106 protein-coding genes (2 of these 106 only partly in view) are annotated in these 114,954 nt (G+C 59.7%); 57 read left to right on the plus strand and 49 right to left on the minus strand.

Going from position 1 to position 114,954, the window contains the following annotated elements; genetic code table 11:
- Positions 1–267, minus strand: partial view of a hemerythrin domain-containing protein gene (locus SIAM614_RS05020; RefSeq protein WP_040439373.1) — the start only. It extends 300 nt beyond the left edge of the window; 267 of the gene's 567 nt are visible here — the first part of the coding sequence; the start codon lies at positions 265–267; its stop codon lies beyond the left edge, outside the window.
- Positions 268–417: 150 nt separating this feature from the next.
- On the opposite strand from SIAM614_RS05020, the gene SIAM614_RS05025 reads away from it, so the two are divergent.
- Positions 418–1,338 (plus strand): LysR family transcriptional regulator, encoded by a 921-nt coding sequence (locus tag SIAM614_RS05025; protein ID WP_040439302.1) that lies wholly within the window; start codon positions 418–420, stop codon positions 1,336–1,338.
- A 25-nt stretch (positions 1,339–1,363) separates the two neighbouring features.
- Here SIAM614_RS05025 and SIAM614_RS05030 read toward each other — a convergent pair whose 3' ends face one another.
- The 6 genes from SIAM614_RS05030 to SIAM614_RS05055 all read right to left on the minus strand — a co-directional run bounded on the left by SIAM614_RS05030 (position 1,364) and on the right by SIAM614_RS05055 (position 7,120).
- A complete protein-coding gene (locus SIAM614_RS05030; protein ID WP_006932583.1) occupies positions 1,364–2,140 on the minus strand; it encodes an SDR family oxidoreductase in 777 nt (258 codons plus the stop codon).
- Positions 2,137–3,123 (minus strand): D-erythronate dehydrogenase, encoded by a 987-nt coding sequence (gene denD / locus SIAM614_RS05035; protein WP_006932584.1) that lies wholly within the window; start codon positions 3,121–3,123, stop codon positions 2,137–2,139. The genes SIAM614_RS05030 and denD overlap by 4 nt, the downstream gene beginning before the upstream one ends.
- Before the next feature lie 207 nt (positions 3,124–3,330).
- A complete protein-coding gene (locus SIAM614_RS05040; protein ID WP_006932585.1) occupies positions 3,331–4,257 on the minus strand; it encodes an SRPBCC family protein in 927 nt (308 codons plus the stop codon).
- A complete protein-coding gene (locus tag SIAM614_RS05045) occupies positions 4,254–4,595 on the minus strand; it encodes an ArsR/SmtB family transcription factor (protein WP_006932586.1) in 342 nt (113 codons plus the stop codon). Before SIAM614_RS05045 ends, SIAM614_RS05040 begins: the two co-directional genes overlap by 4 nt.
- Positions 4,596–4,800: 205 nt before the next feature.
- Positions 4,801–5,577, minus strand: a complete 777-nt coding sequence (locus SIAM614_RS05050; protein WP_229597943.1) for a glutaredoxin family protein — start codon at positions 5,575–5,577, stop codon at positions 4,801–4,803.
- A gap of 151 nt (positions 5,578–5,728) precedes the next feature.
- Positions 5,729–7,120 carry an aminotransferase-like domain-containing protein gene (locus tag SIAM614_RS05055; RefSeq protein WP_006932588.1) on the minus strand — a complete coding sequence of 464 codons (1,392 nt, stop codon included), beginning with the start codon at positions 7,118–7,120 and terminating at the stop codon, positions 5,729–5,731.
- A gap of 161 nt (positions 7,121–7,281) precedes the next feature.
- On the opposite strand from SIAM614_RS05055, the gene SIAM614_RS05060 reads away from it, so the two are divergent.
- The 7 genes from SIAM614_RS05060 to SIAM614_RS05090 all read left to right on the plus strand — a co-directional run bounded on the left by SIAM614_RS05060 (position 7,282) and on the right by SIAM614_RS05090 (position 13,734).
- Positions 7,282–8,142, plus strand: coding sequence for a DMT family transporter (locus SIAM614_RS05060; protein WP_006932589.1), 861 nt, complete (start codon positions 7,282–7,284; stop codon positions 8,140–8,142).
- Positions 8,143–8,307: 165 nt separating this feature from the next.
- Positions 8,308–8,742: a peptidoglycan-binding protein LysM gene (lysM, locus tag SIAM614_RS05065; RefSeq protein WP_006932590.1), complete on the plus strand. Its 435-nt coding sequence runs from the start codon at positions 8,308–8,310 to the stop codon at positions 8,740–8,742.
- Positions 8,743–9,070: 328 nt separating this feature from the next.
- Entirely contained in the window at positions 9,071–10,009 is a 939-nt protein-coding gene (locus SIAM614_RS05070) for an ABC transporter permease (RefSeq protein WP_006932591.1), read from the plus strand.
- Positions 10,010–10,888: an ABC transporter permease gene (locus SIAM614_RS05075; protein ID WP_006932592.1), complete on the plus strand. Its 879-nt coding sequence runs from the start codon at positions 10,010–10,012 to the stop codon at positions 10,886–10,888.
- A 5-nt stretch (positions 10,889–10,893) separates the two neighbouring features.
- Positions 10,894–12,435 (plus strand): ABC transporter substrate-binding protein, encoded by a 1,542-nt coding sequence (locus SIAM614_RS05080; RefSeq protein WP_198137262.1) that lies wholly within the window; start codon positions 10,894–10,896, stop codon positions 12,433–12,435.
- Between the two features lie 58 nt (positions 12,436–12,493).
- Complete coding sequence (locus SIAM614_RS05085) at positions 12,494–13,105, plus strand: hypothetical protein (RefSeq protein ID WP_006932594.1); 612 nt, start codon at positions 12,494–12,496, stop codon at positions 13,103–13,105.
- Positions 13,102–13,734, plus strand: coding sequence for a hypothetical protein (locus SIAM614_RS05090; protein WP_006932595.1), 633 nt, complete (start codon positions 13,102–13,104; stop codon positions 13,732–13,734). Before SIAM614_RS05085 ends, SIAM614_RS05090 begins: the two co-directional genes overlap by 4 nt.
- Before the next feature lie 849 nt (positions 13,735–14,583).
- On the opposite strand, the gene SIAM614_RS05095 is transcribed toward SIAM614_RS05090, so the two are convergent.
- The 4 genes from SIAM614_RS05095 to SIAM614_RS32405 all read right to left on the minus strand — a co-directional run bounded on the left by SIAM614_RS05095 (position 14,584) and on the right by SIAM614_RS32405 (position 18,251).
- Positions 14,584–16,335 (minus strand): hypothetical protein, encoded by a 1,752-nt coding sequence (locus tag SIAM614_RS05095; protein WP_006932596.1) that lies wholly within the window; start codon positions 16,333–16,335, stop codon positions 14,584–14,586.
- 337 nt (positions 16,336–16,672) lie between these two features.
- A complete protein-coding gene (locus SIAM614_RS05100; RefSeq protein WP_006932604.1) occupies positions 16,673–17,236 on the minus strand; it encodes a TetR/AcrR family transcriptional regulator in 564 nt (187 codons plus the stop codon).
- Complete coding sequence (locus SIAM614_RS05105; RefSeq protein WP_040439303.1) at positions 17,233–17,769, minus strand: dihydrofolate reductase family protein; 537 nt, start codon at positions 17,767–17,769, stop codon at positions 17,233–17,235. The genes SIAM614_RS05100 and SIAM614_RS05105 overlap by 4 nt, the downstream gene beginning before the upstream one ends.
- 53 nt (positions 17,770–17,822) lie before the next feature.
- Positions 17,823–18,251: an amidohydrolase family protein gene (locus SIAM614_RS32405; RefSeq protein WP_006932609.1), complete on the minus strand. Its 429-nt coding sequence runs from the start codon at positions 18,249–18,251 to the stop codon at positions 17,823–17,825.
- A gap of 473 nt (positions 18,252–18,724) precedes the next feature.
- On the opposite strand from SIAM614_RS32405, the gene SIAM614_RS05115 reads away from it, so the two are divergent.
- Positions 18,725–19,288 (plus strand): hypothetical protein, encoded by a 564-nt coding sequence (locus SIAM614_RS05115; protein ID WP_157139684.1) that lies wholly within the window; start codon positions 18,725–18,727, stop codon positions 19,286–19,288.
- Positions 19,289–19,378: 90 nt separating this feature from the next.
- On the opposite strand, the gene SIAM614_RS05120 is transcribed toward SIAM614_RS05115, so the two are convergent.
- Positions 19,379–19,948 carry a TetR/AcrR family transcriptional regulator gene (locus tag SIAM614_RS05120; protein WP_006932612.1) on the minus strand — a complete coding sequence of 190 codons (570 nt, stop codon included), beginning with the start codon at positions 19,946–19,948 and terminating at the stop codon, positions 19,379–19,381.
- A gap of 332 nt (positions 19,949–20,280) precedes the next feature.
- Here SIAM614_RS05120 and SIAM614_RS05125 point away from each other — a divergent pair, with 332 nt between their 5' ends.
- The 4 genes from SIAM614_RS05125 to SIAM614_RS05140 all read left to right on the plus strand — a co-directional run bounded on the left by SIAM614_RS05125 (position 20,281) and on the right by SIAM614_RS05140 (position 24,018).
- Positions 20,281–21,291 (plus strand): AraC family transcriptional regulator, encoded by a 1,011-nt coding sequence (locus tag SIAM614_RS05125; RefSeq protein WP_006932613.1) that lies wholly within the window; start codon positions 20,281–20,283, stop codon positions 21,289–21,291.
- Positions 21,292–21,557: 266 nt separating this feature from the next.
- Positions 21,558–22,445, plus strand: coding sequence for a sensor histidine kinase (locus tag SIAM614_RS05130; RefSeq protein WP_006932614.1), 888 nt, complete (start codon positions 21,558–21,560; stop codon positions 22,443–22,445).
- Positions 22,446–22,628: 183 nt separating this feature from the next.
- Complete coding sequence (locus SIAM614_RS05135; protein WP_006932615.1) at positions 22,629–23,486, plus strand: cysteine hydrolase; 858 nt, start codon at positions 22,629–22,631, stop codon at positions 23,484–23,486.
- Positions 23,487–23,538: 52 nt separating this feature from the next.
- Entirely contained in the window at positions 23,539–24,018 is a 480-nt protein-coding gene (locus SIAM614_RS05140) for a YHS domain-containing (seleno)protein (RefSeq protein WP_006932616.1), read from the plus strand.
- 84 nt (positions 24,019–24,102) lie between these two features.
- On the opposite strand, the gene SIAM614_RS05145 is transcribed toward SIAM614_RS05140, so the two are convergent.
- On the minus strand, positions 24,103–25,572 hold the full coding sequence (locus SIAM614_RS05145; protein ID WP_006932621.1) for a sensor domain-containing diguanylate cyclase: 1,470 nt from the start codon (positions 25,570–25,572) through the stop codon (positions 24,103–24,105).
- 254 nt (positions 25,573–25,826) lie between these two features.
- Between SIAM614_RS05145 and SIAM614_RS05150 the strand changes: the two genes are divergently transcribed.
- A complete protein-coding gene (locus SIAM614_RS05150) occupies positions 25,827–26,531 on the plus strand; it encodes a DUF1287 domain-containing protein (protein WP_006932625.1) in 705 nt (234 codons plus the stop codon).
- Between the two features lie 16 nt (positions 26,532–26,547).
- On the opposite strand, the gene SIAM614_RS05155 is transcribed toward SIAM614_RS05150, so the two are convergent.
- Positions 26,548–27,273, minus strand: a complete 726-nt coding sequence (locus tag SIAM614_RS05155; protein ID WP_006932627.1) for a S1 family peptidase — start codon at positions 27,271–27,273, stop codon at positions 26,548–26,550.
- A 230-nt stretch (positions 27,274–27,503) separates the two neighbouring features.
- Positions 27,504–28,427 carry a LysR family transcriptional regulator gene (locus SIAM614_RS05160; protein WP_006932629.1) on the minus strand — a complete coding sequence of 308 codons (924 nt, stop codon included), beginning with the start codon at positions 28,425–28,427 and terminating at the stop codon, positions 27,504–27,506.
- Between the two features lie 113 nt (positions 28,428–28,540).
- On the opposite strand from SIAM614_RS05160, the gene SIAM614_RS05165 reads away from it, so the two are divergent.
- The 7 genes from SIAM614_RS05165 (at position 28,541) to SIAM614_RS05195 (ending at position 34,994) form a co-directional block, all read left to right on the plus strand.
- Positions 28,541–29,701, plus strand: a complete 1,161-nt coding sequence (locus tag SIAM614_RS05165; protein ID WP_006932631.1) for an acyl-CoA dehydrogenase family protein — start codon at positions 28,541–28,543, stop codon at positions 29,699–29,701.
- On the plus strand, positions 29,701–30,798 hold the full coding sequence (locus SIAM614_RS05170; RefSeq protein ID WP_006932632.1) for a CaiB/BaiF CoA transferase family protein: 1,098 nt from the start codon (positions 29,701–29,703) through the stop codon (positions 30,796–30,798). Before SIAM614_RS05165 ends, SIAM614_RS05170 begins: the two co-directional genes overlap by 1 nt.
- Positions 30,799–30,800: 2 nt before the next feature.
- Positions 30,801–31,637: an FAS1-like dehydratase domain-containing protein gene (locus SIAM614_RS05175; RefSeq protein WP_040439305.1), complete on the plus strand. Its 837-nt coding sequence runs from the start codon at positions 30,801–30,803 to the stop codon at positions 31,635–31,637.
- Positions 31,631–32,431: an HpcH/HpaI aldolase/citrate lyase family protein gene (locus SIAM614_RS05180; protein ID WP_006932634.1), complete on the plus strand. Its 801-nt coding sequence runs from the start codon at positions 31,631–31,633 to the stop codon at positions 32,429–32,431. Before SIAM614_RS05175 ends, SIAM614_RS05180 begins: the two co-directional genes overlap by 7 nt.
- A gap of 143 nt (positions 32,432–32,574) precedes the next feature.
- Positions 32,575–33,186: a CDP-alcohol phosphatidyltransferase family protein gene (locus SIAM614_RS05185; RefSeq protein ID WP_006932636.1), complete on the plus strand. Its 612-nt coding sequence runs from the start codon at positions 32,575–32,577 to the stop codon at positions 33,184–33,186.
- Positions 33,183–34,109 (plus strand): phosphatidate cytidylyltransferase, encoded by a 927-nt coding sequence (locus tag SIAM614_RS05190; RefSeq protein ID WP_006932638.1) that lies wholly within the window; start codon positions 33,183–33,185, stop codon positions 34,107–34,109. The genes SIAM614_RS05185 and SIAM614_RS05190 overlap by 4 nt, the downstream gene beginning before the upstream one ends.
- A gap of 255 nt (positions 34,110–34,364) precedes the next feature.
- Positions 34,365–34,994 carry a lysophospholipid acyltransferase family protein gene (locus SIAM614_RS05195; protein WP_006932640.1) on the plus strand — a complete coding sequence of 210 codons (630 nt, stop codon included), beginning with the start codon at positions 34,365–34,367 and terminating at the stop codon, positions 34,992–34,994.
- A 118-nt stretch (positions 34,995–35,112) separates the two neighbouring features.
- Here SIAM614_RS05195 and chrA read toward each other — a convergent pair whose 3' ends face one another.
- The 9 genes from chrA to flgB form a co-directional block, all read right to left on the minus strand.
- Positions 35,113–36,441, minus strand: a complete 1,329-nt coding sequence (gene chrA, locus SIAM614_RS05200; protein WP_006932641.1) for a chromate efflux transporter — start codon at positions 36,439–36,441, stop codon at positions 35,113–35,115.
- 4 nt (positions 36,442–36,445) lie between these two features.
- Positions 36,446–37,264, minus strand: a complete 819-nt coding sequence (locus SIAM614_RS05205) for a chromate resistance protein ChrB domain-containing protein (RefSeq protein ID WP_006932642.1) — start codon at positions 37,262–37,264, stop codon at positions 36,446–36,448.
- 340 nt (positions 37,265–37,604) lie between these two features.
- Positions 37,605–40,157, minus strand: coding sequence for a cell cycle histidine kinase CckA (gene cckA / locus SIAM614_RS05210; RefSeq protein WP_040439307.1), 2,553 nt, complete (start codon positions 40,155–40,157; stop codon positions 37,605–37,607).
- Between the two features lie 153 nt (positions 40,158–40,310).
- A complete protein-coding gene (gene flhB, locus SIAM614_RS05215; RefSeq protein WP_006932645.1) occupies positions 40,311–41,390 on the minus strand; it encodes a flagellar biosynthesis protein FlhB in 1,080 nt (359 codons plus the stop codon).
- Between the two features lie 9 nt (positions 41,391–41,399).
- On the minus strand, positions 41,400–42,173 hold the full coding sequence (gene fliR, locus SIAM614_RS05220; protein WP_006932647.1) for a flagellar biosynthetic protein FliR: 774 nt from the start codon (positions 42,171–42,173) through the stop codon (positions 41,400–41,402).
- Between the two features lie 13 nt (positions 42,174–42,186).
- Positions 42,187–42,453: a flagellar biosynthesis protein FliQ gene (fliQ, locus tag SIAM614_RS05225; protein ID WP_006932649.1), complete on the minus strand. Its 267-nt coding sequence runs from the start codon at positions 42,451–42,453 to the stop codon at positions 42,187–42,189.
- A 24-nt stretch (positions 42,454–42,477) separates the two neighbouring features.
- Positions 42,478–42,798: a flagellar hook-basal body complex protein FliE gene (locus SIAM614_RS05230; RefSeq protein ID WP_006932651.1), complete on the minus strand. Its 321-nt coding sequence runs from the start codon at positions 42,796–42,798 to the stop codon at positions 42,478–42,480.
- A 34-nt stretch (positions 42,799–42,832) separates the two neighbouring features.
- Entirely contained in the window at positions 42,833–43,243 is a 411-nt protein-coding gene (gene flgC, locus SIAM614_RS05235) for a flagellar basal body rod protein FlgC (RefSeq protein ID WP_006932653.1), read from the minus strand.
- Between the two features lie 32 nt (positions 43,244–43,275).
- Positions 43,276–43,680 (minus strand): flagellar basal body rod protein FlgB, encoded by a 405-nt coding sequence (gene flgB / locus SIAM614_RS05240; protein ID WP_006932654.1) that lies wholly within the window; start codon positions 43,678–43,680, stop codon positions 43,276–43,278.
- Between the two features lie 423 nt (positions 43,681–44,103).
- On the opposite strand from flgB, the gene SIAM614_RS05245 reads away from it, so the two are divergent.
- The 3 genes from SIAM614_RS05245 (at position 44,104) to SIAM614_RS05255 (ending at position 47,966) form a co-directional block, all read left to right on the plus strand.
- Complete coding sequence (locus tag SIAM614_RS05245; protein ID WP_081455190.1) at positions 44,104–46,017, plus strand: flagellar biosynthetic protein FliO; 1,914 nt, start codon at positions 44,104–44,106, stop codon at positions 46,015–46,017.
- Positions 46,014–46,784, plus strand: a complete 771-nt coding sequence (gene fliP, locus SIAM614_RS05250; RefSeq protein WP_050789324.1) for a flagellar type III secretion system pore protein FliP — start codon at positions 46,014–46,016, stop codon at positions 46,782–46,784. Before SIAM614_RS05245 ends, fliP begins: the two co-directional genes overlap by 4 nt.
- Positions 46,785–46,889: 105 nt before the next feature.
- Positions 46,890–47,966 carry a DUF2336 domain-containing protein gene (locus SIAM614_RS05255; protein ID WP_006932659.1) on the plus strand — a complete coding sequence of 359 codons (1,077 nt, stop codon included), beginning with the start codon at positions 46,890–46,892 and terminating at the stop codon, positions 47,964–47,966.
- 231 nt (positions 47,967–48,197) lie between these two features.
- On the opposite strand, the gene SIAM614_RS05260 is transcribed toward SIAM614_RS05255, so the two are convergent.
- From SIAM614_RS05260 to SIAM614_RS05280, 5 genes are all read right to left on the minus strand, one after another.
- Positions 48,198–52,499 (minus strand): tetratricopeptide repeat protein, encoded by a 4,302-nt coding sequence (locus tag SIAM614_RS05260; RefSeq protein ID WP_208983900.1) that lies wholly within the window; start codon positions 52,497–52,499, stop codon positions 48,198–48,200.
- Between the two features lie 93 nt (positions 52,500–52,592).
- Entirely contained in the window at positions 52,593–53,324 is a 732-nt protein-coding gene (locus SIAM614_RS05265; RefSeq protein WP_006932662.1) for a MotE family protein, read from the minus strand.
- Complete coding sequence (locus SIAM614_RS05270) at positions 53,321–53,881, minus strand: DUF6468 domain-containing protein (RefSeq protein ID WP_006932664.1); 561 nt, start codon at positions 53,879–53,881, stop codon at positions 53,321–53,323. Before SIAM614_RS05270 ends, SIAM614_RS05265 begins: the two co-directional genes overlap by 4 nt.
- Complete coding sequence (gene fliM, locus SIAM614_RS05275; RefSeq protein WP_229597946.1) at positions 53,878–55,074, minus strand: flagellar motor switch protein FliM; 1,197 nt, start codon at positions 55,072–55,074, stop codon at positions 53,878–53,880. The genes SIAM614_RS05270 and fliM overlap by 4 nt, the downstream gene beginning before the upstream one ends.
- Positions 55,075–55,124: 50 nt before the next feature.
- On the minus strand, positions 55,125–55,637 hold the full coding sequence (locus SIAM614_RS05280; RefSeq protein WP_006932674.1) for a flagellar basal body-associated FliL family protein: 513 nt from the start codon (positions 55,635–55,637) through the stop codon (positions 55,125–55,127).
- Between the two features lie 282 nt (positions 55,638–55,919).
- On the opposite strand from SIAM614_RS05280, the gene flgF reads away from it, so the two are divergent.
- The 8 genes from flgF (at position 55,920) to SIAM614_RS05320 (ending at position 64,015) form a co-directional block, all read left to right on the plus strand.
- Complete coding sequence (gene flgF, locus SIAM614_RS05285; protein ID WP_040439309.1) at positions 55,920–56,660, plus strand: flagellar basal-body rod protein FlgF; 741 nt, start codon at positions 55,920–55,922, stop codon at positions 56,658–56,660.
- A gap of 22 nt (positions 56,661–56,682) precedes the next feature.
- Entirely contained in the window at positions 56,683–57,465 is a 783-nt protein-coding gene (gene flgG, locus SIAM614_RS05290; protein WP_006932676.1) for a flagellar basal-body rod protein FlgG, read from the plus strand.
- A gap of 20 nt (positions 57,466–57,485) precedes the next feature.
- A complete protein-coding gene (gene flgA / locus SIAM614_RS05295) occupies positions 57,486–58,478 on the plus strand; it encodes a flagellar basal body P-ring formation chaperone FlgA (protein WP_040439310.1) in 993 nt (330 codons plus the stop codon).
- Positions 58,479–59,228 (plus strand): flagellar basal body L-ring protein FlgH, encoded by a 750-nt coding sequence (gene flgH / locus SIAM614_RS05300; RefSeq protein WP_006932678.1) that lies wholly within the window; start codon positions 58,479–58,481, stop codon positions 59,226–59,228.
- A gap of 183 nt (positions 59,229–59,411) precedes the next feature.
- Positions 59,412–60,176: an NAD(P)H-dependent oxidoreductase gene (locus tag SIAM614_RS05305; protein ID WP_006932679.1), complete on the plus strand. Its 765-nt coding sequence runs from the start codon at positions 59,412–59,414 to the stop codon at positions 60,174–60,176.
- Between the two features lie 134 nt (positions 60,177–60,310).
- Positions 60,311–61,117, plus strand: coding sequence for a lytic murein transglycosylase (locus SIAM614_RS05310; RefSeq protein ID WP_006932680.1), 807 nt, complete (start codon positions 60,311–60,313; stop codon positions 61,115–61,117).
- 207 nt (positions 61,118–61,324) lie between these two features.
- Positions 61,325–63,307 carry a bifunctional 2',3'-cyclic-nucleotide 2'-phosphodiesterase/3'-nucleotidase gene (locus SIAM614_RS05315; protein ID WP_040439313.1) on the plus strand — a complete coding sequence of 661 codons (1,983 nt, stop codon included), beginning with the start codon at positions 61,325–61,327 and terminating at the stop codon, positions 63,305–63,307.
- 102 nt (positions 63,308–63,409) lie between these two features.
- Positions 63,410–64,015 (plus strand): hypothetical protein, encoded by a 606-nt coding sequence (locus SIAM614_RS05320; RefSeq protein ID WP_006932682.1) that lies wholly within the window; start codon positions 63,410–63,412, stop codon positions 64,013–64,015.
- A 94-nt stretch (positions 64,016–64,109) separates the two neighbouring features.
- Here the strand turns inward: SIAM614_RS05320 and dksA are convergent, their stop codons facing one another.
- Both dksA and SIAM614_RS05330 read right to left on the minus strand, forming a co-directional pair.
- Complete coding sequence (gene dksA / locus SIAM614_RS05325; RefSeq protein ID WP_006932683.1) at positions 64,110–64,526, minus strand: RNA polymerase-binding protein DksA; 417 nt, start codon at positions 64,524–64,526, stop codon at positions 64,110–64,112.
- 165 nt (positions 64,527–64,691) lie between these two features.
- Positions 64,692–65,111: a flagellar assembly protein FliX gene (locus SIAM614_RS05330; RefSeq protein WP_040439388.1), complete on the minus strand. Its 420-nt coding sequence runs from the start codon at positions 65,109–65,111 to the stop codon at positions 64,692–64,694.
- A gap of 331 nt (positions 65,112–65,442) precedes the next feature.
- On the opposite strand from SIAM614_RS05330, the gene SIAM614_RS05335 reads away from it, so the two are divergent.
- From SIAM614_RS05335 to flaF, 9 genes are all read left to right on the plus strand, one after another.
- The gene (locus SIAM614_RS05335) at positions 65,443–66,567 is read left to right on the plus strand and encodes a flagellar basal body P-ring protein FlgI (protein WP_040439390.1); all 1,125 of its coding nucleotides are present in this window, start codon (positions 65,443–65,445) and stop codon (positions 66,565–66,567) included.
- Entirely contained in the window at positions 66,567–66,878 is a 312-nt protein-coding gene (locus tag SIAM614_RS05340; protein WP_157139686.1) for a rod-binding protein, read from the plus strand. Before SIAM614_RS05335 ends, SIAM614_RS05340 begins: the two co-directional genes overlap by 1 nt.
- The gene (locus SIAM614_RS05345; RefSeq protein WP_006932688.1) at positions 66,875–67,369 is read left to right on the plus strand and encodes a hypothetical protein; all 495 of its coding nucleotides are present in this window, start codon (positions 66,875–66,877) and stop codon (positions 67,367–67,369) included. The genes SIAM614_RS05340 and SIAM614_RS05345 overlap by 4 nt, the downstream gene beginning before the upstream one ends.
- A gap of 275 nt (positions 67,370–67,644) precedes the next feature.
- Positions 67,645–68,040, plus strand: a complete 396-nt coding sequence (locus SIAM614_RS05350) for a hypothetical protein (protein WP_006932689.1) — start codon at positions 67,645–67,647, stop codon at positions 68,038–68,040.
- Between the two features lie 708 nt (positions 68,041–68,748).
- Entirely contained in the window at positions 68,749–70,245 is a 1,497-nt protein-coding gene (locus SIAM614_RS05355) for a flagellin N-terminal helical domain-containing protein (RefSeq protein WP_006932690.1), read from the plus strand.
- A gap of 677 nt (positions 70,246–70,922) precedes the next feature.
- Complete coding sequence (locus SIAM614_RS05365) at positions 70,923–72,419, plus strand: flagellin N-terminal helical domain-containing protein (RefSeq protein WP_006932691.1); 1,497 nt, start codon at positions 70,923–70,925, stop codon at positions 72,417–72,419.
- A 289-nt stretch (positions 72,420–72,708) separates the two neighbouring features.
- Positions 72,709–74,202, plus strand: a complete 1,494-nt coding sequence (locus tag SIAM614_RS05370; protein ID WP_006932692.1) for a flagellin N-terminal helical domain-containing protein — start codon at positions 72,709–72,711, stop codon at positions 74,200–74,202.
- Between the two features lie 92 nt (positions 74,203–74,294).
- Positions 74,295–74,789 carry a flagellar biosynthesis repressor FlbT gene (gene flbT / locus SIAM614_RS05375; RefSeq protein WP_006932693.1) on the plus strand — a complete coding sequence of 165 codons (495 nt, stop codon included), beginning with the start codon at positions 74,295–74,297 and terminating at the stop codon, positions 74,787–74,789.
- Complete coding sequence (gene flaF / locus SIAM614_RS31125; protein WP_081455191.1) at positions 74,719–75,036, plus strand: flagellar biosynthesis regulator FlaF; 318 nt, start codon at positions 74,719–74,721, stop codon at positions 75,034–75,036. The genes flbT and flaF overlap by 71 nt, the downstream gene beginning before the upstream one ends.
- Positions 75,037–75,340: 304 nt before the next feature.
- On the opposite strand, the gene SIAM614_RS05385 is transcribed toward flaF, so the two are convergent.
- The 7 genes from SIAM614_RS05385 to SIAM614_RS05415 form a co-directional block, all read right to left on the minus strand.
- The gene (locus SIAM614_RS05385) at positions 75,341–76,912 is read right to left on the minus strand and encodes a GMC family oxidoreductase (RefSeq protein WP_006932699.1); all 1,572 of its coding nucleotides are present in this window, start codon (positions 76,910–76,912) and stop codon (positions 75,341–75,343) included.
- A 17-nt stretch (positions 76,913–76,929) separates the two neighbouring features.
- Positions 76,930–77,454: a hypothetical protein gene (locus tag SIAM614_RS05390; protein ID WP_006932700.1), complete on the minus strand. Its 525-nt coding sequence runs from the start codon at positions 77,452–77,454 to the stop codon at positions 76,930–76,932.
- Between the two features lie 18 nt (positions 77,455–77,472).
- Entirely contained in the window at positions 77,473–77,868 is a 396-nt protein-coding gene (locus SIAM614_RS05395) for a VOC family protein (protein WP_006932701.1), read from the minus strand.
- 113 nt (positions 77,869–77,981) lie between these two features.
- Complete coding sequence (locus SIAM614_RS05400) at positions 77,982–78,275, minus strand: ribbon-helix-helix domain-containing protein (RefSeq protein ID WP_006932702.1); 294 nt, start codon at positions 78,273–78,275, stop codon at positions 77,982–77,984.
- A 266-nt stretch (positions 78,276–78,541) separates the two neighbouring features.
- Positions 78,542–80,077: a hypothetical protein gene (locus SIAM614_RS05405; protein ID WP_006932703.1), complete on the minus strand. Its 1,536-nt coding sequence runs from the start codon at positions 80,075–80,077 to the stop codon at positions 78,542–78,544.
- Positions 80,078–80,090: 13 nt separating this feature from the next.
- Complete coding sequence (flgK, locus tag SIAM614_RS05410; protein ID WP_006932704.1) at positions 80,091–81,944, minus strand: flagellar hook-associated protein FlgK; 1,854 nt, start codon at positions 81,942–81,944, stop codon at positions 80,091–80,093.
- Between the two features lie 74 nt (positions 81,945–82,018).
- Positions 82,019–83,410 carry a flagellar hook protein FlgE gene (locus SIAM614_RS05415; protein WP_006932705.1) on the minus strand — a complete coding sequence of 464 codons (1,392 nt, stop codon included), beginning with the start codon at positions 83,408–83,410 and terminating at the stop codon, positions 82,019–82,021.
- A gap of 310 nt (positions 83,411–83,720) precedes the next feature.
- Here SIAM614_RS05415 and SIAM614_RS05420 point away from each other — a divergent pair, with 310 nt between their 5' ends.
- From SIAM614_RS05420 to SIAM614_RS05465, 10 genes are all read left to right on the plus strand, one after another.
- Positions 83,721–84,566: an AAA family ATPase gene (locus SIAM614_RS05420; RefSeq protein WP_006932706.1), complete on the plus strand. Its 846-nt coding sequence runs from the start codon at positions 83,721–83,723 to the stop codon at positions 84,564–84,566.
- 57 nt (positions 84,567–84,623) lie between these two features.
- A complete protein-coding gene (locus tag SIAM614_RS05425) occupies positions 84,624–85,163 on the plus strand; it encodes a hypothetical protein (protein ID WP_198137263.1) in 540 nt (179 codons plus the stop codon).
- A gap of 60 nt (positions 85,164–85,223) precedes the next feature.
- Positions 85,224–85,748: a SixA phosphatase family protein gene (locus SIAM614_RS05430; RefSeq protein ID WP_040439316.1), complete on the plus strand. Its 525-nt coding sequence runs from the start codon at positions 85,224–85,226 to the stop codon at positions 85,746–85,748.
- A 47-nt stretch (positions 85,749–85,795) separates the two neighbouring features.
- On the plus strand, positions 85,796–87,310 hold the full coding sequence (locus tag SIAM614_RS05435) for a YcjX family GTP-binding protein (protein WP_006932709.1): 1,515 nt from the start codon (positions 85,796–85,798) through the stop codon (positions 87,308–87,310).
- On the plus strand, positions 87,307–88,353 hold the full coding sequence (locus SIAM614_RS05440; protein WP_006932710.1) for a YcjF family protein: 1,047 nt from the start codon (positions 87,307–87,309) through the stop codon (positions 88,351–88,353). The genes SIAM614_RS05435 and SIAM614_RS05440 overlap by 4 nt, the downstream gene beginning before the upstream one ends.
- 256 nt (positions 88,354–88,609) lie before the next feature.
- On the plus strand, positions 88,610–90,718 hold the full coding sequence (locus SIAM614_RS05445; protein WP_006932711.1) for an autotransporter outer membrane beta-barrel domain-containing protein: 2,109 nt from the start codon (positions 88,610–88,612) through the stop codon (positions 90,716–90,718).
- A 194-nt stretch (positions 90,719–90,912) separates the two neighbouring features.
- Complete coding sequence (locus tag SIAM614_RS30440) at positions 90,913–91,449, plus strand: dTDP-4-dehydrorhamnose 3,5-epimerase family protein (protein WP_050789326.1); 537 nt, start codon at positions 90,913–90,915, stop codon at positions 91,447–91,449.
- Positions 91,450–91,496: 47 nt separating this feature from the next.
- Positions 91,497–92,402, plus strand: a complete 906-nt coding sequence (locus SIAM614_RS05455) for a Gfo/Idh/MocA family protein (protein ID WP_006932713.1) — start codon at positions 91,497–91,499, stop codon at positions 92,400–92,402.
- The gene (locus SIAM614_RS30445; protein WP_006932714.1) at positions 92,399–93,370 is read left to right on the plus strand and encodes a glycosyltransferase family 2 protein; all 972 of its coding nucleotides are present in this window, start codon (positions 92,399–92,401) and stop codon (positions 93,368–93,370) included. Before SIAM614_RS05455 ends, SIAM614_RS30445 begins: the two co-directional genes overlap by 4 nt.
- A 40-nt stretch (positions 93,371–93,410) precedes the next feature.
- Entirely contained in the window at positions 93,411–94,586 is a 1,176-nt protein-coding gene (locus tag SIAM614_RS05465; RefSeq protein WP_006932715.1) for a vWA domain-containing protein, read from the plus strand.
- 203 nt (positions 94,587–94,789) lie between these two features.
- Here the strand turns inward: SIAM614_RS05465 and SIAM614_RS05470 are convergent, their stop codons facing one another.
- A complete protein-coding gene (locus SIAM614_RS05470) occupies positions 94,790–95,218 on the minus strand; it encodes a universal stress protein (RefSeq protein ID WP_040439318.1) in 429 nt (142 codons plus the stop codon).
- Positions 95,219–95,286: 68 nt separating this feature from the next.
- Positions 95,287–96,075: an AraC family transcriptional regulator gene (locus SIAM614_RS05475; RefSeq protein WP_006932717.1), complete on the minus strand. Its 789-nt coding sequence runs from the start codon at positions 96,073–96,075 to the stop codon at positions 95,287–95,289.
- Positions 96,076–96,342: 267 nt separating this feature from the next.
- Between SIAM614_RS05475 and SIAM614_RS05480 the strand changes: the two genes are divergently transcribed.
- Positions 96,343–97,569, plus strand: a complete 1,227-nt coding sequence (locus SIAM614_RS05480) for an MFS transporter (protein WP_006932718.1) — start codon at positions 96,343–96,345, stop codon at positions 97,567–97,569.
- Positions 97,570–97,656: 87 nt separating this feature from the next.
- On the opposite strand, the gene SIAM614_RS05485 is transcribed toward SIAM614_RS05480, so the two are convergent.
- From SIAM614_RS05485 to SIAM614_RS32700, 3 genes are all read right to left on the minus strand, one after another.
- Positions 97,657–97,977 (minus strand): 2Fe-2S iron-sulfur cluster-binding protein, encoded by a 321-nt coding sequence (locus SIAM614_RS05485; protein ID WP_006932719.1) that lies wholly within the window; start codon positions 97,975–97,977, stop codon positions 97,657–97,659.
- A gap of 128 nt (positions 97,978–98,105) precedes the next feature.
- On the minus strand, positions 98,106–98,468 hold the full coding sequence (locus SIAM614_RS05490; protein WP_208983901.1) for an Hpt domain-containing protein: 363 nt from the start codon (positions 98,466–98,468) through the stop codon (positions 98,106–98,108).
- Positions 98,469–98,718: 250 nt separating this feature from the next.
- Positions 98,719–99,033 carry a hypothetical protein gene (locus SIAM614_RS32700; protein ID WP_006932721.1) on the minus strand — a complete coding sequence of 105 codons (315 nt, stop codon included), beginning with the start codon at positions 99,031–99,033 and terminating at the stop codon, positions 98,719–98,721.
- A 282-nt stretch (positions 99,034–99,315) separates the two neighbouring features.
- Between SIAM614_RS32700 and SIAM614_RS05500 the strand changes: the two genes are divergently transcribed.
- Positions 99,316–105,087 (plus strand): apolipoprotein A-IV repeat region-like domain-containing protein, encoded by a 5,772-nt coding sequence (locus SIAM614_RS05500; RefSeq protein ID WP_006932722.1) that lies wholly within the window; start codon positions 99,316–99,318, stop codon positions 105,085–105,087.
- 222 nt (positions 105,088–105,309) lie between these two features.
- On the opposite strand, the gene SIAM614_RS05505 is transcribed toward SIAM614_RS05500, so the two are convergent.
- A complete protein-coding gene (locus tag SIAM614_RS05505) occupies positions 105,310–105,594 on the minus strand; it encodes a GIY-YIG nuclease family protein (protein ID WP_006932723.1) in 285 nt (94 codons plus the stop codon).
- Between the two features lie 256 nt (positions 105,595–105,850).
- Positions 105,851–106,384: a MarR family winged helix-turn-helix transcriptional regulator gene (locus SIAM614_RS05510; RefSeq protein ID WP_006932724.1), complete on the minus strand. Its 534-nt coding sequence runs from the start codon at positions 106,382–106,384 to the stop codon at positions 105,851–105,853.
- Between the two features lie 165 nt (positions 106,385–106,549).
- Here SIAM614_RS05510 and SIAM614_RS05515 point away from each other — a divergent pair, with 165 nt between their 5' ends.
- From SIAM614_RS05515 to SIAM614_RS05525, 3 genes are read left to right on the plus strand one after another with little or no spacing between them, the layout of a single operon-like run.
- Positions 106,550–107,578 carry a TRAP transporter substrate-binding protein gene (locus SIAM614_RS05515; RefSeq protein WP_229597944.1) on the plus strand — a complete coding sequence of 343 codons (1,029 nt, stop codon included), beginning with the start codon at positions 106,550–106,552 and terminating at the stop codon, positions 107,576–107,578.
- A gap of 2 nt (positions 107,579–107,580) precedes the next feature.
- Positions 107,581–108,090 (plus strand): TRAP transporter small permease, encoded by a 510-nt coding sequence (locus SIAM614_RS05520; RefSeq protein WP_006932726.1) that lies wholly within the window; start codon positions 107,581–107,583, stop codon positions 108,088–108,090.
- A gap of 18 nt (positions 108,091–108,108) precedes the next feature.
- Positions 108,109–109,416 carry a TRAP transporter large permease gene (locus tag SIAM614_RS05525; RefSeq protein ID WP_006932727.1) on the plus strand — a complete coding sequence of 436 codons (1,308 nt, stop codon included), beginning with the start codon at positions 108,109–108,111 and terminating at the stop codon, positions 109,414–109,416.
- 86 nt (positions 109,417–109,502) lie between these two features.
- Here SIAM614_RS05525 and SIAM614_RS05530 read toward each other — a convergent pair whose 3' ends face one another.
- Positions 109,503–110,252, minus strand: coding sequence for an SDR family oxidoreductase (locus tag SIAM614_RS05530; RefSeq protein ID WP_006932728.1), 750 nt, complete (start codon positions 110,250–110,252; stop codon positions 109,503–109,505).
- Positions 110,253–110,347: 95 nt separating this feature from the next.
- Between SIAM614_RS05530 and SIAM614_RS05535 the strand changes: the two genes are divergently transcribed.
- On the plus strand, positions 110,348–111,262 hold the full coding sequence (locus tag SIAM614_RS05535; protein ID WP_006932729.1) for an AraC family transcriptional regulator: 915 nt from the start codon (positions 110,348–110,350) through the stop codon (positions 111,260–111,262).
- Between the two features lie 5 nt (positions 111,263–111,267).
- Here the strand turns inward: SIAM614_RS05535 and SIAM614_RS05540 are convergent, their stop codons facing one another.
- The 3 genes from SIAM614_RS05540 to SIAM614_RS05550 all read right to left on the minus strand — a co-directional run.
- Positions 111,268–112,791 carry an SH3 domain-containing protein gene (locus SIAM614_RS05540; protein ID WP_040439319.1) on the minus strand — a complete coding sequence of 508 codons (1,524 nt, stop codon included), beginning with the start codon at positions 112,789–112,791 and terminating at the stop codon, positions 111,268–111,270.
- A gap of 225 nt (positions 112,792–113,016) precedes the next feature.
- The gene (locus tag SIAM614_RS05545) at positions 113,017–113,622 is read right to left on the minus strand and encodes an ABC-type transport auxiliary lipoprotein family protein (RefSeq protein WP_006932731.1); all 606 of its coding nucleotides are present in this window, start codon (positions 113,620–113,622) and stop codon (positions 113,017–113,019) included.
- A gap of 26 nt (positions 113,623–113,648) precedes the next feature.
- Positions 113,649–114,954, minus strand: the 3' portion of a protein-coding gene (locus tag SIAM614_RS05550; RefSeq protein WP_006932732.1) for an MlaD family protein. It continues 701 nt past the right edge of the window; the window shows 1,306 of its 2,007 coding nt (coding positions 702–2,007); the start codon falls outside the window, past its right edge — the gene reads right to left on this strand; it ends in the stop codon at positions 113,649–113,651.

Consider the following 114,954-nt stretch of genomic DNA (forward strand, 5'->3'; position numbering starts at 1 on the left):
CCCGTGGAGATTGCGCACCAGCAGGTCGCCGTACCGCGACAGTCTGGCAGCAAAATCTTCCGGGTCTCTCAGCTTCTCCAGATAGGCCTCCGTTTCGAGACGCACCAGTTCCGCCAACTGCCGGAACATCACATGTGCCCCCAGCCAGTTGCTGGTTTTCTCCTTGAACCCGGGATGAGCTTCCCAGGTATCGCGCGGATACGCATCCAGCAGAATGCGCATGTCCGCGGGCATTTCCGTGGTGCGAATGTCAATCTCTGCGTTCATGGCGTTTCCAATCTGCTTGTGAGCGAGCCGGACCATTGGTCACCCGCGGTGAAACGGTCCGGCACTTCAGGTTCTCCGACAGATAGGAAGTTGCAAATTTCATAACCAGATATCAAAATCAGGGCTCATCGTTCTGATTTGGAGAACAATATGGGCCAGATGGAAGACCTGCGGCTGTTCGTTCAGGTGGTTGCCAGCGGCAGCATCTCGAAAGCCGCTGCGGAACTCGGCATCGCCAAGTCGGCTGTCAGCCGCCGTCTGTCGCTGCTGGAGGACCGCTATGGGACCCGTCTCGTCGATCGCTCTCCCGGCCATTGGGATCTGACCGAGACCGGACGCGAGCTCTTTCAGCGCGCGAGCCGCTTTGTCAGCGATGTCGACGACATCGAGGACGATTTCCTGAGCAACGGGACAGCCCCTTCCGGGCCCCTGTCAATCTCGATCCCGAGGGATTTCGGCCACGGTTTCCTCAACAAGGAGCTGATCGATTTCCAGGCCCGGCACCCGGACATCCAGCTAACCGTCGATTTCGATGACCGGCTGGTCGATCTTGCCAGAGAAAACTATGACTTTGCGATCCGCATCACCGAAACGCGGCCCGAAGACGCCATCACAATGAAATTGGGCACCGTGGAACATTGCCTCTTTGCCAGCCCCGACTACCTGCGAGGCCATCCCGCACCGCAATCGATAGACGATCTGCCGAAGCATCGGCTACTTCATTTCGGCTGGGCGCGCCGGACTGTCTGGGAGTTTCAGACGCAAAAGGGCAAGCGCCAGCAGATCGAGTTTCAGCCCGCGCTCAATTCCAATAGCGGGACGTTCCTGCTGGACGCAACAATCCAGGGGCATGGCATCAGCCGGCTGCCGGATTTCATCGTGACGGAGGCACTGGCTGCCGGAAAGCTGGTGCCCCTGCTACCGGACATCGCCGTGCCGGCATGGGGCATCTATCTGCTCCATGCCCGGGAACGCCGCCTCAACCGTCGCATGCGCCTCTTTGCCGAAGACATCCGGGCTGCTTGTCTTTCCGGCCTTGGCAACGACCCGCAAGCCGCTGCCCAAAGTTGAAATCCGGGCAGCGCACGCAGTCAGCCTAGCCGCGGCCGACGAACGGCATGCCGGTTGCCATCACCGTCAATGTCAGCACATTGGCATCCAGCGGCAGGCTGGCCATGTAGGTGACCGCATTGGCCACATGCACCGGATCGATGGTCGGCTCCGAGGCGGTTTCACCATTGGCCTGCAGCACGCCGCCGCTCATTTTGGCCGTCATGTCGCTGGCCGCATTGCCAATGTCGATCTGGCCGCAGGCGATATCGAACGGGCGGCCATCCAGCGCGGCCGATTTGGTCAGGCCGGTAATCGCATGTTTGGTCGCGGTATAGGGGGCTGAATTCGGCCTTGGCGTCGTTGCCGAAATCGAGCCATTGTTGATGATGCGCCCACCCCTCGGTTCCTGCGCCTTCATCAGCCGGAAGGCCTGCTGAGTGCACAGGAAAGCCCCGGTCAGGTTCGCCGCCACGACAGCGCTCCACTCCTCGAACGAGATGTCCTCCAGCGGGACGGACGCGTTCGAGATGCCCGCATTGTTGACCAGCAGATCCAGCCTGCCGAACGTCTTGGAAATCTCGTCGAAGAGGGCCTTCACAGAAGCTGGATCGCCCACATCCGCGGCAATCCAGGACACTTCGTTACCGGTATTTCGGGAGAGTTCGGTTGCGGCCTTTTCCAGAACATCCTTGCGGCGGCCGGTGATCAGAACCCGCCAGCCGGCCCTGCTCAAGCCAGCGGCAACAGCCTTGCCGACACCCGTGCCGCCACCGGTCACAAGCGCGATCCTGCCCTTCACGTCAAACCCGTCTGCGGTCATGGATTTCTGCCTTCCAATTCGTCTTCAATATGTATGCGGATGATGTCGTCAAAGCTGGTTTCCGCCTGAAACCCGAGGTCCAAGGCTCTTCTGGCATCGAAATTTCTCGGCCAGCCGTCAACAATTTGAACGATTGTTTCGTCCGGCTCCCGGCGGATCAGGCTGACGACCTTTTCCCCGGCAACCCGTCGCAGAGCCTCGATCTGCTCACCGACAGTTGCGGAAAGCCCTGGCAGCGTAACGGTGCGACGGGGGCCCAAGCGGCCCGAATCGAGCCGCGCGGCATGAACGAAAAAACCGACAGCAGCGCGCGGGCTTGCGAACCAGTGGCGTACGTCTTCATCCACCGGCAGAACCGCCTCCTGCCCGGCAAGAGGCTCGCGCATGATGTTGGAAAAGAAGCCGGAAGCCGCCTTGTTGGGCTTTCCCGGGCGAATGCAGATCGTTGGCAGGCGCAAGCCGATGCCGTCGAAGAAGCCCTTGCGGGTGTAGTCTGCCAGCAGCAGCTCTGTGATCGCCTTTTGCGTGCCGTAGCTTGTCAGCGGTGTTGTAAAGAACTCGTCGCCGATCTTCTCAGGAAACGGCTGGCCGAACACGGCAATCGACGACGCGAAGATCACCTTCGGAAAATACGGCTCGCGCGCCCCTTCCAGCCGGATGGCCTCGAACAAATCACGGCTGCCGTCGAGATTGACCGCATAGCCCTTTTCAAACGCCTGCTCCGCCTCGCCGCTGACGATGGCCGCAAGGTGAAAGATGACATCGGGGCGCGCAGCAACCAGCGTCTGTGCAGATCCAGGCTTCGAAAGGTCCACGGTAACCGCCTCGGCAACGCCGGGCAGAGCCGCCGGAACAGTTGGCTGGTTGGCGTCGGCCAGGGTCAGCCGCGAAACCTCGAACCCGAGCACGTCCGGTTCCGCGGCCAGCTTTTCAACCAGCTTTCGGCCAACCATACCGGCTGCGCCGATGATGAGAATATGCATGGAGGGTCTCCGCGGAACTTGATGGCAGGAACGTTCCAACGGAGACTTGCGGAGATTGAGCGCAAGGGCAAGTCGGTTTCAGCGAAAAGGTGTTCTTCGCCCGATTGCACAACCTGATTGTTTCAATATTCAGGCAGTGAGCCCGTCACATGTCATCCCCCTTGACCCCCAATCAAAGGCCAAGGGAGACCACAACAACGCGGTTGCTCAGCCCGCTTTGATAAAGCTTTCCAGCTTGCCCAGGGTCTGCTGCCCCAGTTCCACGGCGCCAAAGCCCCTGGCTTCCTGGAATTCCGCAGCGGTGCTGAAGACCATGCCGAGCGTGACTTTCGTTGCCCCGTCCTCCTCCTCGAACGAGGCCCAGGCGTCGGCGTGCTTCGGACCATTCTCGCCCCAGAGCAGCGTATAGCTGAGCCGTTCGTCTGGCCGGACGTCCGTATAGAGGTGATGGTTCGGAAAAACCGTGCCGTCAGGTGCGATCATATCGAACACCCATTCGCCGCCTGCGCGCAGATCAATCCGTGTGGTGCGGCAGGAAAAGCCGTCCGGCCCCCACCATTGCGGCAGGGTTTCGGGGTTCATCCAGGCGCCCCAGACGACGGATCGCGGTGCGCGGATCACCCGCTGCAGGATCATCGTGCGCTCGGCAGCGCCTGCAAGATTGTCCAGGGCCGCATTGAAGCCGTCCCGGTAGCCCCCTTCCATATTCGCGGTGAGCGAAGAAAGCTGCACCGTCACGGACAACCGGCTGCGTTCACCCAAATCCGCGATTGCTGCGGTCACAAGCGCGACGGACTGCGTTTCGCCTTCACACGAGGTCACCTCGTAGTTCACGCTACGCAGCGGTGGTTGCAGGTCCAGCCAACCGCATTCGCAGCGGATGTCCGGCTGACCGCCCGCCTTGCAGAGCGAGATCTCCCGTCCGCCCACCCTGGTGTCGGCTTCGACGAACTCCACGGTGACGGCAGGGGAAGGCGCAGCCCAGACCGCCCGTGCCGCCGGAGCGGTCCACGCCTGCCAGAGAGTTTCGGCAGGAACAGCCATGTCGCGCTCGAACGTGAGCGTCGCAAATCCCTCTCTTGCCTCGCCTGCGGTGGTGGAGGCTGCGCTGTCCAGAACCACGTTCTGCGTCATTCTTCGGTCTCCTTGATAACGTTCATGACGAATGCGTCCAGCCTGTCGAGGCGAGCCTCCCAGATGGCACGCTGTTCATCGATCCATGTCCGCACCGGCTCCATAGCCTCCGGAACGATGGCACAGGTGCGTATGCGTCCGTCCTTGGCGGTGGTGATGAACCCCGCCTGCTCCAGCACGGACAGGTGCCGCATGACCGTGGGCAGTTTCAGACCGGTCGGTTCAGCAAGGTCCGTCACCCGCGCCGGGCCACTTGCGAGCCTTGTCAGCATGGCGCGGCGTGTCGGGTCGGACAACGCGTGGAACAACAGGGAGAGATCAGGATCATGCTTAGCCATATTGCTAAGTATTGCGAAAGCCCTTGCAAGGGCAAGAGAAAACTTTGCTGATTGGCTAAGTTTTATCGTCCAGCGCTCTGGAGATCGAGGAAAACACTCTTAAATTCAGATAGTTGGAATAGAGGTTCGGAAACTGCCTGTCAGGACGAAACTGACAAGAGATGCGCCGGCTTCCCACAGCGGACGCATTTCTTGCCTGTTATCCCTATAGCACCAACATGCGAAACGGCATCCACAGCCCCATGGCCATCATCATCAGGCTTTCGGTCAGTGAGACGAAGCCGAGCGGAACCGAGGAACTGCCGCCGACACAGGCGCATTTCAGCTCTCGCTTCTCCAGATAGACCGCCTTGAAAATACTGACAGCGCCGATCAGGCCGATGCCGAAGGCCACCGGGGCCGACAGCCAGACCAGCGCACCGGCCGTCATCAGAATACCGGCGAAGGCCTCGGCATAGGGATAGATCCTGGAATAGGGAACCCAGCGCCGGGCAAGCAGATCGTAGTTCAAGAACATGGTGGAGAAGCTCTCCACGTCCTGCAGCTTCTGGATCGCGAGGATCGTCATCGAAAGCGACACGAACCATTCCACCGCCCGCAAGGTGACAGGCGTTCCATATTGATGCCAAGACAGGCCAAGGGCCAGAAGCAGGGCAACGGCAAAAATGGCGATCACAGGCCGGTAGGTCATGTCGCCGCGGTCCCCTTCAGGCGGATCGAGCTTGAAATAGACGCGCAGATCGTCATAGCCGTCAACCCGCGCATTACCGATGAAGGTTTGCGGTGTCGTCTCCACATCGTGTTTTTCCATGAAGGCGTCGGTCTCCTCACGTGTCGTGAGGTGATGATCTTCGACCTCATAGCCCTGCCGCTCCAGAAGGTCTTTCGACTTGAGACCATAAGGACAGATATGCTTGGGCATGACCATTCGGTAAAGCCTGGCCGTTTTCCTATCCGTCTTTTGCGCGGCTGTGCCATTCATGGGAAAAAGCTCCTTCATCCAAAAGGGTCTGACCGGATAAGCACCGTCCTTGTAAACAGGAGTCTAGACGCTCGAAGCAGCCTTCGCTCGCACCAGCCAGATGCAACAATCTGTGGGGCAAACGCTGCAGGCGTAAGATAGTTGCCGGAACTCAGGCTGCCCCTGGCTTCATCGCGCTTTCCAGCACGTCATACACCTGCCCATTGCTCATCTGGCTGACATTGAACCTCAGGAACCCGGTCATCGATTGCGAAACGCTGAAGACATTGCCGGGGGCCAGAACCACGTTCCGGCGCAGTGCCGCGCGGGCAATGGTGGCAGCGTCCTGGCCGGCGGGCAATCGGCACCAGAGGTAAAAACCGCCCTTTGGGCTGACCCAGGGCGTAATCCCGAGGGGCTCCAGCCTGGCGGCAACATCACGCCGCTTCTTTGCAAGGCGAACCCGCAACGCGTCCATGTGCTTGCGATAACTGCCGTCGCTCAGAACGCCATGGACCAGATCACTCGCGACCGGCCCCGGTCCGCCGAAATTGGTGGCCACCTGCAGGTCGACCAGCGCTTCGACCCAGTCCGCCCGCGCCGCGATATACCCGCAGCGCACGGAGGCAGACAGGGTCTTGGAGAAGCTGCCGATGCGGATAACCCGCTCCAGACCATCCAGAACGGCAAGGTTTGGCAGGGCTTCTGGCGCAAAGCCGCCGAAAATATCGTCCTCGATCACCACCAGACCGTGGGCCGTCACGAGGTTCAGAACCTTGTGCGCGACCTGGGGCGAAATCGTCGCGCCTGTCGGATTGTGAAGGGCGGAATTGGTGATGTAGAGCTTGGGCTTGTACCGGTTGAGCGCTTCTTCGAAGAGCGAGGTATCCGGTCCGCTGCGCGTGAACGGCACACCGGCAACCTCCACCCTGTGCGCCTTCAGCAGAGCCTGAAAGTTGAAATAACAGGGGTCATCCACCAGCACCGTATCTCCCGGCCGCAGGAAGAACCGGCAGATCAGATCGATGGCCTGCGTTCCCGACGGCGTCAGCAAGACCTGGCCTGGGTTCACCTCAAGTCCTTCGTCCGAGAATTGCCGCGCCAGCAGGTGGCGCAGGTTCGCGGCGCCCCGCGTTTCTCCATAGTCGAACAGGTGGCCACCGCCCGTCCGCGCAAGCGCTCGCAAACCGCGCTGCAGGGCTTCGTTCGGCATCCAGTCCGCCGGCATCCAGCCGCAGCCGGGTTTCAGAACATCCGGCCCGGCATCAAGCGATTGGCGCGACACCCAGAACGGGTCGATCTCCCGGTCTAGCTGCGGCCCGACCTCGGCAACCGAGAACGGCCGGGCGGCGTCGGCAACGAAAAATCCGGAACCGCGGCGGGCATAGATGATGCCTTCGGCAGCCAGCCGGTCATAGGCGGTCACCACGGTGGACGGCGACACGCGCATGGTGGCGGCGAACCCACGGATGGACGGCAGTTTTTCGCCAGGCTCCAGCGCCCGGCTGGCGATCTTGCGCTTGACGGCTTCCATCACCGTGGCCGTTCGCGTGTCCTGTTCCATGGGTTAATCCGCTAAAGTGTATGGCAAGTGTAAGCAGTACAGTTTTTATGAATTGTATTGCACTGTCACTGTCCTGACCAGCCCTGCCCGACTAATCCTGAACCTGCAACGTGTTCCGCCAAACGGGAACACTCAAAGGCAAGACAGCAGAAAGACCAGACATGCAGGCATCGATGGCAGGATGGGGCAGCGGGCTCCTGGGCGTTCTCATCTTCAGCGGCTCACTGCCGGCGACGCGGGTTGCGCTCGGCGGCTTCAGCCCGCTGTTTCTGACATCCGCCCGGGCTGTGGTCGCAGCCTTTCTCGGCATGGCTGTCCTGCTGCTTCTTCGGCAGGCGCGGCCGCAGCGGAGCGATCTGACCTCGCTGCTGATCGTCGCTCTTGGCGTCGTCGTCGGCTTTCCGTTGCTGACGGCCCTCGCCTTGCAGCATGTTACCGCCGCCCATTCGATTGTCTTCATCGGCCTCCTGCCCCTTGCGACCGCCCTTTTCGGCCTGCTGCGCGGAATGGAAAGGCCGAGGCCACTCTTCTGGGTGTTTTCCTGCACCGGCAGCGCCGCCGTTGCCGCCTACGCACTGTCGCAAGGGGCCGATCTTTCCTTCAAGGGGGATCTCCTGATGCTGGCGGCGGTCATCGTCTGCGGCTTCGGCTATGCGGAAGGTGGCGTGCTGTCCCGCCGCCTTGGCGGCTGGCAGGTCATCTCCTGGGCGCTGGCCCTTTCGCTTCCCGTCATGGGCACGCTCGCGCTGATCACATGGCCGGACAGTTGGACAGGCATTGATACCGCCGCCTGGGCCGGGCTCGGCTATGTCTCGGTTTTCTCGATGCTCGTCGGCTTCATCTTCTGGTACAGAGGCCTTGCCATCGGCGGCATTGCCAGTGTCGGCCAATTGCAGTTGCTGCAACCCTTTTTCGGCCTGATGCTGGCCGGCCTGCTGCTGCATGAACCGGTGTCCTCCACCATGATCCTCGTCACCACTCTGGTTGTCGGCTGCGTTGCCGGAGCCAAGCGCTTCGCATGAGCCCAGCCCTTGTCCAGCCCGCCCCCTCACCGCAAGTCCGCCTTGCCTCCCCGGATTTTGCTTCCGCCGTCCGGGGAAATTTGCAATATGGTTCCGCTGCGTGAAATGACCTCCAGCAGGGCGCGCCGGCAGATTTCGGCTGAATTGACTTAAAGGATAAAAGACATGGGTTTCTTTGATTTCGTGAAGGATGCGGGCAAGAAGCTGTTTGGCGACGACGATGCGCCGGAAGCAAGTGCGGAAGCCATCGAAAAGGAAGTTGCCGATCTCGGTCTCGACGGCGACGTCAAGGTTGAAGTCAGCGGCGACACCGTCAGGATCGCAGGCGCGGCCCCCAGCCAGGAAGCCCGTGAAAAACTGATCCTTGCCGCCGGCAACGTGCTCGGCATTTCCAAGGTCGAGGAAGAAATAACGGTCGAGAGCAGCGAACCGGAAGCCAAATTTCACACGGTGGTCAAGGGCGACACACTCTGGAAGGTCGCCGAAACGGTCTACGGCAACGGCGCCAAGTACCAGGCAATCTTCGAAGCCAACAAGCCGATGCTGTCCGACCCGGACAAGATCTATCCGGGTCAGGTCCTGCGGATACCCGCACTGTAAGATCGCGTTTCGGCAAGCCACGGCTCACCCGTGGCTTGCCTCCTCTTCCGGCTAACACCCGTTGCGCTCCATGTCCGCCCGCAGGGCCGGCATCGCTCAGACCCTCTGCCCCAGATACATGTTCCGAGACGCTCAGCCCCATGGTTCTGAGGGAAGCGTTGCATCTGCTCCCGAGACTTTTCCCCTTTCCACACGGCGGCACAAAACTGCCGGATAGAAATTTGAGTATTTTTTTCAAGTTTTTTACAAACCAACCTCGACACCACCCGTAGAAATATGATTATAAAGCTCAAGTTTTCTCATTTGACGGATTTGGGGCGGTTTTCGGATGGTGCGCCGGCTGAGCCACAGGCTTGTCCAATCGGTAATACTGCTGTTCCTGGTGTCCATTGCCGGCTTCGCCCTGTTGCGCCTGTTGCCGGGAGATTTTGCCGAGGTACTGCTGCTGTCCCAGATGGACGGCACCCTGCCAGATGCGGCTGCGGTTGAGAGATTTTCAGCCGAAAACGGCTTTGACGATCCCCTTCCCGTTCAATATCTGCACTGGCTTGGCAATGTGCTTACCGGGGATCTCGGCACTTCCTTCGTCACGGGAGAAAGTGTTTCTGGCGACATCCTGCTGCGGATACGCCAGTCGCTGATCCTGGCTTTGCTGTCGATCGGCCTTGCCTTGGTCCTTGCTGTACCAATCGGCTGTTTCTGTGCCTATCACGCCGGAGGTCTTGCTGATCGCCTTTTGGCGGCGGCAAGCGTTGCCGGCCTGTCCATTCCCAATTTCTGGTACGCGCTGCTATTGGCGCTTCTGTTCTCGCTCACGCTCGGCTGGCTGCCGAGCTCGGGCCACGGCACGCTTGCCCATGCCGTGTTGCCGACACTGGTGATTGCGACCACCATGACCGGCGTGATAGCGCGCTTTGTTCGTGCCCGGCTTTTGGACGAGTTTCACCATGCCTACATCCGCACGGCCAAGGCCAAGGGCCTGAGCCAAACGCGGATCCTGCTGCATCACGCCCTGCCCAACATCCTGCCCTCGCTCCTGACGCTCACCGGGCTGCAATTCGCCCGCGCCTTTGACGGCATGATCATCGTTGAAACGATCTTTGCCTGGCCGGGCATCGGCAGCCTGCTGGTCGCCTCGCTGCTCAACCGCGATTACCCGTTGATCCAGGTCTGTTTCCTGGTGATCGCCTGTGGCTACATCATCATCAACCTCCTGGTCGATTACCTGGTGACGCTGGCCGATCCGCGCATTCAGGAGGCAATCTGAATGGCAAGAGCCCACAGCCTGTTTCGGCCCAAACCTGACGCACAGCGCCGGCAAACGCGTGCCGGGTTGCTGGCCTGTCTCATTCTGATGATCGTGCTGGCACCGCTCGCAGCGCCCTACCCGCCAGACCAGATCGACATCCTGAACCGTCTTGTACCTCCTGGCTGGCCGCACCTTCTGGGCACCGACCAGATGGGCCGCGACGTCTTTTCCCGCCTGCTTTACGCCGGCAGACTCACCACAGGTGCAGCCCTGCTGGTGGTGCTGGCCTCCGCCCTCACCGGTACGCTGCTTGGCTGCGTCTGCGGCTATCTGGGCGGCTGGCCGGATCAGCTGTTGATGCGCTTCTGCGAGGGGCTTTCCGTGCTGCCCGCATTGGCGATTGCCATGATTATCGCCGGTGTCATGGGCCTTGGACTTGCCGTCGTGCTCCTGGCGCTCACCGCCGTCCACTGGACGGAATACGCCCGGCTGGTGCGCAACATGATCCTGGTGGAACGGGCGAAGCTCTACGTCCAGGCGGCAGAGGCTCTCGGATCGTCCCGCAGACGCATCGTCCACCGCCATCTTCTGCCGAACATCGCGGCGCCTCTCCTGACCATGGCCGCCTATTCGCTCTCCTGGGTCATCCTCGCCTTTGCAGGGCTCAGCTTTCTGGGCCTTGGCGTGGAACCCGGAACAGCCGAATGGGGCCGGATGATCGCCGATGCGCGCAACCACATGCGCAGTCATCCGCATCTTGTCCTCGCACCGGGCCTGACGATCACCGCCTTCGTCATGCTGGTGAACCTGCTTGGCGACGGCATCGGCGACCGGATGCGCTCCCGGCACACCAATCTTTTGACCCTTCGAAAAACAATCTTCAAACCAAGGAGTTGATCCTCATGATATCCCGCAGAACCCTGGGCCGACTTGCCGTTTCCGTGGCTACGGCCGCCATGCTGGCCCTGCCGCACATGCCAGCGCAGGCCGAAGGCAGTTCAACGCTGACCGTTGCCACCATGTGGGAAGCCCTGCCGCTGTCGATGAAACCGCGCCGCAGCCGCTTTTTCAACGAAAGCGAGATTCTGGACACTCTGGTAAAGCTCGATTTCGACATGAAACTGGTTCCGGGTCTTGCCACCTCCTGGGAGCGCGTTTCTCCCAACGTCTGGCGCTTCCAGCTGCGCGAGGGCGTCACCTTCCATGACGGCAGCACTTTCGACGCGGAAGCCGCCAAGTTCTCGCTGGAACGCGTGATCGCGCTCCTGCCCTATGCCTCGGACCTTCTCAACATCAAGGAAATCCGGGCTGTTTCCGGCACTGAACTGGAAATCGAAACCAACGAGCCTTTCACTGCCCTGCCCAACCAGCTGACCGACGCCATCACCGTCATCTACGGCAAGGCCTCGTTCGATGAGAACGGCGAGTTCGTGAAGCCGGTCGGCACCGGCCCCTGGGTGTTCAAGGATTACCAGAAGCATGACCGCACCACTGTTGTGCGCAACGATGCCTACTGGGGCGAAGCGCCCAAGCTGGAAGAAATCGTCTACCGCTATATTCCCGACCACAATGCCCGCGCGCTGGCGCTGGAAACCGGCGAGGTCGACTTCGTCGTCCACCTGTTGCCTTCCGATGTGGAACGCATGAAGGCCGACGAGAAATTCGAAGTCTATGCCGAGCCGAGCGCCGGTCTCTACTACGGTGCTTTCAATGCCGGTGAGAACAGCGTGCTGCATGATCCGAAGGTTCGCCAGGCAGTGAACCTGCTGGTTGACCGCGAGATCCTGGTCAAGGGTGCGCTCGACGGCATCGGCAAGCCGGCCTGGACCTTCTTCCCGCCGGAATTTCCCTGGGCCGCACCAGAGCTTTCTGCCTATTCCTTCAACCCGGAAAAAGCCGCCGAGCTTCTGACCGAGGCCGGATACGAGAAAGACGGCACCACCTGGCAGAAGGACGGCGAGCCGCTGAGCCTGCGTATCCTCAGCTATTCCAGCCGCGCCGAAATGGCCCCGATCAGTGAAACCATGGCAGCGCTGCTGCAGCAGCAGGGTATTTCCACCAAGCTGGAAATGTACACTTGGGAAGGCATGCTCGATCTCGTCAAGCAGAGTGATTATGACGTTTCCGTCGTCTTCTGGACACCGGAAATGACCGGCCACCCGGACCTGCACCTGAAGTCGCAGTTCCATTCCAAGGCGGGCCTCAACTACCAGAACTGGGCCAATCCGGAATTCGACGCCCTGGTCGACAAGGGCCGGACGCTGGAAGAAGGCCCGGAAGCGCTGGAAACCTATGCCAAGGCACAGGAAATCCTGCAGACGGATGCACCGATCATCCCGCTGGTTCACAAGATCTACGTGGCCGCGTCCAAGACCGGCGTCAGCGGCTACAAGGTCCACCCGTCCGGCTTCTTCTACAATTTCAAGGCAGTCAGCAAACAGTAACAGCCCAAGCTCAGCCCGGGCGGCTTCGCCGCCCGGGATCGTTCGAATGGAGAGCCCAATGGCGTCCTGCCTCTTTCTGCAGCCGATCAAGGGGGCAGGCAACGACCTGCCCGACGTCGGCGATTATGTGCCCGATATCGACGTAGTCGGCCATTATGACCTCGAAACTGCCGACCTGTCGCGCTATCCCGCGCTCTGCCTGCCGGCCCATCTCGACCAGCGCTTTTTCGGCAGCCTGACGTCGAAGATCGAGCAGTTCCTGAATGGTGGTGGAACACTGGTGTTCAACGGCCACGTTGCCTGGCCGATGCTGCCAGAATTCCAGCCCTTCGTTCCCCTGAACCGCTTCTCGCTGGAAGACCTGCAGATCCACCGGCTGACAGACCACCCGGTGTTTGAAGGCGTTGCAACCGAGGAGCTGACATACCGCCGGGGTGTTGCCGGCTTCTACGCCCGCGGTTTCAACCCGCCGCCGGAAGGCGCTGTTAACCTCCACGGTGTCGGCCCGGATCGCCTGCCCTGCGACTGGGTCTATGAGCGCCCTTCCGGCGGACGCATCTTCATGCATGCCGGCAACGATCTTTGGATGTACGTCGGCTCCAGCGACACGACCGCACGCATTGCCCCGCAGCTCTGCGCCTGGGCCAGCGGAAAGGGACCCCAGCAATGACAAGGCTCGCAGTCCTCGACGCCGGCACCTACTATCATCACCGCACCATTTACGAACCGCGATACCACGACTTTTTCGACGAGATCATCTACACACGCGATCTGCCTGAGGTGGATCTGTCCGCCTTTGACACCCTGCTTGTCTCCTGCCGCACCGATCCTTCGGTACTGCGTCCCCGGCGCGAGCAAATCGCCGACTTTCTGGCAAGCGGCAAGACCGTCGTCGCCATGGGCTCCACCGGCCATCCGGACTGGCTGCCTGATGTGAAGTGGACGGACACGCCGACCAATTTCTGGTGGTGGAAGGAAGGCGGCGAGATCGGCCTGAAGATCGCCGCGCCGGATCATCCCCTCTTCACCCACCTCACCCTTGCCGACGTCACCTGGCACTATCACGGTTATTTCCAGGTGCCGGACGGGGCGCAGTCGCTGGTCGACGTCGGCGAATTCGGCTCGATCTTTTACGAGGACACGGTCTCCACCCCCGGCCGCCTGCTGATCACTTCCCTTGACCCGATGTACCATCACGGCAGCTTCTTCATGCCGGCAACAACCCGGTTTCTGGACGGGTTCCTGCCATATCTGAAAGGGATCGGCGCAGGGCTTGCCAAAAGGACATCAGTCCCCTGAGCGCAGACCTTTCCGCTACGTTCCCGATGCGCTTCAAGTGAAAGCGGCATTGTCAGAATTGGCCGTGGTATTTTCAAGGATGTTGAGCGGCACACACATGTGTGGACGAAATACATCAGGAGCAAACCGGGTAGTGGCGGCAGGGAATTTGGCTTCCAGCATGACCCGGGTCGCGACTGGAAAAGGCCATTCTCGATCCCCACACGCAGAACCCGCGCTTTAACCGCCTCCCTTTCCTGACGCCCTGACAACGGCGCTTGTGTCCCCCTCCGCTCTGGCGGCGGCGCACCGACGGCCGGCGGTGCGTTCGCTGCCGTCGCCGCGCACCTCACCCGTGACGGACCGATACGGATATCTACCAATCCTCCGGGCACGGGGCCGCCACCTGGAACAGCCATTCCACCGAGCCCAGAAACCCGGCTCAGGTCAAGGCAGGCGCCTTGGAGGGAGAGCCCGGGTGTGGGATCCCCGCGTCGTCGGCGACGAAACCAGCGTCGCCCTGCCACAGATCCTTCGGGAGCTGGCTGAACGCGGCTGTTGAGTGTGGATTTACATCAATCCTGCGGGTTATCCCGGCAGGTCGGCGACCGCCTGGTTTCTGGATGCGTTTTGCCGTTTGAGGAGGCAGACGGGGCAGCTTTACGTCTCTAGAGAGGACGTTCACAGGTTCTCGGCTTGGTTATAGAAGCTGCCATTGAAGGCGAAACGACCATGAGTCCATTGTGGGCGGGAAGTGTGAATTCGCTGCGCCAGAAACCAATGGCGGCAATGCGGACTTTTTGGGACCTTAGAAAGATGGCAAGCCTCCGCCGTTTAGGGTGGTAAGCTGGCTCTCTTGTAGCTTGGAGTTTATGCTGTTGGGCTTTCCGTGGCAGCAGTCGGTTGAGGCTCCTCCGGTGGTATTTTTGCGAGGCGCTCAGCTATACCCCAGCGGCTCACCCTAACCTTATTGACAAGGTTCTCCTCCGCTATTTGCTGGAGTGCATCATTAGTTTTTCGCATAATTTCGATGTTATAGATATCGGGGTTTGAAAGACTATTGTACTGGGTCAAGGCGCTACGCATCACCTTGAATTCACTGCCCTTGTGGTGTTTGAGCACTCGGATGTACTCCTCAACTGGAAGTGCGGCCAATCGCTCAGTGATATCTTTATTGTGGCCGTCGTGTGCGAGCATTAGGAACAGTTCTTCAACTGACATCGATCGTTTCTCTTGCTCTTCCAATGCCAACAGTTTTTCTTTGATGTCATCATCAAGACGACGCCCAAACACCTCTATATCAATGAGATCATAGGCATCGCGTTCCCCGCGCCGTGCCTCAAGATAAACGTCCAGAAGTGTGTCGCCGTCGGGCCCTCGATCCAAATCACGAAACAAGTTCACAACTGAAATCACGTCACTAAGAGAGTAAAATTTCGCACTCTCTGCAATGCAGCTTTCAAAGCCCTTTAGCTTCTCGTTCAGATCATCATCGAAGGAGTCGTAGAACTCCCGCCATGCTTTGTTAATTTGATCTGCGGCAAAACCTTGTTCAACCCTTTGGTTTAATTCGGTCGCATGTTTATCGATGATTTCCTTGGTGAAGTAGCCGTCTTCGATCCCTTTAAGTAATGCGACATCAAACTCATCGGTAGCGTGGTATCCATAATCGGCAATTAGCTTGAGCCACTCCTGCTCCTGCGGGATGAGTTCATCTTCTTCCGGATTATTCAACGAATAGCCCGTAAACATTCCTTTATGACGAAGGAGAAATTCCTTGCTTGGCGCGATTTCCGGCTGGAGGTGACACCATCCCATCAACACAATTGTGTGCGCTACGCTTATGAATACGCCGGGTTTGTAATGCGTCAAAAGAGGCTGGATTTGCTGCACGAAGGAATACAGTTTGCGGATAACGCGAACGTTGTCGATCCCGAGCTTCGTAGTCCGTTCACTTACCAACTGTTTAATTTCATTGGTTCCATCAAACGCCTTTAGCGCGATATCTGCGCAATCCATCGCAGTTGGCCTAAAGCGTAGGTTGATATCCACGACCTTCTCCAGATAGCCCCCGAACATGGCTCTATCTTCACCATCCAGACGCTCGTCGTTCAACAGGATAACCACCTTGCAGTTCCGGTCTTCCCGAAGCTGGGACACCAGTCCAAGGACGTCGCCACTTCGAAGGTCTCTGCCCTTGCGTTCCAGATCGTCGATGCAAATGAGGCGGTTTCTGACGAGCATATACATGACCGCAACCCCCGCACTGGTATAATTTTCACCGAGGAATTTTCCAGCCAAGCCGCCCAGCTTCAGAATGCCAGGGAATGCGCCTTTGACATAGGATTCCACGTCCTGAAAGTCGAACGACTTCCCAACTTGATCCACGTCGATGGTCTGATGGATAATCTCTTGCTTGAGGTCGGCGAGGCTGTTTACGCCAAAGAGGGACACATAAGCGTACTTGTCTCGCCCAATCCTCCTATTGGCGACAGCCTCTTTGAGGGCCTCATTCCAACTGTAGGTTTTGCCAGTCCCCCAATTGCCGCGGATACACAACACCTCGGCCGTTTCTGATTCGAGAAAGCGCGCTGTTTGGGCCTTTACGTTGTCGATCGACATGGGGTTGCCTCAAAATAGTTGGACAGTTCACTGGAGTTCTCAACAGTCTGACACTAGACCGTGATGATATCGATTATGTCAGCCGCAAATTTCATTCTCCCAGTCTCTGCACAAAGGCGATAGAACCAAATTGGGGATACAAGCGCGACCTCTTCGGGGCAAATGTGGCGATGAAAGGAACGGCCCCAAGGTCTCAAAAGGGCTCCTTGCCGCCTTTCGCCGCAGATAGCGCGGATGTCCGCAACGGGCCGCAAACGACACTATGTCGAACCTAGTCACTAAAATCAGCGTTGCGCTGTCGCAGGTTGTTTTGAGCCCTTGCCAACCGAAGTGCCCACTATCCGTTCAGGCCCGTCAAGAGTTCGTTCAGGGCTAAGGTAAACCCGTGATCTTCGACAGGTTCACTGGTCCCAATTCGACCATTCATTGCAGTGGCCAAGGCAGCGCCATGGGTGAAGTCTACGAGTATTTCGAGCCAGAGCCGCCTCCTGTGATCGGGCAGGCCGGCTTCGGTCAGAAGCGTCGAGATTTCGTTGGTGATCCTCTCTGCCTGCTTTGGAAAGACATTCGGCTGGCTGAAGATGAGCATCGTCAGACCCGGGTAGCGGAGAACCTGCGCATGGTAGGCATTCAGGAGCTCGCGTATCCGCTCAATCGCCGTGCCGTCATCCCGCACCGAAACCCGCTCATAGGCGTATTCCGACATTGCGCCGATCAAGCCATCGCGTCCCCCGAAGTGATGATGGATCGTCATAGGGTTGATGTCGAGGCGCTCCGCCAGCGCCCTCATGGTGAAGGCACCGACTCCCTTGTGATCCAGAAGGTCAAAGGCGGCTCCGAGCATGTCTTTGCGCGAGACAGGTGCGTCTTCCCGGAGCGGACGTCCCCGGGGCCGCTTCATGCTTCGATCCGGTAACGGGCCTGGACAAGCCCGGAGGGAAAACTCTTCGTCTGCTCGAGGCGCAGCGAGATGTCTGCAGCAACGCTGCCGAACAATCGGCGTCCCTCCCCGAGTAGCACCGGCACACTCGTAATCACCATGTCGGCAATCAAACCCGCCCTCAGGAAGGACTGGATGAGGAGTCCTCCATCGATATAGACCTTCCTGTGTCCCTCGATCTGCAGCATGCGCATCGCCTCTTCGGGCGAGAGGTTGGCGACCCGGACCTTGTCGAGCAGATCTTCCGACAGATCACTCCGGGTCAGGGTCGAAGACAGGACAACAACCGGACGATGGTATGGCCAAGGCCTCACAGTGTGCATTTTCTCGAATGTTCCACGGCCCATCAGAATGACGTCAATGTCTGCAATGAAGGCATCGTAGCCATGATCTTCGCTGGGATCATCTCGCTCCAGCAGCCAAGCAATATCCCCGTCGCTCCGGGCGATGAAGCCGTCCAAACTGGTAGCGATAAAAACATGTCCAGTGATCATTTTACACCCATAATTATACATCGTATAATAAATGATTGTATGTATCGGTCGTGTCAAGACCAGCGCTGATCCAGGGCGCTATTCGAGGCTGAGTATTCGTCGCTACCGAGGCGGCTCATCACCCAAAGGGGACGGTAGCAATGTCCGCGTTGCTGGCGTCCGGTGTCCGCTGAACCAAGGCCTGATTTGAGAGTGATCCACGCAAAATCCGTCCCAACGAGTTCGGCGTTTGTGATCGCTGAAACGTTGACATGCCAGTGAGCATCAATCAGACCCGGCATCAGGGCGCGTCCGCCACCGTCAATAAGGGTAGCACCATCAGCTTCAATCGCATCGGTGGAAACCGACTTGATCAGGTTGCCTTCGATCAGGACATTGGCATTCTCAATGCGCTGTTCGTTCTCACCGTCAAAAATATGAACATTCGTGATCAGGGTTTGTTGCGGCGCATCCTGTGCGAAAGCAGATACAGAGTGCGCCAAGAAAACAGCACAACAAAATCCGATTAATGTTCAAAACACTCTCCGCTCCCGTTACGTCAATACGCTCCAAGATCGAAAGCGTTGCATGCGGATGAGCCGGAGCAAGACAAATGCAGTGTTACCAGGAAATAAGCGCGAGTGAGTCATCTTTGATCTTCAACTGGCAAGGTTTTACCTGATGTCGCCTGTCGCAAACACGCATTCACTTCAAAATCTAATGTCAAAAAAATCCGCAGTGCCGGCGTCTGGTTGATAACCGTCTTCCCAGATGCAGAAAATGGCTGCTTCGACGAGTTGCATCGCGGCGCCGCCTCAGCAGGTGAATGTCAGCTAAACCCAATCGGAGCAAGTAACCCGTCAGTTCCCTCTCGTCCCCATTGCGGTCCCCCTCGTCACACCCCCGTCTCCCCTGTACCCTGCCTTTCGTCCCGGTAAACGGGATGATCCGGTAACGCCCACCACGGGAGGCGGTCGTGATTCAGCTTGCTTCGGTTTTTGCAAAGCCCCTTTTGGGGAAGCTTGGTGTCAGTGATGAGGCCAGGGAGCGGTTTGTGGCGTTGCAGAAGGCGGTGACCGGGGATACGGGCACAGCCTGGATTCCGCTGTCACGCCCTTCCGCGACACTCGATTTTTCCACCCACCGGCAGATGCCGTCCGACATCCACAACACCGGCGAGATCGGTCCGGAGAAAGAGCCGGTTACCTGGAAGGAGTTCGTCTGGACATCGGACCAGACCATCAAGGACTGTGTCCTGCACAAGATTTCCTGGCGGTTCTATGAGAACGGGCTGATCTGCCTGGAGGTCTGCGGCAGCAAGGATGCGGTGGGGCTGGACGGCAGCGACCTGATCGGCCACCGGCTGGAGCTGCGCGACGACACCGGCTTCCTGATCGGCATCTGGGCCGCCGCCTTCCTGATCGTCAAGGACACCGAGCGGCGCAGCTTTCAGACGTCAACCGAGGATGACCACAAGCTGTTGAAACTGCATTTCAGCAAACTGGCCGAACAGCAGACCGGCATCGCCTTCCGCATCTGACCGAGCCTGGGGTGCCGATGCAATTTCTACTGTAGCCCCCTCGCTTGCCGGAGCGGCTGGGTTCTGGACCGGCCCGCCGATCGTCTGCGGTCAGGCGGGGATCAGTGTTTCGGCAATGGCCTTCGCGGTTCTGGAGGCCGCCGGCATGCCGCGCACCTGGGCGGTGGCGATGGCGCCTTCCTTCAAAAGGGCGAGTTGCTCGGCAAGTGCCGCGGGATCTTCCGCGCCCGCCTGCCGGCAAAGCGGTTCCAGATAATCGACGATCCTCTGCTTGTGCTCGGCCGCGGTGCGGTGGATCGGATGCTGATGGTCGCCGAATTCACTCGCCGCGTTGATGAAGGCGCAGCCGTTGAAGCCGAGCCCCTTGAAGGCGCGGCCATTGAACCACTCCTCCAGCGCGTCGAACATGGCCAGAAGCCGCTCCCTCGGGTGAGGTGAGGCTTTTTCCATTTCGCTCATCAGCCAGTTGCGGAACTGCTCGTCCCGGCGGTTGAGCGCGGCCAGGATAAGCTCCTCCTTCGAGCGGAAGTGCTTGTAGAGCGTCATCTTGGCCACCCCCGCTTCGGCGAGGATCTTGTCTATTCCGGTCGCATTGAACCCGCGGGTGTAGAACAGCCTGAGGGCCGTATCCACGAGTTCGTCTCGGCGTGATTGCACCATTATCTCCCTATACAGACAGGTTTGTCTATTTTCCTATCTTATTCGCCCCCTTCCCGTCCATCCTCACACTAGGCTATCACAGGATATTGACAGATAGACAGACCTGTCTGTATAAATTCCTTAACGTCACGATTTGGATTAAGGGAGGGAGTGGTCATGTCCGGAAATGAGATCGCGGTACACGCCCTTGCCGGAACCGGCATTCATCTCGAACACCAAACCTATTGCGCCTGCGGGGAAGCCACCACCGGACCTGGCGCCAGCGCGCGCTTTTCAACGGTGCGGGGTTCAAATTTTGCCTTGGTGCATCCCGCAGCACAAGGGGGCTGAAGATGCCCAGTGTAATTGCCTCCTTCGCACACACCATGGCCGCCACCGCCGGCCTGACCATGACAACCGACGGCAAGCTGCTCGCATCTGATGGCACCGTACGCTACGTGGTGCACACCGAGGACGGCCGGATACCGGACACGGCCCATTTCGAGTTGCTCGACTGGATCCGCAGCTGGTACCCGGACGAAGCCGGGCTGGTGTTTGCCTATGCACAGAAGATCAAGGCAGACGATCTCGGTGTTCTGGGTCTTGCCCTGAAAACAGCACCAACCCTTCGCAACACGCTGCAGCTGATCGAGCGCTACTTCCGGCTGGTAACCGACACGGCCGTCTATTGCCTTGAGGAAGATGGACCGCTTGCCGTCTTCTCCATTGCCGGGCAGACTTCGCCCCAGCCGATCCTGCATCTTCGCAACGAATGTGCCCTTGCAGGCTTTGCCCACAATCTGGCCTCCCAGATCGGCCCGTGCCTGCAGATTGAGGCGGTCACCTTTCGCCATCCCTGCCGGGGCGAGGCAGAGCGCTACGAGGCATTCTTCGGCTGCCCGGTCCGCTTCGGCGCAGCGCAGGACGCCATTGTGATGCCCCGGCCGATGCTGGACCTGCCGAACCGCCTTGGCGATCAGGGCGTCTGCACCTTCCTGACGGATCACCTCGAAACGGAAATCGACGCGCTGCCGGCCGGCAGTGCCTTGACGCGCGATCTTCTGAACCGCCTGTCGAAAACCCTCAGCAGCGGCGTGCCTTCGGCAGCTGCCATCGCCCGTGATCTCGGCATGAGCGAACGCACGCTCTATCGCCGCCTGGCGGAAGAAGGGCTGACCTATCGCGACATGCTGCGCGAAGCGCAGACGAAACTGGCCCGTGAACTGCTCGCCGGCAGCAGTTGTTCCATTGCCGAAATCGCCTTTCTGACCGGTTTTTCCGAACAGAGCACCTTTACCCGCGCCTTCAAGCGCTGGGTCGGCCAGCCGCCGGCGCAATTCCGCCAGCAGGCCGCCATCGCCTGATGCCACCGGCTGCCACCAGCCTCGCATGCCCCGTTAAATCCCTCTCCTGCAGAACACGGAAAGACCCGGCCAAACCTGGCCGGGTTTGGCGTGTTTGCCTGCTTTTGGCTGGTTTCACCGGGCTTGGCAGGTAAGGCCAAAACAGTGGCAGGCCGGGCCGATACCGCAAGGCTTCTCCCGCGTATTCAAGGGTCATCGAACGACGGAGCGGATATTCCGGGCATTGTCCCACAGCGCTCCAGGGCTTTTGAGACAAGGAGCGCCTCATGATTATCGAACAGATCACGGCCCGCAGTCCGGCCAGCCATGAATTTGCAACGTCGCCGCGCGCGGCAGCACGAAACCTGCCCGCCACGAGCGCCGGTGTTGCAACCGACAGCAACGCCTACGGCAGGACGCTTTCCATCGTCGCCCACGATCTGCGAGGACCGCTGGCAAACCTCTCGCTGCTGATTGAGGACATCGCCCAATACGCCATGTGGGAAGGCCAGCCCGCCATTGCCGAAAACGCGGCGAAGGCCGACCGCATTCTCGAACATCTGACGGCCAGCCTCAGCGCCCTGGTCAGACGCGGCAGGGAAGGCCGCGATCCGCTGTCCTGCGTGCTGCGCCCAGTCGATCTGGCTCAGGTCCTGTCGCTGGCTGCCACCGTCAACCAGCCCCTTGCCCGACGTCATGCGGTCAACCTGGAGATTGAACCACTTTCGCCATGCCTGATCTGCGGCGATGCGGAACTGTTGTTCGAGGCATTCGACAATCTCATCGGCAACGCCGTGCGCCACAGCCCTGAGAACGGGACTGTTCTTTGCACTGTCGCCCATGACGAAGACGGCAATGTCACTGTGCGCATCAGCGACCAGGGACAGGGCTTTACCGCCGCCGATCTTGCCCGGGCGTTCCGCCCCTTTACTCAATTATCCGCAAAAGCCGCCCGCCCCGGCCCTTCTTCCGGCCTTGGGCTTTGGATCGCCCGGCTGATTGCCGAACGCCATGGCGGCAGGATTTCCGCCCGGAACAGCGGTGGCGGCAAGGATACCGGCGCTGTTCTGACAGTGCGCCTGCCGGCCTTGCCCGCCAATGACACGAAACCGGCCTCGATCCGCCGCAAGGTTCCTGAGCGTGCCGGCAAGGCGCAGGACCTCGCCGCACTCTAACCTCAGCTTCCGGCACCTGCGCACCGGTGCCGCCCCCCATGGAACGTGGCCCAAGCCCAACGCCGACCCGGCACCTTTGCCGGGAACGGGAAAGGTATGCCTTCGGGCAAATAGGTGACCGGCAACGGACCAGACAGCGTTTCAACGAAACGCACCGTCCAACCCAAGCAAAGGAGACTTCACATGCACAACGAAGATGACAAGGCCTGCGGCTGCTGCGCAACGCCGGAAACGGTCGACCACGCCCGCCGCCGCCTGCTTGCAGGTGCTGCGGGTGCGGCAACGGCAGGAGCCGTCGCCATGGCCACTGGCTCGGCAACCGCTGCAACCGAAGAAGCCCGCGCCCTTTATGCCGATCCGGAAAAACCGGGCCTGCCGCAGATCGACATGGAGATTGCTGCCGGACGCACCGCGCTCGTCGTCACCGATCCGCAGATCGACTTCCTGTCCGAAGATGGCGTCACCTGGGGTGTCGTTGGCGAAAGCGTCACCGAGCAAGGCACGGTCGACAACATCGAACGCCTGTTCAAGGCGGCGAAGGCCGCATCGATGCCGGTGTTCATCTCGCCCCACTACTACTATCCGCACGACCACAAATGGCAGTTCGAGGGCACCCTGGAAAAGACCATGCATTCCATCGGCATGTTCGATCGCCCGGGCCCGCTTTCCCTGGAAAACTTCGAAGGTTCCGGCGCCGACTGGATGCCGCAGTACAAGAAATACATCGAGGACGGCGAAACCGTCATCTGCTCGCCGCACAAGGTCTACAGCCCGGCGCAGAACGACTTGAACCTGCAGCTGCGCAAGCGCGGCATCGACAAGGTGATCCTGGCCGGCATGTCCGCAAACCTGTGCACGCAGGCCCATCTTTATGAACTGCTGGAACTCGGCTTCGAAGTGGCGGTGGTTCGCGATGCGACCGCAGGCGCCAAGGTGCCGGAAGGCGACGGTTATCTCGCCGCCATCATCAATTTCCGCATGGTCGCCAATGGCGTCTGGTGGACCGACGACGCGGTCGAACGCATCGCCCGTTCCGCCTGACCGGCAACTCTCCTCCAGACCGACTTACCCAACCCAAGACTGGATCAAACCGATGAAACTCAAATTTGCCCTTCCGGCCCTGGCCGCAGCCCTTGTTCTGTCCACCGCCGCCCTTGCCGCAGATGAATACAACGTCGCCAACGGCCTGACGCTCAACGGCAACCCGCTCGGCATGCACGGCATCGACCCGGTGTCGATGTTCGCAGGCAACGCACCGGGCGCGGGCGATGCCGTCTACACCTCCAGCCATGACGGCGTCGATTATTACTTCGCCACGGCCGAAACCAAGGAACAGTTCGACGCTGCGCCGGAAAGCTTCCTGCCGCAGTTCGGCGGCTTCTGCGCCTTCGGCATCTATGTCGGCAAGAAACTCGACGGTGACGTCCGATTTGCCGATATCGTCGACGGCAAACTGTACCTCTTCGTCAATGCCGTCATCTTCGACAAGTACCTGCAGCAGAAGGACGAGGTTCTCGCCGGCGCCTACGCCAAATGGCCGGAAATCCGCGAGACCGCGATCAGCGATCTCTGATCATACCTTGCCCCGCCGAAAGAACGAGCCCCTCACCGGGGCTCGTTCTGCGTGGAAGCAAGTCCGAGATCGACAGCGCACCGGCTAGCTCGCAGCGCGCAGCCTGAAAGCTTCATATGTCAGAACGTTCACGCCGCTCTTCTTGGCTTCATACATGGCCTGGTCGGCATGTGTGATCAGTGACTTGGCGTCATCCGCATCATCGGGATAGAAGGAAACGCCGATGCTGATGCCGATGTTGATCTGGTTGCCCTTGATGTCCATCGGCCTGGAGACTTCCCGGTAAATGCGCTCAGCGCAGGCCAGAACGTCCTTTTCCTGGGCGTAGTCGCTGATAATCACCGCAAACTCATCACCGCCGATCCGTGTCACCACATCCCCGTCGCGCGTGCAGCGCTTGATGGTGGAGGCAACAACCTGCAGCAGTGCGTCTCCCACTGGATGCCCGTGGCGGTCGTTGACCGGTTTGAAGGTGTCCAGATCCAGCATCATCAGCGCGAACTTGCGGTTTTCCCGGTCCGCAATGGCAATACTCTCCGCAAGGCTCTGGCTGAAATGCGCCCTGTTCGAAAGCCCGGTCAGATGATCCGTCATCGCCAGGCGCCGGACGGCCTCTTCCGTCTTTTTCAGGCGTGTGATGTCTGTGTGTGTTCCCGACATGCGCAAGGGCTTGCCGTCCTTGGTCCATTCGACCACACGCCCCCTGTCGAGCACCCAGACCCACCTGCCTTCCTTGTGGTGCATGCGGATTTCATTGTCATAGGATTCCCGCACGCCGGAGAGCACTTCAGCCAGGATCTGCTCCGATTTTTCTACGTCTTCCGGGTGGGTCAGCTTCCGCCAGGTTTCCGTACTGACAGGTTGCAGCTCTGCCAGCGTATAGCCGACGATTTCAGCCCAGCGTTCGTTGTAGATCGCCTCTTCGGTCTGAACGTTGCGCTCCCAGGTCCCCACGTTGGTTCCGAAGATGATCTCCCGCAAACGCTGCTCCGAGGACTGCAGCCGCTTGTGTGCGGTATGCCGCTCAAGCAGCAGGAAACAGACGACGACAAACGACAGTCCGAGCGTGCCGACCACCCCGAGCATCCACTGGTTACGGGCGTGATAGACAGAGGAGAGTTCCGCGCTCTTGCTGTCGACCATCTCTTCAAGGCGGTTCTTGTAGTGCCAGAGTTCCTCCTGCCGCTCGCGGTCGGCCGAGATGTCGTGCACCACGGAAAGCAGGGCCTTCCTGCCGTCATAGTCGACCGGCGTCGAATGAACTTCCACACTCCGGATGGAACCATTCGCCAGCTTGTGGCGGAAGATGAAGAAATTGCGGTGCTCGCTCCTGGCAAGCTGGCGCTCGGCTTCAACCTGTTCGGGGGTCAGCTGATTGATATCCTGAATGGACATGCTGCGCAGGGTGTCCCGGTCGAACCCGTAGAACCGTGCCGCTGCGTTGTTGGCATCGAGAATGTCGCCGGTTTCGGGATCGATGAGCATCATTGTTGCGCTGTGGCGCAGGAAAAACTGCTCATAGGACAAGGCGGCCTCTTCAGCCTGAGCGGGCATGACTAGCCAAGACAAGCAGACAAAGAGCGCCGATGCGAACAGTCTTCTCCAAAGTGTCGTCAACATTTACCGCCTTTTTCTGCAGTTAAACGTTCACATGTTAAATTTTGGACAACAAAAAATTCGCAATTGATCAATTTCCGCAACGACATCCGCCTCGGCATTCCCTTAAGGAAATCAAAACAACTGTCGAACTGCCGTATTCCCGTCCTACTCCGTGGTTATGCCCTCTTCATGTTGTTCGGAGGTCTCACATGAAGCGGCGTACATTCCTGATAGGGGCCGGATTACTGGCGTCAGGCGGCGCTTACGCGGCTTACACCACGCCTCTCTACCGGCTTGAAACCGGTCTGAAGCTGGTTGGTACGGCGCTTGCCGGACCTTCCTCACCGCCCCCGCCCGAACCAGGGGAGAATGGTTTCGCCAAGCCCGATGCATGGGCCGAACACCTGATCGCGGCGGCAGAAAGCCAGATCGGCGTCACGGTGATCTACGACCCGGCCTACATCTCGCTGCCATTTCCCAATGGCGACCTTCCGCGTGAACGTGGCGTGTGCACCGACGTCGTTGTCAGGGCCTACCGCGACGCCTTTGGCTATGATCTCCAGGCGGCGGTCAATGCGGACATGAGGTCGAATTTTTCAGCTTATCCCAAAATCTGGGGCCTCAAGCAGCCGGACAGGAACATCGACCACCGGCGCGTGCCCAATCTGCAGGCCTTCTTCAGGCGGCAGGGCGCGGCGCTTCCTGTTACGGAAATTGCCAAGGACTACCAGCCCGGCGACATCGTCTCCCAGATGCTGCCCGGCAACCTGCCGCATATCGCCATCGTCAGCCACCGTGCTTCCCGTGACGGCCAGAGGCCCATGCTGGTTCACAACATCGGCGCGGGTACTCAGCTTGAAGACAGGCTCTTTGATTTTCAGATCACCGGCCACTACAGGTACAAGGCAGCCTGACGGTGCCGGGTCCTCTTTAACTTTCGGTCAAGGTCATCAGAATATCGGCATACCAGGCGCAGTTGAGGCCCAGCGCTTCGTCCAGCACGAGGTCACGGGTGCCGACGTCAAGGCGCGCCGAGTGAACGCCGAGCAATTTCCACGTCAATTCGCCAGGCGCCCCCTCGCCGTCGCGCATGACCACCGGTGCCCCACTCGTGCCGCGGTGCGTGCGGCCATCGGTCAGAAAATAACCCATGCCCTGAAAGCGAAAGCCGAAGGACGAGGCCACGATCGCATGACGGACCACCGGCATGTGATGCAGCGTGTCATGAAATCCGAGCGGAAAACCGACAACCAGAATGGATGACCCGATCTCCACATGGTCTTCAGGGGCGCTGAGGTGTTCCGGTCCAAAGGCCCGGTAGAGGATCTTTTCAGGCAAGGCTGACCGGTTGATCTCGATCACGGCGACATCGATATCGCCCGCCGTATCTCCTCCCTGGCGCCAGAGGCTCTTGCCGTCCCGGAAAAGCGGGATCGAAAAGCCGATGGACTTGGCAAGGTTCTCAGGATCGTTGTGCAGCTCGATTTCGATCCGGGACGGGTGGTGCCCGCTGGCCTCATCCACCATGACATGCCGGCTGGTGACTAGAAACAGGCGCCCGTCACGCTCGAAAAAGAAGCTGCTGGCATTTGTCAGATAGGTCTGGTCGTCAAATGTGGAAATGCGGGGGGAGGTCAAAAGGAGAGCGTCGATCATCGTCAGTAGGATCTCTTGAAAAGAGGAAAGCCCTGCCGCGGATCGACAGACTGCTTGTCAAACCACCATAGGGCAGTCCCGGGTAAACAATAGAGCCGCGTGGTTTGTTCCGCGCAAGTTGTGCGCCCAAATCGGAAAAGCTCAGGGAGTTGCTGCAGAGCCTGTCTCTTCTGGGGTCTGCCCAGTTTGCAGGCTGAAAAAGTGCGCCTTCGTCTGTGCAATGGCGGAGGCTACTGCGGCGGCCGTGAGGCAGCCCAGGCGCCGCTGTCGCGCAGATCCAGTATGACGTCGCGCAGCACGGTGTGCACGGCTTCAACGGCCCGTGTCACCGGCCGCCCGCCGGGCGACATCAGGTGCGCCCCCCGCCAAAGACCTGGTGCCGCGATACGGCTGACACAAAGCGTACCGGCCGCCACTTCCTCTGTCACGGCATAAAGCGGCAGGATCGACGGGCCGAACCCGGCAGCGACCAGACGTTTGATGTTGTTGAAGGAGTCGATTTCCATCGCGATTTCGGGCGCGAAGCCCAGCGCCTGGAACTCACTGTCGATCAACACCCTGAGCCCATGTGCGCCGCTGGGCAGAACCATCGGCACCTTTTCCAGATCGCCAAGGCTCATGACGGGCAGGCACCCGGCCTCGCCTGGCCATAGCACAACAAGCTCTTCTTCCAGCAGCAATTCCGAAAGGATGCGCTTATCCTTTGAGCGGCTGTAGAGCACGGCAAGGTCGACCTTGCCTTCGCTCAGCCAATCGCCAACGAAACCGCTCATGGCCTCTCTGATGTTGAGCGTGATCCGCGGAAAGCGTTCACGCGCTGCCAGGATCAGCGGCAGGGACACCGTGGCGCTGATCGTGCCTGGAAGGCCTATGCGCACGACGCCGGACGGATCGGCTTCCAGATTGCGGATATCGTCTTCCGTGCGCGCCAGATCCTCAAGGATCGTCCGCGCCCTTTGCAGCAGCAGGTCACCAGCCTCCGTCGGCGTGACACCGGAGCGGCTGCGCGTCAGCAGCCTCGTGCCCAGTTGCTCTTCCATGTTCTTCAGGTGCAACGACAGGGCCGGCTGCGCCACGTGCAGGCTTTCGGCAGCCCGTGTCAGCGAGCCCTGCGCGACGATTTCCTGAAAGTAGCGGAGTTGGCGAATATCCATGAGGTCAAACTAGCATATAAAAATTATATGAGATCCATCCAAAACATATATTTGTTCGATATCACTTCAACGGTTTAACTGCGGTCACCAGACACCCCAGACGAAAAGCCGACATGACCAGCCAATCCGACAGCTACCAGGATATTCGCGACGGTATCCGTGCGCTTTGTGCCCAGTTTCCTGCTGAATATCACCGTAAGATCGATGAGGCTCGAACCTACCCGGAAGAATTTGTCGACGCTCTGACGCGCGAAGGCTGGATGGCGGCCCTGATCCCGGAAGAATACGGCGGGTCCGGACTCGGGTTGACCGAAGCCTCGGTCATCATGGAGGAAATCAACCGTGCGGGCGGCAATTCCGGTGCATGTCACGGCCAGATGTACAACATGAACACCCTCGTGCGGCACGGCTCGGAGGAACAGCGGCGGACATATCTGCCGAAGATCGCCAGCGGCGAATTGCGGTTGCAGTCCATGGGCGTGACCGAACCGACCACCGGCACGGACACCACCAGGATCAAGACCACCGCCGTGAAGAAGGGCGACCGTTATGTGGTCAACGGCCAGAAGGTCTGGATCAGCCGTGTGCAGCATTCCGACCTGATGATCCTCCTGGCGCGCACGACGCCGCTTGCCGAGGTGCAAAAGAAATCGGAAGGCCTGTCGATCTTCCTGGTCGATATCAGGCAGGCCATGAAATCGGGCATGGAGGTTCGCCCGATCCTGAACATGGTCAACCATGAAACCAACGAGCTGTTCTTCGACAATCTGGAAATCCCGGAAGAAAACCTCATCGGCGAGGAAGGCAAGGGTTTCAAATACATCCTCACCGGCCTCAACGCCGAGCGCACGTTGATTGCGGCCGAATGCATCGGCGACGGGTACTGGTTCACCGACAAGGTGATCGACTATGTGCGTGAACGGGAAGTTTTCGGCCGTCCGATTGGCCAGAACCAGGGTGTTCAGTTCCCCATAGCCGAAGCCTTTATCGAGGTCGAGGCGGCCAATCTGATGCGTTACAAGGCCTGCAGCCTGTTCGATGCCGGCGCTCCCTGTGGCGCGGAGGCAAACATGGCCAAATATCTGGCTGCAAAGGCAAGCTGGGAAGCGGCCAATGCCTGCATCCAGTTCCATGGCGGTTTCGGCTTTGCGTGCGAATATGACGTCGAGCGCAAGTTTCGCGAGACGCGGCTCTACCAGGTGGCGCCGATCTCCACCAATCTCATCCTGTCTTATGTCGCCGAGCATGTGCTTGGCCTGCCGAGGTCGTTCTGATGGGTCTGCCGCTGGCGGGAGTGAAGGTCGTCGCCATCGAACAGGCGGTCGCCGCCCCCTACGCAAGCTCCCGGCTGGCCGATGCCGGCGCGAAAGTCACCAAGATCGAAAGGCCGGAAGGCGACTTTGCCCGGGGTTATGACGATGTCGCCCAGGGCCAGTCGAGCTATTTCGTCTGGCTGAACCGCGGCAAGGACAGCCTCACGCTGGATCTTGCCTCCGTCACGGGCAGGCAAAAGCTGGCGAGCCTGATCGCAGATGCCGACGTTCTGATCCAGAACCTCAAGCCCGGCGCACTGGCCCGCCTTGGTTTTGATCCAGACAGGTTGGTGGTGGACTATCCGCGGCTCATCACCTGTTCCATAAGCGGCTTCGGCGAAACCGGGCCGATGGCAGACCGCAAGGCCTATGATCTGCTGATCCAGGCCGAAACCGGCCTTTGCTCGATCACCGGCGGGCCGAACGAACCGGCGCGTGTCGGCATTTCCCTCGTCGACATCGCCACCGGGGCAACAGCCTATACTGCCATTCTGGAAGCCCTCATCCAGCGTGGCATCACCGGCAAGGGCGCGCAGATCTCCGTTTCCATGTTCGATGTTCTGGCCGACTGGCTGACAGTACCCCTCCTCAACCATGAAGGCGGAAAAAGCCCGCAGCGGGTTGGCCTCGCCCATCCGTCGATTGCCCCTTACGGCGTCTTCCAGCCAAAGGAAGGCCCCGCAATCCTGATCTCCATTCAGAGCGACCGGGAATGGCGAACCCTTTGCAGCAGCTTCATGAAAAAACCCGAACTTGGCACCGATCCCCGGTTCGCAACCAACTTGGCACGGGTCAAAAACCGCAGCGAAACGGACGCCGTGGTTGCCGAAGCCTTTGCGAAAGTTGACGCCGAAACAGCCATCAGGCTGCTGACGGATGCCAACATCGCCCTGGCCTCGGTCAATGACATGGAGAGCCTTTCGAACCATCCTCATTTACGGCGGATCACCGTGGACAGCCCGAACGGCCCGGTCTCCTTCCCTGCCCCTGCCGCCATCTTTTCGGGCGAACCGCGCAGCTATGGCCCGGTCCCCGCCCTCAAGCCCCTGGAGGTGTGACCATGGAATTCGACATCGACCATCTGCGGAGCTGGATCGGGCACGAGGACAGCGCCTCGGAGGTCTTGAGCCCGATGCTGGTGCGCCAGTTCAACGCGACCTTTGACCGGACATCAGGCGAAAACCCCGGCGATCTCGCGCCGCTGCTGATCCATTTCTGTCTCGCCCAGCCGACCGCTCCGACAGCTACTCTCGGCCTGGACGGTCATGCCGCCCGGGGCGAGTTTCTGCCGCCCGTGCCCCTGCCCCGGCGCATGTGGGCAGGCGGCGCCTTTACCTTCCACGGCGACATTCGGATTGGCGAAGAAGTCAGACGGGTCTCGACCGTCAGGGACGTGGTCCTGAAACAGGGGCGCACGGGCACGCTCTGTTTCGTCGCAGTCGATCACGAGGTCACGTCAAATGGCCGTCCCGTCCTGAGCGAGCGTCAGGACATCGTCTACCGCGAGGCTGAGAGCCTCGCCACGGCGAAAGCACCTCCGGAACCTGCACCGGCCGGCGCGCACGCGGCACAGATTACGCCGTCGGCTGTCTACCTCTTCCGTTATTCGGCCATGACCTTCAACGGCCACCGCATTCACTACGACAAGGACTATGTCCGCGATGTCGAAGGCTATCCCGGCCTTATTGTTCATGGCCCCTTGCAGGCGACGCTGCTGTGCCAGTTCGCAGCTGATCTCAAAGGGCGCGCGCCGAAGACCTTCCGGTTCCGCAGTCTCTCGGCCATATTCGATACTGCGGATTTCACGGTGAATGCGCAAGCCGAAGGCGACACCATGAAGCTCTGGACCGCGCAGCTTGGCGGCCCGGTTGCCATGGAGGCAACTGTGGCATGGTGACGGCAGTCAGGACACCGCTGTTCGTGCCGGCAAATCGGCCGGACAGGTTCGCAAAGGCCGCCGCCACAGAAGCCGACGCGATCATCCTGGACCTGGAAGACGCGGTCCCCGTGTCCGAAAAGGACATTGCCCGTGGCAATCTCACGACCGGCTTCACCGACAAACCGGTCATCGTCCGCATCAACGCGGCAGGATCGTCCTGGCACCCGGAAGATGTCATTGCTGTTCGCCAGTTGATGCCCAGCGCCGTCATGCTGCCGAAAGCGGAAGACCCCGGAGAAATTTCCATCCTCCTCGCTTCCCTCGGTGGCACTGTCCCGGTCATCGCGCTCATTGAAAGCGCCCGGGGGCTTGCCAACGCGCGGAGCCTTGCAAACGCTGATGGGGTGGTTCGACTGGCCTTCGGCTCCATCGATTATTGTGCCGATCTCGGCTGCGCGCACTTGAAAGACGTGCTGCTGCCGGTGCGCTCCGAACTGGTACTGGCCTCCCGACTTGCCGGCATCGCAGCCCCGATCGACGGCGTCACGGCCCAACTCGACAACCCTGTGCAGACATTTGAAGACGCCTCCCATGCACGGGATCTCGGCATGACCGGCAAACTCTGCATCCACCCGAAACAGATAGCCGAGATCAAACACGCCTTCGCCCCGAGCCAAGACGAAATCGCGTGGGCCCGGCGTGTTCTCGCCTCCGGAGATGGTGCGGCCACTGTCGACGGCGCAATGGTTGACGAGCCCGTTCGCATCCGTGCCCGGACAATCCTCGCCTCCGCTGAGGAGAGCAATGCCTGAGCCAGCCGAAGGAAACGAGGAAGCTGAACCGTCTGCCTTGGCAAAGCCGTGTCAGCAACTGACAGCAGGCCACTGAAATTCTGGCGTGCGTCTGCGGGCGTGTCCCTATATCTTTCCCGGAAACAGACGGGAAAGTCCACGCAATGCCAACGATTTACCAACTGAAATCCCGCTTTCAGGACCTGCTTCGCCCTTTATGCAGATCGCTTGCGGCAAACGGGGTGACCGCCAATCAGGTGACGCTGGCTGCTCTCGGGCTTTCGGTTGGCGAAGGCCTGTTGTTGTGGGCCTTTCCCGGCGCTTTCCTGCCCTTGATCCTGCTGCCGCTGGTTCTCTTCATTCGCATGGGCCTCAACGCCATCGACGGGATGCTGGCGCGCGAGCACGATCAGAAATCCGACCTGGGTGCGGTGCTCAACGAATTGGGTGACGTCCTGTCCGATGCCGCGCTCTACCTGCCCTTCGCACTCCTTCCTTTTGTAGATGGACCAATTGTCGTCGGCCTGGTGGTGCTGGCCATCATCGGTGAGATGACTGGCGTGATCGCGGTTCAGATCGGCGCGAGCCGCCGCTACGACGGCCCCTTCGGCAAGAGCGACCGGGCGGCCCTTTTCGGTCTCTGCGGGTTTCTGATCGCCTTTGGGCTGACCGCCCCCCTCTTTTACCAGATCCTCTTCGGCGCCGGACTTGTGCTGTCGGCCGTGACTGTCTTCAACCGTGCAAGAGCAGCGATCAGGGAGAAACAATCCGCATGAACCTCCTGACCATCCATTGGGCCCTGATCGGCATCTGGGGCGTGCTGTGCCTTGCCAGCTTCATAGTCTTCGTGATTTCGAAACGCTCCGCCAAGAACATGAGCGAGTTGGTTCAGCGCACCGTAAGCTGGTGGGTGATGGTGGCGATCTTCACCGTCTCGTTTCTTGTCAGCAACACGGTCTCGATCATCGTGTTTGCCCTCATCAGCTTCCTGGCGCTGAAGGAATATTTCTCGATGATCCCCACCCGCCGAGCCGACAGGCGGGTGCTGTTCTGGGCGTATCTGTCGATCCCTGTCCAGTATTTCTGGGTCTATGACAATTACTACGGCATGTTTGCCGTGTTCATCCCTGTCTACATGTTCCTGTTCCTGCCCTTTGTCAGCCTGCTGACCCAGCAGACCGTAGGATTCCTGCGCGCTGTCGGCACCCTCAACTGGGGCCTGATGCTGTGCGTGTTCTCCATCAGCAATGCGGCGTTCCTCCTGATCCTGCCGGCAACGGAGACCAACAGCACTGGTGGGCCGGGCCTGCTGCTGTTCCTCCTGTTCCTGACCCAGTTCAACGACGTTACCCAATACACCTGGGGCAAGCTGTTCGGGCGGCACAAGATCATCCCGGGCGTCAGCCCCAACAAGACCTGGGAAGGCTTTGTCGGCGGCGTCGCGACAACCTTCGTGCTGGCGCTTCTGACCGCCCCGCTGGTGACACCCTTTGACATGATCCACGCCGCCGCCGCAGGCCTGCTGATCCCGGTGGCCGGTTTTGTCGGTGATGTCACCGTGTCAGCCCTGAAGCGTGATCTCGGCGTCAAGGACACCGGCAGCCTGATCCCCGGCCATGGTGGCATACTCGACCGCATCGATAGTCTGACCTACACCGCACCGCTGTTCTTCCACTTCACCCGTTATTTCTATTACTGAAGGGGATGTCAGGATGACTGCTTTCACGCTGCGCACACAGCCGCCTCTTCGTCACCGCAGTCACTCTCCCTGCCATCGTCACCCCGGACGCAGCGAAGCGGAGATCCGGGGCCGGCGAGCCAAAGCGTCGAGACTATTTTCGTTCAATTCGCTGAGTCCGGCGGCTCCCCGATCCCGGCTCGCGCTACGCTTGGCCGGGATGACGGAAAAGGGCCTTGGCGTTTTTGGAAAGACCAAGACCGGGAACCTCCATTGATGCTCCAGAAGATCTTCTACATCTTCGTCAAGATCGCCGTCCTGTTCCTGCTCGGGCTGAACGTGCGCCGCAAGGAACTGCTGCCGGCAAACGGTCCGGCCATCATCGTTGCCAATCACAACAGCCATCTGGATACGATGGTGCTGATGGCCCTGATGCCGCTGTCGAAGCTGAAGGACATCAAGCCGGTTGCCGCCGCCGACTATTTCTTCTCCTCGCCGCTCAAGGCCTGGCTGTCGGAACATGTCCTTGGCATCATCCCGGTAGAGCGTGGCAGCAAGGATAGGACTAACGATCCGCTGGAAGGCTGCTACGAGGTGCTGCGCCAGGGCAAGGTCCTGATCCTGTTTCCGGAAGGATCGCGGGGCGAACCTGAGCAGATGACCGATCTCAAGAAAGGCGTCTCCTTTCTTGCAGAACGGTTTCCGGATGCACCGGTAGTGCCCGTCTTCACCCACGGCCTCGGCAAGGCCTTGCCGAAAGGGTCGTTCCTGCTTGTGCCGTTCTTCTGCGATATTTTTGTTGGAGAGCCAGTCACCTGGGACGGAGACCGGACTCATTTTATGATCGAGCTGAAGGAGCGCTTTAACGCGCTCTCGACCGAAAAGACCTTCGCGCCCTGGGAATAGCGCCAGGATGGGGACCTATAAATGAAGATGAAATGGTTTGAGGCGGACCATTCCGGTCAAATCCGAAGGACATGAAGATGGCTTCACCGCCTGTCCTCTTCGTTTATGGATCCACACCCTAGCCCACCTGCGACAACAGCACACCGCCGAGCGCCGCCGTGAGCAGCACCCAGATCAGACCGACGTGAAGGCGCAGCAGCAACAGGCCGCACAGTGCCGCCAGCACCGGCACACGCCAGTCGAGACTGGCAAGATCCGGGATCCAGAGTGTCACGACACCCCACTTGGAGGCCGTGACCTCCTCGAAGAAGACATGCAACGCGAACCAGACCGACAGGTTGAGCACCACCCCGACCACGGCCGCAACAATGGCCGACAAGGCCGACTTGAGCCTTGGTTGCGCCGAGATCCATTCGATGTAAGGCGCGCCGGCAAAGATCCAGAGAAAACAGGGCGCAAAGGTCACCCAGAGCGCGACCAGCCCCCCAGCCAGGCCAAGCAAGAGACCTCCCTCGTGAAAGGCAGCCAGAAAGCCGACGAACTGGGTCACCAGAATGAGCGGCCCCGGCGTCGTTTCCGCAAGACCGAGCCCGTCCATCATCTCCCCGGCATTCAGCCAGCCGTGAATGGCGACCACATCCTGGGCCATATAGGCAAGCACCGCATAAGCGCCGCCAAAGGTGACGACTGCGAGCTTGGAAAAGAACCAACCGATATCGGCCAGCAAGGGCACACCGCCTGCCAGATCCAGCAGCACCAGCGGCGCGATCCAGATGAACAGCCAGAGGCACACCGTTCGAAGCGTTTTCGCAAACGGTCTGCCAACCGCAACGCCAGACTCCGCCTGGCTTGCCATCTGCGCCCCTCCGAACGCTGCTCCATAAAGCCCGGCGGCCAGAACGATCAGCGGGAATGGCAAGGACAGGAAGAAAATCCCGACAAAGGCGAGAGCTGCAATGACCCATTGCCGCCTGATGGTGAGCGCACGTTTGGAGAGGCGCAGCAGCGCCTCCAGAACCACGATCAGAACGGCGGCCTTGATGCCCAGAAAGAGCTGGCTGACCAGCGGCACGTTGCCGAAGGTTCCATAGACCGCAGCAAGGGCAAATATCGCAAGTGCCCCGGGCACGACAAAAAGAAGGCCTGCCAGCAGCCCACCGGCAACCCCGCGCAGTTTCCAGCCGCAATAGGTAGCAAGCTGCATGGCTTCCGGCCCCGGCAGCAACATGCAGAACCCGAGTGCATTGACGTAGCTTTTTTCCGAAAGCCAGCCGGTCTCATCCACCAGCTTGCGGTGCATGAGCGCAATCTGGGCGGCCGGACCACCGAAGGACAAGAGACCGATACCGCCAAAGACGGAGGTCAGCCGCCGCCAGGAGGTGTTCTCGCCTTGCGGCAGCGACGCAGCACCGGACATTTCCGGCGCGGGAGTGTGATGTGCGGTCATCGGATCAGCCCTTACTGCTGGCAGATGGCCAGTCATGACCTTCCTCTACCGCATCGCGGGCCCAACGGTAATAGGCATCGTAAAGTCCCATGCCGGCGTCCAGTTGCTTCAAGTCGTCCTTGAACATTCGTGACAGGCCGAGCGAGGCTGCAAGCAAGCCGGCAGCTTCCGGAGCAAGGTCGTGCCGGTTTGTATCCGCCCCACGCACAATCGCCGCAAGCCGGTTTAAGGGATCACTGACAAGCCCGAATTCCTCCACCATCGTATCGAAGCTGCATGCATCGTCGCGATGGCTCCAGAACGCACCTTCGACATCAAAGGGCGTTGCACCGAAACGCTCCGCAACCCCTTCGACCGCCGAAGGCGTGACATAGAGAAACCTGGCAGTGGGATCGACAAAGCGGCGTATCAGCCACGGACAGGCAATCCGGTCGATTTTAGGCCGATGCCGCGTGACCCAGACTGTCTGTTTCTGAGCATTCCTTTTCGGAATGCTGGCAGCAGGTACGCGCGGCAACCCTGCCTCCCGCCAGGCTGTCGTGCCGCCTTCCAGCGTTTCAGCCTTGACACCGGCAGCGCGCAAAATGGCTGCAGCGCCTTCGCTGAGCTTCAATCCCTTCCAGCAGACGGCAATCACTTTCCGTCCGGCAAGTCTTGCCGCCAGTGTATCTATTTCCGTGAAGGGATGACGGAACGCTGAGGGAATGAAATACGGATCTTCGTCAAAGTCCTCATCGAGGCGCACATCGACTATGACCGGACAGTCCGGCAGCCCTACAAGTCTCTGAAGTTGAGAAATGGTGATGGTATTCGGAGACGGCATTGTGCGTCCTCCCGTTTCTGGGGATCAATGGACGCGAAACTTTAGCTGACGCCTCACGGGGTATTCGCTCGCCCCATGCTTATTAGGTGCCAAATCGGTGGAATGCTGTCAAGTAGACAGCGCTGCAACAGGCACTTCCCGTCTTTGAACCCGACACCCTGTCGACTGCGAGATAACGCTTCGCTGACTCGCAATCCGACCCAGAGGAGGATCGTCAGGTCCATCTCGAAGGATTGACCGCTTGCGCCTGACAAGGTTTCAGGTCCTTCGAGAAATTCAAGCGCGCCTCTGGCTACGGGGATCATGAAAAGGCCAGCCCCGGATTCGGCTAAAGCATTTTCTATCCGTTCAAGACATCCTTCACGGTCGTAGCAAGCTGCTTCAGCGTGAACGGCTTGGGCAGGAAGAAGAACTGTTCGCCCGGAGGCAGGTTTTCCTCGAAGGCGTCCTCGGCGTAACCGGAAACGAAGATGATTTTCAGATCCGGGCGGGTCTTGCGCAGCTCGACCAAGAGCGTCGGTCCGTCCATTTCCGGCATGACCACATCGGAGACCACCAGATCGATCTTGCCGCCGGTCTCTTCCATGACCTCCAGCGCCTCGTTGCCCGAGCCCGCCTCGTAGACCGTGTAGCCGCGTGAAGCGAGTGCGCGGGCGCCGAAGGCACGCACGGCCTCTTCGTCCTCGACAAGCAGAATAGACGCCGAGCCGGTCAGATCCTTGACCTTTTCCGGTTCGCTTTCCTTCGGCTCCGGCTTTTTCTTTTCCACCACCTTCGGGATGTGGCGCGGCAGGAACAGGCGGAACGTGGTGCCGACATCGACTTCGGAGGTACAGAAGATGAACCCGCCCGTCTGTTTGACGATGCCGTAAACCGTCGACAGGCCAAGGCCCGTGCCCTTGCCCACTTCCTTGGTGGAGAAGAACGGGTCGAAGATCTTTTCCATCACGTCCGGCGGAATGCCATGGCCGGTGTCGTCCACCTCGACGAGGGTATATTCGCCCGGAGGCATACCCCGGATGTTCTCGAACTGAGTGCTTTCCGCTTCGCTGACGTTGCGCGTGCGGATGGTGAGACGGCCACCGTCGGACATTGCATCGCCCGCGTTGACCGCCAGGTTGACGATCACCTGCTCAAGCTGGTTGAGATCCGCCATTACCGGCCACAGATCGCGGCCATGGATGACCTTCAGCTCCACCTTCTCGCCCAGCAGGCGGTCGAGCAGGATGGAGAGATCCGCCAGAACGTCATTCAGCTCCAGTTGCTGCGGACGCAGGGTCTGACGGCGCGAGAAAGCCAGGAGCTGCCGCACGAGGCCGGCGGCGCGGTTGGCATTCTGCTTGATGTTCATGATGTCCTGGAAGGACGGATCGGTCGGCCGGTGGCTGGCCAGCAGCAGATCCGAGAAGCCGATGATGGCGGTCAGGACGTTGTTGAAATCATGTGCGACACCGCCGGCAAGCTGACCGATGGCCTGCATCTTCTGGCTCTGGGCAAACTGGGCTTCCAGCGCTCGCTGCTGGGTGGTTTCCAGCGCGTAGACGATGGCCGCTTCTCCGTCGCCCTCGCCCTCCTGTACGGCGGAGACATAGAAGGTCGCGGAGCGCGGATCGTTGCCCTCGACCAGCGGAATGTCGATGGGCGCGATCTCGCCGATCCCGTTGGCCGCTGCCTGCAGAGACTTCGCCAGTTCCTGGCGCCCGCTCTCGGCCACATAGGCCTCCAGCTTGGGGGATTCGTCATCCGTATCGACCGCGCCGAACAGTTTCAGGAACGGCGCATTGGTTCTCAGAACCCGGCCTTCCTTGTCGAGCGAGGCAATGGCAATCGGCGTGTTGTTGAAGAAACGGGCAAAGCGAACCTCCGCCGCCCGCAGTGCCTCGGAGGCTTCCTCGCCGCGCGATCTGTTGAGCACCAGCGTGCGGCTGTCGCCCGGCTGGCCGTTCTCGCCGAAGGGAACGCGGTGAAGCAGGCGCACCGGCAGACCGCGGCCGTTGCGGGTGACAAAGTCGAGATCGAAGGTTTCGCTCTTGACCTCTCCCGCCTGTCCCTTGATGGAGCGGATCAGCTCGGTACCGTCGCCGCGCACAATGCTCGAAAGGTCGAGGTCGCCCGCATCGAACTGGGCAAGATCGTAACCGAGCCAGTCGGCAAGCGTTGCGTTCAGATAAACGATGCGCCCTTCCGCATCGCACGAGAAGAAGCCGGCCGGTGCATGATCCAGGAAATTGATGACGCGCTGCAGTTCCTGGAACGAGTTTTCCTGTTCCGCCCGGTCGCGGGTGATGTCGGCCAGTTGCCAGACCGCCATGGGCTTGCCGCCACCGCGCTCCTTGGGCACTTGCAGCGGCCGTACCGACACCCGGTACCAGCGCGCCGCGCCGTCTGCCCGGCCAAGCGGGAACGGCATGCGGATTTCTTCCTGTGCCCTGCGGCTGTCGCGCATGGCCTGGGAGAGGCGGAAAATGGCGTCGGCGGCATCCGGATCGGACGAAAACACGCGCTCGACCACACGGATGTCGGCGGCGGTTTCAGCGCCGGTCAGATCCGCATAGGCCTTGTTGGCATAGACGAGCCGGCCGTCCAGATCGGTAATGAGAGCCCCGTCCTCAAGCGTATCGACAAAAGCGGACGCCAGCGGGTTGGCTTCACCCGGGCGGGCAGACAGACGCAGAAACCCGATGGCTCCGGCAAACAGGCAGAAAACACCCACAACGGCCAGGATACCGAGCAGCGCAAGAATGAACGGCTGCGCCACTTCGCGATCCATGACAGCAAAGGCAGCAGCAGCGCCGACGAGCAGCAGTGCGAGACCTATGAGAAGGCCTATATTCCCGGAACGTTCCGGGCGGCTGATCATTGGCCCGCTCGGTGCCCCGTCCATGTCACTCATCAATCCTGTCTCCCGGGCCCGATTCGGTTCTTGAAGGGGCCGTTCATAAGCATTCTGTGCTTAATAACCGATTTCAACTGATATGCGACCAAGTCCTGTTGAAATTCACCTGTTTGCAGCGGACTTTTTCAGACCGCTTTCCTTGAGAGCAACTTAGTTGGAGCGCCAGGATGCGCGCTTGCGCATGCGGAAGACGAAGCCGATGACTTCGGCAACCGCCTTGTAGTGTTCCTCTGGTACTTCCTGGTCGATTTCGACCGTCGCATAAAGCGCGCGTGCAAGGGGCGGATTTTCGACGACCGGAATATCGCTTTCCTTGGCAATTTCCCGAATTTTAAGCGCGATTGCGTCCGTTCCCTTGGCAAGGCAGAGCGGCGCGCCCATGCCCTCTTCGTATTTCAGCGCCACAGCATAGTGCGTCGGGTTCGTTACCACCACCGTTGCCTGCGGCACGGCAGACATCATGCGCTTGCGCGAGCGTTCCATGCGCAGCTGACGGATCTTGCCCTTGATCTGCGGATCGCCTTCCGTCTGCTTGTATTCTTCCTTGACCTCGCGCAGCGACATCTTCTGCTTGTTGAACCATTTGTTGCGCTGGTAGATGAAGTCGGCTCCTGCAACGACCGTCATCACCGCCAGAACGGCAGACAGAAGCTGCAGGATCAGGATCCTGGCTTCCTCCAGAATGATGTTCGTATCGGCAAAGACCATCACTTCCGCTTCGTCGCGGTGCGGCCACATCACGGCCACCATGATGGCGCCGACCACCGAAATCTTGATCATGCCTTTGGCGAAGTTCACCAGGCTCTCGGATGAGAACAGGCGTTTGAAGCCAGATGCCGGCGAGACCTTGGACAGTTTCGGCTTGATCGTCTCCGCTGTCAGCAGTGGCTGGTGCTGCACAAGATTGCCCGCCACGGCCATGATCACCAGCGCCAGAAGCGGAATGCCGACAATAAGGGCAACCGACTGACCGGTGTCCCGCCACAAGGCCTTGAGCGCATAACCGTCCACTGCGATCTGGTGCGCGTGCTCCAGGTAGCCTTTCATCATCTCCCCCAGCGACACGGCGGTGCTGGGCGCGAAAATCGCAATCATCAGCGTCGCCCCGGCCAAGGTGAACCAGGTGCTGACTTCCTGAGATTTCGGTACGTCCCCCTTGTCATGCGCCTCTTTCAGGCGCTTGTGCGTGGGGTCCTCTGTTTTTTCAGAGTCGTCGCTATCGTCTGCCATTGCGCAGCGCTACCCCACGATGAACTTGCCGAGCGCTTCCTGAAAATGGTCCAGATAGAACATCATCAGGGTCGTGATCAGCACCATGAGCATGAACAGCCCGATCGCGATATTCACGGGCATGGCGATAAAGAAGATCTGCATCTGCGGCATCAGCTTGTTGAGCAGGCCAAGGCCAAAATAGAAAACGAGACCGACAACCAGAAAAGGCGCGCTCATGCGCACCGCTATGGAAAACACGTGTGCGACTGTTTCCGTCGCGTTCTGGGAAAAGTCGCCCACAGGCGGCGCCAGTCCCGGTGGAAAGATCATGAAACTGTCGTGGAGCGCGGCAATTACAAGGTAATGGCTGTCGCTGACGAAAACGAGCGTGATGCCGAGGATCGACAGGAAGTTGCCGAACAGCGCCCCCTGCTGGCCCTGGTTGGCGAAATCGGTGCCAAGCGCGAAAGCAAGGCCGGACTGGTTGGCCATGATCATGCCTGCGATCTGCAGAACGGAAGTGATCATCTTGGCGCACAGACCGATCCCAAGGCCTATGGCGACTTCCCCGAACAGAAGCGCAATCATCCGGTAGGTGTTTGACGTCACCTCGACCGGATAATACTGCGACCCGACGGGATAAAGAACCATGGTCAGCGCCAGGGCAATTGTCAGCCGGAACCGGGTCGGGATCGTGCTTTCGCCAAGGGCCGGCAGCAGCATGACCATCGTGCCCAGACGCGCGAACATCAGCATGAAGATTGTAGCGACGTTCGGCAGATAATCGAGCTGAATGGTCATGAAGGGCCACGTCCTAACCGGTGGTCAGGATCATTTCGGCAACCCTGCTCATGAAGGCCTCCAGAACCTGGCTCATGAAGGGCAGCGAAATCAGGATTGTCACGAAGATCGCAAGGATCTTGGGCACGAAAACCAGCGTCATTTCCTGGATCTGCGTCAGCGCCTGGAACAGGGCGATAACGACGCCCACCAGAAGGCCGACAATCATGACTGGGCCTGCCACCAGGATCATGGTCCAAACGCCTTCCCGGGCGAGATCGAGAACTTCACCACCGGTCATGACAGGCCCCCATGCCTCTTCATATCAGATCGGCATCCGCATGATTTCCTCATAGGCGGAAATCACCCTGTCGCGCACGGCGACCATCGTTTCCAGGGCAACTTCCGTTTCGGCGATGGCGGTGACCACGTCGACCACATCCGCCTTGCCCTCGACAAGGCCGACAGCCTTGTCATCGGCCACGCGGCCCTTGTCGACAACGCCGCCGACAGCCTCATTCACCAACGCACCGAAATCGAGACCGGCAACTTCGGGAGCGCCTGCCTTGTCCTCGATCGCCCGTGCCTGCTGCTGCAGCTTGGCGGCCATCTGATAGGCGTTATTTGCGATCGACGGAGTAGACATGACTTTGGCTCCCTTCCCGGATTAGGACTGCCGCTCAGGCGCGCAGGATATCGATGGTTCTCTGCAGCATCTTCCGCGTGGAATCGATGACGTTCAGATTGGCTTCATAGGACCGCTGCGCCTCGCGCATGTCCGTCGTTTCGATCAGGGTATTGACGTTGGGCTGAAGCACGTACCCGTTGGCATCGGCTGCCGGATGGCCAGGCATCAGCACCGAACGGAAATCCGTGTTGTCTTCGGCGATCTTGCCCAACTCGACCATATCCGCCCCCATTTCCCTGTCGAAATGGCTCTTGAAGGTCGGAATCTTGCGCCGGTACGGCAGTTCTTCCGGGGTCTTCGCGGTGGAGTTCGCATTCGCGATGTTCTCCGCGATGATGCGCATGCGCCCGTTCTGCGCTCTCAGCCCGCTTGCCGAGATGAACAGGGATTTGATCAGGTCCATGTTATCGGTCCTTTAGCTTGTGCTGCCTTGCCTCATACACTTTTGGAAAGTGCCGTACGGATCAGACCCAGTCCCTTGGTGTAAAGCGTCGTTGCGGCCTGATAGTCCATCTGGTTCTCGGTAATGTGCATCATCTGCTCTTCCAGATTGACGCTGTTGCCGCTTGGTGTGACTTCGAAGGTGTCGTCTTCCTCGATCTTTGCCTTATCGGTCGCGCCCAGGCTGCCGCGGATATGGCCGGATGCAGTCGTATCCGTCGACAGGTTCAGCGACTGCCGGCCAATGTGGTCCTTGAAAGAGTACTCCTTCACATCCCGCGCCATGTAACCGGGCGTATCGGCATTGGCGATGTTCTGTGCCAGCACGCTCTGTCTCGTCTGGTGCCACTGCATCTTGGACTTCAATGCCTGGAACAGCGGCAGATCCGTTATGGCCATTCCGATTCACCATTCGTTAACCAACTCGGCAATGATTGCCGCTCAAATAGTTAATGAAAAGTTAACAGCCGTTTACCACTTGCGACCAGAACCCTTCAAAAACCAGTGGAGGAGGCAACATTCCTTTGCATTTCGCAAAAAGAGCGGCACCGCCGACAGGCAAAATTTGCCTGCTTCTGTTAACTTCAAGTCCTAGAGAGATTCGAAGTGTATCAGCAAGCAGCCGAACCAGTGGCGACGGGGCAAAACACACTCGCCGCCACCAGGAAACACGAAAAAGCCGAGAGGTTTGCGGCATAGGAGCCTGCACCGGCGCAACAGCCGGAATTACTGGGGATAAAGGCCAACCTCCCCAATTGAGGCCAAAAACCGGAGTAACCGGCAAACGCGATCAAACCGCAAGCGGGGCGGCACGAGGATAAGATGTACAATTGGATTGAGACCACATTTAACGTGAGCGGGGGCATCACGCAGGCAATCGCAGTTATCCTGGCATTGGCCGTCGTGCTGCTGCTGTTCGGCCTTTTCATTTTCATTCTGAAGCGCCTGATGGGCGCCAGTGCCCCGCAAAGCCGCAACCGGCAGCCCCGGATCGCCATCATGGACAGTGCCACGGTCGATGCCCGTCGCCGGCTGCTGCTCATTCGCCGGGACAACATAGAACATCTCATCCTGGTCGGCGGGCCGAGCGACGTGGTTGTGGAACAGAACATCATCCGCAACACGCCCCTGACCCAGGCCCGGACCGGGCACCACGCCCCGGCGCCCTCCGGCATGGCAATGCCGGTGAAGGCCGCACTCGCACCCGGACCGGAAATTCCGGCGCGGCCGGACGAACTTCTCCCGGACGAAGAAGCCGCAGCTCCCGCCGTTCAGGCCCGCACGCCTGTACAGTCTCCCGAACCGGCACCGCAACCTGCCACGCCAGCACCGCAGCCAGCCGCATCCTTTTCTCCGGCACCTGCCCCGGCACAGCCTTCAACGCCCGTGGCACCTGCCTACAAGGCACCGGCCGCGGCGGCCCCCGCAACCGTCACACCTTCTGCCCCCAGCCCGACCACGCCTCCGGCAGCACCGACGCGCAGTTACGCTGAACCCACGGTTGCCCGGCCGATGGCAGCGCGTGCAGTGGAGACCGCTCCTGCTCCGGCCCCCGCAGCCGCCGCCCCTTCCTCCGCTCAACAGCCGGCCGCGCCCAAAGCCAGTCCGGCAGCCAGCCCGGCGGTAGGTGGAGGGTTGAGCCGCGCGAGCGACCTCTTGCGCGCCGCGACCCAGAACGGCTTCAACAGGGCAATGCCGAAAGCAGCCGAACCCGTTCCTCCGGTTCAGGAGGTTCAGGCGCCTCAAAGTGCCAGTGAGCCAAAGGTTGATATCACCGCGACTCTGGAGACAGACATCCAGCCAAGCGAACCGGCCGCAACAACGGCAAAAGCTCCTGAAGTGCGCCCTGCCGTCTCGGCCGCCTCCGCGCCACAGGAAAGCAGGGCCGCTTCCACACTGAAATCTCTTGCGCGTCCCTTTACTGCCCGGGACCGTCCGTCCTATGGCGGCACCATTTCACCGCCGGCATCGGGCCCGGCCGCGCGCGCCAAGACCGCACTCTTAAAGCCTGTTGAACCGCTCCAGACGGACCACAAGGTGGAGCCGGTGCTTGCAGCAGCCACGGTGGCAGTCGCAAGCCCTCAGCTTGCAGAGGAAAACAAAGCCCCTTCTGAGGAAAATACGCCGACGCCAGACCAATCGGCTTTCGCTGCGCCGCAGCAGGAAGAACCAGCAGACGCGAATGACCAAACGGCATCTGAACAGCAGGCATCCGACGCGCTTTCGCTGACGGAAGAAGCCGAGGCTGTCGAAGCCAGCACGGACAAAGAGGAAGACACGGCCCAGACCGCTGCTCCAACCGTTGAAAGCGGCGCTTCGAGCGAGGCTCAATCTGCCGAGGGGGATGGCCCGTCCAGGGAGATAACCCTGGATATCGGCGATCTTCTGGAAGATGTTCCGGAACCTTCCGCCCCAGCTCCGGCACAGAGCCCGGAACCCGCTCCGGCATCGGTGCAAGCGCAGGCACAGGCGGAAACCGCCGGCACGCCAGAGCCGCAGTCCGAAGAACCATTTGCCGAAACGAGTGAAGACTCCCAGGAAAAAACCGCGACGGCAACCGTAACGTCCGCCGCGACGGTTGCACCGGCCGCGCCGGTTTCCAGCACTCCAGTGATGACCTCCGCTCCCCCGGTGAAGGCTCCGGTCAGGCCATCGGCCGGACTTGGCGACAGAAACCCCATCGAGGAAGAAATGGCGAAGATCCTGGACGAACTGGGTGGACAGTCAAACGGATGATACGCTTCCAATCGCTCCGGCGCCCAAGCGGCCTTGTCCGCTTGTTGCTTATATTGACCGCACTGCTTGCGGTTCTGGTTGGCCCGGCTGCGGCGCAGGAAATTTCGGTCGGTTTCGGCGAAGACACCACCTTGACGGAACGCGCCGTCCAGATGGTCATCCTTCTGACCGTCCTGTCGCTGGCGCCGTCTATTCTCGTCATGGTGACCAGCTTTACCCGTATCGTGGTGGTTTTGTCGCTGCTGCGGTCCGCAATCGGACTGCAGACGGCTCCGCCCAACATGGTCATGGTCAGCCTTGCGCTGTTCCTGTCGGCCTTCATCATGATGCCGACACTGCAGGCCTCCTACGATGCCGGCGTTCAGCCGCTCATCGATGGGGACATTGAACTGGAGCAGGCCTTCGAACGCGCCTCCGATCCGTTCCGCACGTTCATGCTGTCCCAGGTCCGCGAAAAGGACCTCGCCCTGTTTGAGGAACTTTCCGGAGCAGAGGAAGCGCCGGAAAGTCCGGAAGATCTCTCCATGGCCACGCTGGTTCCGGCTTTCATGATTTCGGAATTGCGGCGCGCCTTTGAAATCGGCTTCCTGCTCTACCTGCCGTTTCTGATCATCGACCTCGTGATTGCATCTGTTTTGATGTCCATGGGTATGATGATGTTGCCGCCGGTGGTAATCTCTCTTCCGTTCAAGCTGATCTTCTTCGTACTCGTCGACGGCTGGAACCTCGTTGCCGGCTCTCTGGTGAAAAGCTTTGGCGGCGGCTGAAGCAGCAAGCCAAGTCGTTAAAAGTAGAAGAAAATTAAGATAGGACTGTAATAGTTACAGCCGTGCGGGCCACATCTGTGCCCCATCGTTTATATCGGCAGGACAGTGTTAAGAGAACAGTTAGAACAGCTCGCCCGGATCAAAGAGCCGGAGGCGAGATCAAAGCTCATCCGCACCCTCGTCGGTGAATATGCGCGTTCGGAAGAACACGAGCCGACCGAGATGGAGCGGGAACTGTTCTCGCATATTGTTCTTTCGGTCTTCGACCAGCTCGACCGCGCCGCACGTTACGAACTCGTGGTACGCCTTGCAAAGACCGACCGCATCATCCCGGATCTTGCGGACAGGCTTGCACAGGAAGACTATGAACTGTCTGAGCCGGTGATCGAATGCTCGCCGATGATCAGCCAGAACGGCCTCATGCAGATCGCGAAAAGCGGCGGCAACGAAAAGCGCAAGTCAGCCGCGAGGAGGTCTGATCTCTCCGAAGAGATGACCGACACCATGATCGCGCGGGCCAGCCGCGATGTGGTGCACGAGCTCCTCCACAATATGGAGGCCCCTTTTTCCGTCCGCGGCACGCTGGCTCTCCTGATCTTCGCGAACACCGAAGCCGACGTGCTCGCCGGCATCGCAAGACGCGCAATGGAGGACGAAGAGTTTCTGCAAACACAGATGGATATTCTGGAAAGCAACTGTCCGCTGATCCCTCCTCCCCTCAAGAAGGCACTGGAAACCGGCGAACTTCAGCGCCTGGCGAAAACCATCGAAGAGCGGCACGATGGCAGCATCGATCTCGACGGCGTCACCTACTCGCGCCACGAGGCCAGCATCCAGATTGCCAACGGGGAACTCTCCTTCGATGCAATTCTGCGGACACTGTTCGAAGAAGGCCGTCTTGATGCGGCCATCTGGCTGATCAGCCGCAAGATCAACCTCGCCGACGAGGTTGTTTCCGACACGCTGAAGTCCGATGCAGACGGTGCGATCATGCGCCTGATGCTGCAGACGGGCATCCACGAAAAGACCTATCGCGATTTCCTGAAGGCGCGCTGCGAGTGGCTGGACCGGAGCACCCGCTCCATTCCCGAACTCGTCATGCGCTACAAGTCCGAACTCAAGAAACCGCGCCAGAATCCTGGCCAGCCGCCGTCCCAGGCGCTGCTGAAAGCAGCCACCTGACCCAGGCTCAACTTCCCTGAAGATGTTCCTTGCCCGCTGTGCTCACCACAGGTGATTAGGCTGCGCGAAAGGCAATCAGCCCATCGTCTGCGGCTGCGTCTCGTTGCGAGAAGGTGCCTGTCTGGAAACGACAGTAGCCCCTTGTGATGCAAGATCTGGCCGGAAATTGCCCGACCACAACCCGACGACGGGCGCAGCCTGAAACATATCCGCGTCTATCAGGCGATCGCGTCAGCCAGCCGTTTCGTCCGTAACCGGAGCAGCCGCAGACTGATCCGGGCTGCGGTCAGGCGACATGTACTGGCGCCGATATTCCTTCAGGAAGGTTTCCAGGGAATCGATGTCGGCCAGCCGGTTGGCAACCTCGAGAAACTCGACGCCCTGCGCTTCGATAGGCCGCGTGACGACCTCGAAGGACGTGGCCTCCGGGCTGTCGGACATCTTGCTCATGTATTTCGTCTGCAGCCGCTCCAGGCTGAGCTGGTCGCCCGCAAGGGAATAGGCGATCGCCGCCCGCAGGATGTCCCGGCGTTCCAGATCGTCCAGCGGGATGTTGTCGGACCAGCGTGAGCCGTGCATGGCTTCCAGTTGCTCACCCGCGTCCCGCCAGCTTTCGGCTGCCCAGAACGTATCCGCCCGCAGCCGGTCGACGTCGGACCCGCGCATGTTGCGAACCAGTTCCAGCGCAAGATCGGGGCGTCCGCTTTCGGTCAGCGCGCGGGCTTCAACGATGTTGCGCTGACGCTCGAGTGTCGAGGGCAAGCTTGCCTGCCGCGTCCGGTTGAGCACGCGCAGGGCTTCTTCGGCCTTGCGGTCCATCAGATAGATCGCGGCCAGATCCGCGGCGATCTGCGCTCGGGCAGCGCCTTTCAGCCGGTTATCGACCTGATGGCGTAAAAGTTCCGTGGCCTGGTCCAGCAGATCGACTTCCACCAGTCTCTTGGCCAGAAGGCGGACCATCTCGTCGCCCTGACGGCCGATCGGCACCAGTTCCCGGAAATCATAGAAGAGAGCCAGCGCCTTCACCGGCGGCATTTCATCCGCCTTGCCGTCCAGGAACAGCGCATTGAAAAGGCCGTTCATTTCTTCCTGCAGCAACCGTGTGGTGTCCGCGTCTGGCTCGGCCTGAACAGCAGACTTCATGGCTTCGAAGGCTTCGCGGTACTGGCCCTGTTCAGCATAGAGCTGCGCCAGGAACCGCAGGGTCTTCAATTCGATTTCATCGCCGCGCCAGGACGTTGCCAGCCCTGCAAGCTGGTCGATGGCCTCATCAATGGTAAGTTCGCCGTCCCGATAGCGGATCCGGAGGGCCCGGTATTCCGCTTCAGCCGCGCGCGGCCGGTCGTCGGACTTGGTCACGAGGTCGAACACGGTCAGCGCTTCCTGCGACCGGCCGGAAGCATCGGCAACGCGGCCCCGCAGGATATCGTAGCGGGCAGCCTGCGTCCGCGTCACTTCGGCAGGCTCGATCTCCGCCAGCATGCCGTTGGCAACGCCAAAATCATTGACCTCAACCATGGCCTGGGCGGCGGCAAGCTTGAATTCGGTCTGGATCGCCGGAGGATAGTTGCCGACCACGGCCCGCCCTCTTGGCATTGCAATGCGCGCGGATGTCCAGTTGCCCAGCTTCACATCGACAATCGTCTGCCAGACTGCGGCATCAGGACTGTTCTTCAGGTCCGGCCGGTTCAAATGAGCAAACGCGATGTCGGGCCTGTTTGCCAGGGTCTGGGCAGCTCCCATCATGAGATTGAAGGAGCTGTCTTCGGCAAGGGCTGGTTCTTCCTCCAGCGCAAGCTTCATCAACCCCAGCGCTTCCTGAGCGAACTGATGTGCCAGATAGAACCGCGACAGTGCCATCAGCGGCTTGCGCCGCTTGCCTGCCGGAGACTTCGCCAGCTTGTCCTGAAGCTCCTGCAGGCGAGTGCGGTAAGCGCCCGGCCCTTCCGTGCTCAGGGAAACGAATTCGATGAAGTTGCCGTCCTCCGGATCGACGATCGTGCTGCCCGACCCGGTCCCGCCGCGCAGGTGCTGGCTGGAGAGCGCAAGACCGCCTTCCTTTTCGATGATCACGTCATCACCGATGATCTTCATCTTCAGACCATCGGACTTCGGCACGACAGCGATGCCTTGCGCGGAACTAAGCGCATCCAGATCGACAAACGTCTGAGGTTTCAACAGACCGCGCGGCGGACCGAACCCGGTGACGAGTGAAATCGTGTCGCCCACGAACGGGTCGGTCACCTGCCGGATGTTCTGCGGATTCTGATAGAGCACGCGCAGCACGGAGCCGCCGTCGCCCCGCACGTTCCGTTCCAGTTGCAGCGGAATGGACGGCTCCAGGATCAGATCGCCGATCACAAGCGACCAGGCATTCCCGTCGACCCCGACGGTGGCCAGCACCGGATCGGTCATATCCATGCGCAGGATCTGGTAATCGTCGAATTGCTGAACCTCGATGGTTTCCGCCGTTTCGGCCAACGCCGATACCATCCCTCTGGTGTCGATCGTGGCATCGGTATCGAAAATCAGCCAGATGCTGTCGTTACGGCGAAACACCGCACTGGAAACCGGCTCGGAGAACGGAAACACCACCCGGACCGTATTGCCGATGCGCCGGGCTTCGGCGGAAACGAAATTGCGAACTTCTTCAGCGAAATTTTCCGGCGGCTGTTCCGGCGACGGACGCTCTTTCAGGTCCTGCCCGCCGCTGGCACGCCAGGTTTCCGGCGCGGACTGTTGCTGGCCGGGCAGCTGTATTCCGGCTGGAACTTCACTGCCGCCGAGTGTCGGCGAGTTGAGGATCTGAACCGGCGCCGCGCCATAAGGCGCATTCGGCTGGCTGCCACGGTTGATTGTCTCAACCGGCTGCAAGGTCGGAATACCGTTGTTCTCGGGCGGAGCTTCCTGTTGCTGATCGTTGATCTGCTGGGTCGAGAGGTCCAGCATCGGGGCCTCCCGGACGATTTCGCCATCTTGCGGAAGCACTTCGTTCAGCGGCAACGCACCGGGATCAGTAGCCTGGGCAACAATAATCGGGCTATCTCCGGACGGGTTCGCAGCCCCGGTTTCGCCAGAGGGCGCCGTTGCCGGTGCCGTTGCAGGAATGGTGGCTGTCGTCAGCCCCTCCACGACCCCCTCGGAAGAGGCCGGCAGTACTGCGGCTGCAAGCTCTGGTGCAGGAAGCGTTTCGACCGCCGAAGCGGTCGGGAGGTCGTCAACACCTGCGGCTGCGATCTTGGTCCCGTCACCTGGTCCCGGTGGCGCATCATCCTGCGAAAGCGGCTTGGCTCGCGGAACCATGGCTAGCTGTGTTTGAACCGGACCTTCCGCCCGGCCAGCTTCCGGATCCGGCTCGGCCTGAAGCGATGCAGACGGGCCTGGAACTTCGCCAGGTGTCGGCTGCGGCGCTTGCGGAGCCTGTGCGCCTTCGTCCGTCTTGCTGCTTCCCAGAGGAACCACGAGATAGGCCGGAGATTCATCGGCCCTTGATTCCTTCAACGCCCCGCCACCCGTTGACGAGGCAGCCTCAGTCCGCGGGTTTCCGCGCGGATCCTTCACCTCACGCGTGTCCCGCAGGCCCGGCGCGGTAATCATGTTCTTGCGGTTTTCATTGTCCTCGACGGACAGTTCCTTGTTGATCAGCGCATTTGCCGGATCGTTGACTTCCATGTTCTCCGGCGTCACGTCGATGACGTAGGTCTGCTCCTCGCGGAACGCCCGGATGTCGACGGACGGCTCGACACGCATCAGGAATTTCAGCTTGCCCTGGTCCAGGAAGGACGTCGCGTCGATCACGCCCTGGGGCAGATGCGCGCGCAAATGGGCAATGTCGAGCTGTGCCGGATGATTGAACGTCACCTTGATGATGTCGTTTTCACGCACGAATGCAGTATCGAACTTGATCGACCAGTCGAACACCAGACGGGTGAAGGTCGGGTGTTCGCCCACATGGAGGGTAACTTCGGGGCCTTCCTGCGCCTTCAGCCGCGCCTGCTCAAGCGCACGAACCTTGCGCATCGCCTCTTCGGCGCGCTTGGCAAGATCGCGAACGACATCGTCGGGAAGCCCCGGCGGCAAGCCCTGCCAGTCCAGCGGCAGGATATCGACAAACAGCTTTTCACCGGCTTCCAGCGTATTGATCTGAAACTGGTTCTTCAGCGCAAACCGGATGGCGCTGCCGTCCGGATCGCGGCGGGCAATGGTGACATAATTGCCGAGATCCAGCGGAACGTCATCGACATTGATGTCGATCGGATCTTCGAACGAGATCCGCAAGACCCCGCCGGTGATGACCGCGTCATAGATCGGCAGCAGGGTGCGGTCCTTGAACGTCAGGACGATACGGCCATAGCCCTCTTCCTGGGAAACGCTCAGATCAACCGGTTCCAGATTTTCGGATTGGGCCAGGGCGGCCCCGGTCAGACAGACAAGACCAAGCCAGATGGCAGCCAGCAGATGCGCGAAAACACGCACCCCGCCCGCAAACGCGGGAGTTCCGCCGGTCTGGGATGTCAGGAAAGGTCCTGGCAAGATGTTCTGTCCTCGGATGACGCCAACACACTATTGTTAGTCAGGTCTTGTTAACGTGCCCTTACGCGATACGCGGGAATCCCGCCTTTCCGGTCAGTTTGACGGAATTTTCGGCAGCGTCTCCGGCACCTGCGCCTGTGCCTGCACCGGTTTTGCGTCCTCGGCGGGAATTGGCGAGGCGCTGGCGATTGCCACGGTCAGGCGTTCGGCCGCTTCGGGATCCATTTTCCCGAGGATATCCGCCATCTTGCGAGGTTTCATCTGACGCACCACCTTCAGCAGGACCGGCAGGCTCAGCCGGTTGAAGATCCGCGCGGCATCCTTTGGCTTCATGCTCTCATACATGGTCACCAGGCCGGCGATCTCGCTTTCTTCCTTCTCCTGCTTCTGTCCGACCGCAGCCTCGATACGCTCCTCAAGCTTTTTCAGCTCGTTGACCCGCTTCTGGATGCGCTCTTCGGTGGCCTGCAACAGCTTTTCGCGCAGGTCGAGCTGGCCTTCATGCTCCTGCAGCGTTTCACGCCGCCTGCCGAGGCTCTCCAGAACCGCGCGTTCGGCGGCCGAGCCACCGATTTCAAGACTGTCCGGCAAAACCGGCTCATCGCCCCCTCCACCAGGCGGCGGTGGTGGCGGCGGCGGACCATCCGCGGCCATCTCCGCAGTTGGCTCTGCCGCGTCGCCGCTGCCGTCCCCCGGCGTTTCCTGAGCGACTGCGCCGTTGATGGGCAGGTTGCTGCTCTGTGGGCCCAGTGCGAAGCCAAGCAGCTTCAGGGCCAGCAGGGCGCTTGCCGAAATCCCCAACAAAGGCAGCAGTCTTACATTCATGCAGCAGCACCGTTCCTTTTACGGAATTGTTCCAGCCGCGCTGTCGCTTCCGCCGCAGCACTGCGGATGTCGGAAGCCCGGCTGCTTCTGCGGCGCTCCGGCTCGACTGCCGGAGCTGCCTGGCCGTAGCCCGCAGCCTGATGCGCGTATTGTTGTTGCGGTTCCGGTTGCGGCGCAGCCGCATAGGGATCGCTTCTCGTCACCGCTTCCCTTTGCGGTGCGGCCGAACGGGCGGCCTCCGCAATCTGCGATATCCTGGCGAATACTAACTCACCTTCGCCGACTTGTTCGGCAAGAGTGTGAGACATGGTTTCCGCTTGCTTAAGACGGCTCCCGAGGGTCTTGTCGGCTTCCGCAGCGGTTGTCTTGAGGCCGAGAATGGCGCGCTCGGCAATTTCCGTTGCCGTCATCAGCTCCGAAATGGTTGCCCGAAGCACCTCTTCATCGGCTCGCAACCGCTGCAGGCGGCTGTTCAGTGTGAAGCAGTAGCCGATGGTGATCACCAGAAGAACCGCAACCAGTCCTTCAATGATCATTCCGAGTGGCAATGCGCTCATTGGTCCCCCATTTCGCTTTGCATGGCGCGTTCGAAGGCGGCCAGCGTCATTTTTGGCTTGCGCAAGTTCTTTGCGACGCGGATGGCAATGGAATCGTCCACTTTACCGAGCGTTCCCTCGGTCAGTGGAATGTTTCCGCATTTGATCATCACCGGGTCGGTCGGCTCCTTGTCGAAGACAAGCGTCTGACCGACATCCAGGCTGAGCACCCGCCCGAGCGGCAGGTAAGTCTCATAAAGTACGGCATCGACCTCGACTTCGGCGGCGTGAATTTCGGTCGCAAGGTGGCCTTCCCAGATCGGGTCCCGGCCGAATTTTTCCCCCATGAACATTTGCAGCAGCAGATCGCGGATCGGCTCCAGCGTTGCATAGGGCATCATGATTTCAACGGACCCGCCCCGGTCTTCCATGTCGATTCTGAGTTCGACGAGAATAGCGGCGTTGGCGGGCCGGGAGATCGCGGCAAAGCGCGGGTTCGTTTCCAGACGTTCCAGGTTGAAGTGAACCGGGGACAAGGGGGCGAAGGCGTGCTCGGCGTCCTGAAGGATCAGCGCCACCATCTGCTGGACCAGACCGGTTTCGATCGTGGTGTAGGGCCGGCCTTCGACACGCACTGCCGAGGTGCCGCGCCCGCCGCCCAGAAGCACGTCGATGATCGAATAGATCAGGCTGGACTCGACGGTAATCAGGCCGAAACCGTCCCATTCCTCGGCCTTGAAGACCCCCAGGATGGCCGGCAGCGGAATGGAGTTCAGGTAATCGCCGAACCGGACCGAGCTGATGGAATCGAGCGATACTTCCACGTTGTCGGACGTGAAGTTGCGCAAGGAAGTGGTCGTCAGACGCACCAGACGGTCGAACACGATTTCGAGCATCGGCAGACGCTCGTAGGAGACCATCGCCGAGTTGATCAGCGCGCGGATGCCGCTCTGGTCGCCCGCAATCGTGTCCTCGATGTTGAAGCCGAGGAGGTTGTCGATTTCTTCCTGGTTCAGGACACGGTCGGCACCGCGCGTGGCGTTTTCCAGATCCGGCTCGCTGTCGTCGATCATGGCCGCCCACTGGGCCGCCATGTCGTCGGAACTGCCAGCGCCCTGCTCCTCTAGAGCAGCACCCCACGCCGCGGCGAGATCTTCGTCGTCGTCACTGCCGGCGCCCTGCTCTGCAAGAGCGGCTCCCCAGGCATCGGCCATGTCCTCTTCGGACAGGTCATCATCGTCGTCGATATCAGCCATCTATAAAGTCACTGGACAAGGATTTCCTTGAACAGCACCCCTTCAACTCTCGCCGGATAGACCGACAGATTGATCCGTCTGAGCAATTCTTCCTTCAGGCGGAACAAACCGGCAGACCCTTCCAGGTCCGCGGGGCGAAGCTCGCGCAGATAGATCTGAAACGCATCCAGGATCCGCGGCAGATACGGCTGGATCTGGTCGATCATTGCGCGGTTCTCGACTTCGAGGGCAATCCGGACCTTCAGATAGGTCGTACGCCCTTCCGTCGCCAAATTCACCGTCATTTCCGGCAGGTCGTAGAAGACCACCGGTTTTTGCACTTCCTGCGGCGACTCGGCATCTCCTGGAACCGGCGCAGGTGCGCTCGACCCCATCAGGAAGTAATAGCCCGCCCCGCCTGCAGCCAGCAGAACCACCAGACCGATGCCGCCGAACAGGATCAGCTTCTTCTTGCGGCCACCGCCACCAGCTTCAGCTCCATCCTCGCCGTCTTCTCCGGCTGCGGCATTTTCATCCGTCATTCCGCACTCCGATCTGCAGGCGCTCGCGCGCGCTTATTTATTACTAAAGAGTTAATGGTTAACGAATGGTTACCGAGCCATTAACGCGAGTCACCGGGCAAAAATTGCCAAGTGGTTAACTTCTGCCGGAATCTCTTGCCGCATGCACCCGCCCCATTTGATTTTTACCCAGATTTCCCAAGGATTTAAAAACTGGCACGCCTCGTGCATTAACCTTAACGAGCCAGCGGATCTGGGGAGATCGGCCGGCTTACTCGGGGAGCACGAAGGGAACCGTTCACTATGGAGAACGCTCAACTAGTTGCCTTATCAAGGCAATCGATCCTGCGGAACCATCTGGATGTGATCGCCAACAACATGGCGAACATCAATACATCCGGGTTCAAATCGCAGAATCTGCATTTTGCGGAATACGTCATGCCAGTGGCAGACGGCTCGGCTTTTGAGCCGCAGGACCGCGCCATTTCCTACGTCGACATGTTCACGACACGGACCGACTTCACGCATGGTCCGATCAAGATGACGGGTAATGAATTCGACCTGTCCCTCAACAGCGACGGTTTTTTCGCTGTGCAGATGCCCGATGGCACCGAAGCCTACACGCGCAGCGGCGCGTTCCGACTCGACTCGACCGGCCAGTTGATCTCGGCAGATGGAAGTCCGGTCATGACAGACCAGGGCCCGATCTCCTTCAACGCCGAGGACGGCCGTGTTGAGATCGCACAGGACGGCACGATTTCAACACGTCTGGGCATTCGCGGCCGCATCAAGGTCGTCGATTTCGAGGATCCGCGGACCCTGGAGAAGATCGGCAACACAATGTTCAAGGGTGAGGACCCGATACCGGCCCAGGAAGTCCGAATGGTCCAGGGCGCCGTCGAAGGGTCAAACGTCTACGGCATCACGGAAGTCACGCGCCTCATCGAAGTGACGCGCGCCTACGACTCCACTGCCAAAATCGTGAAAGACCTGGATGAGTTGCGCCAGCAGGCGATCTCCACCCTCGGCAAGCTGCAGGCCTAAGAGCCTTTAAGGGATCACTACCATGAAAGCACTTCATATTGCCGCAACTGGCATGAAGGCCCAGGAACTGAACGTCGAAGTCATCTCGAACAACGTCGCCAACATGCGGACGACGGGCTTCAAGAAGCAGCGCGCCGACTTCCAGGACCTGCTCTACCAGAACCTCCGGCGCATGGGCACGGAAACGTCCGATTCCGGCACCATCGTCCCGACCGGTATCCAGATCGGCTCCGGCGTCAAGATCGCAGCCACCGGCCGTATCATGTCCCAGGGTTCCCTGGAACAGACCGGCAAGGAACTGGATCTTGCCATCCGCGGTGAAGGCTTCTTCCAGATCGACATGCCGGACGGAACGACGGCCTACACCCGCGACGGCTCGTTCGAACGCGATGCCAACGGACAGCTCGTGACCATCGACGGCTATTCCGTCAATCCGGGCATCACCATTCCGCAGACGGTGAAGGACGTCACCATTTCAAACACCGGTGTCGTTCAGGGCGTCGACCAGGCCGGCAACACGGTGCAGCTTGGCCAGATCCAGCTTGCCCGCTTCGTCAACAAGGCCGGTCTCGAAGCCATCGGCGACAACCTCTACCTGGAGACGGACGCCAGTGGCGCACCGGAAACCAGCAATCCGGGCGACGAGAGCTACGGCACGGTGCAGCAGTACTTTCTGGAAATGGCCAACGTGGATGCAGTCACGGAAATCGCCGATCTGATTTCCGCCCAGCGCGCCTACGAGATGAACTCACAGATCATCCAGGCCGCCGACGAGATGTATTCCACCACCACGAACCTCCGCTAAGACCGAGGCTTGAGACGATGATGAGACATCTGCTGAAAGCTGCATCCGGACTGTTGCTGGCGGGCTTCCTCGCCCTGCCGGCCCAGGCGAGTGAAACGGCGGGCGAAAAACCGGTCCTGCGGTCGCAGGTCATGACCCTGTCGGACATCGTGACCGTTGGCGACTTCTACTCCAATGCCGGAATGCTGGCTTCCAAACCGCTGTTCCGGTCTCCTGACATGGGGACTTCCGGCAATGTGCCAGCGGATGTCGTCGCCGAGCGGGCCCGCGCGGCCGGACTGGAAACCGCAGGCACCGACGGACTGAGAACAGTCGTCGTCTATCGGGGCGCAACACGACTGAACCATGACCAGCTCGCAGGTCTTGCCCGCAAGGCCCTGGCGGAACGCAATGCCGGCATCGACACCGAGCGCCTGGACATCCGCCTGATGCAGGCACCTGATGAGGTTCTCGCCGACCCCAAGGTCCACGACCCGATCCGGATCGACCGCGTTGAGTGGAACCAGTCGAACGGCCGCTTCACGATCCAGGCAACCGTGGCGGTCGAAGTCGGCACGGAACCGCTGATCCTGACAGGCGTTGCCACCGAAATGGTCGATGTGCTGGTTCTGGTGCAGCCCGTGCGCCGTGGCGACATCGTCCGGGAAGAAGACCTGAACATCATTCGCGAAGCCCGCACCAAGGTCCCTGCAGGCGCCCTCACCGAGGTGGAAGACATCGTCGGCAAGCAGGCCCGCACCACCTTGCGCGCAAATGCCCCCCTCTCCCGCAACGACGTTCAGCGCCCGATCCTGATCGAGCGTGGTGAGAAGATCACGGTGACCTACGTCATGCCGGGCATGAAACTGACCTCGCGAGCCCAGGCCATGGATAGCGGCGCCAAGGGCGACGTGATCGATGTCATGAACCTGCAATCACGGCGCATCGTGCCGGCGACGATTACCTCCCGCGGCCAGGTACGCGTTCACGCCGCCAATCCGATTGTCGCAAGCTTGAACAGCGAGAAAAATTAAATGCTGAGCACCTTTCCCAGACACCTGCTGGCAAGCATCGCCCTTTCCACCCTCGCTGCAGGGTGCGGCACCGCCGACAAACTGGCGAACGTCGGCCAGCAACCCGCCCTGAACGCGATTCAGGATCCGACCACCACTCCGGGCTACCGGCCAGTGCAGATGCCGATGCCCGAACCGCAGCAGGCCCATTACAATCCCAACTCGCTGTGGCAGTCCGGCAGCCGTGCCTTCTTCAAGGATCAGCGCGCCAGCCAGGTTGGCGACATCCTGACCGTTGTCGTCACCATCGACGATCAGGCCGAGATCGAGAACAAGACGGAGCGTAAACGCAGCGAATCCAGCGGCGCCGGCGTCGGTGGCGCTCTTGGCACGGCGATCGACACCATCTTCCTGCCGGCAAGTTCTGCCGCCAGCGATCTGGCCAACGTCAACAGCGACTCCAGCTTCTCCGGCGACGGCAGTGTGGACCGCAACGAAACCCTGCAGACCACAGTCGCCGCCGTGGTGACCCAGGTTCTGCCGAACGGCAACATGGTGATCGAAGGCCGGCAGGAAGTGCGCGTGAACTTCGAAGTCCGCGAACTGATCGTCGCCGGTATCGTCAGGCCTGAAGACATCACGTCCGACAACCGCATCGCCAGCGAACAAATCGCCGAAGCGCGGATCGGGTATGGCGGCCGCGGCCAGATTACCGACGTTCAACAACCCCGGGTCGGCAACCAGGTCCTGGATATCCTGCTGCCGTTCTGATCCCCAACCTTTCTCAGTCCCCCGGCCGAAACCTGCGGCGTGTTCTAGAAGCGCCTCAGGACCGGCTGATGACGGGCACGATGTCTCGCTCCCCGAGCATCGTGCCCGTTCTCATTTCCACACCGGAAAAGACCGGTTAGAACCCTTGCGTGATTTGTTGCCCTTTCCGGAAAGTCCAACCACGTGACCACCACCCTCATTGTTCTCGCCCATCCTGCGCAAACCTCCTTCAACGCCGCCTGGGCACGCGCAACCGAGGCCGCTTGCCGGGCCGAAGGTGACGACGTGCTTTGGTCCGACCTCTACCAGCTCGGTTTCGATCCGGCGGAGCGGGCAGAACACTACGCAGCGGACATCGTTACCGATCCCTACGACGTCCTGAAAACCCAGGAAGCCGCCTCCAGAACCGGAAACCTTCCTGAAATTGTTGCCGACGAAATCGAAAAGCTGCGCAAGGCGGACCGGATCGTTTTCCATTTTCCGGTCTGGTGGTTCGCGCCGCCTGCAATTTTGAAAGGCTGGTGCGAGCGTGTGCTGACCAACGGCGGCCTGCACGACACCTCCAACCGTTTCGACACCGGCCAGTTCAGGGGCAAGCCGGTGCTTTTCTGCGTCACGACCGGCTCCAAGGCGAGCGAAAGCGCCCATAACGGCAAGGAAGGCGACATTCAATTGCTGCTGTGGCCGATGGCCTACACCCTGCGCTATCTGGGTTTCAGCGTACTGGTGCCCCGGGTCGTTCACGGAGTGCACGGCTATCACAAAGGGGTGGCAAAGGAAGACCTGGAAACACGCCTTCAACACGAGATCGATCGCCACCGGGAAACGATTGCCCGTTTCGAAATTCTGCCGAAAATCGAATTCAACGCCGACAACGACTTCGACAGCGCCGGCACACTTGACCCCGGAGCGCCCTCTCACAGCCATTTCATCCGGCACACGCCCTGATTTCCCGGTGTAAGGCAAAGACCGGCGCTAGATTTGTCCACCGCCGGAGCCGATTTTCGTCTATCTAGCGGATGACGCTAGCGGTTTTTCAGATAGAATGGTGACAACCTTCTTATTGGCACAACGGGGTTTCGATGCGCCTTCTTTCAGCAGTCGTCTTTGGGTTTGTTCTCTTGTCCGCACCCTCCGCCTGGAGTGCCTCATGCGGTAACGGACCGGGCGGTTTTGAGGCCTGGAAACAGGCTTTCATCGCAAATTCTCAAAGCTACGGCCTCAAGCAAAGGGTCGTGGAATCGTCTCTCAAGAACGTGAAATACAGCAAGAAGGTCGTCTCGCTGGACCGGAACCAGAAATCCTTCAAGCTCAGCTTCAACCAGTTCTATGCCAAGCGGGTCAACAACGCGATGATCCGGCGTGGCAAGCAACTCGGCAAGACCTACGCCCGCATCTTCCGGGGCATCGAAAAGAAATACGGCGTACCAGCTCCTATCATTCTGTCCATCTGGGGTCTTGAAACCAATTACGGCAGCTTCTCCGGCAACATGCCGGTTCTTCAGTCCCTTGCCACGCTGGCTTATGATTGCCGCAGGTCCGATTTCTTCACCGCGGAACTGATTGCCGCGCTGACAATCGTGCAAAGTCGGGACATGCAGCCGGCGGAAATGAAGGGTGCCTGGGCCGGAGAACTCGGCCAGACCCAGTTTCTCGCGACCAGTTATGTCCGCTACGCAGTCGACTATGACCGGGATGGCCGCAAGGACCTGATCCGCTCCATCCCGGATGTGCTGGCCTCCACCGCCAACTACCTGGCCCAGAAAGGCTGGCGGCGCGGCCAGGGCTGGGGCCCGGGCACGGCCAACTACAACGTTCTCAAACAATGGAACAAGGCCAGCGTCTACGTGGAAACGATCTCGGTCATGGCGGGCCAGATCAGCGAATGAGCCCGCGCTGACCGCTCACAATCCAGCTTGACAAAACTGCCGATCCGGGCAGCAATTTCCGTCATACGGGTGTAACCCTTGCGGACCAATACCGTTGGCGGCGGACACTTGCTGCGCGGCGGGCACTGGCGGCTGTCTGTCTGCCATGCGCTGTTACGCCGGGCAACATCGACACCAACCCTTGAGCGGCCGAACAGGAGCCAACTGATGTCCACTCTCAAAGACTTTTCGATTTCACGGCGCACGCTCCTGATGGGTGTGGCGGCAACAGGCTTCACCGCTGCGCTTCACCCCTATTCCGTTCTGGCCAAGGAAGGCACGGCGCACCTGCGCCTGATGGAGACCACCGATCTCCACGTCTATGTATTCCCTTACGACTACTACAGCGACAAACCGGTCGATACCGCCGGACTTGCACGCACCGCCACGCTGATACGCGACATCCGGAACGAGGCGACAAACTCGGTACTGGTGGACAATGGCGACTTTCTGCAAGGCAACCCGATGGGGGACTATGTCGCCTACGAGCGCGGCATGCGCGAAGGCGACCTCCACCCCGTCATCAAGGGCATGAACGTCCTGGATTTCGACGCGGCGACGCTCGGCAATCACGAATTCAACTACGGCCTGGACTTCATGATGAAGGTGCTGGCCGGCGCCAATTTCCCGGTTGTCTGTGCAAACCTTGTCAAGGGAAGCGCGCTCGCGGGCAATCCGCGGGACGACGCCCTGTTTCTGAAACCTTATGTGATCGTCGAAAAGCAGGTCACGGATGGTGCGGGAAAGACCTATCCGATCAAGATCGGCTTCATCGGCTTTGTACCGCCGCAGATCATGAACTGGGACCGCCGCCATCTGGAAGGCAACGCCAATGCTCGCGACATCGTCGAAACCGCCAGGGCCTTCGTTCCGGAAATGCGCGAACAGGGGTGCGACCTTGTGATCGCCCTCTCCCACTCAGGCATTGACGCCAACGACTACTCCGAAGGCATGGAAAACGCCTCGCTGCACCTTGCCGCTGTCGACGGCATCGATGCCGTCTTTACCGGTCACCAGCATCTGGTTTTCCCGGGCCCGCAATATGAGGGTCTGCCGGGTGTCGACAGCGAAAAAGGCACCTTGTTCGGCAAACCGGCCGCCATGGGCGGTTTCTGGGGATCGCATCTGGGCGTGATCGACCTGATGATCGAGCGCGATGGCAACGGCTGGCGTGTCGCCAACTTCATGACCGAAGCACGCCCGATTTACGAAAAGGATGGCCGCACCGTAACGCCTCTGGTGGAGAGCCAGCAGGATGTGCTCGACGCAGTAAAGGAAGATCACGAGGCAACCCTTGCCTATGTCCGTCGGCCCGTCGGCAAGACATCCGCACCGCTTCATTCCTATTTCGCCCTGGTGGCGGACGATCCGAGTGTCCAGATCGTGTCAAAGGCACAGATCTGGTACATCGAACAGATGCTGAAGGGCACCGAATGGGAGGGGCTGCCAGTGCTCTCCGCCGCTGCGCCCTTCAAAGCCGGCGGCCGGGGCGGCCCGGACTATTACACCGACGTTCCCGTCGGTGATGTCGCCATCAAGAACGTGGCCGATCTTTATCTTTATCCGAACACCGTTCGCGCGGTCGCCATCAAGGGCAGCACGGTCAAGGAATGGCTGGAGCGCTCTGCCGGAATTTTCCATGAAATCGAGCCGGGCAAAGCCGACCAGGCGCTGATCAACCCGGAGTTTCCAAGCTATAATTTCGACGTGATCGACGGCGTCACCTATCAGATCGACCTGAGCCAGCCGTCGAAATATGACTCCAAAGGCGAAGTGATCAATCCGGACGCGAGCCGCATCGTCAATCTGCAGTTTGACGGCTCACCAATCGACCCGGATGCCGCGTTCGTGGTCGCCACCAACAACTACCGCGCAGGTGGCGGCGGCAATTTCCCGGGCATCAACGACGATGTCGTCATCTTTGTCGGCCCGGATACCAACCGAGACGTCCTGGTGCGCTACATCATCGAACAGGGAACCATCAACCCGTCGGCAGACGCCAACTGGTCGTTCAAACCGATGCCGGATACCACCGTTCTGTTCGAAACCGGCCCGGGCGGCACGCAGCACGCCGCCTCGGTGGAAGGGGTCAAGATTGAACCGGCTGGCGACGGCGCGGACGGATTCGCCCGTTACCGGATCACACTTTGAACGTCAGCACCTATTAACAAGCCCCGTTCGCCAAAATAGCGCCACAAAGAAATACAACCTGAAAGAGTTGTTTTTGTTCATTGTGGATTTTAGGGGCTGAAAATGCGCTATTTTTCTCTCGTTATGCTCGCCAGCATCCACCTGCTGGCGAGTGGCATAGACGCAAACGCTTGTATCACCTTCGCTCAAATGGACTTGAGTGACGTCAAATTTGGCGATGTTGTCGTTGTTGGAAAAATCCGAAACTACAAAATCGTTGAAGACCCCAAAGTCAGAGAAATACAGAAAAAGCGCTGTGAAAACAAAAAAACCGCGGACGACAGATACTGCAAAATGCGGAGCTTTCTTTCTGACTACGCCCAGTTTCAGATCGAAGTGGACACCGTGCTCAAAGGTGAGCCTGATGAGTCAGTTTCCGTGACCTGGGACAATTCGACCTTTGGTGAGCCGATCAGCCTGGGCGAAGAAAACGAGCGTTTTCTGATTGCGCTGAGAGCTGCGAATTCGAACATGCCGCCGTTGCGCGGACCAAGCGCCTTTATCTCCGCGAATCCAAGTCCGGAATTGCTGACGGTCTTGCAGGCGCCTTGCTCCTCCCCATTTATTTTCAAATTCCCCGGCGAAACAGCCTCCAAGGTCAAGGACATTCTGGACGGCAAAGATCCTGGCGACGCCGGAAGTACGAACCCAAGAAGCGGCTTCTATTGACGTTGACAGCATAAAAAAACCTTCCCGCGAGGGGAAGGTCTTGAAAGTCGTTACGGATCTGCCGTCTGCGCGGCAAACCGGCCGTTTCTGGAAATCAGTCGTCGCGATACACTTTTTCCCGACGCTCGTGGGCTTCCTGAGCCTCGATCGACAAAGTTGCGATCGGGCGCGCCTCGAGGCGCCGAAGAGAGATCGGCTCGCCGGTCTCTTCGCAATAGCCATAGCTTCCGTCTGTAATGCGTTCCAACGCATCATCGATCTTCGAAATCAGTTTCCGCTGACGGTCCCTGGCACGCAGTTCAATGGAGCGGTCTGTTTCGGACGACGCACGGTCGGCAAAGTCGGGATGGTTCTGGCTTTCCTCCTGAAGATTGGCGAGGGTTTCCTTGCTTTCCTTCAGGATCTCTTCTTTCCACACAAGCAGTTTGTTGCGAAAGTATTCGCGCTGCCTGTCGTTCATGAACGGCTCGTCTTCCGAGGGTCGATATTCAGACTCAATTTCAACCGTCATCGATAGCTCCGGATTACCGTTATGCCGGGCGCAATATATAGACCGTTCCTTCAACCGACAACGGTTCATTTGCGAAAAATGGCATCAAAGAAAGTTTATACCTTTCAAGACGTTGCGTAATTTTTGATCATTAAGATGGCAAATTTTGACCGTTTTGGAGCTCCCTCAGTCCTGGAATCGCCCAAGCTTTGCGAGCTCGACTTTGACCCGCAATTCGATCTCCTCCAGCACTGAATCGATCTCCGGATCACCACTCGACTGGCGTTTGGAGACCTGCCTGGCAAGCAGTTCCAACCTGTCTTCCGACACATGCCCGGCAAGCAGATCGGCACGCACGGATTCCAGCGTGTCCAGCAGATTGTGTCCGTGCTTTGTAGCCCGGGACCGGCGCTCGGCGCGGTCGTCCACCTCCTGCAGAGCCAGCAAGGCATCCATGCCCTGAATGGATGCACCGCCGGCGGTCTGGGAAGACTGCGAGACCTCTCCCCCCAGATCCGGTGCAAACTGGTTGCCGCCAGAAGAGACACTCTTCTTGGCACCGCGGCCCTGAACGCCGGTAATGGGTTTATTGCCTGTAATACGCATGGTCGATCTTTCGGTCGGTCTGACGGTCATTCTGGCGTATGGAGCGGCTCAGCCCGTCAGATTCTGCCGGGAAGGGTAAATGAGTCCTTAGGGGTGAGGCAATATTTGCCGACCGGCAGGTGCATTTCTTTAACCCCAAACGACAGTTTTACGTGGACATGCTCGCCATCATACCAGCAAAGGGCGCAGAATTCCGGCACTTTGATACAAAGAACCACCGCTTTTGAAAAAGTGGCACGGCTCTCGCATTGCGCATCTCAGAAAATTGTCTCCCGGCCCAGCGCCGGAAACACAAAGACGGGTCAGATCGGTAATGCAAGAAGTTGGTGACATGATCTGCAAAGGGTTCAAGCGGCTGGCGCTTCTGGGGGCTGCCGCCGTAGTTGCTGCAACAGCCTTGGTGGCGCCGGCCCAGGCCGCATCCCGCATCAAGGACATCGCCGATTTCGAAGGCATTCGCGAAAACCAGCTCATCGGCTACGGCCTCGTGGTCGGCCTGAACGGAACCGGCGACTCGCTCAACAACTCGCCTTTCACCCAGCAGAGCTTGCAGGCCATGCTGGAACGCCTCGGGGTCAACACCCGCAATATCGACCTCAATACCAACACCGTCGCCGCCGTCATGGTGACCGCCAACCTGCCACCTTTCTCCACTCAGGGTACCCGGATCGACGTCAACGTCAGTGCGCTTGGCGATTCTGACTCGCTTCAGGGCGGCACGCTTCTGGTCACTCCGCTGGTCGGCGCTGATGGCGAAGTCTACGCCATTGCCCAGGGGTCGATCGCCATCGGCGGTTTTTCCGCCCAGGCTGATGCCGCTTCCGTTGTCCGCGGCGTACCGACCGCCGGGCGCATCGCAAACGGCGGCCTGGTGGAACGCGAGCTGGACTTCAAGCTGGCCTCGCTGACCACGCTTCGCCTCGCCCTTCGCAATCCGGATCTGACCACTGCGCGGCGCATTGCCCTGTCCGTCAACGAACTGATCGGCATGCCGACCGCAGAGCCTCTCGACCCGGCAACCGTGCGCATCGACCTGCCTCAGCAATACGACGGCAACATCGTCGACCTCCTGACCGACATCGAACAATTGATCGTCGAACCGGATCTGGCCGCCCGCATCGTCATTGACGAGAACTCCGGCATCATTGTCATGGGCCAGGATGTGAAAGTGTCCATGGTCGCCGTTGCCCAGGGCAACCTGACCGTGACCATCGCCGAATCTCCGCAGGTCTCACAGCCTCTGCCTTTCGCCAACGGTCAGACCGCCGTCGTGCCGCGCTCCGACGTGAGCGTTGACGAGGAAGGCTCCAAACTCGCCATCGTTCCGCAAACCGTCACGCTGAAACAGCTTGTCGACGGGCTGAACGCCCTGGGGATCGGCCCGCGTGACATGATCTCCATCCTGCAGGCCATCAAGGCCGCAGGCGCCCTCCAGGCCGATATCGAGGTGCTCTGATGGCCGAGCTGGTTTCTCCAACGTCCTTTCAACAGAGCCCGATGGATACGCTGCGCGGTGTTGACCGGACAAACAAGACCCGGGTTCGCGAGGCCGCCGAGGAGTTCGAGGCGGTTTTCCTGAACACCATGCTCCAGAACATGTTCACTGGCCTTGAGAACGGCGGCACCTGGGGCAAGGGTCACGGGGCGGATGCCTGGCAGAGCCTTCTGGTCGACGAATACGCACGCAACATCGCCGCGAGCGGCGGCATCGGCCTTGCCGACAGCGTGGAACGTGAACTGCTCGCATTGCAAGAGGGGTCAAGATGACCGCACAACCCAACACCTCCACCTTTCCGTTTTCACTGGACCGGCCCACCAGCCAGCAGGAAGCCGAGCAGTTCTGCTCTGCCCTGTCCGGCACGATGGAAGCCCTCTTGTCCGTTATCGAAATGGAGACCGACCTGGTCAGGGCGGGCAAACTCCGGGAAGCCGGCGAACTTCAGCCGGACAAGGCCCGGCTGATCCACGAATACACGCGCGGCATGATGACCGCAAAGGAACACGCGGTGGCTTTGGGTAACCTGTCCCCGGCCTCCACTCAGTCGCTCCGCCGGCAGCATGCCGAGTTCCAGCCGGTTCTGCGCATCAATCTGGCAGTGCTTTCAACCGCGAGGGAAGTTGCCAGCAACATCGTCGCAAGTGTTGCCAAGGCGGCCGGCGCGAAAAACGCCAACGCCCCGACAACATATGGACGCAACGGTTCCGCACCGGTCGGTCCTCAGTCTGCCCGCGGCATCGCCGTCAATCAGTCGCTGTAAAGATTTCGGTCAGCCTGTAAGCAGATCGAAGTAATGCGGTTCTTAAAGAAAGGCTCCCTCATCGGGAGCTTTTCGTGTATTTGATGGGCTCCCTAAACTCATCCGGTTGCCGATTGCTGAGGCTAAATCTGCCAACAGAAACGAATCAGGAACAGCGACAACCGCATAGATCGCAATCCCTAAAAGTCTAATCATTCCGTTAACGGAGGATTCATTCCCTTACGTTACTTTTCTCTGTCTATCGGGTAAAAGTTGTTAGTCACCCGGAGGAAAAGATGTTGGACACGGGATTGGCCCGGCCGCCATCGCCGACATATACGGCGATAACGCCGGTTACGCGGGCACCGGAGCGCAATGCTCCATCTGTTGAAACGGACCTTCCGGTCGAAGAGACCGTCAGACCGTCCACAGAGACGCAAAATGGACAGCGCACTGCGAACAACGAACGCGAGCAACGTTCGCTGGGCGATCGCTTTTCTTCTTCTGTCGAACGCCAGAATATCATCGATCCGGAATATGACGCTCTGGTCTATGTCGCGACCAATACCGAAACCGGTCAGGTCGTCCGTCAGATTCCGGCCGAAACCCTGCTGCGGCTGCGGGCATACAACGAGTCTGTCCAATCGCAACAGAGTCAGGCTCCGACGGAACCGGTGCAGCGCGTCATCTGACCGGCTGCGGGCAAGCGAACGTTCCTGCCCGCTAAACGACGGCGTTCAGATGCGCCTTCGCCCCCTTCTGCCAGCCATCTTCTCCTCATTCCGGTTCCGGCAGGGCCCCAGTCATCTCTTCCCTGGATTTGCTTCCGGATCTGGCTCCAATCTCTTCTGAATTGCAAAGCTGCGTTTCTTCCCTGGAGCGCGCTCAAGGTGCCTTCCCTGCCAGGCTTGCCCAATGAAGCTTGCCCTACAAAACTTGCAATGAGGCGTTGATCCCAAGACGCTCACTCCTGGAAGCCTTCCAGCAAACCGCCCCTCAAGATCTGCCTGACAGCACCTAACCGACCACCTGTCTGTTGCCCCGTATGCCCCCTCTCCGCACTTTCATTTGGCTCCTTTGGACCGCGGGTTAACAGATCCATCAGGTTTCCGGTCGGCGGACCGTCTTGAGGGAATTTTCCATCGCAGAAGGGCTTTTTCAAACACGACCGCCAAGCATTCAACCTGCACCGTTAAGAACTTCATTAAGACCAAAATAGTTATTTAAAAACAATCCACTCAACTCATTCTGGCAATGATTTTAGTTGCTCGGCTTAGGGGGCTGTTAAGGTTAATTCACGCTAACCATCTTTGTTTAGAAGTTGTTACAAGAAACTGCCGATAGATGTTCCTCGACCCAGGAAGGGTCCGAGTATCTTGTACTCCTAGAAAGGAAACATTATGGGCGACATTACTCTGTCCAGCGCAGTTCGCGCCAACCTGAACACCCTCCAGTCCACCGCACAGTTCATGTCGGACGTCCAGAACAAACTGGCGACCGGTAAAAAAGTGAACTCCGCTCTGGACAATCCGAACAGCTTCTTCACTGCTTCCGGCCTGACCTCGCGTGCAAACGACCTGTCCACGCTTCTGGACGACATGGGCCAGTCCACGCAGACCCTGAAGGCAGCCGATCAGGGTATTTCGAGCATCACCAAGCTCGTTGAATCTGCAAAAGCAAAGGCCAACCAGGCCCTGCAGACCCAGAGCCAGTACGAGCGCAAGCAGTTTGCCGCTCAGTACAACGACCTGCTGACGCAGATCGAAGACCTGGCGAAGGACTCCGGTTATAAAGGCAAGAACCTGCTCGCAGGTGAAGGCAACGACCTGAGAACCATCTTCAACGAAGACTCCACTTCGAAGCTCGACATCGAAGCTGTTGACTACACCGATACGTCCCTGTCCACCGGTCTGAACCTTTCCGACCTGGCAGAAGGCGAAGGCGCTTCCGCATCCCTGCAGCTGCAGGGCGGCAAAACCGTCATCACGCTTCAGGACTCCGGTGGTTCCGCACTGAACACCTCCTCCACCCTGTCGGACTCCACTCTGATCTCCACGACCCAGAGCCTGTCCTTCGTCGATGACACAGCCACCAACCCGGCCGTGCTCTCCGGCGGCGTTTCCTCGACGGCTTCCGTTCAGGATCTCGTTGACAGCCTCAACGCCATCTCCGGCGTTCGTGCTGAATTCGACAACGGCACGGGTGAACTGACCATCTACTCCGATGAAGACTTCTACATCGGTGGTAACGGTTCTGCGACCACGAGCTTTGCAGGTACCCTCGTCGATGCGACTGCATTCTCCTCGACCACGGATACTCTGATCAATTCCGGTTCCTTCTCGGTTGGCGACACTCTGACGCTGACGGATGGTAACGGTTACGAGCTCGGCTCCTTCGAAGTTGAAGACGACAGCACTGTTGATGATCTGGAAAACTTCATCAACGACTTCAACGGCGTCTCCGCTGACTTCGACACGGGCTCCGGCCGCATCACCATCACGTCGGAAACCGACCTGTCTCTGACCAGTGACAACGCGGATTTCGCAAGCTCCGGCTTCACCGCGAACACCACGGGCATCGGCATTTCGGCTATCTCCGACAGTGGCTTTGCAACGGATACCGACATCAACCGCACGGTTGACCGGTTGAACACCGCACTGTCCAACCTGAGAACCCAGGCTTCCTCCTTCGGTACCAACCTCTCCATCGTTGAAAACCGTCAGGACTTCACAAAGAACCTGATCAACACGCTGGAAGAAGGTGCAGGCAAGCTGACGCTGGCCGACACCAACGAAGAAGGCGCGAACCTGCTGGCCCTGCAGACTCGTCAGAGCCTGGCTTCTACCTCGCTGTCCTTCGCAGCTCAGGCAGACCAGAACGTTCTGCGTCTCTTCTAAGCCAGAAACTCCGGTTAATACGGCATTGGAAAGCGGGCTCCGGCCCGCTTTTCTCATTTCAGGCACTCGCACAACCTGCCGCCTATTCGCGGTAAAACACGCCGCCAGGCTGCCACAAGCAGGGCCGGCGACTGCCCTCTTCCCGATTGAAGGTGTTTGTTGATTCTATGCAGCCGCTTCGTTTCCGGCAGCTTCGGCCGGGAACTCCGGTTCTGGCTCGTTTGTTAAGCCCTTCGCGCCGACAGATGAAAACGCGGCTCGCAATCTGCGCACACGCCTTGCCGTGATCAAGGCCGTCCTGGCTACGCCGGACGCCCACTCAACCGACCACTGGCCGTCTTTGCAGCCCCCAATGCCAGCTCCTGTATTTTTTTCCTGATCGCTTCGACGGCCAGTTTTTCATGCGAACCAACCGCGCAGAAACTCTTGGCTTGCGAGCTCCCTTCTGGCCCCAAGCCCCCCGCCCCCGCAGTAAGCTCATTGATACTTTTTAGAAGTGTCAGCCGGACCTGAAATGCAATGGCCTTGACAGTTCTGGCGAGGCCTTCAGCAGCGTTAACGTACTGATAACCCAATTTTTCAAGCGTTTAACCATTGATTAAGGTTAACGCCTGATGATCGGTCCCAACCTGCTCAGGAAGAGCAGTTGAAATTTGACCCAGGAAAGGGATAAACCGATGCGTGACATTACGCTGTCAGCCGCCGTGCGGCAAAACCTCCTCACACTTCAATCTACTGCAGACCTGATGTCGGGCGTCCAGAACAAGCTGGCAACCGGCATGAAGGTCAACTCCGCGCTGGACAATCCGAACAGCTTCTTCACGGCGTCCGGCTTGAACTCCCGCGCAGGCGATCTCAGCACTCTGCTGGACGACATGGGCCAGTCCCTGCAGACCATCAAAGCCGCGGACAAAGGCATTCAGACCATCACGGATCTGGTCGAGACCGCGAAGGCGAAAGCCAACCAGGCGCTGCAGACCCAGAGCCAGTACGAGCGTAAGACCTACGCAGCACAGTACAACGCTCTGCTGGAACAGATCGAAGATGTCGCCAAGGACAGCTCGTATAAAGGCAAGAACCTGCTTGCAGGCGCCGGCAACGACCTGACCACCATCTTCAACGAAGATGCGACCTCCAAGCTGACCATTGAAGCGGTTGACTACACCGACACCGCTCTCTCCACCGGTCTGAACCTTTCCGACCTGGCAGAGGGCGAAGGCGCGACCTCTTCTCTGCAGCTTCGTGGCGGCAAAACCGTCATCACGCTTCAGGATGCTGGTGGTTCGGCTCTGAACACTGCCTCCACCCTGTCGGACTCCACTCTGATCTCTACGACCCAGAGCCTGTCCTTCGTTGATGACACCGCGACCAACCCGTCGGTGCTCTCCGGCGGCGTTTCCTCGACGGCTTCCGTTCAGGATCTGATCGATGGCCTCAACGCTATTGCCGGTGTTCGTGCAGAATTCGACAACGGCACGGGCGAACTGACCATCTACTCCGATGAAGACTTCTACATCGGTGGTAACGGTTCTGCGACCACGAGCTTTGCAGGTACCCTCGTCGATGCGACCGCATTCTCCTCGACCACGGATGCCCTGGTCGACTCCGGCTCCTTCGCGGTTGGCGACACTCTGACGCTGACGGACGGTAACGGCTACGAACTCGGCACTTTCGAAGTTGAAGCAGACAGCACTGTTGATGATCTGGAAAACTTCATCAACGACTTCAACGGCGTCACCGCTGACTTCGACACGGGCTCCGGCCGCATCACCATCACGTCGGAAACCGATCTGTCTCTGACCAGTGACAACTCGGACTTCGCAAGCTCCGGCTTCACCACCGACACGGACGGCATCGTGATCGAAGCTATCTCCGACAGCGGATTTGCGACAGATACGAACATCAACCGTGTCATAGACCGGTTGAACACCAGCCTGTCCAACCTGCGGTCCCAGGCCTCCGAATTCGGTACCAACCTCTCCACTGTAGAGATCCGGCAAGACTTCACGAAGACCTTGATCAATACTCTGCAGGAAGGTGCTGGTCTTTTGACCCTGGCCGATACGAACGAGGAAGGTGCAAACCTGCTGGCCCTTCAGACCCGTCAGCAGCTTGCGTCCACCTCTCTGTCCTTCGCCTCTCAGGCGGACCAGACGGTGCTATCCCTCTTCTAATTCAAAGAGAATCAGTCGGACGCACGACTCACCAACAAGCAACGGAAACGGCGGGCCACTGGTCCGCCGTTTTCGTTTCAGGCCTGAATTACTGTCAGAAGGCGAAATTTTTTATCGTTCAGAATCAACGCTTTAAAAGAAAGCTTTTGGTAACTTTTATTTACGAGACGTTAATACGTGCATCAGCGATTAACTTTCCATTTAGTTTTACGACAAAGGTGCATGCTCGACTTGGAATAGCTGCATGATGCCTTTGGCGAGACCTGAATAGGGAAAGCGGTGAAGTCTGATGCCTGATATTGTTCTCTCCAGTGCTGTCCGGGACAATCTCCTGTCGCTGAAACAGACGGCTGATTTGCAATCGATCACGCAAACACGCCTGGCAACGGGTTTGAAGGTCAACACAGCGCTCGACAATCCGAACTCCTATTTCACGGCGCAGTCGCTCAACGACAGGGCAAGCGATCTGTCCAACCTTCTGGACAACATGGGCCAGGCGGTGCAGACGATCCGCGCCGCGGACAAGGGCATTACGTCGATCACCAAATTGGTGGAATCGGCCAAGGCCATCGCGAACCAGGCCTTGCAGACCTCCAGCGAATACGAACGCAAGCTGTTCACCAGCCAGTACAACGATCTGCTGGAGCAGATCGAGGACATGGCGCGGGACTCCAGCTACAAGGGCAAGAACCTTCTTGCCGGCGCCGGCAACGAGCTTGAAGTTATCTTCAACGAGGACAGCACCTCGAACCTCACTGTCAATCCGGTCGACTTTACAGATACTTCGCTGGAGGATGGTCTGAATCTGGACGATCTGGATGCCGGCGGCACCGGCACGTCGTCCTTCAACCTCTACAGTGGCACCACCACCATTTCCCTTTCGGGCTTGCAGGCCTCCTCAAACCTGACGGACCTCGCCGACTGGGCAACCGGCAACGTTGTCAGCATCACGGACTCCTCCGGCACCACCAACCTGACGGTTGGAACCGACATCACCACGGTGCAGGATTATGTCGACGCATTGAATGAATTGAGCGGCGTTCACGCCACTTTCGACGAAGCCACGGATTCGATCACGATCACGTCCGGCCTCGACAACGCGCTCTATGTTTCAAAAGACAATACCGGCGGTGGCGCAGCGACGGACGGTGGCGACACTGGCGGCACCACGACCACGATGACGGTGTCTCCTCTCAGTTCTACGGCAACACTGATCACCTCCGGCGGTTTCCAGGCTGGTGACACGATCACGATCACCGACGGCAACGGCTTCGAGCCGGCCTCTCTGGAGATTGATGAAGAAACCACGGTCAGCGATCTCGTGACCTTCATCAACAACGTGAAGGGCCTGGATGCGACCTTCTCGGGAGGCAGCATCAGTCTTATCGGCGAAGTGTCCTTCGACATTTCCAGCAGCAACAGCGATTTCAACAGAACGACACTCGGATCGACGTCGGGAACCGTGTCACTGACGGCCGCGGCCTCCGAGTTCAAGTCGGATACGGATATCAATCGAACGCTTCAGGCCATCAACGCGGCGCTGGATGAGCTTCGCAATGCGGCCCGATCCATGGGTACAGCTCTTTCGACAGTGGAAATCCGGACAGATTTCACTCAAAACCTGATCAACACGCTTGAGGTTGGCGCAGGCCACCTGACAATTGCTGACATGAACGAAGAAGGTGCTAACATGCTTGCGCTGCAAACCCGTCAGCAGCTTTCTTCGACGGCTCTGTCTCTCGCCAACCAGGCAGATCAGAGCGTCTTGAGCCTGTTCGGTTAACACCGGAGGCGTTTATCATTAAGGTATCGGGGGCAAATCGTTAACGGTTTCGTTAACGTTTCATGGCGATACTTCTGCGTGGAGGTCACGGAATGGCGCTCAAGGTCGAGTTGAAACCGGGCGAGCGAATTATCATTGGGGAAAGTGTCATCACCAATGACAATCAACGCACTCGCCTTTTTATCGAAGGCCAGGCTCCCATTCTGCGAGAAAAGGACATTCTCACGCCGGCCACTGCTGATACACCAGCGAAACGGGTCTACCTGGCCGTCCAGCTGATGTATCTGTCAACTGACTTGGAGAAGATACAGGAGAGTTACTTCAGCCTCGTCAATGACATAGTGAAGGCCGCGCCGAGTACAATTCCTTTTGTCACCAGGATTAGTAACGCCATACTAACCGGCGCCTTCTATAAAGCACTGAAAGAAGCACGTAAGCTCATCGAGTATGAAGGGACGCTGATCAGTCATGTACAAACAGGCAGCGCAGGCTTACCAGAAAACAAGCCAGGTGGCGATGTCACCGAGGGAGCTGGAAGCGAATCTGCTGATGAAGGCCGCAGCCCGGCTTCAGTTGATCAAGGATGAATGGGCAAATTCCTCGCTTGCGGAAAAAGATGACGCCCTGGTGTACAATCGCAAGCTCTGGACAATTCTCGTAACATCCGCGACCAGTGCTGAAAGCGAGCTGCCTCAGGACATAAAGAACAACATCGCCACGCTCGGCGTATTCGTGTTCAAACAGACCATGACAGTCATGACGACTGACGATGAAAACAAGCTCGACACCCTTATCAGCATCAATCGCTCGATCGCCGAGGGTCTGAGATCCTGATCCCGGCACGCCCGGTTATAGAACAGTCTCAGAAAACACGATCAAACATCAAGAAAGGCCGCCGGGGTAACCTCGGCGGCCTTTCTCTTGACTGCAACGTCCATCTGCCCTCCCCCGGTGGAGACGGAGGAAGTCTCTACCGAAGATCAGCGGGTCCTCAAGCTGCGGGCAGGATTTGCAGCCACGAGACATTCAGCATGTCCGGAAATGCCTGGCTTCAAATGTGCGCAGACAATTCCTTTAGAGCCTACGGGGTAGGCAGCCCCCTGAACGCGCAACGTCCCGGAAGCTGGCCTGCACAGGACTACAGATTGCCTGTACTCATTTCCCGGGCGATGTGATCGGCCTGACGGATGGCCAGCGCCACGATTGTCAGGGTCGGGTTTTCGGCAGCCCCCGTGGTGAACTGGGACCCGTCCGACACGAACAGATTGGCAATATCGTGGGTCTGCCCCCAGCGATTGACCACGCCGTCGCGAGGGTTTTCCGACATCCGGTTGGTGCCCAGGTTATGGGTCGACGGATATGGCGGCGTCGGGAAGGTCCGGGTCGCCCCGACGGCCTCATAGATGGCTATTCCCTGCTTATAGGCGTGATTGCGCATGGCGACGTCATTGGGATGATCGTCGAAGTGAACATTCGCCACTGGCAGGCCGAATTTGTCCTTCACATCATGATTGAGCGTGACGCGGTTCGTTTCCTGAGGCATGTCCTCGCCCACGATCCACATCCCGGCCATGTTTTCATAGCCGTCGAGCGCACTGGTGAACTCCCGGCCCCATCCGCCCGGGTCGAGAAACGCTGCCATGAACGGCAGTCCGAGCGACAGGGTTTCAAGCTCATAGCCCCCGACGAAGCCACGCGACGGATCATGACGGGCTTCATCCTGGATGATCCCGGCCATGGTGGTTCCCCGCCACATCTTCACCGGCTTGTCGAAAATGGCGTAGACCGACCCGGTGGTGTGGCGCATGTAGTTGCGTCCCACCTGGCCGGAGCTGTTGGCAAGACCATCCGGAAACATCGAAGATGCGGAATTCAGCAAGAGCCTCGGGCTCTCGAACGAGTTGCCGGCAACGCACACGACACGGGCTTTCTGAAGCTGCAGATTGCCGTCCTTGTCGAAATACTCGACCCCGGTCACCTTGCCTGTATCGTCATGAAGAATGCGCGCGACATGGGCGTGATCGCGAACCTCCAGATTTCCGGTCGCCTCACCGCGCGGAATGTCCGTGTAGGCGGCCGACCACTTTGCCCCCCATTTGCAGCCCTGAAAACAAAAGCCGGTCTGCTGACAGGAAATGCGCTCGTCATAATCATCCGAATTGATGGCCATCCGGCCCGTGTGGACTTCCTTGTAACCGAGCGCCTTGGCACCTTTCTCGAAAACCAGATAGTTGTTGTTGCCCGGCAGGCCTGCCCGCCCCCCTGTGCGCGTCACGCCCAGCTTTGTTTCCGCAAGCGTGTACCAGGGATCCATTTCCTCCGCATCCAGCGGCCAATCTAGCAGATTGGCTCCCTGGACGTTGCCGTAGGACGTTTTTGCCTTCCACTCATGTGGCTGGAAGCGGATCGACGCCCCCGCCCAGTGAACGGTGGTCCCGCCAACGGCCTTGACGATCCAGGCCGGCAGGCCGGAAAAGTCCTTTGCAACCCGCCAGTCGCCCGACGTGGTTCTGGGATCGACCCAGGCAAGCTGCCCGAAGCTTTCCCACTCGTCGTTGACATAATCATCCGGAAGATAGCGTCCGCCCGCCTCCAGAGCCACGACACTCACGCCTTTCTGCGCCAGTTCGTTGGCAAGCACACCGCCGCCGGCGCCTGTTCCGATCACGACGACAACCGTGTCGTCATTCAGGTCAAAAGGTGCAGCCATGATTTCCTCCCTCAGGCTCAAAGCCAGTTTATGTCGTTGAAGCCCCGGTCGATGTAGCCACCCAACTCGTAGGAAGCTCCCTCGTAACCAAACAACGGCCAGACCGCTTTCTGATTGTAGAAACCGGTCACGAGACCGCCCCTGATCCGTTGAAAGAACGGGCTGTCCTCCATCGACCGCAGCAGATCGGCTCTGTCGCGCTCCCAGCCGATTGCGAGATAGGAAGCATGCCCTCTCCCCTGGGCCGCTCCATTCAGGGCCTCGATACCGGCTTCGATATCCTCGGCTAGGTCGGGCGTGTCGTATCCCTTGACGGCGATGACGTAATATTCGTCGCCGACGTGGTCATGCGGATAGATGTCCCGTGCCATCTGCACCAGTGTGGCAAAGCTGTCCGGCTTGAGGGCGCTCAACTCCGTCGCCCAGGCTCCATCCCTGGCCGCCAGAAACCCCGATCCGGTGACGAAGGCGGCTCCCGCCGCCGTCGCCCGGGCCAGAAGCTGCCGTCTTGTCAAACCTCGCGGACTGTTTTCCGTTTTCATGCTCTCCTCCCATTCAAGTCACTCGTATCGACCGCCGCGCTGAAGCACCTCGATCTGATAGCCATCGGGATCCGCAACGAAGAAGAAGCGCGCAATGACGTCTCCTCCGGGAGCGAAATCGACCAGTTTTCGTGGATTGAGACCTGCGGCTTCGAACCGTGCGTGCTCGCTGTCGAGATCATCGACGCTGAACGCCAGATGGCCATAGCCGTCGCCAAGGTCATAGGGCTCCGTCCGGCCCTTGTTGACCGTCAGTTCCAGCTCGAAGCCGGTTTCGCTGTTGCTCAGGTAGATCAGGGTAAAATCGGGGAAATCCAGACGATCCGCTACGGTCAATCCGAATGCTTTTTCATAAAAGGAAAGAGACCTGTGTTCGTCCAGAACACGGATCATGGAATGGATTGCTTTCGCCACGCGTTACTCCGCTTTGCTTGAATTGGTATGAGAGAAGCGTAGCGCGTGGCAACTATCGCCCGGGTAGTATGCTTATACTGCGAGCGGTAAAACTTGCGTTGCAGCGCAAAATATCATTCCGCGGCAATCGAAGCCGCATGCTGGTTCGACGAAATCTCAAGAAACTTCAGACAGGCGCAGCGCAGCAGCGAGGTGAAGTTCTTCGGTTCACCCCGCAATTCGATCACTTCGGAATGAAGCGTCGAGATGAAATGGGGCGTCGTCACCCCTTCCGAAGCGGCGATCTGATCCAGAATCGCCCAGAAGGAGTTTTCCAGACGAATGCTCGTGCTTTGTCCATTGAGCCGCAACCGCCGTGTCTGGCTGGCATAGCGTTCCGGATCCTGGCCGGCGAATACATGACACATTGGCTCTCCCTCCCATGGTGTCGATCTTTACGCGGTACGCCGCGGTGTTTTCTTGGAAAAGGAATAAAAAAGTGGTCGTCGCCAAAACCGTCCTGCCCGGGTCAGGCTGGCTGTGGACGCCATTTAGAGATCGGCCGGGACAAAAGCGACAGAAAGAGTGTTTCCCCAAAGACGGGATATTTCAAGACTTTTCCCAGGCCGAACCAAAGGCATGCGCATCCGCAGGCTTAAAACGCCTGCGGAGGGTTATCTGAGATTGGGAGATCTTACAGGTAATCGGACAGGGTCAGATTGAACACGATCGACGAAGCCCGGTAGGAAACCTCGATGTTCGTCTGCAATTGCAGGATCTCGGCCGCAACCTGATCCTGGTCGATGCCTTCGATGTCCGCGATCGTGCCCTGATAGCTGCTTTTCATCTGCACATGCCGTTCGTCGGTCAACGAAACCGTACGGTGCGTGATGGCGATGTCCGTGGCAATGTCGGTGATCCCCGACTGATCGACACCGGGGGGCTGCAAGGTGGTGCGCAGATTTGTCGAGAGCGTGTTGTAGTATTCTTCGTCAGTGGTCGTGCCGCCGGAAAAATCCGCGGCAATGAATGCCGCCAGAGACTGGACCAGTTCCTGCAAAGGCTTTTCGTTGGCCCGAATGCCGTATTGCACCGTCAGGTTACTGTCGATCACCGCGTTCTTGTCCGTTCGCGGATCGTCCGTTGGTGTGTTGCGGCCGGTGTACCACGCGACAGTCGTCGATCCGCCCCCGGTCAGTGCGGTTGCACTGTCGAATGGCGGCCCGTCGACCCGCTGCGGTTCCTCGCCGCCAAAGGTCTTGAAGAACTCTTCCGCCGCCCATTCGTCGGATACGGCGCGAAGGGTTGTCTGAGCCTGATGCTCGATCTCAGCCGCCAGGGCATCGCGCAGGTTCTGCGCGGTTTCCTCAAGATCGCTTCCGATCGCAAACGTGCCCTCTTCAGCGGTGCTGTTGGCAGCCGTAAGCTCAATGGAAATCGTCTCGCTGTGGTCGGGTGGCAGGGAAAGCTCTACCGTGATGGTCTCGCCCAGTTCCGGTTGTCCGGTAAACTGCACATCGAAACTGTCCGGGTCGGTCGCCGAAGGTCCGGTGATGGTGACATTGGTCAGGGTCGAGGCGACCGAAGCGATATCGAAACCGAAATCATGCGCACCATCCTCGGCAATGGTGAAGGTGGAATCGGTTGGCACAGTGCCCGCGTAATTGGTGGTCAGCGCCGAGGTGGTCGTGCGGCCGTTGTTGCCGACCCCAAGGTTCGCCTCGGAATACTCGCTCATGACGGTTCTCAGCCCGTCACGACCGTTCGCTCCGTCCAGAATGGCGTCGATCCTGGCAACGGGGTCCTGAACGGCATCCGTGCCGCCGAAGACGTAAAATCCGGCGACTTCCGTGTTCAGGATGTTCAGCGCTTCGTTCAGCAGCAGCTTGGCACGAGACTGGGTCTGGGTCTGTCCGTCGTCCTGAAGCACGAAGTCGTTGGTGTCGAGAGCGGATTTCGCATCCTGACGGATGTCCTCCAGGCGTTCCAGAGACATGGTAGAGGTTTGCAGGTGCAGGTTCGCGATGGTGATCGTGTCCTGATAGCTCTCGATCATGCTGACCTTCTGGGTCAGCTGGATATCCAGAAGCCGTCGGTCGCCCACCTCGCCGTAGGTCGTGCCCACCTTGCCTCTGGCAAGCTGCGTGGTCTTGCTTGCCAGCATATCGTTGAGCTCGCCAAGCTGGCGGGTCAGATAAGTCCGGGAGGTGGTGATATTCGAAACTGCCATAACGCACCCAACCTTAAACGATGTTCAGGAGCTCTTCGAAGAGATCCTTGATGGTCTGCATGACGCGGGCATTGGCCGCATAGGCGTTTTCAAGCTGAACCATGAAGGCCAGCTCGGCGTCGAGATCGACCGAGTAGCTCTGCTCATAACGAATGGCGAGATTCATGGTCAGCGCCTCCTTGGAATCCGCATATGTGGCTGCGTCTTCCGCCTGGTTGCCCTGAAACGCGACTGTCTGGTTGACGTAGTCCACCAGCGTTCCCTGGAACGGGGTCGACGCGCTGCCGATCCCCGAACCCGGATCATAATGCTTGGTGCCGACACTGAGCGCATCCGACAGGTACTTGGCCCGTGCGGGATCATTGGATGTGTTTGGTGTTGGCGTGGTCTGGTAGTTCACCAGAAGCGCACTGTCGGCCAGAAGATCAGGATTAACGCTGATCCCGGACGCATAGCCGAGCCGCTGGCCGCCGCCTTCAAGCGCATCGGTGAAGAGGTCTGTTCCGACGCGCTGGTCGACGAAGATCGCAAGCCCCAATCCCTGATCGGAATTGGCTGTCACGGTGACATTCGCGCTCAGGCTCTCGACGCTGGTCGGCGCGGTGTTGTCGCCGAGAACGCGCAGGTTGTCCGATCCGTCGTTGCTGACCAGAAGGCCGGTCCCGGACAGTGCCGCGGTGATGTTGGTGATGTAGGTTGCCGGGACGCCGCTGGAAATATCGATACCGAAGACGGTATCGCCCGGATTGGCAGTCGCGGAATCGTCCAGCGGCAGCAAGGTGGGATCGTCCACGGCCACCAGCGTGACGGTCTGCGGGTTGCCGCTGCTGTCGGTATAGTCCAGCGTGATCGTGTTGCCCGGCTGAAGCGCGGACACATCGAGATCGAAGCCGCTGTCCAGTCCGACCGTCGCAGCCGTGCTTTCAACATTCACATTGGAAAAGGCAAGTGAGAGCTCGGCGGCGATCGTGTCGAGCTGGGTCTGGGCCTCGACCAGAATATCGTCGCGAAGTTCAGCAGTTGCCAGCATTGAACCGGATTTCGACGACGCGATGAGATCATACTGGGTGCCACCCGGTGTTCTCACCATCACGGAGTTGCCGGCTTGTCCCGGTTGCAGCAGATGCGTGGCATTGAAAGTCAGCGTCGAGGCCTTGCCGTCTGCGTAGAGCTGGTTGCCGCCTGCGGTCCGGATCGCAATAGAATTGTTGTCGTTCTTGGAAACGTCGATATCGAGATAACCGGACAACTGCTCGATCAGCCGGTCACGCTCGTCTTCCATGTCCGCAGTCGAAACGCCGGACTGGGTCGCGCTCTGGATGGCTTCGTCGATGTCTTCGATGCTTGCGAGCAGGCCATTCACGCTGTCTGTCTGCGAGGCCAGTGCGTTGTCCGCTTCCTGGCGCAGATCCGCGATCTGCTCATAGGAAGCGTTGATTTCCCGGGCGAAAGCTTCCGCGGCCGAGACCACATCCTTTTGAATGGCATAATTGCCCGGATCGTTCACCAGGCTGGAAAGAGCGGAGGACAGGTTGCCGGCGAGCGTCGACAAGGAGCTCTTGTCATCGATGGTGCCGAAAATATCGTCCAGCCGGTCGGTAAAATCCGCGATCTGGCGGGAATAGCTGGTGTCGGCGAGAGAGTTGAAATAGTCGGACTGGATCTGCTCGTTGACGATCCGGCGCACTTCAGTTGCGTTCAGCCCGGCAACATTGCCGTTTCCGTCGAAATAGACATTCGCCGAAATTGTCTTTTTGGAATAGCCGGCCGTATCCGCGTTCGCGATGTTGGACGCGGTAACGTCCAGCTGACGCTGATTATAGGTGATTCCGAAAACCGCGGTATTGAGGGCGCTTGTAAGACCCATGGCGGCTTCTCCTTCGTACTACGCGACAAGGCCAGGCCGGCCGGCGGGTAAAGACCCCGCCGGCCAGGGCGGGATTACCGGACCATATTCAAGGCATCATCGAGCATCTCGTCCGCGGACGTAACGATCCTCGAGTTTGCGGAATAGGCCTGCTGGGTGATGATCAGCTTGGAAAACTCGTCAGCAATATCGGCGTTGGAGAGTTCCACCTTCTTGGCAAGGATCTGTCCGCCACCGGAAAGATCCGCGTCGCCCGATCCGGCGGTTGCCGCAAACGCGGCACCGTCAACGCGCTGCAGGTCCTGTTCGGCCTGGAAGGTAGCGAGCGGGATCTGGTAAACGGGGCGCTGCTGGTTGTTGGAATAGCTGGCAATCACGCGGCCGGAAGCATCCACGGCGACGCCGGTCAGTTCACCTGCCGGGAAACCATCCTGATCCAGCGACACGGAGCTGGCCCTGCCGTCCTTGTCGGAATACTGGGTCAGGGACCCGTCGGCGAAGGAAAATTCAACGTTCGCCGCCGTGGTGCCGCCAATGGTGAGCGAGGAAATGGTAAAACCGTCACCTGAGCCGTTCACAGCCGAACCGGCCATGGCACCGGCAGTCAGGGTGGTCATCTCGCCGGTATCGTCAAACTGGATCGTACCCACATCGTACCAGGCATCGGTCGCATCGCCACCGGTGCCGATATACATCGTCCAGGCGTCTTCCACGACGGGGGGACCGGCGTCATAGTTCGCGGTCTTGGCATAACGAACTTCGACGGGCATCGCCGTGCCGTTCTGGTTGTAGATCGTGATCGACCCACCGGAAATGGAGCTGTTCAGGAAGTCCGCTTCGTTCGCAACAGCAACGTTGCCGGCACCGACGGTGGCGTTCAGCAGAGCCGTGGATTCATCCGTACCATCGTAGTCGTTGGTGGCCGGAACACGCGGCAGGTTGGCCTGGTAATCAACTGCCGTGGTGGCAGAGGCCGCCAAAGGCTGGTTCTCAATCTGGATCACTGTCGGATTGTCGCCGATCGCATTACCGGTATTGGGATCCAGCGGGAAGCCCTGCAGGTAGTAGCCGGAGCTGTTGATCAGATAACCTTCCTTGTCGCGCTCGAAGTCGCCGGCGCGGGTGTAGTAGGTTTCGTCAGCAAAGGTGGTCGAGCCGTCGACAACATCGGACGCCTTGGTCACGACAAAATAGCCCGGGCCATTGATGGCCATGTAGGTATCAACGTCGACCGACGTGATATCGCCTTGCACGGTGTTGGTGGCGCGAGATGTGGCGAAGGTGGTTCCGGACACCTGCTGAGCCTGCTTGGACCCGCCACCGGACACCAGATCGGAGAATGTGGTGTCGAGCCGTTTGTAACCGGTCGTCTGCGAGTTTGCGACGTTACCGGAAATATTTTCGAGAGCCTTAGCCTGCGCAGCCAGTCCTGAGACAGCCGAGTTGATAGCCCCATAAATACCCATTTTCGGTCCTCTTTATAGATCGGGCACTGCGACGCGGGCTTGCGCCCATGATCGGCCTTCCTCCGCAAAGGCCGTGCCAGTTTGGACAAACCAGACATTTCCATTTTATTTCAGTACTTTAGACAGATTTCTTTTGTCGATAGCGGAAAAACCAACCCGGCAGGTCATGACCCAACAGGCAAAAACTACCGTGCGACCCGGTAAGAGAGGTTCAAAATTGCCGCGCCCCGGCACTCCTGCCTTTTACAGGCTTGCACAGCCGCGCGCGGCCTGCCACCTTGCGCCCGATTGAGGAAAAACGGACGGCCAAATGCGCTTCGAAGGAACTGAAAGCTATATCGCCACGGAAGATCTGCGGGTCGCGGTCAATGCCGCGGTTGCCCTGGAGCGGCCGTTGCTGATCAAGGGGGAACCCGGCACCGGCAAGACCGTGCTTGCCGAACAGGTTGCGGCAGCCCTGAAAGCCCCGCTGATCGAATGGCATGTCAAATCCACGACAAAGGCTCAGCAGGGCCTTTATGAATACGATGCGGTGTCACGCCTGCGCGACAGCCAGCTCGGCGACGAGCGCGTGAAGGACATCAACAACTACATCCGCAAGGGCAAGCTCTGGGAAGCATTCGATTCTGCGCAGAGGCCGGTTCTGCTGATCGATGAGGTCGACAAGGCCGATATCGAGTTTCCGAACGATCTTCTCCTGGAACTCGACCGCATGGAGTTCCACGTCTATGAAACCGGCGAAACCGTGCGCGCAAGGCAGCGCCCGATCGTCATCATCACGTCCAACAACGAGAAGGACCTGCCCGACGCCTTTCTGCGCCGGTGTTTCTTCCATTTCATCAAGTTCCCCGACGCCGAAACCATGACGGAAATCGTCGAGGTGCACTTCCCGGGCATCAAGCAAAGGCTGCTGTCGGAAGCCCTGCGCCTGTTCTATGATGTGCGCGACGTTCCGGGGCTGAAAAAGAAGCCATCCACCTCTGAGCTGATCGACTGGATCAAGCTGCTTTTGAACGAAGACATCGACCCCGAAACCCTTCGTCAACAAGATAGCTCCAAACTGATACCGCCGCTGCACGGTGCGCTGTTGAAGAACGAGCAGGACGTGCATCTGTTCGAACGCCTGGCGTTCATGGCACGCCGGGAACGGTCCTGAAGTCCGGGCCTGCGCGGGACAACTGATCGACCGGGATCGGGCGAGGAGGAGACTGACTTGGCGAAACAGGCCGCCGCCCTTCTAGTGCTGGCGATGCTCGCGCTGCCGACAGCCGCGGGGATGCCTGCTTACGCGCAGGTGCCGCCCGAAAAGGACGCGGGCTGGCAAAGCGACGTCGGCGGATTGCGTCATTTCACCGGCCTGCGCTGCCCCGACATGATTGGCGATTTCTACCGCATCAAGGTGATGGAGGGCGACACCGTCAGCCAGGCGGGATGCATCTACACGGGCCGTGACGGCATAACCGCAGTGCTGCGCAAGCATCTGCAGGGAACCGGCCGCCGCGAAGCGCTGACCTTTTCCCGCAATTACAAGGCGGCCGGCTTCGAGCCGATCAAGCTGACCGGGGCCGCAGCCTCCGGCATATCGTTCCGGACACGCAGCTGGACACCGACAAGCCTGTGCGAAACCTTGTGGTACTTTTCCGGTGCCACATCGGACTATACATTATGGCTGTCCTACACACTGCCGACTCAAGAGGTGGAGATCGGCCCGGCTGTCACCGCCTTCACCATGGCGCTTGCCAACCAGAACTGACCGGCAGTCCGGCCCTTGTGCGCCGGCACGTCTCCAACATCCAGGGAACCAGGAAAGACGATGCGGCTCCTTTTGTTCAGACACGCGAAATCAGACTGGGGCGATCCGAACATGGCCGATATCGACCGGCCTTTGAACAGCCGTGGCAAGACCGCATCCGTCAAGATGGCCCGCTATATGAAGGAACAGGGCCTGCAGCCGAACCAGATCCTGTGTTCCACCGCGCAGCGTACGCGGGAGACCCTCGCCCGCCTTCTGCCCACCCTCACCCAGGAAACCCAGATCCACCTGGTGTCCGATCTCTACCAGCAAAGCGAAGACGACTATGTCGGGCTGATCCGCCGCTACGGCGGCCGTGCGCAGAACCTCATGGTCATCGGTCACAATCCCGCCACCGAGGACACGGCGCTGAGCCTGAGCGGCACGACGTCGTCCGGCGCGCTTGCCGACATCCAGGAAAAGTTTCCGACCGGCGCTCTGGCGGTGATCGATTTCGACATTGCCGACTGGTCGGAGCTGCAGCCCAAGACCGGACATCTGGAGCGTTTCGTCAAACCGCGAGACCTGAAGGACGAGACCGCCTAGGGCTTCCGGGCGTAATCCGGATTGCACTTGGCCGCGCCCGCGCCTACATGAACGCGCTGGAGGCCTTTGTGAACCCATTGACGACACTTGCAGAAGAAACCCGGCTGACATTGGCCAACCTTGCCGACGCGGCAACCGATCTGGCAGTGCCAAGCGTCCGGCTGGGCGTCACCGGGCTTGCGCGGGCGGGCAAGACCGTTTTCCTCACCGCGCTTGTGCACAATCTCGTTCACGGCGGTCGCCTGCCGCTGTTCAGTGCAGCGTCCGGCCACCGGATGACCGGCGCAAGGCTTCAACCGCAACCGGACGATGCCGTGCCTCGCTTTGATTACGAGGCGCATGTGCGCGCCCTTGTCGGCGAGCGGATCTGGCCGGAGTCGACCCGTCAGGTTTCAGAACTGCGCCTGACGATCGATTATGAAAGCGCCTCCTACTTCTACCGCAAGCTGGGTCCCGGCCGCCTGCATCTGGACCTGATCGACTATCCCGGCGAATGGCTGCTGGACCTGCCCCTGCTCGGCAAGGATTACGCCACTTTCTCCGCCGAAGCGATGCAGCGCGCCCGGGCAGACAATCGGGCGGAGATTGCCGAACCGTTTCTGAAGATCCTCGCGGTGACGGACGCCAACGCGCAGGAAAGCGAACCGGCGGCGCAGGAACTGTCGGCGAGCTTCAAGACCTATCTGGCCGCCTGCCGCGCGGATGCCCACGCCCTGTCCATGCTGCCTCCCGGCCGCTTCCTGATGCCGGGCGATCTGGACGGCTCTCCGGCCCTGACCTTTGCCCCGCTGGACATTCCCGCTGACGCCGCCCCCGCCAGGGCTGGCACATTGCGTGCGATGATGGAGCGGCGGTACGAGGCCTACAAGACCCATGTGGTGCGGCCGTTCTTCCGTAATCACTTCGCGCGCCTCGACCGTCAGATCGTGCTGGTCGATGTGCTGCACGCCTTGAACGCGGGCCCGCATGCAATCGCGGATCTGGAAACAGCGCTCACGGAAGTTCTGGGGGCGTTCCGTCCCGGCAAACGAAGCTGGCTGTCTTCGATCCTGTCACGCCGGATCGACCGCATCCTGTTCGCGGCGACCAAGGCAGACCACCTGCACAGATCGGACCATGACCGGCTGGAACTGATCCTGAAGAGGCTGGTTGCCCGGGCCGAGGATCGCGCGACCTTCAAGGGGGCCGAGGTCGAGGTTCTCGCCATGGCCGCTGTCCGGGCAACGCGCGAGGCGACGGTCAAACATCGCGGCGAAGCCCTTCCCGCCATCCTCGGAACGCCATTGCCTGGCGAACGGTTGAACGGCGACACCTACGATGGCAAGACCGAAATCGCCATGTTTCCCGGGGACTTGCCGGACGATCCTGAATCACTTTTTGGACAAGCTGAATCAGTTTCTGAAGCGCTTCGAGCAAGTTTTCAAACCGCCCAGGCTGATCTTCAGTTCCTGAGATTCCGGCCCCCGGAGCTCGACAAGACCGCCGAAGGCCTGACATTGTCTCTGCCGCATATCCGGCTTGACCGCGCCCTTGAATTCCTGATCGGAGATCGCCTGGCATGACCGGTTCCCAGCCCCCGTCCAATCGCAAACCGGCCGCCTTTCGTCTCGACGATGCCAAGGTGCGGATGACAGATGACGACACGCGGATCCCCGGCTCCGGCGAAGCCCTGATCACCCAGGCCTTTGTCGACGAGGAAGAGCCGCGCCTTCCCCGCGCCGCCAGCACGCCCCGTTCCGGCTTTCGCTTCGGCAGGTGGATGATGATCGGCCTGTCGGGCCTCGTCTCGCTGGCCGTCGGCCTGGCGGTCGACAGCCTGATACGGGATCTCTTCGCCCGGACCGACTGGCTAGGCTGGCTGGGCGTTGCGCTGGCAGCGCTGGCGGCGCTCGGCCTGCTCGGGCTGGTCGTTCGCGAGATCGCGGGCCTCATGCGCCTTGGCCGTATCGACCATCTGCGCGACGGACTGCAGAGCGCCGCCGATGCGGACGATGCAAAGGCGGCATCTGCCGGCCTGAAGGAACTGCTCACACTCTACAAGGACCGTCCTGAAACCGCCCAGGGCCGCAAGGCCCTTGCCGGGCACATGCGTGAAGTGATCGACGGCCGCGACCTGGTCAAACTGGCCGAACGCGACCTGCTCGGCCCGCTCGACCTGGAAGCCCGGCGCATCGTGATGAACAGCGCAAAGCGCGTCTCCATCGTCACGGCCGTCAGCCCGAGAGCTCTTGTCGACCTGCTGGCGGTCCTGTTTGAAAACCTCCGGACGATCCGGCGTCTGTCCGCCCTCTATGGCGGGCGGCCCGGCACGCTTGGCTTCCTGCGTCTTGCCAAGCAGGTCATTGCGCATCTGGCCGTCACAGGTGGCATGGCCGCCGGTGACAGCCTTGCCTCGCAAGTGCTGGGTCACGGACTGGCGGCACGGCTATCCGCCCGCCTGGGCGAAGGTGTGGTCAACGGACTGCTGACAGCCCGCATTGGCATTGCGGCAATTGCCGTATGCAGACCCGCACCATTTGTGGCCGGCACTGGCCCTACCATTTCCGATTTCATGGGCGAACTGGTCTCCTTTGCCAAAAAAGAAGACCCGTCCGGCAAGTCTTAAAGTTTAGACTTCAAATAGTACACGGCAAAGCTCTGCGCACAGCGCGATCAAACCAATTGCTATTTCTACCGATGACACATACACGTCTTGAGCATTAATATTTCTTCGGAAGCCGCCGTAGCGTTTTTAACGAAATAAAACAGAAATAATCAGGTGAGACGTTAACTTGTGCAGCGATAGGCCGGTGTCGGCCCCGCAGAAATCCGCGTTTTCGTTTTGCCGCCCACTCAAGGGATTTCTGCTCTGCAGTGGCGCAGTGGCCCAGCTCGGTTCCGGCGAGGTATTAGCCAGTGACATTACCGTGGCCTCGGGCTCCACAGTTACCACAAAACAGACACTGACGGATGTCGGTGACACCGGAACGGTCGAAAGCGGTGGCACGATCGACGTGACCAATCAGGACGGCCTCGTCCTCGACAATGACGATCAGACGGCAACCAACAACGGCACTATCACCGTTACCAAGACGACCACCGGCACGCCGAACCTTGCCGGTATCGGCTCGAACGAAGATGACGCCACGGTTCACAACAACGGGTCCATTACCACCACAGGCAGCCGCGCCTTCGGTATTGCAGGCGACGGGAACGACTTCACGGTCACCAACTCGGGCATAATCACCACGACGGGCAAGGAATCCGATGCCATTTTCTCCCTTGGTACAGATTCCGAGATCACCAACTCCGGCACGATCTCAACCACCGGCGAAGCTGCTTACGGCATAAACGCCGAGGGAGACCGTCCGACAGTTTTGAACTCGGGCGCAATCACCACGACTGGCGACGACGCCTATGCCATCGACACAGACGAAGACGACGCGAAGATAACCAACACCGGAACGATCACGACGTCCGGTGAGGACGCAGACGGCTTCGATAGCGACGGCGACGATGTCACCCTGATCAATACCGGCGTCATGACCATGTCCGGCAGGCTGGCAGACGGCATCGACAACGACGGTGACCGCGCAGCGATCACCAACTCGGGCACGATCACTGTTTCGGGGGAAGACGCCAACCCGATCGAATCCAACGGCGATGATGTCTCCATTTCCAACAGTGGCACGCTGCGCAACACCGGTACCATTTCCGGCACTGATGACGATGTCGGACACGGCATCGCTGTTGACGGCGACAATGTCACGATCACCAATTCCGGCAGGATCTACAGCACAAACGGCTCCTCGATCTATGTCGACGGATCTGATGCAACAATCTCTCTGAACGAGGGCACAATCCTGCAGGGTGCGTTGACGTTCACCGATCCGACAACCGCGACCCTGAACTACGCCGCAGGGCGAACCGCGATCCTGACCTTCAACGGTCTCCCGGCAACGCTGACGACGGCGGGCCTCGCCTCTTCGACCAATGGCAACACGGTCACCATCCTCAATCCGGAGGATTTCCGGCTGGACACGGTCGGCCAGACGTTCAACGCGATGACACGCGCCGTCACCGGCAGCATCGAACAGCAGATGGACCTCAATCGACTGAGCGGAACGTCCTTCGTCGCAACCAACGGCCCGGCTCCTGACCAGGAAAATTCCACGTCGATATGGGTCACGCCGCTCGGCGGTGTTCTTTCTCGCCAGGGAAGCGATAGCTTTGATCACGCTTTCGGCGGACTCAGCGCCGGGGCTGAAAAGACTTTCACCGAAGGGCTCACAGCCGGTATTGCCGGTGGTTTCACACTCGGCAGAACGACCAGCGACGGCGACATTCACTCGGCCTCCAGTTACAGCATCCACGCCGGCGGCTATCTCAGCCGTTCCTGGCAGGCGACCTTTGCCCAATTTGGCCTGCTGGGCGGCTATCTGAAGAGCGATGAAGAAGTCACCGTCCTCAACAACATGGTTGTCGGTGGCCTTCAGGACCTGTCCATCGACTACGACTATGTCTACGTGACGCCTTCTGCCCGTCTCGGCCATGCCTTCGCCCTGAGTGAGGGAACGCTGACGCCCAGCGCTCGGGTGCGCTACTCGGGTCTCTGGCAAACCGGCAGTGCCACGGAAGACGTCACAGGCCTATCGGTTTCGAGCCGCTCACTGCACGTTCTGGAACTGCGCGCTCAGGCCACCTATGATCATGCTCCCATCATCCAGAACGGTGGAACGCTTTATCTGGGTGCAAAAGCAGGTATCGATGGCATCTTCACGCTGAACGACAGCGTGGACGGCACCCTGCAAGGCGCTGCCTTGAACCTGTCCGTTGACAGTGACGATGCAGTGCTCCGGGGTTTTGCGGCTGCCGATGCCGTTTGGCAGGTGAACGACGGCACCAGGTTCCTCGCCGGCATAGAAGGCGGCTACGACAGCGCCGATACGCTGTCGGCATCGGTTCGCCTTGCCGCCAGGATCAGCTTCTGAGGCTTTCAGACGAAGCTACCCGGTTCTTCTGCGTCCGGTGCTCGTGGCAGCACCCTTAGGCACCGAAAAGGCCTTCACGCGCAATTTCGCGCCCCCGATCTCCACATCCCGGAGAAACCTGTTAGTCTGGCGCAGGGTCTGGATGGGGCTCGAACTAAGCGAAAGTGAAACGGCTGCTGGGGTCAGACAATTCGATGGAAACCCGGGAAACGTCAATTGAGGGCGTGATTGTCCATGACCTGGTTGCCCACATTGATGAGCGTGGCAGTTTCACCGAGATTTACCGGGAAACGTGGCTCACCGATTTCAAATCGATCCAGTGGAACATCGTCACCTCGAGAGAGGACACCCTGCGCGGCGTTCATGTACACAAGGATCACTACGATTATCTGATGATTCTGGCCGGCAGAATGCTGCTTGGCCTGCATGACATTCGCCGTGACAGCCCTACGTTCGGAACATCGGAAATTCTGGATCTCACTGATGAACATAGACGTGCCGTTTCCATCCCGCCGGGTGTGTGCCACGGGTTCTATTACCCCGAAGCCTCGACACACCTTTATTCCGTTTCCACCTACTTCGACCCGAGAGATGATCTCGGCTGCAAATTCGATTGTCCGGAGCTGAACCTGGCTTGGCCGACGAAAGACCCGGTTCTTTCCGATCGCGACAGAACAGCCGACAGCTATGCACAGATGCTTGATAAATTCTATTTGGACGCCAATGCCTGATAACAGGGAGCCCTGCCCTTTCCCGCTATCGATGATCGGGCATTTTCATGACTGATGTCGGTTTGGTCGGATTTGGCCGATGGGGGAAACTCATCTTCCGCGATTTGCGAAATCTGGGCGTTCCGGTACACGTGGCCGTGCCCGGTTCAGACAGCCGGAAAGCAGCTCTTGAGGCCGGGGCCGCTTCTGTGTGCGAAAGCGTCGCAGACCTTCCCGACTGCACAGGATACGTCGTTGCGCCGCCGACAGTGCATCACGCTGCCTGCATAGACGCACTTGCATCGCGGAACCGGCCGATCTTCTGCGAAAAACCGCTCACCAACGATGCGCGGGCCGCGCAACAGCTTGCCGATACGCTTAAAGAGCGTCTCTTCGTCATGGACAAGTGGCGTTACCACCCCGGTATTCTGAAACTTGCAGAACTGGCAAAGTCCGGCGAGCTTGGTCAGATCGAAGCCGTACGCACCTATCGTCTCGGCTGGGGCAATCCGCATAAGGATGTCGACAGTCTCTGGATCCTGATAACGCATGACCTCTCGATTGCCCTGGAAATTCTGGGAACGCTGCCGAAGGCTTGTTCGGCCATTTCCCAGATCCCGGGCATGGGTGGCGAGGACATGATCGCCCATCTTCAAAATGATGGCGAACCGCTCACCGTTACAATGGAGATTTCGTCGCTTCATCCATTCCCCACCCGCTCCGTTGTCGTAATCGGCAGCAAGGCGGTCGCCCAACTGGCCTCATCCTATGATGACCGTATTCTCCTCGCCCCGAGAGATAACAGCCGGAAGCCGCAGCAGATCGAGGTCGGCACAAAAATGCCCCTCCTTGCGGAGCTGGAAGCTTTTTTGGCGCATTTGAATGGTGGACCTGCTCCGAAGTCCTCTGCGGCAGAAGGAGCGCTCATCGTCAAACGCATTGCCGAACTGAGAGCCCTTGCAGGATTGCCGTGACACAGCCGCGCTTCACTGTCCTACTGCCGGTCAACCGACCGCCCGCTCTGCTGCCATTTGCAGTCGACAGCGTGCTGGGCCAGTCCCTGCGGGACTTCGAACTTTTCATCGTTTGCGACGGCGCGCCTGAAGAAACCGTTGAGGCAGCGGAGAAGCTGGCATCGGATGACGACAGGATCCGTGTTTTTTCCTTTGCCAAGGGCGAAAGGCACGGCGAGGCGCACCGGCACACCGCGCTTCTGCAGGCAAACGGCAGGTATGTGGCCCAGATCGGCGATGACGATATCTGGTTTCCCGAACATCTGTCGGAACTCGACCACCTGCTGCAGACCTGCGACTTCGGTAATCTGCTTCAGGCCGAAATTATGCCCGATGGCGCGTTCACGGTTTACATCGGAGACCTTTCGGACGCCGACACACGCCGCAAGATGCTTGAATCAAAATGGAACTTCTTCGGCCCGTCCACGGTCGGTTATTCCCTTGAGGCCTATAGGTCTCTCGACGTCGGCTGGAGCCCGGCTCCTTCCGATTTGTGGACGGACCTCTTCATGTGGCGGAAGTTCCTGGCGCGCACGGACCTCACCTTTGCGACCAGACCCACAGTCCAATGTATCAAGCCTTCCGCCGTGCTCCGTCAGGATATGTCGCTGTCAGAAAGACAAAACGAATTGGCAGCGCTGGTGCAAAGGTTTGCCGATCCGGCGGAAAGGCAGGCTTTCCAGACCGGGTGCAATGAACACCTGATCAGCCATCTCAGGTCCGAAAGCCGCCGTCATGCGGACAATGCAGCCCGACATGCGCAAACAGCGACTGCGCAACAGGGAAAGATCAGGCAACAGCAAGCCGAAATCGACCAATTGAAACAGCGCCACAACGCCCTTCTCGCCTCAAGGTCCTGGAAAATGACAGCTCCCTTTCGGGCTATCGGCAAGGCGCTTCAAAAACTCTTCGCCAGGCGTCCTTTTTGACCCCTCGACAGGCAACTGCCGGGAACTTACCTTTCGCATCATGTTCATTACCTTCTTCACCGAACTGAAATCGGCCGGCATTCCCGTCTCCCTCCGCGAATATCTGACGCTCATGGAAGCGCTGGATAAGGATCTGGCGGAAAAGAGCGTCGAGGATTTCTATTATCTTGCCCGCCTCACCCTGGTGAAGGACGAGAGCAACCTGGACAAGTTCGACCGCGTCTTCGGCCATGTCTTCAAGGGGCTCGACCTCATGAGCGAGGTCCCGACCACCGATATACCGGAAGAGTGGCTGCGCCGGTTGGCGGAAAAGCACCTGAGTGAAGAGGAAAAGGCGCAGATCGAGGCGCTCGGCGGCTTTGAAAAGCTGATGGAAACCCTGCGCGAACGCCTGAAGGAACAGCAGAAACGCCACCAGGGTGGCAACAAATGGATCGGCACTGCCGGCACATCCCCTTTTGGTGCCTATGGCTACAATCCGGAAGGTGTGCGCATCGGCCAGCACGAAAGCCGGCACCGGCGCGCGGTCAAGGTCTGGGACAAGCGCGAGTTCAAGGATCTCGACGACACCCAGTTGCTTGGCACGCGCAACATTCAGGTGGCCCTGAAACGGCTGCGCAACTTCGCGCGCACGGGCGCTGCTGAAGAACTGGATCTCGACGACACGATCCGCGCCACCGCTCACAAGGGCCTTCTGGACATCAAGATGCGCCCGGAGCGGCACAACGCGGTCAAGGTGCTGCTGTTCTTCGACATCGGCGGGTCCATGGACGATCACATCCGGGTCTGCGAGGAACTGTTTTCAGCCGCCCGTTCCGAATTCAAGGTGATGGAGCATTTCTACTTCCACAACTGCCTTTATGAATATGTCTGGAAGGAAAACCGCCGCCGCCACACCGAGCGCATGCCGACGATGGACGTGCTGCACAAGTATCCGGCTGACTACAAGATCATCTTTGTCGGCGATGCCTCGATGAGCCCCTACGAGATTGCCTACCCCGGAGGCTCAGTGGAGCATTGGAACGAGGAGGCCGGGGCCGACTGGATGCAGCGGATTACCGGGCTTTACAAAAGCGCGGTCTGGCTGAACCCGGTCCGGCAGGAACACTGGCACTACACCCATTCCATCCAGATGCTGCACGAACTGATGGAAGGCCGCATGTTCCCGATGACGGTCGAGGGCCTGACAGAGGCGATGAAGGAACTGGCCAGGTAGAGCCGAGCTACGCGCAGGGCACCTAATCCAGACAGCTCCCGCCTTTCACAACGCTCACCAAACCCCGGACGCAAAGTTGGCTCGGGGCTGGAAAGCGCTTGCCAGAAAACGCCGAAGGTTCCGCTTCCCGCCTTTCAAAGCTGAGTGCGCGCGTGCCAGTCGCGGGCAACATTCCGCTCAGCACCCCTTTCAGCCATTATCGCTTAACCGGCGCGCAGCACCATGACCGAGCACGGCGCGTGCCGCACGATGTGAGCGGCGTTCGAGCCGATGAAATAGGTCGAGAGGCCCGGCTTGTGCGATGTCATGAGCACCAGGTCGCAGCTTGCCCGTTCCGCTTCCTCGATCACCTCGTGATAGACCGACCCCATGCGCACGGTCAGATCGACAGTGCCTTCGGGAACGTCCAGATCTCCGGCGATCGTGTCGAGGATTTTCGAGGTTTCCTCGAATTCCCGCTTCTGCCACCCTTCCGGAAGCTGGCTTGCGACGAAGCTCTGAACCTCCGGGCACACCGCCATCAGGTGGATCTTGGAGCCGTAGTCGCGGGCAAATTGCGAGGCTTTGGCAAGTGCTTCCGCGGCGAAGCCGGTTTCGGCAGGATCAACGGGTACGAGGATTTTCTTGAACATCTTTTGTCTCCCCAAAAAGCAGGTGATCCTGTTTTGCGCCCGGGAGAACTGGGCCGCCATGACAAGGATCAATCCGCCTCGACACCGTCAAAGTATCGGCCGGGGGTGACCCCGAAGGCCTTTTTGAAGGTCGACACAAAAGCGCTCGGCCCCTCGTAGCCGAGTTTATGAGAGACGTCGGACACGCTGCGCCCGGAGGCAAGCAGTTCGAGCGCCCGGAACAGCTTCACCTGCCGGCACCAGGTCCGGTAGCTGAGGCCCGTCTCCGCCTTGATCCGCCGCTCGAACGAGCGCACGGACGTCGCGCAGCGGTCCGCAGCCTCGCTGAGCGAGGGAATATGCGCCGGGCAGCGAACCACCCCTTCGCACAGGTCGCGCAGCCGGGCATCCTGCGGCATCGGCAGTTGCAGCGGGGCAACCGGCAGCATCTTCAGTTGATCCAGGATAACCGCGGCGATCCGTGCTGCCGGGCCCTTGTCCGTTTCCGAACGCGGATAGGACATGAACTCCAGGATAAGCGCCCTCAAGAGGGTCGTCACCTGCATCACCTGGGGCGTTTTCGGCAGATCCCGTGTGTAATCATACTGCACGTAGATGTAGCGCAGCTCGGTGTCGGTGAGATACCTGGTCTGGTGGCTGACCCGGGGCGGAAGCCAGACTGCCCGCTCCGGCGGTACGAAATAGGTGCCCATTTCCGTATCGATGGCAATCGATCCCCGGATCACATGAAAAAGCTGAGCGGCATCATGAGAATGCCAGCCGTTGTTCCGGCCCTGAAGCTGGGTCCGTGCATAGCCGATGATCGGGGCGGCGACGGCCTCTCTCGGAAACTCGGCAAGTTCGGGATGAATGCTCATGATCGGGATCGTATACTTTCACCTCGAAATTGCACAGTAGGACCTCTCGGGCCAGTCGCCACCGACAAGGCGAGAAGCCGCCCCTGTCTGAGCCCAGACCACATAAAGACAATTTCTTCAACTCGCCGGGCTGCGGCTGTCTTTCCATCTGGATTTTGGCGTTTCGGAAACATCTCATGACAAAACAGCGCTAACACGCAAGACACAATTGGCGTTAGAAACGGCTCGTATCACTGCCGAACGTTACCAATTTCCCACGGCTACAGAATGTCTTACTTCACTCAGAATGCTCACCCGAACGAAGCAACCGGCTGGCGATCGCCAGTGGTTCTCCTGATGATCATGGCAGGTGCCATGCAGCTCTCCTTTGCTGCCTGGTGGAACCTGATGAACAACTTCGCCGTTCAGGAGCTGGATTTCACCGGCCGGGAGATCGGCATCCAGCAATCGATCCGGGAAATCCCGGGTTTCCTGAGCTTCCTCGCAGTCTATCTTCTGCTGATGATGCGCGAGCAGACGCTGGCCTATGTCTCGCTGCTGCTCCTGGGGGTCGGTGTCGCCGTCACGGGTTATTTCCCGACCGCCTTCGGTTTTTACGTAACGACGCTGATCATGTCGATCGGCTTCCACTACTACGAGACGATGGCGCAGTCGCTGTCGCTGCAATGGCTGCCAAAGGCGACAGCCGCCGCCAGCATGGGCAAGATCCTGTCCGTCGGCGCGTTCGCCCAGTTGATTGCCTATGGCGTCATCTTCGTGGCCTGGAAGATGTTCGAGCTGTCCTTCACGGTGGTTTTTGCCATTGCCGGCGGCCTGACGCTTGCCGTCCTCGTCTTCCTGATCTTCGCCTACCCGCATTTCCGCGAAGGCGTGCCGCAGCACAAGAAGCTGATCCTCAGAAAGCGCTACTGGCTCTATTATGCCCTCACCTTCATGGCGGGGGCGCGCCGGCAGATCTTCACGGTTTTCGCCGGCTTCCTGATGGTGGAGCGCTTCGGCTATGACGTGCACGAGGTCGCGGGACTGTTCCTTCTGAACGGCGCCTTCAACATGGTGCTGGCCCCCAAGATCGGCAGGCTGATCGTCCGCTTTGGCGAGCGCAAGGCGCTGGTTCTGGAATATATCGGCCTGATTCTGGTGTTCGTCTGCTACGCCTTCGTCACCAACGCGACGCTGGCAGCCAGCCTGTATGTGATCGACCACGCCTTCTTCGCCATCGCAATCGCCATCAAGACCTACTTCCAGAAGATCGCCGATCCGGCCGACATAGCGCCCACCGCCGGTGTGGCCTTCACCATCAATCACATCGCCGCGGTGTTCATTCCGGTGGCCTTCGGCTTCATCTGGCTGGTGTCCCCGGCCGCCGTCTTCCTGGCGGGTGCTGCCATGGCGGTGGTCAGCCTTGTGCTGGCAACCCTGATCCCGAGCAATCCGGAAGAAGGCCGCGAGGTCGACTTCTGGTACCGCAAGCCGTCCGCCCAGCCGGCGGAGTAACCGGCAGGCAATTTGCAGTCAAAACAAAACGCCCGCCGGAACGATCCGGCGGGCGTTTTCTATGAAATCTACTCTGAATTGAGCCGATCAGGCCTGCCGTTCCGGCACATGCACCACCAGGCCGTCGAGTTCGGACGTCACCTTGATCTGGCAGGACAGACGCGAGGTCGGCTTCACATCGTAGGCGAAGTCGAGCATGTCCTCTTCCATCGGCTCCGGAGAGCCGGTCTTGCCGCTCCAGGCGTCGTCAACATAGACGTGGCAGGTTGCGCAGGCGCAGGCGCCGCCGCATTCCGCTTCGATACCCTGAACCATGTTCTTGATGGCGTTTTCCATCACGGTTGAGCCTTCAGCGGCCTCAACGTCTGTCCGGTTTCCATCGGCGGTTACAAATGTGATTTTCGGCATATGTCGCGTCCAAGCCTGAATTTGCGGATCTTCGAAGCACGACATAAAGATTTACGGCGAAAGGTCAAGGACCGTGCCATTTCCACGCGGCAATCTGCCTCCCCCCGTTTTCAGCGGGAAGGTGGCTGTCAACCTTCCAGAAGGTCCCGGATATAACGGTTTGCCTCATCGACCGCCGCGATCAGGCCTTCGGTGGCCGTATCCGTGCTGGAGCGCATCTTGCCTTCCAGATTTTCGCAAACAATCGCGACCCGTTCCGCACCGATGGCGCGCGCAGACCCTTTGAGCGTGTGCACCAGGTCGAGGCGAACGGCGTTGTCGGTTTCCTGCTTCAACCGCTCAAGCGTCGAGATGGACTGCGACTTGAACAGATGCAGGACCTGCACTTCAAGATCCCGGTTGCCGAGCGTGTTTGTCGCCAGTTGCACCAGATCAATCGGTGCCTCCGGGCCGGTGCGTCCGGCGACGCGGGCCATGGATGAAGGGGCCATAAGGGTGCTCCACATTACTCTGTACCTGCCTGACGGCACCCCGCCGCAAGCTGTAGAGCCCTAACAATGAGCCCGAAGCCCAAACACCCGGTTAAACCGGTCGCTCAAACCCTCCCTTTCGGGCCATGTCCCCAAAAAATTGATTTCATGGTTAATGCGTTTTAACGCAGGTTACGAAACAGGATTAAAAAAGTCCTTGCGTTTCCGCCGATTTCCTGAATCGCTAAAATTTTAACGACCTGATTCGGCGTTAACTTTTTTTGACTTTTTGACTTGCGGTGAGCGCCTCGATAGCGGCGGGCGTAAGCTTGCAGACCAGCCAGTCGGGCTTGATTGGGTTGGAAAACCAAGGCTCTGCCCACCCCGCATCGATGCAGGCGCGAATTGTGCGGGCCGGAATTTCCCGGCCGTTGTCATCGAACAGGGGCAGCTTGCCGCCGGCCTGTTCGAGCCCCTTTTGCAACCAGCGCTTTTGCGCAGCCGTCAGATTTCCCGCTTTGAGCGTAACTTCCGAGGCTGTTTTTTCCGCATCTGACGATGCGTCAACCTGCTTTGAATCCGGCATCCAATCCGCCCCCTAAGTGACTCACGCTATTGCCGTTTCTTGTTCGTTAGGAGAGATTGTGCCATTACAGTTACTGATGCGGCAAGGTGGGGAGTGTACCGTCGAACGGAAAGTTCACGGTCGGTCAGCGGCGGCCCTCCCTCACGAACAGGTTTTGCGGCGTTGCCACAGTTGAGCAGCGCCCGCAACGAGGACGCATCCGGTAGATAACTGTAAAGAGCTGCGCCAGCAGCTCTGCGCGATTACCGGTGTGTAATGAGTACGGATGTGAGGCGACCCTAAATGGCAAATCCGACAAAGGCGAAAGATCCGGCAGAAGCGGCTCTCTCAGCAGTTGAAGAAGCCCTGAAACTCGATTTCGGCGGCCCGGATACCACAGAAACAACCTCGGCGGCAGAGGCCAGCCCTGCCCAGGCGGAACCGGCACGCCGGTCCCAGGGGGAAACGCGCGGCCAGTCCCAGCGCGAAGAGCAGCGCCAGTCCAGGCGCCGTGGCCGCGGCGGACGCCCGCCTGCTGCCAACGATGATCGCCGGAACATCGGCAACCTGATCTACTCCTTGCAGCGCCGTCCCTCGTCCGCGCCGTTCTGGGGCGCCCTCGCCCTCAGCGCCCTGTGGGCCGCGCTCGGCAGCAGCCTCTTCATGACCGCGTTTTCCGACAAGGTGGGATCGCTGACCGATCCCCAGACCCTGATCGGCTCGCCGGAAATGATCCTGGCCGTCGTCGGCATCGTCGTCCCCATCATCTTCTTCTTCGTCATGGCCATGATGATCTGGCGCGCGCAGGAAATGCGCATCGTTGCCCGGGGCATGACGGAAGTCGCCCTGCGTCTGGCCGAGCCGGAAGACATGGCCAAGGAAAGCATCCTCAGCGTTGGCCAGGCCATCCGCCGCGAAGTCGCTGCCATGGGCGACGGCATCGAACGCGCGATCGCGCGCGCCAGCGAGCTGGAAGTCCTGGTCCATAACGAAGTGTCTTCGCTGGAACGCTCCTATAATGACAACGAACTGAAGATCCGCGCCCTGATCGACGAACTGATCAGCCAGCGCGAGTCCATCGTCATGAACGCCGAACGCGTGCGCGAGACCATCGCCGGTGCCCACGAGAGCTTCGCCTCACAGCTTTCCAGCACCTCCGGCGAACTCGGCAGCACCGTGGACCACGCGACGCAGCGCATGATCGACGCGGTCAACAGCCGTGTCGAGGAACTGACCTCCACCGTCGACAGCCGCATCGAGTCCCTTGGCGCAACGCTGAATGCCTCCGGCAACGAACTGGTCGACAGCCTCACCGTCCGCGCGGAAGACTATGTTGCCCGCCTCTCCTCCACCGGCAACGACCTGGTCGACAGCCTGGCAGAGACCGGCGCCACCATGTGGGAAACGCTCACGGCGCGCGGCAACGAGGTCAACGAGCGCTTCGCCAACACGGCGAACACCTTCGTGGAAACCCTGTCCGAACGCAGCACGGCGATCAACGAGACCCTGGCATCGTCCAGCAACTCGGTGATCAATACCTTGAGCGAAAAGGCGGACGAGTTCCGGGTCACCCTGGAAACCACCGGCACCAACGTCGGCGACGTCATCACGGCGCGCGGCGAAGAGATCAACGCTAACCTGTCGCTCACCTCCGGCCGTCTCATCGACACCATTACCTCGCGCACCGAGGAACTGGTGGCGACTGTCGACAACCGCGTCACCACGCTGGATGAGTCCCTTGCCGAAACCGGCAACCGCGTGGTCGAGAGCATTTCCGAAAAAGGCCAGGCAGTCACCGACACCATCTCCATCCGGGGTGCGGAAATTGTCGAAACCCTGTCCAGCCGGTCTACGGAAGTTGCGGAAATCCTGCGCGGCACCGGCGAAAGCATCGTGGTCGATCTGTCGCTGCGCGGTGGTGAAATCGCCTCCAAACTCGACGAGACCGCAGGCTCCCTCACCCAGACCATCTCCGTTCGCGGTGGTGAACTGGCCGAGAAACTCGACAATATCTCCGAGCGGATCTACACCGCCATCTCCATCAACGGCAGCGAACTGGACGAACGTCTGGCAGCCCGCAGCAACGAGATGGCCTCCGTCCTGGAACAGCAGACCATCGGCTTCCGGGAAACCCTGGAAAGCGTTTCCGGCGAGTTCTCCGCCAGCCTTGGCGACCAGACCGGCGCGCTTACCCAGAAACTGGCCGAAACCGGTACCCAGCTTGCCGAACTTATCGGCAGCCGCGGCGACCGCGTTGCCGGAGACATCAACCAGATCAGCGGCAAGATTGCCGAAACCCTGGAAGTCCGCGGCCAGGCGCTGCAGGATGGTCTGTCCAGCCGCCTTTCCGAGCTGGAAACCATCGTTACCGATCGCGGTGGCCAGTTGATCGACGCTTTCGATACCAAGACGCTGCTCTTGTCCGACGCGCTGGATTCCCGCCTGTCCACGCTGGACACGACCTTCGCGACCCGGATCGACTCCATGGACGCCTCCCTGGGCAACCGCATTGCGGCCATGGATGCATCGCTCGACCAGCGCTACTCCGCAATCGATGCAACCCTGAACGACCGCATCGCGGCCATGGACGCATCGCTCGAGCACCGCTACACGGCAATCGATACGAGCCTGAGCGAGCGGATCGCGGCCATGGATGCAACGCTCGAGCAGCGTTACACCTCCATCGACACGACTTTGTCCGACCGTATCGCCACCATGGACAGCTCTCTGGAGCACCGTTTCACGACCATGGACGCAACCCTTGGCGAGCGGATCGGCACCATGGATGCCTCGCTGGAACAGCGCTACTCCCTGATGGACGCGACCCTTACCGATCGCATCAGCACGCTGGACACCTCGCTTGAGCAGCGCCTCTCGTCGATGGACAGTTCGCTCAGCGAGCGTATCTCCACGATGGACGCCTCTCTCGGCAGCCACATCAATACTCTGGACCTGACGCTGGATCAGCGGACCGCTGCCTTCGAGGCCACCCTGGAAGCCCGCACGCAGATCCTGTCCGACGCCATCGAGAACCGCACCACCGGCATCAGCGATGCGCTGGAGGAAAAGACCCGCAACATCACCGATGTGCTTGCGGATCGCTCCGACGCCATCACGTTGCAGCTTGGTCAGCGGATCGAGGCGGCCGGCAACACGCTTGCCGAACGCGCCGAGGAAATCGGTCAGTCCCTGTCGCAGCGTGTCGACACCGCGACGTCTGCCATGGCCGACAAGGCCGAACTGATCTCCGCCTCCATGACCAGCGGCACCGACCGGATCGACGAGACCCTCGACGCCCGTGCCCGCCAGATCTCCGAAACCCTGATTTCCCGGACCAAGGAAATCGCCAAGGCCTTTGTCGACGGTCAGGACGAGATGACCTCTGCCCTCGACAACCGCCTGGCGGAAGCCGGCAGCGTTCTGGGCAAGCAGAGCGAGCAACTGACGGAATCCCTGTCCGAGCGCATCGCCGAGATCAACGTCTCCCTGGGCGCCAAGGTGTTCGAGGTTGCAGAAACCCTCGACAGCCGTGCCACCCAGCTCGAAACGCTGCTCAACGAGCGCCTGGAAAGCATTTCCGGTACGCTCACCGGCGAAAGCGAGCGCGCCCGTGACATTCTCACGGCCGTTATCTCCGAAGCCGGGGCAACGCTCTCCACCGAAAGCACGCGCCTGCGCGACGTGGTCCAGGAAGCGGTTACCGCCGCTGTCCAGACCCTCTCCGACGAGCGCAACCGCACCGTCGAGATCGTCGACAGCGCCCTCACCCAGGCAACGGAAAAGCTTTCCGGCGAAGGCGACCGCATGCGCCAGATCGTTCTGGGTTCCGTCGGCGAAGCCCGCGGCGTGCTGGTCGGCGAAAGCCAGAAGGCAGCCGACGCTGTCACCTCGGCTATGAACCAGGCAACCGGCGCAATGTCGGGTGAAAGCGGCAAGATCCGCGAACTGGTGCTCAGTGCGGTCGGCGATGCCGCCCGTGCCATGGCCGCCGAAAGCGAGAAGGCCCGTACGCTCTATGCCGGCACGCTGGCAGAATTCTCCGGTTCTCTGACCGGCGAAAGCGAAAAGGTCCGCAACGAGCTGTCCGGCCTGATTGCCGAGATCTCCGGCAACCTGTCCGCCGAAAGCGAGCAGGCCCGCATGACGCTGGCAAAAACGCTGGAGGAAATCCGCGGCCAGATGTCCAGCGAAGCCGGCATGGTTCGTGCCCGCGTCAACAGCGCCGTTACCGAAGCGGCAGATCTTCTGGTTGGCCGCGGCAACGAGGTCGCCAACGAACTGCTCGACAAGGCAACCGCCCTCAACGAGGCCTTTGGTGCCCGTTCCGGCGAACTGGCCAAGATCGTCGGCACCGATGGCAACGAACTCATCAGCGCCATCGAGCTGCGTGCCAACGACCTCACCGGACGCCTGTCCGAGGTCCACACGGCGATCCTGGAAGCCATCACGGTCAAAGGCCGCGATGTCACCGACACCTTCGCCCACACCGGCCTCGACGCCACCCGCTCGCTGGTGGAAGCTGGCGACCGCATCGTCGCCAGCATCAACGAGCGCAGCGAACAGGCAACCGCCCTGCTCACCGACACCAAGCGTCGTCTGGAAGCGGATGTCACCGAGATCCTCAACAAGATCGAGACGTCCAACACCAACCTGCAGGGTATCGTGGCGACCGCCGGTGAGAACCTCAACGAAGTGGAGGGCAACCTGGCCCGTCGCGCCGGCGAGTTCCGCTCCGCCGTCGACCGTGCTGTCTCGGAAACCAATTCCACCACGGCGCTCATCACCGAGCAGGTCGCGAACCTGCGCGATGTGACCGATACCACCCTGGCGGATATCAAGAACCTCACCGGCCGCTTCGGCGACCAGTCCGAGGAACTGACCAAGGCAGCCCGTCACCTGGAAGACACCAACCGCTCCGTCGAGAGCCGTGTCACCGAGCGCCGGACCGCGATCGAGGACGTTGCCGACACGCTTCTGGCCAAGACCGAAGCCGTCGACACGCTCATGCGCTCCTTCACCTCAACCCTGTCGGAAACGCTGGAATCAGCGGACGACAAGGCACGCGATGCAGCCAACATGCTGTCCGCAGCGGCTGAAGCTGCATCCAAGCAGGTGTCCGAGCAGTTCGAATCCATGCGCCTGACGGCGGGCATGGAAGGCCAGAAGGCCCGCGACGCGATCCGCTCCGCACAGGATGACATCATCGCCGAGATGACCCGCACCGTCACCGAAGCATCCGATCGCTTCAACGATGCGGCCGCCCGGATGCGTGATGTTGCCCGCGAAGTTCACCGCGAGCTGGAAGCAACCCGCAGCGAACTGAAACAGGGCGTCCTGAACCTGCCGGAAGAAGCAGAAGAATCTTCCGCAGCGCTGCGCAAGGTGGTCAACGAGCAGATCCGCGCTCTGACGGAACTCTCCGAGATTGTTGCCAAGCAGTCCAACGCTCTGGACATCTCCCGCCCGCAGGCACAGGCAGCAGCGGCAAGCGCCGCCCCTGCCCCGCAGCAGCCGGCACCAACGGTGACCTATGCTCCGGCAACACCAACGCGTCAGCAGAGCGCTCCGGCCAGCGAGCCGCGTCCGGCACCGGTCAACACGCGCCGTCAGCAGCCTGCCGCTGCCGAAAGCACGAGTTCCGGTGGCAAGGGCTGGGTCGCCGACCTGCTGCGCCGCGCCTCGCGCGACGACGACGCCGGTTCCGACACGGACATGAGCCGCACGCCGCTGCACACGGTTGAAAGCCTGAACTCGCTGTCGGTCGACATTGCCCGCGCCATCGATCACGAAACCTTCGTCGATCTGTGGAACCGCTACCGCAATGGCGAGCGTCACGTGTTCACCCGCCGTCTCTACACGCTGCAGGGTCAGCAGACCTTCGACGAAATCCGTCAGAAGTACGCGCGCGATCCCGAGTTCCGCACCGCTGTGGAACGCTACGTGGCCGACTTCGAGCAGCTTCTGGCCCAGGTATCGCGTAACGACCGCGACAACATGCTCGGCCAGACCTACCTGACGTCGGACACCGGCAAGGTCTACACCATGCTAGCCCACGCCAGCGGCCGCCTCGACTAAGAGCCGGTAAGCAGACACGAAAAAGGCGGCCAGTGGCCGCCTTTTTTATTTCGCCACTGGAGGGAGCCTGGACTTCGTCAACGATCATCAACGGCCCTTCCCTCACCCGGTTTGCTATTCCTGGGAATGTGACCGAATAAAACCGGACGTTTCGAAGATCTTCCAATAATCGCTCTGCAAACGAGTGGGCCCCAGGTCTCGCGGTGCTCGCCCGGGGTGACGTCAGAGACTGGCGGCCAGTAAATCGTCCCACTGAGAATTGGTTTTCTCGATCAGTTGGATCCTCCAGGCCCTATGCCATTTCTTGAAGCGTTTTTCCATTGCTATGGCTTCATTTACATCATTGAAAGCTTCGGCAAAGACCAGCCTGTCGACGCCATGTTTGCGGGTGAAACTATCGACCTGTCCGGCACGATGTTCAGCGACACGCCGTGCAAGATCGTTGGTCACGCCAACATAGAGCGTACCATTTTTCCGGCTTGCCAGGATGTAAACGTAATAGGCCATGCACCATTTCTGAATTGATGCGGATCAGCGTGCACAATTTCTTCCGGGCATCAAATCAAACGGTCTCAGATCAATTGACACAGTTGTCCGCTACGATTTCGGTGTCACCCCGGGCGAGCACCGCGAGACCCGGGGCCTACTCGTTCGAAGAGCGCTTGAGAGCGAGCCAAAGCGGCGCCTCGAGTTCAATTTCAAAATCCGACAGCCGATGCTTTTTCCAGGTTAAAGCATAACAACAAGTGGCCAGTGGCCCCTATCAATCACTCACACCGTCCAGTTCATCCGACAGGTTTTCCCGGATCCGCCGGGTTACCGCCAGGAACGCTTTTATTTCCTCGGCGGAGAGGCCGCTGAGCATTTTCTGTTCGACGGCTTTCAGCTTGGGGGCCAGGTCCTCGAAGGCAGCGCGGCCTTCTTCGGAAAGCTGCAAAAGGAAGCTGCGTCCGTCTGCCTCGTTGCTTTCCCGTGTCAGAAAGCCGCGCTCTTCCATGCGTTTCACGGCCCGGCTGACCACGACCTTGTCCATGCTGGAGCGGGCAACGATCTCGCTTGCCTGCAATCCGCCGGAGGCAGATCCGAGGATGGCCATGGTGCGCCATTCCGCCGGCATCATGCCGTAATCCCGTTGATAGACCGCCGAAAGGGCCCGTGTGACATCGGAATAAAACACGCGCACCCGGTAGGGGAAAAATGTTTCCAGCTCGAAGTCCGGCAGCGGGGCCTCTGGCGTTTCGCCTGTAATCCCAATGGCTTCTTTTATATCGGTGTCCGGTTCGGTCAGCTTTGGCATCGGCACTCAACAGGTTCGGTTAGGTCGTCAGCACGATTTTACGATTGACTTGGTTTCATGTGTAACTATTTTGTTTCACATGTAACTATGTTTGGTATCTCGTTTCAAGTCCGGGATCATACCGGCAAGAACGGCCTTCATGGAAATGAAGGGGAGGAGAAAATCGTGAAACAGTTGAAGTGTCTTTCCATATTGGCAGGCGTCGCCGCTTCCACGCTGACAGGTTTCATCGCCAGTGCATCCGCGGACGAGCTGGTTATGTCGTCCTGGCTGCCACCGAAGCATCCGCTCGTCACCGAAGTGATGGAGCCCTGGGCTGCGGAAGTTGCCAAGGTTACCGACGGCCGCGTGACCGTGCGCATCCTGCCCAAGCCGGTTGGCTCGCCACCCGAGCATTTCGACCTTGCCGCGGAAGGCATCGTCGACATCACTTACGGGCTGCATTCCTTTACCCGCGATGACCGCTTCCTGCGCTCGCGCATCGGCCAGTTCTCCTTCATTGCCGACACCGCCGTCGAAGGCTCCAAAGCCTATTGGGACGTCTATGGCGGCGCGCTGGACGCACAAAGCGAGCACAAGGGCACGAAGCTGCTCGGCCTCTGGGTGCATGGCCCAGGCATGTTTCACAACAATCAGCGCAAGATCGAAACGCCTGAAGATTTCGCGGGCCTGAAGATCCGCACGCCGGGCGGCTATATCGCGGACCTGTCTCAGGATCTCAACATCATCACCCAGTTCATGGGCCCGGGCGAGGTTTATGAAAAGCTGTCGCGCGGCGTCATTGACGGTGTCACCTTCCCGATGGAGGCTCTGCAGGCGTTCAACCTGACCGACTACACCAAATACTCCCTGCGTCTTCCGGGCGGTTTCTACAACACCTCCTGGTTCATGGTCATGAACGAAGACATCTGGGACGGCCTGTCGGAAGAAGACCAGGCGGCTATCGAAAAGATCTCCGGTGAGGCCCTTGCCGAAATGGCCGGCAACGTCTGGGATGGCGCGGATACCCGCGCAGCCTCCTTCATCGCCGACAAGGACATCGAGGTTTACGACACGTCCGCACCGGTTCTGGAGGCCGTGAAGGAACTTGCAGCCAAGCACGAGGCCACCTGGGCTGCAGCCGTTGCCGAAACCGGCTTCGACGGCACTGCCGCGCTGGCAGAGTTCCGCGACAAAACCGGCATCAAGCACTAGACATGTCTGCCAAACCCAATGGCCAGACACCTCGCCGGATCGATACGATCCGGCGAGGTGTCGGTTTCCTGCTTGGCCTGGCCTGTTTACTCGTGCTGGCCGGGTTGATCGGGCTCACCTGCGTCGACGTCGTCGCACGCTATGCCTTCAACAGCCCCGTCAACGGTGCCTATGAGCTGACAGAGATTCTGCTGGCCACTCTGATCTTCCTTGCGCTGCCGCTGACCACTGCCGCCGGCGAGCACATCGAGGTGGAACTGCTGGACGGGCTCAAGAGCAGCTTCCTCAAGCGGTTCGGTACGCTGGTTGCCGCCGTGTGCACCGTCGGCGTTCTGGCACTGATTGCCTTCAAGCTGTTCGAGCATGCCGAAAAGATGGACCGCCGCGGACAAGTGACGGATTCCCTTCAGATCCCGCTCTCGCTGATCGGCTGGCTGGGCGCTGCCTCCTTCGCGCTTTCCGCCCTCGCCGCCATCGTCTTCGCGGTCAGACGGTTCCGTGAAAAAGCCTGAAACCAGTGAGTATTGATTATGCTTGAAGCTCTGATCGGTTTCATTGCGCTGTTTGCCCTTGTGCTGCTGCGCGTTCCCATTGCCATTGCCATGATCATCGTCGGAACGGCCGGGTTCGCAGCGCTTCGCAACTGGAACGCGGCGCTCAACCTGCTCGGCAATGCCGCATTCGAGACTGGCCTGTCCTTCACCCTGTCGGTGATCCCGCTGTTTATCCTGATGGGCAATCTCCTGACCATCTCGGGCGTCAGCCAGTCGCTGTTCTCGACCGCCCACCACATGCTTCACCGCATGCGCGGCGGCCTTGCCATGGCGGCAATTGTCGCCTGTGGCGGCTTTTCCGCCGTCTGCGGCTCGTCTCTGGCAACCGCAGCCACCATGTCGAAGGTCGCCATGCCGTCCATGCGCAAGGCCGGCTATGCCGACAGCCTTGCAACAGGTTCCATCGCCGCAGGCGGCACACTCGGCATCCTGATCCCACCCTCCGTCATCCTGATCATCTACGGGCTGCTCACAGAGGCCGATATCGGCAAACTGTTCATCGCCGGCATCATCCCGGGCCTTCTCGGCGTCCTGTTCTATCTCGCTGCCATCTATGTCACCGTTCTGCTGAAGCCTGAACTGGCACCTGAGGCGTCCGAAGACATGAAGCTAGAAAAGCGGGACGTCTGGGGCGTTGCGGCGGTCGTCGGCCTGTTCGCCGTCATCATGATCGGGATTTACGGCGGTTTGTTCACCCCGACGGAAGCCGCCGGCATCGGTGCGGCAACGTCCTTCGTGATCGCGCTGGTGTCGGGTGGGTTGACCTTCGAAAAGCTCTACATGGCTGCAATCAACTGCGCGCGGACCACCGCCATGATCTTCGCGATCATCATCGGTGCGGAAGTCTTTTCCAACTTCATCAGCTATGCCGGCGTCCCCGACGCGCTTCTGACGTTCGTTCAGTCGCTCGACGTCAACGCCTATGTGGTGATCCTGGTTCTGGTGCTGATCTACGTGGTGCTGGGTGCGGTGCTGGAGAGCCTGTCGATGATCCTGCTGACAGTGCCGGTATTCTTTCCGCTTGTCAGCTCGCTCGACTTCGGCAGCGGTCTTCTGGCAGATCCGGAGATGGTGCTGATCTGGTTCGGCATCATCGTGGTGGTGGTCACCGAAATCAGCCTGATCTCGCCGCCAATCGGCCTCAACGTCTTCGTGCTGCGCTCGGTGCTGACCGATGTGCCGCTGAGGACCATGTTCGCCGGCATCATGCCATTCTGGCTGGCCGACATCCTGCGTCTGGCGCTCTTGATCGCCGTTCCGCTGCTGTCGCTCGCCCTCATCTGATGTGCTGCCATTCGGCGCAACATCAGGAAGTCTTCAACCGAAAGGGTCTGCCGGACGACACTCGGATCGCCCGGCGGACCGATTTTTCAAGCGGCAAGCACCTCGGCATCGCTGCCGGCAGGCAGATGAGCGGGACAGGACGGATCGGTGACTGCTCGCCAGACGGCCTTCACCACAACTTCCGATCGGGTCAGCTCCCCGGAAGCCTCCGCTATGAAAGCTCCCATGACTTCCTCGACAAAGGGTTTGTAGGCCGCAGGCGCTTCCAGAGCGTCCGCCATCAGCGCTCGTGCATTCGTGCCAAAGCTGGTCGAAGGTGCGCGGCCCGGCAGGACCAGTTGAACGCGGATCCCAAGCGGCGCAAGTTCAAGGGCCAGGCAGTCGGTATAGGCGTTCACGGCCGCCTTGCTGGCCGTATAGATCGGCAGCAGCGGCAAGGACTTCAGCGTGACGCTGGATGACACGTTGACGATAACGCCCTCGCCCTTCTCCCGCATCTGCGGCAGCACCGCGCGGATCACCTCGAAGGTTCCGAAGGTATTGGTGTCGAATATCCTGCGCACCACGTCTTCCGATGTGGCTTCAAAAGGCGACAACCAGCCGACACCTGCATTGTTGACCAGCGCATCGATTGGCCCGGCAACGGCAACAGCCTCGGCAATGCTGGTACGATCCGTCACGTCCATCGGCAGGATGCGAAGCCGCTCGGAGGCAGGCAGCAAAGTGGCGTCCGGCTTGCGCATGGTCGCAACCACCTGCCAGCCTTCACTCAGAAAATGCCGCGCCGTTTCCAGGCCGAAGCCGGAGGAACATCCGGTGATCATGATGGTCTTCATGACAAAGTCTCCTGTTGTTGGATGCTCCCCATATCGACACAACAGACAAAACTTTCTATCATGGATAATCTTAGTTTTATTATCGAAAGTCCGAAATGGCAGATCCACTGTCCGAGGTGATCGCGCTTTTGCGGCCACGAGCCCCTTTCTCGAAACTCGCGGAGGCCGCCGGCCCCTTCCGGCTACGGCGGGACGACATCAACGAAGCGTTCTATTGCCTGGTGCTGATGGGGCGGCTGAAGCTGGAAGTGGATGGAAAGGAACCGGTCATCTTGTCGGCGGGAGATTTTGCCCTGCTTCCCGCCGTCGGCGGGCTGACTGTCTCCAGCCTCGATCCGCCACCGCCTCCGGGCCACTTGAGCCAACCGGTATACGGTGAAGATGGCATTGTGCGCATTGGCATGGCGGCTCCGCATGAAACGCCTCCTGAGGTCCAGCAACTGGTTGGCCATTGCAGCTTCGGCAGTCCGGACGCCGAACTTCTGGTTTCTCTCCTGCCGGATATGGTGGTGGTGCGCGGAGAAGACCGTCTGGCGTCCCTGGCCACCCTGGTGCGCGACGAGGCACGTGCCACTCGTCCGGCAAGAGATGTGGTTCTGGAAAACTTGCTACAGGTCCTCTTGATCGAGGCCTTCCGGCCCACCATTCAGCCTGCTGCCTCCAAGGGCCTTCTCAGTGGCCTGGCGGATGCACGGGTTGCGCCAGCCCTGCGCGCGATGCACAGCGCTCCGCATGAGGCCTGGTCGATCCGGACGCTGGCAGGCGAAGCCGGCCTTTCCCGCTCCGCGTTCTTCACCCGCTTCAACCGCATCGTCGGCCTGCCGCCAATGAGTTATCTGCTCAACTGGCGCATGACACTTGCCAAGCACATGCTGCGATCAGGCCTTCACAGCATCGGCGAGATATCCAGCCGGACCGGCTATGGCTCCACCAGCGCCTTCAGCACAGCCTTCACCCGCCATGTTGGCTGCCCACCGGCAAGATACGGCAAGGCACTCGCAACGGGCTGATCCGGCTATTGTTCCTGGACCTCGTTCCAGGAAGGCTTCACCCGGCGCGTGATCGGCAGGAACTCACCGGCTTCGTAGTAAAGGTTCGGCGAGACATAGCGCGCGCTGACCCAGCCGGTTTGCCCTTCAAACTGCCCCTGGTACCAGATGCCGACCTTGTCTCCACGGATCATGCAACCTGTCAGGGACAGCGTGGCGCCGGCAGGCAACATGCCCAGAACCTGCCCTCCCACATCGGGACTGGAGCGGAAATTCACGTTGCTTTTCACCCGGCCGGAAGGGCCACCGTTTTCTGACAGCCATCCGCCTGAGGAAACAAGCCGGTTGTCCGAGCACCCTAGGACGTTCCCCATCAGACCCAGCGTTACAGGCGCTGAAATGACTTTCCTGGACGCACACCAGCCCTGCAGCGCACCGTTGACTTCCTCGTTACCGGGGCCCTGTTGCAGGCAAAGAGGTTTGCCGCGCCACAGCGCAACCGACAAGGTACCCTCTGGCGTCATCGACAGTTGGCAAGAGAACGCGTCCGTATATAGGGTTGCCGTTCTGCCCTTCAGAGACTTCAGGTCCGAAAGCGTGAAGTCGGAGTTCATGAACTGGAACAGGTCGGCGACCTCGTAGTAGGCCTTGAAGGATCGCCCTGCCACATTGACGGTGTTGCAGATTTCGTTGGCGTCATAGTCGACGCCATCCCCCACATGAACGAGATTTGCTTCAGCTTCGTTGGAAACGGGTGAAAAGCCGAGGTTCCAGGTGTTAATTCCACCGCGCAGATAGAAGAAGCTGTCAGCCGTCGAATGCTTCAGGGCCTCCATCATCAGTTCAGGAGGATTGATATTGAATCCGATCAGCTTGCTGTAACGCTCGGTCACCTGGTAGCCAAAGGCGAGGATCTTGTCGATCCGTTCGACCTGCGCCCCCTGATCTCCTGCCAGATACGCCATGTGAAAGCCGAGCTCTGCGCCTTTTTCGACATATCTGGCATCGTTGGCAAAGGGAGATACCATGTCCACGGAAAGGGAGAACGCCAGAGCACAGGCAGACAGACATCTGGTGTTCTTCAGCACGAAGACACCACCGATGTTCGGATCCTGACTTTCAAGATTGTACCGGATGTTATCAGCGATCTTGAACCCTTCGAGGAAATCGCCTCCAGGGCTGTTGAAAACAAGGTATCGGACGGACGGGCCGTCGATAGCGTCCAGAAAGGCAGATAATTTGCCAGCATCTCCCTTTGCAATCGGACCTGAAATCTCGATCACATGCGTCCCCACGCCAGGATCGGCTGGATGGAGCACAAACTGATTGATCTGCCCTGCCTCGCTGTCGTCCACGATTGGAAGCTGCGCCAGGACACTATGCGGTCCTTCCGGGGGATAAATAAGCTTGAGGCTTCTCAGGTGCGGTTCGAGATCAGGCCGCAGCCTGAAGTCGGCTGCCTTTGCAAGGGGCATGGTAATTGCCCCCAGCAGCAAAATGAAAAGCAGGGCACCAGCCTTGCACCAGACGTCACCGGCAACTCTCGTCATATCTCGCCCCACGTTGACCTTCGGCCACCTGACTAGCAGGCCGCTGTTTTTTTCATTGCCCCCAGATAGGGAAGACGGCAACGAATTTTTTCAAGGCACCGGTTTTTTGCGCAATACCGGTCAGGCAGATACAAGCTGGAAGATGAGAAATGCTCCCCTTCAGCTTCAAAGCCGGAGGTGCCAGGGGCAAGGCTACGCGCTTGCTCATGTCAGGGGTTAACGGTGTCAGACGTTCTGCAACGTCCAGGCAGCCATTTCGGCAAACACGCGATCAGCCGACGCATTCATGGCCTCGACCGCCTTGTTGACAGATGTACTGCCGGCGGAGGTTTCTGCGCGGAAGACCTTGTTGGCGACCGTTTGGCCGTTGCGGTCATTGACGATACGGGCCGAAATTTCGACAACGCCGCGATTGGCCCCGGCGAGCTGAAGTTCGAAAGCACGGATTTCGGTCTGGAGCTGATAGTCGATCAAGAGCCCGTCCCCCGGCAGTCCGACACCGCGCAAGCGGTTGGTATTCTGCAGGGTTTCGACCAGTTTCGACTGCACCACATTGGGCAGTGAATCCGCCCAGGCAGAATCCGGGAAGTAGCTGTAGACCGGCCCCTTGTCGACAACGGCAATGTAACTGGTATCCAGCGCCTTCAATGCCCGGGGGGCGGCCACCAGAACCTGGACGCGGCTGGAGCGGCCCTGCAGGCCACCGACATCGGCCGCACCGATGCTGTAATAGGCTGAAGGCGTGGAACTGGCGCATCCGGACACCAGCACGCCGAGACCGAGAGCGGTCAATACGCCCCGGCGGGTCATGTCAGTGGTTGCCTTCGTCATACGCCCCTGCCTCTGCACATTCAGTCTCATCGGCGCCGCCCGCCGTTATAGGTCGGCACATCCTCACCCCCGAAGATCACCCGGTTCGGACTGCGTTCAAAGCTTTCCGCCGCCCGCTGGATCGAGATCAGTGTCCGGTTCACCTGCGCCAGTGCCGCAGCAAAATCCGCTGAGCCCTGGGTCGCAAACTTGGAAAGCCCACCCGCAATCGCATCCGCCCGGCTTTCAAACGCAACCGCAACCTTGCGGATCGCCTGCGCTGCCAGCGTCGCTTCCTTGATCAGGCCCTCGCCGTCGCCGTCCACCATGGTGGAAACCTTCTCCACCAGGCTTTCGACACGAACAGAGGTGGAATTCAGCGTCGCGGTCATCTGCTTGGCATCGGAGATGATCTGGTCGACGTCAGGTGTCCGCTTGGAGAGATCGTCCGTCATCCGCTGAACGTTGTCCGCTGCCTTGCGGGCGCTTTCCAGGATGGCCGGAATGCCGTCTTCCGGATTTGCCAGACCTGATGTCGCCGTCTCGACGGAACCGACGATATTCGCGACCTTTTCCGGGTCCACGGCCTTCATCAGGTCGTTCGCGGTCTGAAGCGTCGTCGCGAAGCGTTCGGCTGCCGCCTGAACATCGGTGATCAGCGCCGCGATCCGGTCATCCTGGCCGCGAACCGTCGCCGATACGGCCTCGAAGTTCTGAACGGTGGACTTGGTGGAAGCGATGATCTCGTTGATCTGGCTTTGCTGATTGTTGAAGTTGTCAATGATGCTGGAAACGTTGTCGACGGCCTTGCTGACCTTTTCCGGATCGACACTCGCCACAAGCTCGTCGACCTTGCCCAGCGATGCGTTGAGGTTGTCGGTGAAGGTGCTGACATTGGCAACCACTTCTTCAACCTTGAGCGGATCGATGGCAGCGGCGATTTCCACGCCGCGAGTCATGATGGCATCCACCTTGACCACGACCTCACGCCCGCCTTGCACGATATCCTTGATCGCGCCTTCCTGGTTCCTGATGTTTTCCACCACCGCATTGACGTTCTGCATGGTTTCGCTGGTGGAACTGATCAGCTTGTCGATATCCCCGGTGCGCTTCTGCAGCACCTCGCCCAGAGCCGCGGCGCCCTGGACCACCTTCTGGACATCTTCAGGATTGACAGCGCCAACGATCTTGTGAACGCGGTCCAGTCCTTCGTTGAGGTTCACCGTGAAGGTCTGCAATTCCTTCGCCGCACTCTGGGCGTCAGCCATCAGGAGATCGATGTCGCTGCTGGCCTTGCCGAGACTTGCGGAAAACTTCGACAGATCATCGACGATGGTGGTCACCTTGTCGGAC

This window comes from Roseibium aggregatum IAM 12614 (genome assembly GCF_000168975.1).
GTDB classification, from domain to species: domain Bacteria; phylum Pseudomonadota; class Alphaproteobacteria; order Rhizobiales; family Stappiaceae; genus Roseibium; species Roseibium aggregatum.

Excerpts from the sequence above, each read along its gene's own strand:
- SIAM614_RS05025 (WP_040439302.1), top strand. The coding sequence starts at position 418 with ATGGGCCAGATGGAAGACCTGCGGCTGTTCGTTCAGGTGGTTGCCAGC.
- SIAM614_RS05030 (WP_006932583.1), bottom strand. The coding sequence starts at position 2,140 with ATGACCGCAGACGGGTTTGACGTGAAGGGCAGGATCGCGCTTGTGACC.
- denD (WP_006932584.1), bottom strand. The coding sequence starts at position 3,123 with ATGCATATTCTCATCATCGGCGCAGCCGGTATGGTTGGCCGAAAGCTG.
- SIAM614_RS05040 (WP_006932585.1), bottom strand. The coding sequence starts at position 4,257 with ATGACGCAGAACGTGGTTCTGGACAGCGCAGCCTCCACCACCGCAGGC.
- SIAM614_RS05045 (WP_006932586.1), bottom strand. The coding sequence starts at position 4,595 with ATGGCTAAGCATGATCCTGATCTCTCCCTGTTGTTCCACGCGTTGTCC.
- SIAM614_RS05050 (WP_229597943.1), bottom strand. The coding sequence starts at position 5,577 with ATGAATGGCACAGCCGCGCAAAAGACGGATAGGAAAACGGCCAGGCTT.
- SIAM614_RS05055 (WP_006932588.1), bottom strand. The coding sequence starts at position 7,120 with ATGGAACAGGACACGCGAACGGCCACGGTGATGGAAGCCGTCAAGCGC.
- SIAM614_RS05060 (WP_006932589.1), top strand. The coding sequence starts at position 7,282 with ATGCAGGCATCGATGGCAGGATGGGGCAGCGGGCTCCTGGGCGTTCTC.
- lysM (WP_006932590.1), top strand. The coding sequence starts at position 8,308 with ATGGGTTTCTTTGATTTCGTGAAGGATGCGGGCAAGAAGCTGTTTGGC.
- SIAM614_RS05070 (WP_006932591.1), top strand. The coding sequence starts at position 9,071 with ATGGTGCGCCGGCTGAGCCACAGGCTTGTCCAATCGGTAATACTGCTG.
- SIAM614_RS05075 (WP_006932592.1), top strand. The coding sequence starts at position 10,010 with ATGGCAAGAGCCCACAGCCTGTTTCGGCCCAAACCTGACGCACAGCGC.
- SIAM614_RS05080 (WP_198137262.1), top strand. The coding sequence starts at position 10,894 with ATGATATCCCGCAGAACCCTGGGCCGACTTGCCGTTTCCGTGGCTACG.
- SIAM614_RS05085 (WP_006932594.1), top strand. The coding sequence starts at position 12,494 with ATGGCGTCCTGCCTCTTTCTGCAGCCGATCAAGGGGGCAGGCAACGAC.
- SIAM614_RS05090 (WP_006932595.1), top strand. The coding sequence starts at position 13,102 with ATGACAAGGCTCGCAGTCCTCGACGCCGGCACCTACTATCATCACCGC.
- SIAM614_RS05095 (WP_006932596.1), bottom strand. The coding sequence starts at position 16,335 with ATGTCGATCGACAACGTAAAGGCCCAAACAGCGCGCTTTCTCGAATCA.
- SIAM614_RS05100 (WP_006932604.1), bottom strand. The coding sequence starts at position 17,236 with ATGAAGCGGCCCCGGGGACGTCCGCTCCGGGAAGACGCACCTGTCTCG.
- SIAM614_RS05105 (WP_040439303.1), bottom strand. The coding sequence starts at position 17,769 with ATGATCACTGGACATGTTTTTATCGCTACCAGTTTGGACGGCTTCATC.
- SIAM614_RS05120 (WP_006932612.1), bottom strand. The coding sequence starts at position 19,948 with ATGGTGCAATCACGCCGAGACGAACTCGTGGATACGGCCCTCAGGCTG.
- SIAM614_RS05125 (WP_006932613.1), top strand. The coding sequence starts at position 20,281 with ATGCCCAGTGTAATTGCCTCCTTCGCACACACCATGGCCGCCACCGCC.
- SIAM614_RS05130 (WP_006932614.1), top strand. The coding sequence starts at position 21,558 with ATGATTATCGAACAGATCACGGCCCGCAGTCCGGCCAGCCATGAATTT.
- SIAM614_RS05135 (WP_006932615.1), top strand. The coding sequence starts at position 22,629 with ATGCACAACGAAGATGACAAGGCCTGCGGCTGCTGCGCAACGCCGGAA.
- SIAM614_RS05140 (WP_006932616.1), top strand. The coding sequence starts at position 23,539 with ATGAAACTCAAATTTGCCCTTCCGGCCCTGGCCGCAGCCCTTGTTCTG.
- SIAM614_RS05145 (WP_006932621.1), bottom strand. The coding sequence starts at position 25,572 with ATGCCCGCTCAGGCTGAAGAGGCCGCCTTGTCCTATGAGCAGTTTTTC.
- SIAM614_RS05150 (WP_006932625.1), top strand. The coding sequence starts at position 25,827 with ATGAAGCGGCGTACATTCCTGATAGGGGCCGGATTACTGGCGTCAGGC.
- SIAM614_RS05155 (WP_006932627.1), bottom strand. The coding sequence starts at position 27,273 with ATGATCGACGCTCTCCTTTTGACCTCCCCCCGCATTTCCACATTTGAC.
- SIAM614_RS05160 (WP_006932629.1), bottom strand. The coding sequence starts at position 28,427 with ATGGATATTCGCCAACTCCGCTACTTTCAGGAAATCGTCGCGCAGGGC.
- SIAM614_RS05165 (WP_006932631.1), top strand. The coding sequence starts at position 28,541 with ATGACCAGCCAATCCGACAGCTACCAGGATATTCGCGACGGTATCCGT.
- SIAM614_RS05170 (WP_006932632.1), top strand. The coding sequence starts at position 29,701 with ATGGGTCTGCCGCTGGCGGGAGTGAAGGTCGTCGCCATCGAACAGGCG.
- SIAM614_RS05175 (WP_040439305.1), top strand. The coding sequence starts at position 30,801 with ATGGAATTCGACATCGACCATCTGCGGAGCTGGATCGGGCACGAGGAC.
- SIAM614_RS05180 (WP_006932634.1), top strand. The coding sequence starts at position 31,631 with ATGGTGACGGCAGTCAGGACACCGCTGTTCGTGCCGGCAAATCGGCCG.
- SIAM614_RS05185 (WP_006932636.1), top strand. The coding sequence starts at position 32,575 with ATGCCAACGATTTACCAACTGAAATCCCGCTTTCAGGACCTGCTTCGC.
- SIAM614_RS05190 (WP_006932638.1), top strand. The coding sequence starts at position 33,183 with ATGAACCTCCTGACCATCCATTGGGCCCTGATCGGCATCTGGGGCGTG.
- SIAM614_RS05195 (WP_006932640.1), top strand. The coding sequence starts at position 34,365 with ATGCTCCAGAAGATCTTCTACATCTTCGTCAAGATCGCCGTCCTGTTC.
- chrA (WP_006932641.1), bottom strand. The coding sequence starts at position 36,441 with ATGACCGCACATCACACTCCCGCGCCGGAAATGTCCGGTGCTGCGTCG.
- SIAM614_RS05205 (WP_006932642.1), bottom strand. The coding sequence starts at position 37,264 with ATGCCGTCTCCGAATACCATCACCATTTCTCAACTTCAGAGACTTGTA.
- cckA (WP_040439307.1), bottom strand. The coding sequence starts at position 40,157 with ATGAGTGACATGGACGGGGCACCGAGCGGGCCAATGATCAGCCGCCCG.
- flhB (WP_006932645.1), bottom strand. The coding sequence starts at position 41,390 with ATGGCAGACGATAGCGACGACTCTGAAAAAACAGAGGACCCCACGCAC.
- fliR (WP_006932647.1), bottom strand. The coding sequence starts at position 42,173 with ATGACCATTCAGCTCGATTATCTGCCGAACGTCGCTACAATCTTCATG.
- fliQ (WP_006932649.1), bottom strand. The coding sequence starts at position 42,453 with ATGACCGGTGGTGAAGTTCTCGATCTCGCCCGGGAAGGCGTTTGGACC.
- SIAM614_RS05230 (WP_006932651.1), bottom strand. The coding sequence starts at position 42,798 with ATGTCTACTCCGTCGATCGCAAATAACGCCTATCAGATGGCCGCCAAG.
- flgC (WP_006932653.1), bottom strand. The coding sequence starts at position 43,243 with ATGGACCTGATCAAATCCCTGTTCATCTCGGCAAGCGGGCTGAGAGCG.
- flgB (WP_006932654.1), bottom strand. The coding sequence starts at position 43,680 with ATGGCCATAACGGATCTGCCGCTGTTCCAGGCATTGAAGTCCAAGATG.
- SIAM614_RS05245 (WP_081455190.1), top strand. The coding sequence starts at position 44,104 with ATGTACAATTGGATTGAGACCACATTTAACGTGAGCGGGGGCATCACG.
- fliP (WP_050789324.1), top strand. The coding sequence starts at position 46,014 with ATGATACGCTTCCAATCGCTCCGGCGCCCAAGCGGCCTTGTCCGCTTG.
- SIAM614_RS05265 (WP_006932662.1), bottom strand. The coding sequence starts at position 53,324 with ATGAATGTAAGACTGCTGCCTTTGTTGGGGATTTCGGCAAGCGCCCTG.
- SIAM614_RS05270 (WP_006932664.1), bottom strand. The coding sequence starts at position 53,881 with ATGAGCGCATTGCCACTCGGAATGATCATTGAAGGACTGGTTGCGGTT.
- fliM (WP_229597946.1), bottom strand. The coding sequence starts at position 55,074 with ATGGCCGATGCCTGGGGAGCCGCTCTTGCAGAGCAGGGCGCCGGCAGT.
- SIAM614_RS05280 (WP_006932674.1), bottom strand. The coding sequence starts at position 55,637 with ATGACGGATGAAAATGCCGCAGCCGGAGAAGACGGCGAGGATGGAGCT.
- flgF (WP_040439309.1), top strand. The coding sequence starts at position 55,920 with ATGGAGAACGCTCAACTAGTTGCCTTATCAAGGCAATCGATCCTGCGG.
- flgG (WP_006932676.1), top strand. The coding sequence starts at position 56,683 with ATGAAAGCACTTCATATTGCCGCAACTGGCATGAAGGCCCAGGAACTG.
- flgA (WP_040439310.1), top strand. The coding sequence starts at position 57,486 with ATGAGACATCTGCTGAAAGCTGCATCCGGACTGTTGCTGGCGGGCTTC.
- flgH (WP_006932678.1), top strand. The coding sequence starts at position 58,479 with ATGCTGAGCACCTTTCCCAGACACCTGCTGGCAAGCATCGCCCTTTCC.
- SIAM614_RS05310 (WP_006932680.1), top strand. The coding sequence starts at position 60,311 with ATGCGCCTTCTTTCAGCAGTCGTCTTTGGGTTTGTTCTCTTGTCCGCA.
- SIAM614_RS05315 (WP_040439313.1), top strand. The coding sequence starts at position 61,325 with ATGTCCACTCTCAAAGACTTTTCGATTTCACGGCGCACGCTCCTGATG.
- SIAM614_RS05320 (WP_006932682.1), top strand. The coding sequence starts at position 63,410 with ATGCGCTATTTTTCTCTCGTTATGCTCGCCAGCATCCACCTGCTGGCG.
- dksA (WP_006932683.1), bottom strand. The coding sequence starts at position 64,526 with ATGACGGTTGAAATTGAGTCTGAATATCGACCCTCGGAAGACGAGCCG.
- SIAM614_RS05330 (WP_040439388.1), bottom strand. The coding sequence starts at position 65,111 with ATGCGTATTACAGGCAATAAACCCATTACCGGCGTTCAGGGCCGCGGT.
- SIAM614_RS05335 (WP_040439390.1), top strand. The coding sequence starts at position 65,443 with ATGATCTGCAAAGGGTTCAAGCGGCTGGCGCTTCTGGGGGCTGCCGCC.
- SIAM614_RS05340 (WP_157139686.1), top strand. The coding sequence starts at position 66,567 with ATGGCCGAGCTGGTTTCTCCAACGTCCTTTCAACAGAGCCCGATGGAT.
- SIAM614_RS05345 (WP_006932688.1), top strand. The coding sequence starts at position 66,875 with ATGACCGCACAACCCAACACCTCCACCTTTCCGTTTTCACTGGACCGG.
- SIAM614_RS05350 (WP_006932689.1), top strand. The coding sequence starts at position 67,645 with ATGTTGGACACGGGATTGGCCCGGCCGCCATCGCCGACATATACGGCG.
- SIAM614_RS05355 (WP_006932690.1), top strand. The coding sequence starts at position 68,749 with ATGGGCGACATTACTCTGTCCAGCGCAGTTCGCGCCAACCTGAACACC.
- SIAM614_RS05365 (WP_006932691.1), top strand. The coding sequence starts at position 70,923 with ATGCGTGACATTACGCTGTCAGCCGCCGTGCGGCAAAACCTCCTCACA.
- SIAM614_RS05370 (WP_006932692.1), top strand. The coding sequence starts at position 72,709 with ATGCCTGATATTGTTCTCTCCAGTGCTGTCCGGGACAATCTCCTGTCG.
- flbT (WP_006932693.1), top strand. The coding sequence starts at position 74,295 with ATGGCGCTCAAGGTCGAGTTGAAACCGGGCGAGCGAATTATCATTGGG.
- flaF (WP_081455191.1), top strand. The coding sequence starts at position 74,719 with ATGTCACCGAGGGAGCTGGAAGCGAATCTGCTGATGAAGGCCGCAGCC.
- SIAM614_RS05385 (WP_006932699.1), bottom strand. The coding sequence starts at position 76,912 with ATGGCTGCACCTTTTGACCTGAATGACGACACGGTTGTCGTCGTGATC.
- SIAM614_RS05390 (WP_006932700.1), bottom strand. The coding sequence starts at position 77,454 with ATGAAAACGGAAAACAGTCCGCGAGGTTTGACAAGACGGCAGCTTCTG.
- SIAM614_RS05400 (WP_006932702.1), bottom strand. The coding sequence starts at position 78,275 with ATGTGTCATGTATTCGCCGGCCAGGATCCGGAACGCTATGCCAGCCAG.
- SIAM614_RS05405 (WP_006932703.1), bottom strand. The coding sequence starts at position 80,077 with ATGGCAGTTTCGAATATCACCACCTCCCGGACTTATCTGACCCGCCAG.
- flgK (WP_006932704.1), bottom strand. The coding sequence starts at position 81,944 with ATGGGTCTTACAAGCGCCCTCAATACCGCGGTTTTCGGAATCACCTAT.
- SIAM614_RS05415 (WP_006932705.1), bottom strand. The coding sequence starts at position 83,410 with ATGGGTATTTATGGGGCTATCAACTCGGCTGTCTCAGGACTGGCTGCG.
- SIAM614_RS05420 (WP_006932706.1), top strand. The coding sequence starts at position 83,721 with ATGCGCTTCGAAGGAACTGAAAGCTATATCGCCACGGAAGATCTGCGG.
- SIAM614_RS05430 (WP_040439316.1), top strand. The coding sequence starts at position 85,224 with ATGCGGCTCCTTTTGTTCAGACACGCGAAATCAGACTGGGGCGATCCG.
- SIAM614_RS05435 (WP_006932709.1), top strand. The coding sequence starts at position 85,796 with ATGAACGCGCTGGAGGCCTTTGTGAACCCATTGACGACACTTGCAGAA.
- SIAM614_RS05440 (WP_006932710.1), top strand. The coding sequence starts at position 87,307 with ATGACCGGTTCCCAGCCCCCGTCCAATCGCAAACCGGCCGCCTTTCGT.
- SIAM614_RS30440 (WP_050789326.1), top strand. The coding sequence starts at position 90,913 with ATGGAAACCCGGGAAACGTCAATTGAGGGCGTGATTGTCCATGACCTG.
- SIAM614_RS05455 (WP_006932713.1), top strand. The coding sequence starts at position 91,497 with ATGACTGATGTCGGTTTGGTCGGATTTGGCCGATGGGGGAAACTCATC.
- SIAM614_RS05465 (WP_006932715.1), top strand. The coding sequence starts at position 93,411 with ATGTTCATTACCTTCTTCACCGAACTGAAATCGGCCGGCATTCCCGTC.
- SIAM614_RS05470 (WP_040439318.1), bottom strand. The coding sequence starts at position 95,218 with ATGTTCAAGAAAATCCTCGTACCCGTTGATCCTGCCGAAACCGGCTTC.
- SIAM614_RS05475 (WP_006932717.1), bottom strand. The coding sequence starts at position 96,075 with ATGAGCATTCATCCCGAACTTGCCGAGTTTCCGAGAGAGGCCGTCGCC.
- SIAM614_RS05480 (WP_006932718.1), top strand. The coding sequence starts at position 96,343 with ATGTCTTACTTCACTCAGAATGCTCACCCGAACGAAGCAACCGGCTGG.
- SIAM614_RS05485 (WP_006932719.1), bottom strand. The coding sequence starts at position 97,977 with ATGCCGAAAATCACATTTGTAACCGCCGATGGAAACCGGACAGACGTT.
- SIAM614_RS05490 (WP_208983901.1), bottom strand. The coding sequence starts at position 98,468 with ATGGCCCCTTCATCCATGGCCCGCGTCGCCGGACGCACCGGCCCGGAG.
- SIAM614_RS32700 (WP_006932721.1), bottom strand. The coding sequence starts at position 99,033 with ATGCCGGATTCAAAGCAGGTTGACGCATCGTCAGATGCGGAAAAAACA.
- SIAM614_RS05500 (WP_006932722.1), top strand. The coding sequence starts at position 99,316 with ATGGCAAATCCGACAAAGGCGAAAGATCCGGCAGAAGCGGCTCTCTCA.
- SIAM614_RS05505 (WP_006932723.1), bottom strand. The coding sequence starts at position 105,594 with ATGGCCTATTACGTTTACATCCTGGCAAGCCGGAAAAATGGTACGCTC.
- SIAM614_RS05510 (WP_006932724.1), bottom strand. The coding sequence starts at position 106,384 with ATGCCAAAGCTGACCGAACCGGACACCGATATAAAAGAAGCCATTGGG.
- SIAM614_RS05520 (WP_006932726.1), top strand. The coding sequence starts at position 107,581 with ATGTCTGCCAAACCCAATGGCCAGACACCTCGCCGGATCGATACGATC.
- SIAM614_RS05525 (WP_006932727.1), top strand. The coding sequence starts at position 108,109 with ATGCTTGAAGCTCTGATCGGTTTCATTGCGCTGTTTGCCCTTGTGCTG.
- SIAM614_RS05530 (WP_006932728.1), bottom strand. The coding sequence starts at position 110,252 with ATGAAGACCATCATGATCACCGGATGTTCCTCCGGCTTCGGCCTGGAA.
- SIAM614_RS05535 (WP_006932729.1), top strand. The coding sequence starts at position 110,348 with ATGGCAGATCCACTGTCCGAGGTGATCGCGCTTTTGCGGCCACGAGCC.
- SIAM614_RS05540 (WP_040439319.1), bottom strand. The coding sequence starts at position 112,791 with ATGACGAGAGTTGCCGGTGACGTCTGGTGCAAGGCTGGTGCCCTGCTT.
- SIAM614_RS05545 (WP_006932731.1), bottom strand. The coding sequence starts at position 113,622 with ATGACGAAGGCAACCACTGACATGACCCGCCGGGGCGTATTGACCGCT.